Consider the following 113831-nt stretch of genomic DNA (forward strand, 5'->3'; position numbering starts at 1 on the left):
CAACTCCTTCCTGAGCAACAAGAACGGCTGACCGCACTAGGTATCCAGGCACCCTCCCCCGCTCCTTCTCCCACCCCGGCGAAGGCAGCCAGTGCGACGAAACCGAGCAAAGCACAGCAGGCGTTCCAACGCGGGCTTGCGGCCCTCGCGCAGTGGGTGGAACGGGAAGGCACCCACCGGCCGGTGCCAAGGGGCCACAGCGAACAGATCACAGTCGACGGCGAGGCGGAGCCGGTGACCGTGAAGCTGGGCGTATGGCTATCGAACACCGGGGCGAGGCGGGACAAGCTCACCTCCGAGCAGCTCGCTGCCCTCGCCGACCTCGGACTGGAATGGGCGAGGGCGTAGAAGACACTCGGGCTACTGTGCGTCGATGCAGGGCCCTTGGGCGCGGAAGCGCGCGCGGGTTTCCGGCCAGGGCGTCGCGCTGTCGTGTCCGGGGCAGCCGACGCCTCCGCAAAGAGGTCGTGAGTCGGGCACTGGCTTTCCGTTGTGCAGCGCCACCCGCCCGTACGCCTCGTAACGCTTGTCCACGGACATCGGCCCGTCTGGGTGAGCGGTCAGTTCGGGTCTTGCTGGGCGGACAGCTCATCTCCCGTCGCGGTATGACTTTTCGTCCCTCGGTTGGCGGTCAGTTGGCGGTGATGAGAGGTTGGACTCCCTGGCCGGTGGTGGCCTGGGTGAGGCGGAGTGAGGAGCCTTCGGTCAGCACGATGTGAGCGTGGTGCAGGAGGCGATCGACAGCGGCGGTGGCCAGTGTCTTGGGCATGATCGAATCGAATCCTGAGGGATGAAGGTTCGAGGTCACGATGACCGAACGGCGTTCGTAGGCGGCGTCGATGACGCGGTAGAAGGCTTCGGCGGCGGCCTGGCCGCAGGGCAGCATGCCAATGTCATCCACGACGATCAGATCACATCGGGTGATCTTCGCGACGGCCTTGGAGACGGTGTTGTCGACGACGGCCCGGCCGAGGTGGGCGGTGAGGGATTCGAGGGTGAACCAGGCGACTTTCATCCCTTCGTCGATGGCCTTGTTGGCGAGTGCTTCGGCCAGGTGGCTTTTGCCCGTGCCGCTGGGGCCGGCGGCCGCCAAGTTCTCCGCCCGGCCGATCCACTCCAGCGTCATCAACGCGTGCTGGGTTGGGACGGGGATGGAGGAGATGTCCTCCTTCCACGACTCGAAGGTCTTGCCCGAGGGGAGTTGAGCCTGCTTGCGGTGGTTGCGTCTGGTGGCCGCGTCGCGGCCCTTGATCTCTTCCTCCAGCAGGATGCGGACCACTTCAGCGGGGTCCCACCGTTGTGATCTCGCGGTCGCGAGGACTTCGGGGGCGGCCCTGCGGAGGTAGGGAAAACGCATGCGCCGAAGGACGGACTCCAGCTCGGGCGGGATCGGCGGGGCCGTCGGCGGCGGGGGAAGCGGTGTCGGGGGCGTCTGGGTGACGACCTCGACGGGATCCATCACGGGGGCTGTCATGTCAACTTCCTTTCCATGGTGCCGGGTTGGGAGGGTCCCCGTTCCCGGGCCGCAAAGCGGCCCGGGAACGGAAGATCAGGCGGGTTTGACGCGGCCGAAGTCGGCCCAGGCGGAGGTGCCGGGTTGGACGGAGTGGGCCTCATCGGCGACGACCAGGTCGGCGGGGCGGGAACCGTGGCGGCGGTGTTGGACGATGGACATGAGGTCCTCTTCGGCGAACCGTCCGGCGGTCGCCGCGAGCCCGAGGGCGATGTCGACCTCGCCGACACCGACCAGAGCGGCCAGTTCGACGGCGGCGGCCATCTTGACCCGCATCCTGCTGGTGCCGGCCGCGGCGGCTTCGATCAGCCACGACTTGGCCCCCGGGCCGAGGTCGAGGAATGCTTTCTCCGCGTCCGTGCTGGGCTTGGGTTTGGGCTGGCGGGGACCACCGTCCATGTCCTGGGGGTGGTTGGGGTAGTGGGTCAGGTCGATCACCGGCCGTCCGGGCAGGGAGAGTTGGTGCCGGGCGACTTCCACCAAGCCGGCGGGGCCGTGCATCCACTCGGGCCGGTGGGCAAGGCGGGACAGGTCGACGACGATGACCAACTCGTCGCCGTCGGCACGAACCCAGGCTTCGGAACCGACCAGGCCCGGCGGGGTCGAGTAGCGGACCGATCCGAAGCGGACCGTCTGGTCCTTGAGGACCTGCCTCGACTCGCCCAACGCGAGGGTGTGGGGGGCCTCGGGCAACGGATGAAGCCGCTTCTTTTCGATGTCGAGCATGGCCGCCGGCGTCTTGCCGGTCTCGCGGTGGATGCGCTGGTTGACCTGCTGGCAGAACACCGCGCAGGCCCCGCGGAGTTCGGTGAAACTGTCGTACTCGCCCAGCAGATTGGCATCAGTGGGCACCAGGTCGGCCTTCGCGATGCGGACCGTGGCCTCCGAACCGCCCTTGGATTCCGGATCGAAGGGGACGCATGTGTGCACTTGCACGCCGTAGTGGCGGCCCGTGCCCACCACCTGAGGGTGGCGGACGGCGACACCGGCGACGCGGTCGATGGTGACGGTCTTCTCGTTGTCGGTCAGCGCATAGGTCGGGACCCCACCGAACTGCCGCAGCATGGAGTCGATGCACGAGATCAGCGTGCCCAGCGACCGGTCCCAGGCCGGGACCACCACCCGGTAACGGGACCACGCCAACCACGCGCAGAACAACAGCGTTTGGCGGGGCTCGCCACCGCCTGGGCCAGGCACTTTCGGTCCCCAACCCCAGTCGAATTGGCACCAGAGCGCAGGTTCAGCGATCCATGGGCGATACGTTCTGCGGTGGCCGGCCTTCCACCGTTCCTTCGCCTTCGCCACCGCCCGGCGGGTCGTGCGCTCATCACCGGTGAAACCCAGTAGTTGCAGGCGTTCGTGGAGCTTGTCGGCACGGACCTTGCCCTGCGAACGTTCGACCCACTCCTCGATCTTCGGCATGAACGGGTCGATCAGCTTCGGGCGGACGATCGGTCCGTCGACGGGCATCCCCCTGTCCCTCATCCGTGCGTACCGGCGCACGGTCTTGGGATCAACCCCCGCCAGCTGAGCCGCCGAGTACACGCACTCGGTGGCATCCAACGCCTCGAAGATCTCCATCACTTCCCTGGCATTCTTCTTCACGATCCCTCCGGGAGGAGTCGCTCATATGTGATCGGGCAATCACGAGCAAACCCCCGGAGGGATTCATCTGTTCGGAATGGATGTTCGGACTGCCTCGAATAGCCCAATCACCAGGGAGATGAGCTGTCCGCCAGCCAAGACCCGGAATGACCGTCTACCTGGATCTTGCGCTGTCCGCTGTCATAGATCTGGGCCCAGTCGATCGAGCACCCGAGATAGGGCTGCGTGGCGTCGACCCGTCCGGCGTCGGGGTGCACGGCAATGAAAGGCATGAATCGCATCTCCAGGCGATCCAGCGCATAGCGCTATTAATAGTGACGATCACGGCATACAGGGCAGCACTGACAACGGTGGTCCACATGGCTGAACCGGTGCCGTGAATCGCCACCAGAGGGTGCTCCGTCGAAGCACCGCGCCGGATAACCTTTCGCAGCGCGAACTCGTCCGTCTCAAGGACCCGCGGCGTGGACTAGGCGGGAACCGGCACACCGCGTATCAGCCGCAGCAGTGTGGACCGGCTGGCCCGTACCGCGAGCAAGTTCGCCAGACGGGCGCCCGCCCGGCCCGCCAGCATCACGACCATGTGCCGCAGGACCGCCTGCAGCCCGGCACTTCACCGTCCATAACGAAAGGTCAACGTTGATCTGCTCAACGAACGTCGCCTGAGAACAACCGCGTTCAAGGCAGTGGAACCACCAAACCCGAACTCGATCACCGCCGGGCGGCGCCGGGGGCAGTGGCTGCCCACGACTTGTCTACTGTCCAGCGGCGGTACGGCGCGGCGGAATGCGCAGGCCCTGGTACCCGGGGCCGAGGCCGCGCCGCGTCGGCCGGCGAAGGGGGGTTGGAGGGGTGACGACCTGCTCCTGGTCGCGGTCCCCTTCGTCGACGGGGAGGCCGAGGTCGCGGCGGAGCCGGGCCAGGGCCTGGACAACGGTGCCCAGCGCCGCAGCGGCGGCTGGATGCGCGGTGTGCAGGGCGAGCGCGGTGGTCTCCATCGCCTCGACCGCGTCGTCGGCGGCGGCCACGCTCCAACTCCTTGAGGAACTGGCGGCATCGGCCAGTTCGCACGCGGCATCGGCCAGAGCCTCGGCCTGCTCCGCAACGCCCGGCGCCGCGACGGTGGGCAACAGGTCCATGACCCGGTCAACGACGTTCGGCGGCAAGGGGAACGGCTCCTATATAAGGGAGGGATGGCCCCGGCGGCGGGCAGCATCGGCCGGACAGGCTTGCGACGCCGGGGCGCTCGGCCAGTCTCCCCTACGCCACGGCGTTGCATGAAATGCCTGCGGACCCTAATACGCTCGCGGTCCAGGCGGCTGTGGACCCTGTGGGCAGTGCGTCGATGGCGATCTGCCACAGAGTAGGCGTCGAGGTTCCCGTGCCGGGGCCGATGCAGTGGGCCTACTGGGACAACTGCAGGTCCCAGCCCCCCGTGTCCCCGTTGTCCGTACGGGCCAAGGTTGCCTGGTAGGTCTCGGGGGCGGGACGTCCGGCGGCCTCCCATCCGGCCAGCCAGTCGCGCAGGATGGTGAGCGACTGCGAGTCGGGCTTGTCGGCGAGGATCATGCCGTCCTGCTGGATAACGGCAGCGGACTTCTGTGTGGAGTGGCCGATTGCGCACAGGTCCGGCGTCAGCCCGGCCATGGTCAGATTCTGGTCGGAGGTGGCCGCGACCCACGTGCGCCAGCTTGGCCAGTCGATCCTCTCCCCGGCGTACGGCGCGGCGTATCCAGGGTTACGCAGCTGGTCCAGAACGATGCGGGCGCCAGTGCCGCGCCAGTCGTCCGTGTCCCGCCAGGCGATCGAGATCCATGTTTGCTCTGGAACGCGGTACTCCCAGTCGACCCATCGTCCGGGCATGGTGAAGTCCGTGCGGACCGAGGCGGTTGCTTCGATATACCCGCCGTGGAAGATCGCCTCCACGCGAGGCTGCCCGTCTGCGACGCGGATCTTGGCGACGACGGTGAGATTGGGGACCGCGGCGATCGGCAGCGGGGTGACGATGACGCCGGCGTTGGCGAGTTGGTCGATCCATGCGTCCGGCAACAGCGTCGGGGTGCACCAGGCCACCAGGCGATCGTAGGAGGCGCGTTCGGGGTGCCCGGCGGTGCCGTCGCCGGTGAAACAGTCGACGTTCTCCACACCACGTTCCTGGTGAATGGCGTTGGCCCAGCGGGTCAGGTAGGGGTCGATGTCAACGCTGGTGACGGCTCCAGAGGCACCCACGAGGTTGGCAAGGAGGGCGCCGGAGTAGCCGGAGCCGGTGCCGATCTCCATGACGCGCATGCCCTCAGCGACCTCCAGTGAGGTCAACTCCCGGTGGATGACTGCCGGGTTGGAGCGGTGCGGGGTGGGCCCGCGGCCTTCGTGGTGGGTGTAGTGGCGTTCGGGGACGGTTGCGGCGACCTCGGCGACAGGGGGCATGCTTCACTCCTTCGGGCGATGTGTCGGGCATGTACTTCAACTGCTCCGGCCGGGTGGGGACACGCCCTGCCAGGGTTCAGATGCTTAGGGCGGTGCGGTGATGCCACCCGCCGAGGGTGTACTCGCCTACCGGACCTGTGCCTGGCAGTTCGGCCCAGGCGTGGTACTCGACCGGTGGCGGGCAGAAGCGGGCCCCGAGACACCAGTTGAGGCGGCGGCCGAGCAGGGCGGCTGCGAGCACGGCGCCCAGCGAGGTCTCCATGCAGGCGGCGCGGCCGGGCCACCACCGTGCGGTGTGCCGTACGGCGTCGACCAGCTCCTGTGCTCGCGTGGGGTCGAGCGGGCGTCGGCCGGCCCGGCGTGCGAGGCGGGCGGCGCGGAGGGTGTAGCGGAAGCGGAGGTGGCGGCGGACGGGCAGGTGTAGCAGGACGAGCGCCAGGGCGAGGCCCGCGGCGGCCGCGCATCGCTCGGGGTAGGTGCCGCTGCGGGTGGTGGAGTACGCCTCGATGCTGGTCATCGCCACCACCTCCAACCTTGCCGCCGCGAGGGCGCATCGCTGGGCGTGGCGAGGCCCTGGGCGGTGAGGGTTTCGGCGATGGTGCGGATGTCGGTGGTGGCCTGCTTGGTGGAGATGCCGTAGCGCTGGGCGAAGCGGTTGGCGGCCTGCTCTTCGGTGGGGCAGGAGAGTAGGAGCATGACGGCGGCGGCTGCGGTCGGGGTGAGCTGGGTCCAGCGTCCGGTGTGCTCGTTGAGGATGGCGCCGCCGTCGTCGGTGAGGATGGGGTGGGCGCGTTCACGCAAGAGCCACACGGGGGGTGACCTCCTCCCACCATTGCTTGGGTGCGAAGGCCAGTTGCCGTAGCCAGACCTCGGCGGCGACCACCAGGTGGAGGGTGCCTTGGGCGGTAGGCTGCCCGGCGGCGGCGCGTTCGAGCGCCGAGGTGATGGGGTACTCGGTGACCAATCCCAGAGCGGCCAGCCGGGAGGACGGCCCCAGCAGCTCTTTGAGGACTCGGGCGTGGTCGCGCAGGCCCGCGTAGGCAAGTGCGTTGAACCCGCCCTTCGTCGTGCGGGCCAGGACGAAGGGAGGCAGCACACCGGTACCGGTGAAGGCGGCGTCCAACAGCGGCTTGTACTGGGCGGGTTCTCCGCGCCGGTCGGCGGGGACGGCGAGGCAGGCGCGGATCACCTCGTTGTCCAGGTACGGGGCGGCCAGCTCGATGCCGTGCTCGGCGAGGGCGAGCGCCCGCCAGCCGGCGGTGTTCGTACCGAGGCGCGCCAGGTCCTGGCGGTCGCTCCAGTCCGCCAACCGCACGGGGGCGTCGGTGAGTTCTTCGGCGGCCTGGTCGAGGGCGGCGGCCAGGCGGCGGCGGACGTCGGGGGCCATCCAGTCCGCCGAGGCCAGCAGCGGGGTCCAGGAGATCGGCCGCTGGGCTTGGGGAATCCAGTCCCGTGCGGGGCGGCGGAGTTCGGCCGCCGTCCGCAGCCAGGACCCGGCAAGGCCAGTGCGAGCCGCGTCCTTCACACGGGCCAGAACGGTGAAGGCGGAGGTATGCCGCAGCCGGGCGTGGATGACCGCGTGGCTCAATGCCCGGCGGTGCTGCCGTTCGCGCAGCAGATCCGCGAGATAGGAGGACGGGGCGGACAAGACCGCGTCCCCGGCCGCCCCGGTGAAGTGCACCCCCGGCCCCGGCATCTTCTCAACGACGGTGCCGAGCACGGCCCGTTTGATGGAAGCGGTGACCACATAGGGGTTGGGCGCGTCCGTGGCCGGCAACTCCGTCAGGTCATTGAGCCCGGCGTAGTACACCGCGTCGGCGGCGCCGGGTACCGCGTGGTGCGTCAGGCTCGGCACCGCGGCCGCGGTGCGACGGGCGTAGGCGAGGTCGTCGTCGCGGAGGCGTTCGTCGGCGTAGGTCACCGCGGTCACGGGAGCGTGCTGGGCGGCTAGGCAGGCCAGGGTGGTGGAGTCCAGCCCCGCCAAGTCCGCGCTCACGGGGCGATCGTCGATACGGGTAGCGACGGCCTCGGTGAGCGCGGCCCGCACCGTCGGGGCCGCCTCCCGCAACGCGACCGAGGGATACGTGACCGGCTCGTACCGCTCGACGGCGGCGCCGTCGGGGCCGAGCAGCAGCAGATGGCCGCCCGGCACCCGCCGCACCGACCGGAACAGGCTGCGCTCGGCAAGCGCGTCCGGCTGGCTGAAGGCCAGGTGGGCGGCGAGGACGGTCACGTCGACCGGCGCCCCGTCCAGCGCCGCCAGCGCGGAGGCCGTCGTCGACCACCAGGTGCCGGCCGCGTCCTCGCGGTAGTAGACCGGGTGCTGCCCGGCCAGGTCACCGACTACCGCCAGGGTCTCGCCACTGCGGGCGACGACGAGATATGAGCCAGGCCAGCCGGTCAGCGCGGGCCACCCGCGCGCTCGTACTGCGGGCAGCGCTTCTCGAAGCTGCCGGTCACTGGCGCCGCACTCACCGACCGTCGTGAGGACCACTGGGCCTTCGCCGGCGGACCTGACTCGGGCAGTTGGCCACCCGACCGTCCATGTGTTCTCCAGGCCGGGCACCGCCCGGCCGCCGGCGGGCTGCCGATCGTGCCTGGTGCCGCCGTACCATCCCGCGCTCCACCTCATCGGTGTCCCTCCTGGTCCGTGCGAGTCATGTGCGACAGGGCGAAGGCGCCGGTCCGCCCGCTCGTGTGCCCAGACGAAGCGGAATCGGCCCGGCGCCTCCTGATGCCAGGGCCGGCCGAGGTGCGAATTCCCTGCCCGGCCCCGGCAGTTCACGGGCTACGCGTTCTTGTACTCGGTGTCGTCGGCGTGGTCGAAGTTGTTCGTGCCCAGCGTCACCTCGACGACGTCGCCGGCGTCCAGCACGGTCGGCGTCACGTAGACCTCGGTGGTGTTCTCCATGACGAACGTCCCTTCTCCTCAGTCGAACCCGGGTGGACGGTGTGTCACCGGGCTTCGCCAACTAGTGAACTGCGCAAGGGAGTTGGCGGGTACCGTGTGGAGCACGCGGAGCCGTATATCGGGTATACGAGGACGGACGCCATGGTCCAGCGCACGGCAAACCAGCAGCTCAAAGACCTCATCGAGGAGTCCGGTCTGCCGTACGACGGCATCGCCCGTGCCGTGAGAGCCGTGGCGTTGGAAAGCGGTGAGCGACTGGCGACCAACAAGTCGGCCGTCCACCACTGGACGCGCGGGGCGGTCCCAGACAAGCCGACCGCCAGCTACCTGGCCGAGGTACTCTCCCGTCGCCTCGGCCGCCGCATCACCCTCCATGACCTCGGGCTTAGTTCCCCCGACAGTGGCAAAGATGACAGCATCGGATTGATGCTTGACCTCGATCCCATCGAGACGCTGACCACCATCGGGGAGGCCGATGTGAACCGCCGCCGATTCCTCGCCGCCTCCGCCTACTCCATGGCCGCCGCCGCCCTTCCCCTACAGACCGTCCAAGAGGCCGCCGCCCGCACCCGCACCGTCAGCAGCGGAGGCGTGTCCGGGCACGCCGACGTCACAGCGGTGCGGGACATGGTCCGCCTCTTCATGGACATGGACGAGCGCCACGGCGGGCAACACGGCCGCTCCGCCTTCGTGCAGTACCTGATCACTGACGTCGCGGAGCTGTGCCGAGGCCGCTTCGCCAACGAGGAGGTGCGCGCCGAGGCGTTCTCCGTCGCTTCGGCCGGCGCTCACCTGGCCGGCTGGAAGGCATACGACAGCGGCGAACAGGGCCTCGCGCAGCGGTACTACATGCAATCCCTCGCCTTGGCACGGGAGTCAGGAGTCCCCGGCCAGGACGGGTTTGTCATGCGCACCATGTCCCAGCAAGGCATGAAACTGCACCGCCCCGAGCACTGCCTCGCACTGGCCGAGACCGGCTGGAACCGCGCCAAGGGCCAGGTGGACTCGCAAACCGAGGCGCTCTTCGCCATCACCCACGCCCACGCACTCGCCAAAGTCGGCCAGCGCCAGCGAGCCCTCGCGGACGTCGAGCACGCCCACACCGCCCTGGCCGCCGGCGACGAAGCAGACGTGCCGTTTTGGGCGTTGGTCTGGGGGCCACCCCCGGGCACCGTGCACTCCCGCACCGCGAAGGTCTTCGAAACCCTGGGCGACCGCCGCAACGCGGCCCACCAATACGCAACCGCCGCCGCAAGCCGGCCCGGCACCACCTACGCACGAATCATCGCGCTCGACCTCGTAGCCCAAGCCGAACAGCAAGCCAAACAGGGCAGCATCGAGCAGGCGTGCGCCACCTGGCACCGGGCCATCGACACCATGGACGGTGTCCGCTCCGCCCGCACCCGCAAGGCCGTCCGCTCCCTCCGCTCCGACATCAGCTCCTACCGAGCCCGCGGACTACAGTGCGCTGCCGAACTCGACGAACGAGCCCACGACTTCCTCACACACCAACGCTGAACTTGCTTCACCCCCTGGCCGGTCTCGCCCGATCGTCCGGCCAGGGCTCTCGCGTACGCGCGCGTCAGGCACAGGCCAGACGGTCGGTGACGGGCCACTCGATGCGCACTCCGCGGCGGATCAGAGCGGTGATGCTGTCGACTTGGCATGTGGACGGCCAGTCCTGGGTGAAGCGACGCAGCGCCCGGTACACGCCGTCGCGCAGTTGACCGTCGGTCATCGTGGGCGCCTGCCTTTGCAGTTCGTCGAGAAGCTGCCCGGCGCGGGCCGCACGAGACAATGCGGCGTCTGCGAGCGGTCCTTCGGCGAAGCCGTTCCGGACGCGCAGGCCGGGCTCGATGAAGGTCATGGTGACGATCCCTTCCGCCCGGACTCGCGTGGTCTCCCGGATGGAGACGCGGTCGCGGACCGAGCGGGCGGAACGTAGAGCGCGGACGTCGTTAGCGTCGCGTCGTGGCCGCCGGCCCCGGGCAGTCAGAGGACCTCTCCCCCACGGCTACCGCGTGGGAAGAGGTGTCGTTCTCCGAAGATGGCTTGCCCACAGGTCCTGACCTGGGCAAACGGGCGGCCACTGATTCGGAGGGTTCACACCTCCGGTCACACCTTCGGTCCCCCGCCGAAAGCAACCGTCCAAGCAACGGTTCAGCCGCTCTCCGGTGCAACCCCCTCCGCAGCCTGGGCAAGACGCGGTGTGGGCCAGGCCGGGTCCCACCGCCAGGCCGCCCAGCGTTCCGCCTGCGCGAAGACACCGGAGAGTTCGGTGAGCATCGCCAGGACCTCGCCGCGGGCGGCGTCGACGGCCCGGTGCTCGGCGTCGGAGACAATGCCGAGGCGTCGCACATGGGCGTACTCGTCCTCGTCCTTCCACTCCCAGCGGGTGAGGTCGGGTGTGACCACAAGGTCCACAGTGAGGTCGAAGGTGTCGAAGCCGGCGTCGGTGCGGCGGGCGGGGCGCTCGAAGTTGACGTACCAGTTCCGCAACCGACGCCCGGCCCCGTCGGGCACGTAGAAGGCGTTGACGCTGAACCAGGCCGTGGGCGGCTTCCATAGCAGCAGGTCGGTCTCCTGCCACACCGCGCCCGCGAGCTCCCACCGGCCACTCGCCATCGCCTCGAACGCCTCCACGCGCACCGACCGGTCCCCCTCCGCGCGGGCCCGCGCGTACAGGGCCGGCCACCGGACCTGCGCTCCGGGAGCGCAGGCCGTCACCAACGCCTCACCGGTATCGGCGACAACCCGCAGCGCCTGCTCGCTCCAGACTCGCCCGGAGCGGTGGACATCACGCCGTACAACCGTCTGACCCGCCTCGAAACCGCTCACCGCGTCCCTCCTCCGGTCCCGCGCCGTGGTCCCCGGCCCGGCTTACCCACCTCAGCCCATCCCGGCCAGGGTGGGCAAGCCTGCCATCCGAAGGTGGCTTGCCCAGGCTTCCCTTGGGCTTGCCCGCAGCTACCGGCGACGCCCGAACAGACCGCGGCTCGCTCATCCTCCTTGTCGTCGGCGGCCTCCTTGTACGTGAGTCGTTGGCGTGGTGTGTGGCCCCGGCTGCCCTGGCGGGCGGGCCGTTTCGCGACCGTCGGGCGGACCGGGCCGTCAGTCGAGGTCGATGGTCCCGGACGCGGCACGAGGTCGGTTGCGGGCCCACTTCTTGAGGTCGCTGACGTGTGCCGGCGCTCGTCGTGCCGCAGTTGGGGGCGCCGTGGGGATCAGTCGGCCCGGTCGACGGCGGCAGGGCACCGACCGGGCCGGCAAGGAGCGCGCGACGGCGGGGCGTACGAGGAGGTACCTCTCGAACGCCATTGCGGTGCATCAGGTCGCGCGGGGAGGGCGACCTCGCTGGTAGCGTCGGCGACGCGTCGAATCACGGCGAACCGCCACACCTCCAAGAGGGCCAGCGCACGGGCCACCTGGAGCACGAGACCGGGCCTCTGCTGCGTGCACGGGGCCTCGCCCGACCGATGGCACCACCGCCGCTGACTCAATGCGCCTGCCCAGCCGGCCCTATCCCCCTGTCCAGTGGCGTGCCAGGGTGCTCGCATGATCGAGACGCCGCGGCTGATACTGCGCCGCTTCACCCTCGCTGACGCGCCGGCCATGCGTACCTACCGCAACACCCCTGCCATCGCCCGCTATCAGGCATGGCGCTCCCCCTTGACACATGAGGATGCGGAGCACCAGGTGCTGCTCTATGCCAAGCAGGAGCCTGCGGAGGCGGGGTGGTTCCAGTACGCCGTCGAGCACAAAGGCACCGGACATCTGGCTGGCGACCTTGGTGTTCGCCTCGATGACGACCTGCTGCAGGCCGAGATCGGCTTCACCCTCGCCCCTGCATTCCAACGGCAGGGATACGGCACCGAAATGGTGCTCTCCATCCTCGACCACCTCTTCGCGCAAGGCATGCGCCGCGTCTACGCTGAGTGCGACATCCGTAATACCCGCTCAGCCGCACTTCTTGAGCGCACCGGGTTCCGACATGAGGGAACGCGTACCAGGCCCACGATCAACATCAACACCGGTGAGCGGACAGACATGACGCTGTACGAGTTGAGCCACCATCAACGCACGGCATAACGGCAGCTAAGTGGCTTTGCCACGCGGCCGTTGACGTTCTCCGGCACAGCCCTGCGCGGCGAGCAGCCGCCGGTTCTCCTCCAGGCGCAGTGTGTGGCCCCGGCCGGATTGCGTCCCGTCACGGGGGCCGGGGCCGTCCCGCGCACCCCATACCGGCACGGGCAGAAAGGGAGCCTAGTCTGTCTGTCCACGGCGGGATATTCGCCTCCCATGATGAGCCGCATGGTCCCTTTAACTGTGGTGTCTCAGGACGTTGGTGTGACAAAGCGACTCGTCACGCTGTCGGCACGGTGACGTCATCATCGATTCGCTGGGCGGCTATCTTCCGCCGCACGTTGCGGAGTTGGCGCGGAAAGTCGCCAGGTGCCGGCGCCGACGGCCGCGTGACGGCACAGGCGCAGCCTCGTTGACCCGGGCGGTATCCATTGTTGCGGGCCCTGGGCTGTCGTCGCTGTCCCCAGGGCCCGCAGCATGACCGAAAGCGTCAAGCTCGGTTGCTGCCAGACCCCAGGTGCGCGGCTGTTTCCCGGCGCCCAGGGTGTGTCCGCGGCGGGGTGGCGCAACTCCCCGGCCCTCGTGGCCGCGAGCCCGTCGGCGGCATCGGCCGAACCGAGCATGGCTGTTTCGTGGCCGCCGGGCGGATCGGGCTGTCAGTCGAGGTCGGTGGTGCCGGACGCGGCGCGAGGCCGGTTGCGGGCCCACTTCTTGAGGTCGCCTACGCGGTAGAGGAGTTCGGCGCCGCGCTTGTCGACCGAGCCTGGGAACGTGGGGTCGTTGGCGCGGGCATAGCGCAGCGCGGCGAGGGTGTACGGCAGGTGGTGTTCGGCGGCCTCGCGCAGCCCCACCACCTGGTCGCCGTCCACCGGGGTCGCCGGCAACGTCGCCGGGATGACGTCGGCCGGGGGCATGAGGCTCCCGGCGTCGTCGAGCACGTCGACGGACGATATGTCGGGGGCGGGTGGCTTGTGCAGTTGCACCGGGCCGGGCTGCGTCGGGAGGTCCGCGGGCTTGGGGTCGGTGGCCATCTTGCCGGTGCTGGCCCACTGGTGGGCTTCGGCCTCGGTGAAGAACAGCACCTGGGTCTCGCGGGCAGAGCCGCCGATGACGACCTGGGCGCGGCCGTGGTGCTTGGTGGACTTCGGCGCCGGGTGGACCTCGGGGGCGAGCATGCGCCAGGCGTTCACGCTGTAGCGGGCGAGGATGCGGGTGGCGAACTGCTCGCGGACCTCCGGGCCTCCCAGGGCTCGGGCGGTGGCGGACTGGGCGACCAGGAGCACGTGCATGCGCAACTGGCGGCCCATGTAGAGGATTTCGTTGAGCGCGTCGACGGCCGGGGAAACCTTCGGGTCGCCGGACTCGCGGATCTTCTCCCAGTAGCGGGCCAGCTGCTTCATGGTGGCGTTGATCTCTTCGAGGAGGATCAACACCCGTGGGCCGATGGCTTTCGGATCGGCGTCGATGCCGAGTTCGTCGGCGATCCGGGTGCGCAGTCGGCCCAGCTGCCCGAGCTCGATGAGCTGGTCGTGGATGTCGGCGATGTCGCGGCAGTACGTGACGCCGTCGGTGCCGTGGGCCCACGGGTGGGAGATCCGCTTGGTGTCGAGGACGACCACGCGCGAGCCGTGGTGGAGCATCTGGCAGGCGATGCAGCGCAAGGTGGCGGACTTGCCGCCGCCGGTGGAGGCGTTGACCAGGATGTGCGGGGAGTCGGCGTCCAGGTCGACGGAGACGATCCGGCCGCCGGTGCCGATCCCGATGATGGGTGCGGACTCCGGGGCCTTGGCCACCAGCTCGCGGACCTTGGGGTCCTTGAAGAGGGCCTTGGCCGGGGGCTTGCGGGTCTTCTTCACCCGCACGTACGGCTTGCGGCCCTCCGGATGCCAGTCGAACGTCACGCCCTCCAGGGCGAGTTTCTGCGTGATGCGGTCCGCGACGACGTCGCGGGAGAAGTCCAGGTGGCTGGGCAGGTCGATCCGTATCTCCGCGTCGTCGTCGGAGAAATTGCGCGGGATGTGGAGGTAGCGGCGCGGGTCGGTCTGCTCCGCCAACCCGAGCGGCCGGTAGAGCGCATCGTGCAGCGGAGCGACCCATTCGCGCATCAACTCCCGGCGCTCGCGGGTCAGCACCATGTACGCCGCGGTGCCCACGGTCAGCACAAAGGTCGCGCCGATCCCGCCCGGCTCCAACGCGGCGAGCGTGGCGTCCCGGTTGTTCCACAGCTCCTGGACGCCTCGCACGGTGGCGTCCAGGTCCTGTGTGGCCAGGTAGCCGGTCTCCCCGACGCCAGCCCCCAACGCGAGGCGGAAGGTCAGGCGCCTCCACCCCGGCTTGTAGGAGCGGCGCCGTACGCGGCCTTCCACCGTCGGCAGGACACGGGTGCCGGCGCGCCAAAAGGTGGCGTCGGTGCGCTTGATGCCGTCCAGGTCTCGGCCGGCCAGGATCCGGCCGATGCCGAGCATGAGGGATTCGGCGGTCTCCTCGACCTGCTTGTCGAACTTCGTCTGTGCCACTGGTCGTGCCCTTTCGGTGTGCTTCCGGGCACCTCACACCCGGAAGCGGACACCTCCCTTCTAAACCAGATCACTTGTGGATAGATGCGGGCGTATCCTCTCGGCCTCTGCGGCTTCTGACCTACGTGAAGAAGTCCGGTCGGGCACCATGGCAAGTAGTCGGCAGCATGGTCGAGGCGGCACGCCTGGTACGAGCGCGGCCACCATGCATGGTCGGCTTGGGGACGCCGGACGGAGGGGCGCAGGACATGACGAGTAAGAGCGCGCGGGTCGCCAAGGTCGTCGATCACCACGGCAATCCGGTGTACCGAAGGATGCTTCAGCAAAATCCCTGGCCGTTCGTCGAACCGCTCAGATGCGCCGGCTGCACCCGCCCGGTGTCCATCGTGGCGACGCACCTGCGGCGTGGCACTCCCGTCGCGGCGCACTTCCGGCTGCACGAGGGGCATGACGCCAACTGCCCGCTCAATCCCACCACCATCATTGAAGAGATCGCCCGTGGCTCGCACGGTCTGGCGACGGCCGGGGCTGATGGCACCCTCCGGCTCACCATCCCCGCGCAAGACACCTCCGTCTCGACGCCCGAGGCATCGGGAGTCGAGGCGGAGGACGAGGAGAGCCGGGCAGCGCTGCGCATCACGACGGTGCGGCCATGGCTACCGCCGGCGCTCAACAGCGCGGTGAAAGTGGCTCAGTTCCTGCAGCGATGCGATTTCGATTCTGAGATCGCCGAGTTGTTCACCGTCACATACCAACGTTCACCGATTCCGTGGACGAGGTTCTGCTACGGCCCCGACGACCTCTCCTACGCCCAACTGCACAAGCGGGTGGCTGCCACCCAGAGCAAGAGACTCAAGCACCCGGTGGCCGTGCACGGCACGGTGCTGCGCACCGGCACCTCCGGCAACAAGTCGTTCGCCGTCCTGGCCACCAACATCCCGCCAGCCTCAGGTGGCCGGATGATCGAGGTGGTCCTACGCAGCGCCTACCCCTCCCTCCTGGACGGCCTGGAGGTGGGCATGCAGGTCCTGGCCGTCGGAGCGGGCTGGAAGCTCTTCGCCCCACCTCACCGCACCATCGACGAAGTACAGTTGTGGGTCACCCAGCATTGGAACCTGGCCTACTGGACATGGGACCAAGACACCGGACACGCCGGCTCCCCGATGTGTCCCCCACCCCTGCCACCGCAAGAACACCGCCCGCAAGACACACAACGCCCAGCGGCACGCCGCGCGAACAGCAGCCACACCGGCGGCCGCGGGAAGCCACCCCGAGCCGTGAAGGGCTCCCAGACAATGCGGCGGACCCCGGCCCCACGACGCGCCCCCACGCCCCGTCAAGGAAACAAGCCCTTGGGCCAACCACCAAAGGAGCCTGCCGCTCCGTCATCCCAGGACGCTTCCTCGGACGACCTGGCCCGGCTGACGTGGCAGGCGTATACGAAGCCGGCCAGCAACCTCCCCAACGAGCTAAAGCAGCCAGCGCCGGCCCACCCCCTCACGCCAGCCGAGCCCACGCCGCCAGTACCCAAACCGATTTCACCGCCCGCAGAAGGCCGAAGCCAACTCCCAGTCAACCGCCCTCCATCGGCGACATCCGACGCCCCACTCCCCCCTCGGCCAGCCCACCCCCCTGCCGCCGGTGCTCCTGTCGAACCCACATCCCCGCCGGCTTCGGCACCCCAGCCAGAGCAACCCACCCCTGTGACGCGAACAGGGATCCGCGGACTGTTCACACGATGGCGGCGCAAGCGGTAGCCAGCACCACACCGCCTCGCGGGTCGAACCTCCAGCCGCCACTGACAACTCGGCATGCCCAAGCGACGCAGGGGGCCTCGGCGAGTTGCCCGCCGAGGCCCCCTGTTGTGTGCTGCTGCTACGTCGCGTCAAGGGCTTGCGTGACGCGGTCGGCGTCCCACGCGCCGCCATCGATCATGGGGCGGGTGAGGGTCTCGTAGGTTTGGAGAGTCGTGGTCGCGGAGTGTGCGCTCCAGACCTCCTCGAACCGCTCTCGCCAGCGGTCGACGCCCTGAAAATGCACGGTGGAGCGGCCGCGGGTGTAGTCGGCGTCGCCTTGTTCTTCTTCGACGAGGGCGGCGCCAGCCGCGACGACGATGTAGTCGACGGCCTGCTCGGGGCGGAGTCGGTCGCGGACGGCCAGGCCGCAGGTGACGCCGAGCTGGCGGTGCTGGTTGATGAGGGCCAGCAGGTTGCGGGCGTAGTCCTCGCGGGTGAGGTCGGCCTGGTAGGCGATGAAGAGCCGGTTGATCTGGCCGCCGGATTCGATCATCTGCCGGTTGGCGGCGAGGTACTCGCGGCGTTGGGTGAGCAGGGAGGGGTCGGTGGTCAGGTCGGCGGCGAGGATCCGCTGGGGCTGGGACTGTGCCTCGATGAGGGTTTTGACGAGCATGACGGACAGGCGCGGTACTTCAGTTGAGTACACACGCATGTGGCCGCTGGCGATCTGCTCGTAGTCCTGGACGATGTCACGTTCGACCTTTGCGCGGACCATTGCGTAGAACTGCGCGTCATCCATGCCTTTGAGGTTATGGGCCCGACGCAACGTCAGGAAGCGCCTGCGCAGCCATATGTGGCTGCCGACCAGCACGAGGACGATCGCGGTCTCGGCGGCCAGGAGGACGTTCTTGATGTCCGGCGCTTTGGTGGCCCAGGCAACGACCGGTGTGATGATGCCCGCGAGACCGATGAGGTTGGCCAGGGCTGGGGAGGCGAGGGCGTCGATGCTCCGTAACGCCGGCCTTTGGGGTGCTGTAGCCACGATGTTGTTCCCCCTCCTTAGGCCCGCTCGGGGCCGTCATGCGATGTGCCGTCGGGTGCGGGGAGCGGGATGTCGTAGGTGACCTCCCACCGCTCGTGGGGCACGACGATGTCCGCGGTCTCCACCGGCCGGCCGACGGTGTCGTAGTGCGTGCGTTCGATGTGCAGAGCCTGGGCCCCGGGGCGCATCCCCAGCAGATGTGCTTGGTCGTCGTCCAGGCGGACCGGCCGGGGCACCTCGGTGACGCGGGTCACGGTGATGCCGAGGTGGGCCATCCGCTCGACGACGCCTCGGCCGGCAAGGGGCCCGCCTTCGGGTAGGACGACGGTGGTGCCGTCGGTGATGGCCATGGGCTCCCAGCTGGTGGTCACCATCACCGGCTGCCGCTCGGCGAGGAATTCGTATGCCGTGCGCACGCACAGGTCACCGGGCTCGATATCGAGGCGGGCGGCGATGTCGGCTGGGGCCGGGGTCTTGGCCAGGGAGTCCGATTCCCAGATGCCGTCGAAGCCGGCCGGGGCGACCCCGGCGGGGGCGGTGCGCAGCATGGTCCGTCGTGTGTACGTCTGGCGGACGTACGTCCCGGCGCCGGGGCGGCCCTCCAGCAGTCCTTCGGTGATCAGGAGTTCCTGGGCGCGGCGGATGACGTTCTCGCCGGCATCGAGTTCGGCGCCCAGTTCCGGGCGGGAGGGCAGCCGGTGGCCGGCGGGCCAGGTGCCGTCGACGATGCGGTCCCTAAGGATGGCGGCGACCCGTTCATAGGGGTGTGGAGGGGTGCGTGACGCGCCGTCAGCCATGCCTCTCCTTGCCCTGGGTGTTGATCAGTACCGATTGACAAAGCTAGTCACTAGCTCGAAAACTAGTGACTAGCTCTACCTTGTGTGACATCTCTTTGGGCCGATCGGGGAGCAGTGGCCTACGACCCGCAGATCGCCGTCATCCACTCGGTACGCGCACGGCTCACGGCGCTGGCGGGGATCCCGCCCCGAGTCATTGACGAGGGCGCCTCCGTGCGCATCGAGACCGACGTCACCGACGCCCTCCTGCGTCGGTGGACGCACGCGGTCCCGGTGTTCTCCCTGGGCTCCGAGTTCGGCCTGATCACCACGACAGCCGGGCAAATCGCCTGGCTGCGCATCGAGTTACGAGAGGGCACTCCATGACCCCCGCCCCTGTCGCCGCCTGGCCCTTCCTCAAAGGCCATGGAGCCCAAAACGACTTTCTCCTGCTGCCGGACCCCCACGGACGCCTGCGTCTGCTCCCCGAGGACGTCCGGCAACTGTGTGACCGGCGCGTCGGTATCGGCGCCGACGGGCTGCTGCGCGCCGTCCACACCGCCACTGATCCCGAGGCCGCCACGATGGCGGAGCGGGCCACGTGGTTCATGGACTACCGCAATCCCGACGGCTCCCCCGCCCAGATGTGCGGCAACGGCATACGCGTCCTTGCCCGCTACCTGGTGGACGCCGGCCACCAGGACCCCGGCACCCTCGCCATCGCCACCCGCGCGGGCATCCGCCACGTCCACGTCCCTTCCCGCAGCCCCGAGTTCACCGGCCCCGTCACCGTCCTGATGGGCCGCCCTGCCCTCCCTGGCCCCGCCGGCATCCGCGTGACCGTCGCCGACCGCTCCTGGCCCGCCACCCACGTCGACATGGGCAACCCCCACGCCGTCGCCTTCGTCGACGACCTCGACGACGCCGGCGACCTGCGCACCCCGCCCACCGTCACCCCAGCCGACGCCTACCCGGCCGGTGTCACCGTGGAGTTCGTGGCCGTCCGCGGCCCGCAGCACCTGGCCGTCCGCGTCCACGAGCGCGGCGTCGGCGAGACCCGCGCTTGCGGAACCGGTGCCTGCGCCGCCGTCGCCGGTGCCCTCGCCCGCACCGGCCTTCGCCCCGCCGGCCCCCTCCGGTTCGCCGTCGACCTGCCCGGCGGCCGGCTCACCATCACGGCGAACCCGGACGGCACGATGGAACTCATTGGCCCGGCCGCCATCGTCGCCCAGGGCACGCTCAACCCGACCATCCGAATCCCCGGCCCGCGGATCGGGTGGTCACCCGCCAGAGCCCGCTGATCCCGAAGAAGCCACGGCGCAGGGGAGAGGGCCCGAACCTTGCTGGGTTCGGGCCCTCTCCCATGCGCTGCCGCTCTACACGGCCGGACGCGCCTCTGCTCCCGCTGGGGAAGCGGGCGTGCTCCCCAGGGCCCGCAGGTGCCGGCCGGCGACCGAATCCTCACCGAGGACCAGTCCGGCGGGCGTGAAATGCGGGTCGCCCAAGAACCGCTCCAGAGCGGGCAGATAGCCCCACCGCACGCTCGGGTGCGCGGAGTGGGCGTAGTGATGCAGATCCCCGTACGGGAGCCACAGGACCGAGGCGAGTGTGGCCAGAAGCCGGTTGCGCGGGTACAGACGAAGGCACCGCCCCGCCTCCACCTCGGCCGGGGAGCCGCTGCGGTGCTCAGGGTCGAACCAGGTGTGCTCCACCACCAAGGACAGCCAGGCGAGTTGCGGGTACAGCAGCAGCCGCGGAACCAGCACCCCGCACACCACCGCGCCCGCCTCGCCGACCAGATACGACGCGACCAGGACCGCTCCCACGCCGGCCGCCCGGCCCGGCGAGTGCCGCAGGCTCCCCGCGATCGAAGTCAGGGTGGAGCGCAGCCCCCGCGGTGTCAGGGGGAACAGGAGCGCGGCGGCGAATCGCGCGGGGGCGACGCCCGGACGGAGCCCTGCCGCGCGGAGTTCGGACAGGTTCGGGTCGACGGACAGAGTCGCGTGGGGGTGATGGTCACGCACGTGCCGCCGACGCCGGGTCTCGACGGGCACGAAGCCGAGCGGCACGTGCGCGAAGACCTCACCCAGCAACCGGTTCGCGCCGGCACTACGGGCGAGCACACCGTGAACGGCGAAGTGGCTGATCTCCTGCAGATGCCGAAATGCCACGGCCACGCCCACGGCGGCGGTCGCAGCCGGCAGCGGGCCCTGGCGCGCGAGCAGCCACCAGCCCGTGATCTGCACCCACTGACCGGCGAGCAGTAGCACCGGGGTGACGTTGTTGGCCCGGCGGCGCTGAAGGGATATCAGCTCCGGTGCCGCGGCGGAGCGAGGGCGGCCCCGGGCGAACCAGGCGCGGTCGACCTGGCGCAGGGCGATGCCAAGGGTGATGACGGCTAAGCACAGCAGCATGAGCGGTCCAAAAGAGCAGATAGGAGGCGGGCCAGCCCCGCCGATCATCACGTAACGTACATCTAGTCACTAGATTTGGCCCAGGGGAGCCCATGCCGCAACTGGAGTACCGCGACGCCGACGACCTGCCCCAGGCCCTGAAGGGCACGGTCTTCCGGGAGCGCGACGGCAGGTGCTGGTACGTGGCGGCGCTGGTCATCCACTACGACCGCGAATCGGGTCAGGAGACCAAGCAGGTCGCGTTCCTGCGGCGTGCTGACTCCTGCAGCGGCATCGAGTGGGAGATCCCCCTGGCGACGTTGTACGAGACTGCGGAGGTAGACCAATGGCCATGAACGCCGAGGAACGCGCCTGGCGGAGCGCCCGGGAAGCGGACGCGCTCCGGGCCGGGAAGACGGCGGCAACGAGCCTTCAAGAGGCACTCGCCCGAGTCGGCATCGTGATCCCGTCACTGCGCGCGGGCTACCCAGTCAACGGCAACGCCCACGTGGAGCTGGGCGGTTGCAATGCCGACACCGCCACCAAGCTGGCAAAGATCATCAACGGGGCCGCCGACGCCCTGCCGGAACTACGAGCCACCGCCCCCTGAGCGCCGTGCAGGAGGGGACTCCCGCTAGTCGGCGGGAGTCGATCGCACAGCCGGATCACCAAGAGGGCCCCGGTGACGGGCAGCATCGGCCGGACGGCGTCAGCGCCACTGGGGCGGTCTCCAGTGGCGCTTATGCCGCGTACTGGCCGCGGAGCCTGTACACCAGCATGTTCATCTGCTCACCCGTCAGGAGCGCGGCCGTGCTCCCGCCGTCGCTGATCTCGGCGACGGCCGAGGTTCACCCACCGCCGACATTGTGGACGTCAGTGTGAAGACGGTCAGCTCACCAGCATGGCCTGGAGGGCGCTGAGCGACAGCTCGTTTGTGCCACGGTCTGCCGCAGGACTCTGCGTCCAGGCGACGATCGCTGGGTGTGCATCCTCGTAGGGGGTGCCGGCGGGCGTGATGCCTCCGTCGTTGCGAGCGATCTGGGTGAGGTAGGCGGCCAGGGCGTGCGGGCCGCCGCCGCTGTAGCCGATGTTGTAACCCACGGCACGGCGCTGCGGCAGGATCGACAGATCACCCTTGTCGGTCCGGGCCCAGAACAGACCTCTGCCGGTGTGGAAGCTGCTGAAGATGTCGCCAGGGCGCAGTTCGAGAGGGGCGTACGTCTTGTAGCTCCACTGGTCCGTGCCACCGGCACCCACGTGCTTGAAGTGCTCGCCCACGACGGGCAGCCCGAACTCAGGGTCGTAGAAGGTCCGGCGGCACACACAGCCCGATTCGCGTACGGCCGCCGGGTTGTCCTTGTCCTCCGTGACACACGGATGGAACAGAGCCGGGATCTTCGTCGGCTCCACGAGCGTGCAGTGCATCGCGTTCGGCTCGCAACGCACCAGCCTGCTCAGCCACTCCTGGAAGTGAGGTGTCACCGTCTGGGACGCCTCGATATCCAGTTCGGCGTTCAGCGACGACGAGGCGATTCCGAGGCGGGCCTCGGTATAGAGGACGAAGTTCAGGTAACCGGTCGTCGGGTCGCTCAGGTTCAGGTCGTGGGCCTCATAGGTCACGTGGCGCTCCAAGATGGAATGGCTCTCCAGGCGTGGCGGCGGTGTCAGATGGCGCGGTGCTCAGGGCGCAGAGTGAGGCCGCGGTACAGGAGCTGATCGGCGTCGTCGGGACCGAGTCCAAGCGCGTGAGAGACGGCCGTGCCTTCGTCGTCGCGGACGAAGGCCAGCAGGATCTTGTGGCTGGCGGGGTCAGCCATGATCCGGCGAGCGGCTTCGACGATGTGGGCGACGCAGCCAGTGGTGCCGTCTTCGATGATGTCCCGGCGCGTCTTGTCATCCCAGACGTTGAGCTGGAGGTTGGCCCCCTCGGTGGAGCAGTCTTCCTTGGAGTCCGCACCGAGCACGCACCTCCCGAGCAGGGCCGCGTGGGCGTGACGCTGAAGGTAGACAGCCTTACCCAGGAGGCGATCGACTTCCTTCTCCGTGTTCTCGCGTGCCTTCTCGGCACTCACGAGCGAGGTCCTGGAGTTGTGGGGCTGCATCCGGATCTTCAGCGCCGACAGGCTGCGGGCGAGGTCGTCGGCGACGCTGAGCAGGCCCACCAAGTTCACATCCCCGCGCTGGCGGGGCGGGGGCAGTTCGTCGGGGTAGCTCTCCAGTGGTTCCAGCGGTTCGTGCAGGTCGGTCAAGGTTCCTCCCGTGCCGGGTGCCAACACCCCCGATTCTCAGTCCCGCTCGCCGGGCCTCGCGGGTGAAGTCGCCAATCGGCCATGCGCTGGCCGATTGACATCCCTTCAACGGTCACGACCTACTCGGAGGTCCCTTCAGGATGGAGCTTGAGCAAACCGACCTCGCCCACATCAACTCCACCAACTTGACCTAGGGCTTCGGCGTCAAGGCAGCTCCGGCCAGACGCGGCCTTTTGTAAGCCTCTCCCCCGCTACTTCGGCCGCCACACCAGCGCCCCCACCCCGACCCCAGCAACCACATGCTCCCCACGCCGGCAGCGCCGACGGTGATTGGACAGCCCCGAACCATGGCCGTGGCCGCCCACCGCCCCGTCAACCGACATCCTCCTCACCGGCCCTGAGTGCACGACAGCTGTCCGCGGCATCGGGCACCCGTCAGGCATAGTCGAAGGCCGGCACGCCCTGGGCGGAGTGCCGGCCTTCGATCGAACGGCGATGCCGTTTCCAGTGGAAACGCTTAGGCAGTCAGGTCGGCGAAGCCGAGGTGCGTCATGACCTTGCGGTAGTCCACCGATGGCACGGAGTTCGGCAGGAGGACGGGCAGCGGGCACTCGTCCTCGTACAGCTTCTTCGCGTCGGCCGAGTACCGGACGTAGGGGAGCAGCACCGAGCCGTATAGGGCTTCGGCCTGGGCGGTGGCGCGGCGGGCCGCGGCTTCGTTGTGGCTGGAGGTCGGTGATCCGGTAAGGAGCATGTGATTGAGGGTGGGGCGGCCGGGCACGGAGCGCCGCCCGCGGTTCTTGTCCCTGACTCGCTCAAGCTCGTCGATGAGTCGCTTGACCATCTTGACGTCCTTGGGGTCCGCCTTGATGGAAGGCATGACGGAGTCGTCCTCGTCCAGCATGCGAAGGACGGAGTACGGGAGTTTGCCGTAGCTGGCGGGGAAGTCCATGTAGAAGACCGTGTCGTCGCCTTGGTAGCTGCGGAGAATCTCGGCGAACCAGTCGTTGCGGTCAGGGTCTTCTGCGATGGCGGTGTCCGCGCCAGCCATGAGGGGACTACTGGGGACCACCCGGAGATTCGGGATGGTGGCGAACGCGTCGTCGTCGTAGCCCTCGTCGATGCGGTATCGGGCGGGGAGGGCGACCTCGTCGAGGGTGGCGTTGCCGTACAGCAGGTCCATGGCAGTCTTCTTGCCCTTAAGGGCGGTCTCGTCGTAGCCGAGCACGAGGGAACTGGACATGTTGCTGTCGAGGTCGAACACGACACCCGAGTGCCCACGCAAGGCAGCTGTGACGGCCATGGAGGTGGCACTGGTGGTCTTTGTGGAGCCACCGCATTCGATGACATAGGCCCAGATGAGAGGCCAGTTCCTGCCGTTGGGACGGAAACGGCGGTCTACAGCGGCGGTCATCGGTTTCCTCCTGCGGAGACCAGGCCGAGTTCCTTCTTTTCCCACTCGGTCTGCGGGACGTAGTCGGCGTGTTCCGTGAGCGTGCGGACGTGCTGGACCTCGCGCCAGGTCCAGGACTGACGGCGGGCTGCGGTGCGGAGCTCGGCTGCCGCCAGGCCACTCGCGAAGGCGGCGAGGCGCTGGAGATTGACGTCGCCGGACTCTTGCACAGCGGCGAAGTAGGTTGCGGCGTCGTCTGCTTCCAGGCCAACGCGGTTGGTCTCGCGCAGCCACGCGTAGGCGCGCTGCTGGGCAGCGGACTGTTGCTGCGGCGCGAGGACGGTAGTTGTGAGCACCTGGAGGACCAGCTCGTGGGTCGCGGGATCAGCCGTGTCCGTGGTTTCCAACAGAAGTCGACATGCGGCGTCGCGGGCGGCGGCAGCGGTTCGTCGGGCTGACTCGTCCTCCCCTCCGGTCGACTTGGCCTTCTTGGGCTTCCGGGGGGCGGGCGGGGTGGCCACTGCGTTTCCATTGGAAACGGGAGCAGGGGGGGATGCGGGGGGAGTGCCCTCTTGCTCACTGGAACCGTTTCCATTGGAAACGGGTTCGTCGTTGTCCGGGGCGTCTCCGGGTTGACGCTGACGCGCCATGATCTGTGCGTGAGCTTCCGCCGGGCGCATGCCGCCGCGCACGAGGCCGAGGTAGTCCCGCTGGTCCTGACTGTCGAGCTTGTGCGCCTTCTCGGCTGAGCTGACCTTCAGCGTCCCTTCCCGGACCGCCTGCAATACCTCGGGGTCGAGCTCAAGGAGTCGGACACGCTTCCAAACGGTGCCCTTGGAGATAGCGCCGTTGGCGGTCTCTCCCACCTTTTCGGCGATCTGCTCATAGGAGAGCCCGGCGTCGCGGAGTGCTTGGTAGTGCTCGGCTTCTTCGAGGGGGCTGAGCTGTGCACGACGCAGGTTTTCGATCAGGGTGATGAGGCGCGCGTCCTCAACCTTGTCGTCGCGCAGCGTGCTGGGGATGGTGGACCAGCCCAGCTCCTGGAAGGCGAGCCAGCGGTGTTCGCCGAAGAGGATCACGTTGGGGGCGGTGACCTGGTCGGCGGTCTCCGGGTAGACCTTGAGCCACTCTTCAGCGCGAATGTGAGCGATGTTCTGCAGCAACCCGACCTCGGCGATCGTGGCAGCGAGTTCAGGTACTCCCTTCTTCTCCCGTTTGTTGAACGGGTTGGGGCACAGGGAGTCCAGCTCCAGGTCCAAGGTGTCGCCGCTGCGATCCTTGTCGGTGTAGAGGAGCTCTTCGGGAGCAGCCGCGGTCGTCTTCGTGGTGCTCTTACGCTTGGGCCGCGGGAGTGCGCCTGCCATTGATTCTCCAGAACTGCCGTCAGAAGTACGGCCCGAGACTAGCGTTTCCATTGGAAACGGCGCGCCGCCGGTGCCGTTAAAACCCCCTTCGGGCGGTTTGATGATGGCACAGGGGCCACGGCGTTGAGCGTTTCCAATGGAAACGCCTTGGGCAGCCGCCCCCTCGACACGGACCTCGCTCGCAGTGAACCCGCCAAGGGCAGCAACAGTGGGCAGGCAACCATCCGCCATCAGCTTTGAGGCAGGTGCCCAACGCCCGCTGCTTGGGAGCACAGTTCGGCTGGTACCGAGAGATGGCGCTGAAAACACGAGAAGGTCCGCCCCACATCGTCTGTGGAAGCGGACCTTCTCGTTCGAAGTACAGAGTCCCCCTCAGGGTGGGGAGCCTCGCGCGGAACTGGTCGACGACGGCCTGGTCCCAGAGGTCAGGGCACGCCGGGGGTGTGGCCGCAGCGGCGGAAGAGTCGCTTCACCGGTTGGGCTCCCGTTCCCAGGCGGGGTGGGCCCAGGGCAGCGCGAGGCCGTCGCCGGCGGCTCGGGGAATGAGGTGGCCGTGCAGGTGGAACACGGTCTGGGTCGCGTCCGGGCCGCAGGAGGTGAGGTAGTTCCACTGGCCGCCGATCTGTGCGGCGAGTTCGGCGGCGCGCAGTTGGACGGTGGCGGAGACGACGGGGTCGGTCGTGAAGTCGGCGACGTGGCCGCGGGGCAGGACCAGGAGGTGGCCGTCGGCGCAGCCGCCTCTGCGGGGCACGATCGCGAGGGCGTCGGCCCACTCTTGGACGATCGTGGCCGGGGCGCCGTTGTGGATGATCTGGCAGAACGGACAGTCGGGGCGGGGGCGTTTGCGGGGGACCGGCGGTCGGTTGATGTGGTGGTGGGTGATCTGGACGCGGGCACCAGTCCCCCGCATCCGGTGGCCGATGGCGTCGGCGATAGCGGGTGCTCGATGGCGTCCATACCAGCAGTTCACCAGGAGTTGGACGGGGCGGCCGTGCGCGGCGGCGCGCAGCGCGGTGAGTTCGTGCACGGCGTCGTTGATGATGCGGGCCGCGCCGGGGGTGTTCAGGACGTAGTCGCGTATGCCCGGGTCCTGTCCGGTCTGGCGAGCGACGATGTCGTCGAGGGCGGGGTCATCGGGCGAGGTCAGCAGCGCGTTGGTCAGGTTGATGCTGAGGACGGCGGCGCGGTAGCGAGGTGGCGGCGGGTCCTGCCAGCGGCCGCCGAAGGAGTCGATGAAGATGAATACGTCGGGCACGAGGGCCTCCAGACGAGTAGTCACGGGCGTAAGTCGGGCAGCTGCCGGAGGACCTGCGCGATCAGGTCTTCGGTGGGCCTCCATGGCCCGAGCTGTCCACGTGCGGGGATCGGCAAGGCGAGCTCTTGGACGTCGGCGAGCTCCAGGTGCCACCGGCCGGGCTCAGCCCACGGTGTGCAGGGCGGGGAGCCGTCCGGGTCCTGGTGGCAGCCGGTCAGCCGGGCAACGCCGATCACCACGCCGGTTGGCAGGTCGCGACCGCGGATCGTACGGGCGACTAACGGCAGGCGGAGGGCAGGTCGGTCGATCTGCAGGCCCGCGTGCAGCAGGAGCCAGCCGCGCCAGGCCCAGGGCTGCGGACGGTTCTCGATCGGCTTGGCCCCGACGGCGATGCACGTAGTCCACGGCTGCTTGACGCTGATTCCGCGGATCCAGTCGCCCGCCGGTGGAAGGGTGGCGGTGCTCATGCCGCTCGCCCATACACGGCCGTGCCCTGCCTGCCCGCCCGGCGCCCGTTGATGGACGGGACCGTGGTGTGCGCGGCGGTGGCGAGGACCGCGCGGCCGGAGTGCTTGCCGTCGTACAGCGCCGCGTCGGCCGCCCTCTGAAGGGCGGTCAGGTCGCGGGTGCCGAGGACGTCGGGGGTCGCGGCGCCGACCGAGGCGGCGACGTCGACGGTGCGTCCGTCATCCAGGACGACCGGGGTGTGCAGCATCCGGACCAGTTGCGCCAGGCGCTGCTCGCGACGGTCGACAGGCAGCTCCAGGACGACCGCGAACTCGTCGCCCCCGAGGCGGCCCACAGCAGCACGCGGGCCCGCCCACGCGGTGAGCCGGGCACCGAACGCGGCGAGGACGGCATCCCCGACCGGGTGCCCGGCCGTGTCGTTGACCCGCTTGAAGTGGTCGACGTCGACAATGAACACGGCCGTGGTGTCGCCGCGGCGCGCGAGGATCCGGCGAGCGCGGGCTGTGTAGGCGTCGCGACGCAGCAGACCAGTCAACGGGTCCTTCCGCGTGGCAGCGAGCCGCTTATGTAGGGCGATGGCGTGTACGACCCAGCCGGTCAACGGCACGGCAGCGGTGGTCAGCAAGAGTGCGCGCTGTCCGATTCGGGCCTGCACGCGCAGGGCGGAGTCCATACTGGGATCTCCCTCTCGTCTCGTACGGGTTGGGTAGGCCCGGGGCAGGCGGCTGGTTGGACGCCGTGGCGCCTGTCCTGGGCGGATTCAGGTGGGCCGCAGAAGTGTTGTAGCCAAGGTCAATGCGGGCCCGTGGGCCGGGGCTGTCCGGTCCTCTACACTGCCCCGGCCGCAGTGGTCGCAGCCGGGGCGGCACAAGAGGTCGCCAGGCGGATCAGGGTCACTTCGACGCGGCGATGGCGGCGGCGATCGTTTCCACAGTGTGATGAAACGCCTGGTCAAGGGCATAGTTGCCGCCCAGCGGGCCGCCCAGGTTATAGAAGTCGCCCTTGCCGATGGCTTCGGCGACGGCCTTGAGGTGGATGCGTCGATCGGCCCACCAGTGGGTACCGGCCGACAGGGCGAGCGCGGCGGCGACCCGGCTGGGCTTCAGGCGCAGGCCGAGAACGCGGGATCCGGCGAGCAGGGCCAGGGCTTGCGTGGCGGTGTAGGTGGCGACGTGCGCGGTACAGGCGATGCGCCCAGCTCGGCTGGACTGCCCATCGTTCTCGTCGTGCTGCCCCTTGGTGACCGCCTGGTGGTGGGACTGGATCCAGTGGTCGCCCAGGTCCGCGCCCATGCGCATCAGGGCGTAGACGGAGGCGAAGCGTACGGCGTGCTCGGTCATCCTGGAGGTGCTCCTCATCTCGCTCGTGATCCGGCCGGGCGGTCCGGCCGTGCGGTGCGGTTACTGCAAAGCCACCTGGGCGATCGGGGTCCAGGTGATGTGGCGCCGGTTGTGCGCCTGGGCGACCAGGCACAGGCGAGTGGCGCGTAGGACGACCGGCTCGCCGGGCTGGTCGGACAGGGCGGCCTTCAGCTCGCGCCGGTCGGCTCGGTTGGGGCCGGCAGTGCCGTAAGCGAGTGAAATGTGCGGGGCGTAGACGGCGGGGATCAGCGGGAAGCGGCCGCCGGTGACGTCCGCGTCGACCCGGGCCGTCAACTCCCACAGCTGCCGGGCGGGAGCTCCGGGGCGGGCCGCGCATTCCACGGCGACCGTGCCGACGACGGGCCGGTCGAAGGTGAGGTCGAAGGAGCCGATGGTCTGGCACTCCTTGGCGACCCGCTCGGCGATCTGGGTGATCTCGCCGTCGCGGTACTGGTCGACGGGCCCGCCGTGGAGCACCGTGCAGTGCACCCAGCGAGCCGGGACCGGGGCGAGCCCGGGGCGGTGGGTTATCGCCCGGTACGGCTCCACCAGCGCCTCGCGCACGACCTGCTCGGAAAACAGCAGGTGCCAGTGCAGGTCAGCACGTCCGGCAATCCACGCGTGCTGTCGTGTCTCCACCGTGTTGAAGAAGTCGCCGACGACGGTCGTCACCGTGCACCCCCGGCGGTCGGGATGAGCGCGGAGGCGAGATGCACGGCGGTGAAGCCCTCAGCGTGCAGCTGGTCGACGGTGGGCAGGTGGGCTTGGAGGTCGTCCAGCACGTGGCTGGACACGACACGCTCACGCTCGGCGTTCTGCGCCTGGGCTGTGGCGAGCGGTACGTCGAACAGGACCGCCACGACGGGGCTCTGCCAGTAGCCGGCGCGTGCCAGCAGTCCGGCCCTGACGTGCGCGAAGACGTTCGTGCTGTCCACCAATGTGGTGCGGCCGCGGGCGAGGCGGGCGTCCAGGAGCAGGTTCTGGATCTGGGCAGCGACCGGGGTAGCCGATTGGTCCTTCATGTCGTCGGTCGCCGCCAGGCGGTACTCGTCCAGGCAGACCCGCCAGCTGGGCGGGTACTGAGCTGCGAAGGTCGACTTGCCGCAGCCGGGGACGCCGACCAGCACGGCGAGCGTGCCGTCGGCGAGGGGGAGTCGGCTGCCCGGAGGCAAGGGTGGCGTGGTGTCCAGCGTGGTCACGGGTGGGCTTCTCCTTCTGAAGGCTTGGGGGAGACGCGGGGTTGGCCGGTCGACGACCACCAGCCTTGAGCACCCGCGGGGCGAGATTCGGGGCGGCAGAAGCGGGCCGGTCAGCTCTTGCGGACGTCGCCGTTGCGGGTCTTGGTGGACACGTCCAGGTCGTGGCGGCCGGACACGCCACGCAGGCGGATGTCACCGTTGTAGGTGCGCGCCTCGATGCGGCCGCTCGCGTTGCGGGAGGCGGTGAGGCGGATGTCGCCGTTGTAGGTGATGAGCTTGGCGTCGCCGCCGCTGTAGCTGTCGATCTCGTTGTCGCCGTTATAGGTCTCCAGGTCGGCCCACTCCTGGACGGCGTCGATGACGTTGTCGCCGTGGTAGCCGCGCACCTTCACCCGGCCGAGGACACCGGCGGTCAGGTTGCCGTTGTGCGTCTTGAAGTCGAGGGCTGCCAGGGCGCCTTGGACGGTCAGCGGCGCGTTGTAGGACTGCATCTTCACGCCGGAGCCGGGCGGCAGGACGACGTTGACTTCGATCGGGCTGGGGCCGATCCGCATGCCGCCGCGGGCGGTGCCGCCGTTGAAGCGGGCGTCGCCGACGGTCATGTTGCCGTCGGCGTCGATGGTCACGCCGGTGACGGTGGTGCCCGGGCCGACGTACGAGACGTTCTGGTAGACCGTGCCGCCCTGGAAGCTCATGTTGCCGATGACGGTGGCCTCCACCTTCGGCACGACGACGGTCAGCACGTCACCGTTGGACTTCACAGTGGCGTTGCGGGCGGCGTCGGCCGACGGGCCCGTGGCATCGCCGGTGCGAACGGTGGCGCTGGCGACAGTGGCGGCCGGGTCGACGGTGACCGTGACGACGCCGTCGGGGCACTTGATGTCAGCGAGGCACGGCCGTCCGAGGGGCGTCTCCTGTCGGTTCTGCTCGTCGGCGGTCTTGGTGGTCGTGACGCCGGTCTCGCGGTAGAGCAGAGTGACAACCTCGGCTGCGGCCGCGGCGGGCAGTGCGTGCTCGCGCGCCAGCTGGGCGGCGGGGTCCTGGCCGGTGGTGATGGCACGCTGGTAGGTGGCGCGGAAGCCGGGAAGGCGCTTGTTGAACGTCGCCTGGACGAACTCGGTCGCCCACGACTCGCCCTGCGCGACGGACTGCATGACAGCCCTCTGGAACTCCGGCTCCGCCTGGTCCTCGGACATGGCGGAGGCGATGGTGACGAAGAGACTGGTCGCCATCGTGGCCGTGGGCTCGCTGACGCCGTACTCGGTCATGAAGTCGCAGATGAGCTCGTCATGGTCGTCAGTGGTGAGGTCCGCGAGCATTTCCTTGGTGAACACGGGTTTCCCTCCAGCTGGTTGGGTTTGTTGGTGTGGTTGTGCGCAGAGCGGTCAGGCCGCCTTCGAGGCATCGGCGGGATGTAAGAACGAGGGTCGGCGGAGGTGCCGTTGAAGCACTCCTCGCATACGCCCCCTCCAATGCGAATTAAGTTCGCGAACTCGCTTCACGTTAGATTGACGCGCCAACCCATGTCAACTTTGTTCGCGATGTTTGTTGTGAGAGTCTGGGTTCATGAGCGATCAGCAGAGCCAGGCCCGCGAGGTCGTCAGAGAGGCCAAAACGGCCTACGCGCAGGCCCGTTCACATTTCTTCGACGCCATCAAGCAGGCCCTCGCCGCGGGCGTCGGCCCGTCTGACCTTGCACGCGACAGCGGATTCACCCGCGAGTACATCGCCAAGATCCGCGACGGCAAGGGCCCCAAGGGGGTCTGATCTGATGCCCCAGCACGAACGTCCTAGTGGCCGGCCGTGCAGTCATACGCGATACCGGCTCAGCTGCGCCGACTTCGATGAGCTGATGCGCCAGGCCGGATACCGCTGCCAGCTCTGTCGCCGCACTGGGGCCGAAACGGGCCACGGTTACTTGATCGTCGACCACGACTTCCGAGTCGGATGCTCGCCGCGCGAGCCCTCAACGTGGATCTCGCCGAACCACCACTCGGCACAACGGTGCGCATTGGTCGCCGCACGTGGCGCCGCATGGCCGATGGCTGGTCCGCCCAGGACCGGTACAGGGGCAACAACACCATGACCCGGGCACAGATCTACTACCGCTTCGGCCCGCACAACATCACCACGAGCCAGACGCGAGACAGTGCAGCACCCCCCAACACCTGACGCTCTCGCGCCAACTCAGTCGCTCTCCCCGGCGGCCAGGACCTCGCGTAGAAGCGGGCGCACTGTTCGCCAGTGAGGGCGTCGCCGATAGCGTTGATGGTGTGTTGATCGCGGTTCGGCAGGTTCAACGATGCTCGCCGAGGGAGGTTGCAGGCAGCGATCGGGGAGGAAGTGGCAGCGGTGACAGGCTGTGGGGTATCTGGGCTGACCTGCGGAGGCGTAAGCGGCTACGCAGGGCGCGGGCAGCCGCAGGGCAGCGTGAATGGGATACCTGTTGCCGGGTCGACCACCATCACGCATCCCGCACACCGCCGGACACGACGCCGCCCCCATCGGCTGCGTGGTGGCCGAGGATGCCCTTCGGCCGCCCGCGCCTCGCGGTACGCCCTTACCGTCGCCGCGTACCGCGGGTTGGTCCACTCAGACATCGTGCCTCCTGGCAGCAGGATACGGGTGTGCCCTGCCCCGGTGAACCGGAGCAGGGCACCAAGTTGACGCGGTTCAGGCAGCGTTGGGGCCGGTGTTGGAGCAGTCGGCGCCGCAGCCGGCGGGCGGCGGTTCGGAATGCTCACAGGTCGCGGCCACCGGGATGGTGCCATCGGTCGGCGGCAGCCACAGCCGCACGTCGACCGCGTATCCGGCATCCGTGATCCGGGCCATGGTTCGCCTGAGCGCCCCGGGGTCGTGGCGCGAGGTGTCCGGGCGTTCGGGGACATGATGTACGAACCTGTGGAGGCTCCGGCACAGACCGGCGTACACGCCGGTGTGCAGAATCAGCGCGTGCCAGCCCTCGTCAACGACCCGTGACGGCCGCAGCCGTTCACCCGGGAACTGCGAGCACGCGGCGACGAACTTCAGCGCCTCGTTGACGATCCGTTCGGCGACGTCGCGATCCATGTCGGTGTTGTTGTCCAGCACGGTTGCGACAACGCCCGTGAACGCCTCCGACGCGATGAGGTCTCGCGCGCTGGACACTTCCTGGGCAGTCTGCTCCTGTAGGACGGTCACCGTTTCTCCCTTCGTTGGTGTGCGGTGGCTCCTGCCGGACCGAGTTCGTTGGACCGGTCCCGGTCCGGCAGGAACTTCCTGGGTGACGCCGGCGGGGGCGTACGCGCTTGCCAGCACGCACCCGCCGGGGGCTATGAAGTGGTGCGGGCGCCGCAGCGGCAGGCGTGCCGCGCGTCGGTGTGCGATGTCCCCAGAGCCTCGGGGGAGGCATCCGGGACGCTGGCTGGAGCGGGGGACGCGTGCCCATCCGAGGCGCCGGTGAGGATCGCGGCGGGGGCTGCAAGCGCGGCTATAGCCAGTGCCACGAACGGCGGCCAGCACCGATCCGGCTTGGCATGACGGCCGCTCACCGGTCGGCCACCCGCAGCAGCGCCCACACCGTTTTCCCGCCGGTCAACCGCTGCGTCACGCCCCAGTCGGCGGCGAGGACAGCGACGACGGCCAGGCCGTGGCCGGTCTCCTGGTCTTCCTGCACCGTGCGTTGGACGGGCCGGCGGCCGGATGGGTCGGAGACCGCTATGCGCACGGTGTCGGGCCGCGGGCGCTCGATCTCCAGGCGGCACCGTACGGGCTCATCCCCCGGCAGCAAGGTCGGATTCGCGTGCTGGACCGCGTTGGTGACGAGCTCGGAGGCGACCAGTGCCGCATCCTCGATCAGTTCGTCGGGCATCGCCCAGCAGGTGAGCGTGGTGCGCGCGGCCATCCGCGCCAAGGCGGCGGACGGCGGGATGCACACAAGGCTGGTGCTGTAGCCCGGGTGTCCGGTTGCCCGCGGGCGCATCGGCTGAGCCGGGTACGCCGGGAACGACGCAATCACCGTCACTGGATGCCTCCCCGGTCGGCGTAGGTTTGCAGTTCCTCGGAGGACCAATCGGCGAAATCGCCGTGCGCGACGGCGTATTCGCGGGCGGGGGTGCTTATCGGCCGCGGGCCGTCGTCGGCCGTCGCGGTACCGCTCTGGGGGTTGGCCGCCTCGAACTCTTCAGCGGCCTTTGCTGCGCTGGTGTTCATCCGCGCTCCGTTCACCACGTGCCCGGAGATCAACAGCGGGCCACTGTGTCACTACGACATGTAGTCGAGAACTCCATTAGAGTGCGCCATGCAATCCCATAGTGCAAGCCCGTGAAGAAATCTCGCCCGGATCGGGTGGTGGCAAGGAGGGGCAATACAGTGGCTGACCGGCGGCAACGCGATGGGGCAGACTTGCACCACGCAAACGCGTCAAGGAAGCGACGGAGGAGAGGGGGGCCGGTGGAAACGCAGGGATCGACCGTGCGGCGGCGTCGCCTTGGCGCTGAGATGAGAGCGCTACGCGAGCGGGCTGGCCTGGACCAAAGCGACGCGGCCAAGGAGTTGGAGTGCTCCACCTCCAAGATCAGCCGTCTGGAGAAGGGACAGGGCCGCGTCTCCTTCAAGGCCATGGAGATGGATCGTCTGCTGGCCCTGTACGGTGCAGACGACGTCGAGAAGGCCAAGATGCACGAAATCCGGCGTGCGGCCTCGGAGTTGGGCTGGTGGGAGCAAGCCCAGTACGAGGAGGTCCTACCGTCGGGCCTTGGCGTCTACGTCGGGCTGGAGTACGCCGCCCGGCAGGTCCAGGCATGGGAACCGCTGCTCGTCCCGGGCTTGCTGCAAACTCCGCAGTATGCGCGGGCCGTCTTCGGTGAAGCACCGGACACCGACCGTCAGGTCGACATCCGGCTGAAGCGCCAAGAACGACTGACGGACCCGGACAACCCATTGGAGCTCTGGGCCATCATCGACGAGTTCGCTCTACGGCGGCCGATGGGTGGCCCAGAGGTGATGCGAGAGCAGGTCGCCGTGCTCGCCGAAGCCGCGGCGCGGCCGAACGTCACGATTCAGATCTTCCCCGCGGACAAACCTCATCACCCGGGCTTGGTTGGCGCGTTCAGCATCCTCAACTTCGGCCCCTCGGACCCGCAAGTCGGCTATGTCGATTCGTTCGCCGGCAATTCGTTTCTGGAGCGAGACTCACAAATCGTCGCTCTCACCCACGTGTTCAGTCTGCTCAAGGCTGGCGCGCTTGATATCCCAGAATCCGCGGCGTTGCTGCACACGCTGGCCGCCGCATAGGAGTAGCTATGAACACCCCGACCCCTCCCCCTGTCGACTTCGCCGCCCTGAACTGGGTAAAAGCCACTGCCAGCAGCAATCAAGGGGCCTGCGTTGAACTCGCCGCTGCCCCTCAGGGGTGGGTCGCTCTGCGAGACAGCAAGAACAAGGACCGGGAACCGCTACTGTTCACTCCTGCTGAGCTGACGGCCTTTCTCGATGGGGCCAAGGGCGGCGAATTCGATCACCTCACCTGATGTAGGGCATCTCGAATCCGTACGGCGGCAGCGGGTAAACCCGCAGGTCGTTAGGGGCCAATTGGCCCCGGAACGCGGAACCTACACCTGACAAACAGCCGCCGGCGGGGCCGCTCCAGCTCGGAGCGGCCCCGCCGGCGTTTCAATGGTCCCGGCGCTTGGGCGAGCCGTTCGTGCAACACGGCGGGACCGGGGACCAGGGGCAGACGAAGCGGCCCGCCCTCAACTCCCCGATGAGGGCGGTCGTCGGCGGGTGAGTGCGTCAGAGATCGGAGGGCAGTTGCTTGCCCGTTTCCCCGTCGTATGCGATGCCGGTCGGTGACAGCCGGATCGTGCGCGAAGCAGCGCGGGCACCTTCTTTCCAGTTCTTTCCCCCGATCGCTACTTGGACGGTTACGTCAGCCAGAGGGTCGCTGACCGGCAGCTCAATCTCTGGGGTGGCGGGGTACAACCCCTTCTTGACGCTCTGGGCGCTCCGACCATCGGCATCAATGCGCAGAAATTTAGCGTTGGGGTCGAAATACGATCGCAGTTCGAGGATGACGTGATCCTTGCCGGTGGTCCAGTGGGCCACGACATCGGCGTTGACACTGTCGATGTTGAGTGCTGCTCCCGACCTGCCCTTGTAGGCGATGGCCTTTTGTTGGCGCTGTTCCTGCTGTTGGTCGTCATCAGCGTTCTGCCAGACGCCGGCGGCGGCGATGGCCAGGGCTGCGATAACGACGATGTAGGGCCAGGTACGCCGACGTGCGCGGGGCTGGGGCTGGCCGTCGGCCATGGGCGCGATCCCGGCCGGGGGCACAGGCGCGGGAGGCTGGGGGCCTCGATGCCATTGTGCGGAGTCATCGTCGGTGTGCTCGAACCAGGCTGAGCTGTCGTTGTGCCCCATGCGGGCGACGGTAGCGCGCAGTTGTGCGGCCTGGGCAGTGTTCCCGGACAGTTCGGCCATCTTCGCTCTCGTGATGAGCCAGGCTGTTGCCTGGGGGGAGTTGATGCCGTGGGCGGTGATGTCCTCGCGCTCGCCCAGGGCGGCGAGTTCGGAGGCTTCGATCAGCCGGCCTTCGCGGGCGGCCTGGACGACGGCGTGGTGTCGGCTGTCGAGCTGCGGCCCGGTGTAGACGGTGTCGATGGTGTTCGGCGGCAGTTCGAAGTCCCACCCGCCCTGGGCGGTGTCCGTGTCGTTCTCTTCGGGTGCCGTGTCCTTGGTCAAGGACACGGCCGGTTCCTCTTGCTCGCTGGCAAGGGCCTGTTGTGCCTTGCGGCGCCGGGTGGAGGTGTCGGTCAGTTGGGCCTCTTCCTCGCTGAGGGTGGTCTGAACGACGTCGTAGAAGTCGGGGCCGACCTTCCACAGGGCCTGTCCAGGCTGCAGGGCTGGAATCTTGGCGATGGCCCAGGCGGGCAGTCCGAGGAGGGCGCCGACGGTGGCGGCCTCCTCGGGACCGAGGCGTCCGACGTGCGCGATCTCGCACAACTTGGCCAGGTCCTGTGCGCGGCCGTCGCCGAGGTCGGACAGCGTGTGCATGATCACCTTCAGCGACAGGGCCGCCTTGCGGCTGTTCTTCAACAGCCGTTGGATCAACTCGGCCGTGGCGGGGCTCAGGAGGATCTGCCACGCCTCCTCAAGGACCAAGTGGCGGTGCACGGCGGTCGACTGCCGCAGCCACACGTGCTCGACCCAGCACGTGATCGCGGCCATGAGAGCGGGGATCGCGGGGCTGTTGCGGTCAAGGCTGCTGAAGTCGAAGCTGACGATGGGCAGGTCCGTGGGGGGCAGACTGGCGTTGGGGCCGTCGAACAGGCCGCGCAACGATCCATCGGTGTAGCGGGACAGGGCGATCGCCACGCCCTCACCCCACACGGCAAGTTTCTCCGCTGGCCAACGGCCGTCCTCCGGGCTCACCAACGCGTCGACCAGGCCGGCGAGCGTGCCGGCCTTGGGGCTGTTGAGGCCGTGTTGAAGAGCGTGGGTGGACTGGGGGTTGAGCGCGGCGGGTTCGACCGCGGCGATCAGCGAGCGAATCAACTGCTCCCGTACCTCGGTTGCGAACTCCGGGCTGCATGGGTTCAGGCTGAAGGAGCCCGCCTCCACGACCAAGCCGTCAAGAGACCGGGTAAGGGGGGCCCACTCGCCGGCTGCGGTCTCCTCTCCAAAAGAGTCGATCACGACGGCCTGGTGGCCGTGGTGCAGGATCTCCCGGCGCACCCAGGTCTTGTCCGTCGTGGACTTGCCCGACCCGAGTCCGCCCAGGGCCAAGGAGTTGGTAGCGGGCAGGATGCCATCGTCGACCAAGACGGGAGAGAGGTGGAAGGGGCGGCCGTCGGTTGCGCAGCGGCCGATCAGGACGCCGGGAAACTGCGCGTTGGAGGCGACCAGCGGCGCCGTGATGGCGGCGTGCGTCGCGGGCAGGCGGATCACAGGATGGCCCCTTTCCGAGTGGGTGCGCCGTGTGGGGTCGTCATGACGTGGGCGCGCTGTTGCTGGCCGGTGAGCCAGTCCAGGCAGATGCGGTGTCGGTCGGCGGTCAGGGAGACGTCCCAACGCGCGTCCGTGACCTCTTCGGGACTGTCGCCCCACACGGTCAGGTAGGCGTCGACGTCGACGAGAGAGGCGCCTTGTACGAGGGCGTCGCGGGTGGTGTCGCTGGCCGCCGCGTGCGTGTCCTGCTTGATCTTGTCTGTGGTGAAGGCGCCGGCTGCGGCGTCCTGCCACTTCGCGGAGCGGCGCGACTGCGCAGGCGGCAGTGGACGGTAGAGCACCGCGAAGGAACGGTCCCGAGAAGGTTCTTGGGTGCGGTCGGCGTCTTGGCCGAGCAGGAACTTGGGCATCAGGTCGCCGGCTGTCTCGGCGGGCCAGCCGGTGATCCGTGCGGTTGCCGCATACCGGCCGTCCTCAAGTTCGGCGCAGGTGGCGGACCGGCCGGTCGCGGCGGGGGCCGGCCCCGGGGTGACCTGGGCCAGGACGCCGAGCGCGGCGAACTCGCCCTCGATCGTGTTGAGAACGCGCTCGGGCTGGCCGATCAGCCCCTTGGGGATGTGCACGGAGATCGTCTGGGCATGGTCGGTGTACTCGCCCGCTTCGGCGTAGTGGGCGACGTGCACCTGAATCCCCGCGGTGCGGGACTGGTCGGCCGCGAACGTCAGCGCGCGGGCGAACGCCCCGTGGAACGAGGCCCGCAGGTAGGGGTCTTGCATGGTGCCGTGGTGCGGGTACAGCGTCCACGTCCTGGTCGTGCCGGCGCTCGTAGCCACGTCGGCAGTGGTGCGGCGCTCGCGCCAGTACCGGACGCCGACCGCTGCCCAGCGGGCGATCGAGCGGCGTCCGGGCGCGATGTTGATCAGTCCGGCGATTCCGGCGACGGCACCGAACGCCCAGACGGGCGGCGTCTGGAGCATCGACGATGCCAGGATCGCGGCCCCTGCCCCCGCGTTTACCTTCGTGATCACGACCTCTGCGGGGCTCAGCCCGCGCTGGATAGCAGGGACGCGGTAGCCGGGGGACAGGGAGTACATCGAGAACCCTCCTTAAGGGGTGGCCGGCCCGCCGCCCGACTGCGGCGGTGGCGGCGAGTTGGGCGGCGGCGTCGGCCGTGACGGCGTGCGCCTGGACGCGGGCGCGGGACTGGGGTTGGCGGCGGGTGTCCTGCGTGCTGCGGGCTGGTTGTTGGCAGCGCGGGCCTGACGGCGCGCTTCGGTGAGCCGCTGCGTGCGCGCGGCGTCGTTGTTGATCTGATCGATGACCGAGTCGGTTGTCAGCCGTCCCGGCCGTGGCCGGGGCCGGCCCCCGTACGCGGCGAACAGAACGTCGCCGTCCTGGGCCATGGCACGGCCCGGAGTGGCGACCACACGCGGCCCGCGAGGGCTGGATTCCTGCTCGTGGAAGTCGGGCACGCCGAGCGAAACGGCCCTGCGCACCAGCGGGTTGGATGTGCGGTTCTCCACCATGGTCCGGGCCGCGCGGGCCATCCGGGGCCCGATGTACGGCACTCCGTGGAAGATCAGCCGCAGTATCAGGACGTCGGCCGCGACCAGGAGCACCGCGTCCATCACCAGCGAGCCCTGAGCGAGCTTCACGAACGGCGCGACCAAGAGCAAGGCCATGGGGGCGAACATGAGCCCCAACAGGCGCTGCGCCCACCGCTGGACGGCCTCTGTGTCGCCTCCACGAGCCAGCGACGCGATCACCAGCGGTGAGATGCAGACGAACACCAGAAGGCCCGGCTGGCGGGTCATGAACACCAGCGCGGCGAAGCCGAGGGCGACACACAGTGCCGAGACGATGATCAGGATCGCCAGCGGATTGCCCGCATCGGCCCCGCTCTTGAGGTCTTGGGTGATGGCGCCGAATAGGGAGGACTCATCGGAGTTGAACGCTGCGGTGAACCCGTCGCTGACGGCCTTGTTCAGCAGCATGACGGCGCCGGGCACGCACGCCATGCCGGCTACGGCCACCAGCGTCCACCCTGTGGAGTGCCCCATCTGCCGCAGGCGGGGTGCGCCCTGCCACGCGGACAGGCCGCACACCACAACCACACAGACGAAGATCGCCACCGCCAGGTGCTGACCAAGCCACAAGAACGGGGCGAAGATGGCGTTATCAGCCTTTTCTGGAGCCCAGGCGTCCTTGGGGGCAAGAAGGCCCTTGATCTTGTCGATCAGCCAATTGGCGAGGTCTTTGACGTGCTGGGAGGCTCCGGCGGTCAGCCCGCTTCCGCCTCCGTCTCCGCCCCCACCGCCGGACAAGCCAGGAACGTCCTTAGTGCGGTTCTCGCACAGCTTTTGCGCGACACCCTTGAGCAGCGCGCACGGCCCCGAGGAGCCCTTTTGTGAGGACTCGCCCTGTGACTCACAGTCGAGCTTAGCCGGGCCTTCAAGACCCTTGCACCGCTCGGTTTCTGACGGTTCGTCGTGACAGAACTTTCTCGCTTCTCCTTTGACGGAGTCGCAGGTGGTTTTGGGGTCCGCCTGGGCGGGGCTGGACTGCGGGCCGATCAGAACACCCACCACGGCCAGCAGCAACGCCAGACACCACACGCGGCCCCAATTCAGCGGCGACGTCATCGCACACCCCCTTTCCTTTGCTGGCTATGCGCTAGTGGGAGCCCGTCACGGTCGAGAACAACTGGCCGCCGTACATGGCCAGTACGACAGCGACGAACAGTGTGCCGATCGCCATGGAGCCGTGGCGAAGTGCACGCTTCGGGTCGCCGCTGAGGCTGAAAAGCATTCGCACAGCGATGACGGCGATAACGGCGGCAATTCCCTTGGTAACCAGACCCGCTCCGGTCAATCCAATGGAATTAAAGAAGTCGCTGAACCCTCCGGACAGGTCTTGCGGCTTGGCGAGCTGAACGGTCTTGCCGAGGGTCTTAGCGACGATGACGGACGTGGACATGGGCATGGGTCAGATCTCCTTAGAGGCGCCGTGAACGGGTCGGGCAATGCCGAACAGGTCGTGCATCGAATCGAGCGGAGAGAAACGGACTTCGGTGCCGGGGCGCGGGGCGTCGATCATGTAGCCGCCGCCGACGTAAATGCCTACGTGGTGAATGCTCTCTGCACTAGACCCGTAGAACACCAAATCGCCCGGCATTGGGTTGGACTTGATGGGTTTGGATGCCGCGTATTGCGCCGCCGCTGTGCGGGGCAGGGTGACGCCGACTTTCGCGTAAACGTAGAGGGTGAGGCCGGAGCAGTCGAATCCGCGAATGTCCGCGCCGGATCGGCCCCGAGGCGAACAGCACGTCCCAGTGCTGGGCCCAGACTCGTCACCGCCACCCCACGAATACGGAGTGCCCAGCACGTCCTGAGCCGCATTCACGGCCGTGGCGCCCTGTTCGGCGGTTATCGTCGCTCCGGGCGTCCCTCCCTTTGCCGGCTGATCAGCCAGAGAGGTTATCGCCCGGACGTAGCTCTGCGTCTCCTTGAACGGAGGGACGCCCCCGTACTTGCGGACGGCGCCGGTACCCGCGTTATACGCGGCGAGCATGTTGTTCTGCTTGTTGCCGGGAACGTCCTTCACGTCCTTGGCGATACCGCACAGGTATTTGGCGGCCGAGGGAATCGCGTCCTCGGGGTCCCACACGTCCCGCTTACCGTCCCCGTTTCCGTCGACTCCGCTGCTCTCCCATGTGGACGGCATGAACTGCGCGATGCCCTGCGCCCCTACCGGCGATTGAGCCTTGGGATTGAAACCCGATTCCTGGGTGAGCAGCGATGCCAGCAGATTTGGCGTGACTTCCGGGCAGGTATGTCCTGCCTCTTCCACCAGCCCTTGGTACTTGGCCGGAACGCTGACGCTCAGCGCCATGTTCAGCACCGGGTCGTTGCTGGCGGCCTGGACGAGCGCGGCCCCGATGACGACGACGGTCGCCCCGACGCCGATCGCGACCCCTAAAGCGCCTGATCTCAAGTTTTCCCCCTCCCTGCTGTATTCGGTGTTTTCCCTGGTCAGGACCGCCACCCGGCACCGCCAGAGGACCGCCACCCCACCGCCACCTGACCGCCACCCGGAGCTCTGGGTGGCGGTGGGGTGGCGGTGCCCTGGCGGTGCCGGGTGGCGGTCACGAATCGGACATCGCGGCGGTGGTGAGGGCGGCTAGGTGGTAGCCCCGCGCGCCCTTCGCGCCCCTGCCGGCCGGAACGCCGAGCAGCTTCGAAAGCTTCTTTCCGCGGTCTGTCGGATCGGCTTCCACGACTCCGAGGAATGGAGCCAGGTCGGCGCTGGTGATGAAGTCCACCCCCTTGCTCTGCATCAGCTCGATTGCCTGCTTGAGCGGAGACTCCGGCGCCTTTTTCAGCATCACTTGCTGCTGAGCCTGGGCACCATCGACTACCCCCCAGATGAATTCATCAGGGAAGTCGAATCCCCGGATGAGGGTGGATGCTCCGTTGGCGAAAAGGACACCCTGACCCTTAATTTTCGGATCGAGGAGTGCAGGGTTAATCGGCGCGACTGTCTCGAAGTACGTGTCACCCAGCGCGACCTTGGCCGTGCCCGACGACGCTACGTAGAGACACAGCCGGTAAAGGAACTGATCCCGCACCACCACAGGAATTGCGTTCGTGGAAGGGCGCTGCGTCATGAGCACCGAGGAGATTCCCGATTCCAAAGACTTGGAGACCAGCGACCTCGTGTCCTCAGCAATCTGCCGGGCTTGGTCCTTCTCTTCATTCGTTGCGCCGGAAGCGAAGAAGTCAGCGGCTTCATCCACGATGAAAATTACCGGCTTGAACTTCGGTACAGGCTGCCGATTACGGATGGCTTCCTTGATCTTCTCGTACCGACCGTCCGCGCGCCCGTTCAGCTCCCGGACCATACTCCGGAAGACGGCCGGGTCGTCTGACGATTCATAGCGCTTGGCGACCGGCTCGAACTTGGTCAGCCCGCAGAATTTCCCGTCGAGCAAATACAGCTCGAAGTCGCCGTACGCGATCAGCAGGCACGCGATAAGCCCATTGATCAACGTGGTTTTGCCCATTTGCGTCATACCGGCAACAAGCAGGGATGCTCTGTCGAACGTGGGCACTCCGGCAAGACGTCCAGTGACATCGTGACCGAGCGGAATGCCGGCGAACGTCTCGATCTCCTGCCGCGTCGGTGCCGCGAACGGGCGCGTGAACGGCGGCTCGTGGAGTTTGAGGAGCTTAACCTCGCGCTCGGTGTTCCGGGACGTCTCCAGTTTCAGATGCAGCCGGGTGACGCCGAACATCGACGCAATGGGCCCGATCTGTTTGGCGACGTCCTCGTGGGTACGGCCCTTGGGCACCAAGAACGTGTACTGGGTGCCAATACCTGACAGTTCCTCCGTCCGTACGTCGGACAGCAGGACGGCCTCATCCTTGCCGATCGCGCCGGTACGAGTCAGAGCCGCAGTCAGTTCCGGGTGTATCGGAACGGCTGTCTCGGCGTCCGCCTCGGGCAGGGATTCCTGCGCCAAAGCCGTTGCCGTGGGCTGCGCTTCAGCAGGTCTTCTGGTCCACCACCGCATTAAGGCGATCTTGACCCTCCAGGCCGCGTAACCGAGCGCGACCAGTGTGCCCGCGGTGAACAGGATGGTCGCCGGCCAGTTGAGGCCCAGCTTGGTCTTGATCGCGATCAGGACTGCCAGGACCATGCCCAGGCCGCCGATTGCACCAGCAGCGTGGGCGTAGATGTCGTCATGCTCGCGACTGTCGCGCCTTTCGTACCGGTGGGTATTTTTTCCCATACTCCCCCCTGCATTTCCACGTTCAAGGAATCTTCGATGATAACTCCAACTCCCCTTTTACACTTAGGGGTTTGTCATGCTTCGCCGGGTCTGTCCTGCGGGTCTGCGACAGAACTGGATTAGCTCTTCGCTCGCCGAAATGGCTCGCCGGGTCTGCATGCTCTCGACTACGAATTCCGGCAGTCGCGACACAGCCCAGCCGGCACGGAGCGCGGGCTGGGCTGCATCGGTGGTGCCGGACTACAGGACGTCCGTTTCTTCTTCGTCAACGACCTCTTCGCCACCGCCGTCACCGCCGGTGGCCTCTGCGGTGGAGACCTCCGTTCCCCACACGCGGCGTACGCGTTCCTCGCTCCCGATGTAGCCCAGGCGCCGGAACAGCTTGACGGCTTGGCGGTAGGAGCGGGGCGGGTCCTCGTGGTAGCGCAGGTAGCGCAGCACCACGCCGAGTTGGTCATCCGTCAGCGGTTCGCCGGGGGCCGGGGTCGGCACGCCCCTGACCGCGGCCAAGTCGGCAAGCGTGACGCCCGTGTCGCCCATGTCGCGAGACGTGTCGGGTCGCGCCCCCTTCAGGGCGTTGACCTGCGTGCCGAGGGTGTGACGACCCGTGCCGGGCAGGGCGAGCGCGGTCGGCTCCCACTGGTCCAGCTCGGGAAGCTCGATGTCCCTGATGGCATCGGGCAGCGGCTTCTGCGCGAGCGTCTTCCCCGTCGTCACCGCTTGGCCGTGCAGCCGCTCGGTGATGCGTTGCTCGGCCTTCAGGGTCGCCATCCGGTAGTCCGCCTCTGCCTGGCCAACCTGCCGCTCCAACACGGTTGCAGCCCGCAGCAGTTCGATGCGGGAGGCGGCATCCGCCTCCATCTCCTCCAGCCGGTCGGCTACGGCCTGGCGCTTTTCGGCGATGGCCTGCCGGGTGGTGTCGGAGGTCCTGCGCCCAAGTGCGGGAAGCGCGACCCACCAAGCGAGCTTCGTCGCCACGATCGCCGTAGGAGTGAGGATCACCGCCAGGTCGTTCCCGCCCGTGCGGACCAGGACCATGACCAGATCGGCCGTCGGAATCGCCGCGATGATCGCCGTCAGCACCAGCCCGGCGAACTGGACACGCCGAGCGCGCCGGCGGTTGCTGCCCGCCAAGATTTCCGTCGCCTGCATCACCACCCACAGCGCATCCAGCGCGGCCACCGTCGGTTTGGCCCACTCGCCGAACCGGGGCACGAGGATCTGGTAGGTGACGCTCACCGACAGCACCGCCACCCCCACCGTGACCGCGCCGAGGATGCCGAGCACGATGGCCCGCGGGGAGATCGTCGGTACTGCCGGACGCCGCGGGGGCCGCGGGGGTCGCGGCTCCCTCTTCGTCTGCTTGTTGAACATAATGAGGTGCTCCTCTTCAACTGCGAGTGGGGCGAGGGGCCCGGACGGCGCTTGGCTGGCCATCCGTCCGGGCCCGCATCACAACGACGGTGCGGTCAGAGCCGGTTGGGCTCGGGGACGACGGCGAGGTTGGTGTGCACCGTCTCGGGGGACGGGGAGGTACCGAGCTCGGCGCCGGTGCCCAGGCGGCGCCGGAGGTAGTCGACTCCGGCCAGGTCGAACCGGATGAAGGACCGGCCGATGCGCCCGGTTTCGGGGTCCTTGGTGTAGGCAACGAGAACAGCACCCTTCGCGTCGGTCTGCATGCTCATCCTGTAGACGGCGCCGGAGATCTCGATGTCCGGGATGTCGGTCACGGCCGTGCTCCTCTGCCTCGTGGAGGGTGTGAAGTGGAGTGGGGCGAGCGCCCTTCGCAGGTCTCGCCGTGCGTGCGGCTAGCAGCTGCGTACAGGGACTCAGCCGCGGGACCGCCGGCCGAAGTCGTGGTCCTCGTTGGTCCGGCGGACGTCGTCCTCCAGGCGCTTGTGGTCGGCGTCGGTCATGCCGTCGCCTCCTTCCTGGCCTGGAGCCGGTTCCGGGCGGAGCGGCGCTTCATCGCCTGCCGCTCGTCCTCGGACAGGCCGCCCCACACACCCTCGTTCTGCTCGGACTCCAGCGCCCACTGGAGACACTGCTCGATGACGGGGCAGCGGCAGCAGACGGCCTTGGCTTCCTCGATCTGCAGGATCGCCGGGCCGGTGTTGCCGATGGGGAAGAACAGCTCGGGGTTCTCTTCGCGGCAGACCGCGCGGTGCCGCCAGTCCATGCCGCTCACCGCCCCGGCTGGACGTGGCGCAGCCTTATCCATGTTCGGGTCGGAGTCGCCATCGTGGTGTGCGATGCTGTGGTGCACGGGTCCTCCAGTCAGGTCCTGGACAGCCCCGGGGGGTTCCAAGTCGCCGGGGCTGTCGTGCTGTTCGGGCTGTTCGTGCGAGCAGCCGCGGCCGCCCCCACCTCCGCACGGAGCCGGGGGCGACTGTGATCGCTCGTCAGTTGGTGCCGGTGGTCGCGCCGGACAGGCGGCTGACCTTGGCGACGTGGGCCTCCTGCTTCTTGATCAGCTGCTGGGCCTGGCCCGCGATCGTGTGTGGGTCGTACTCCGCCTGGTAGTTCGTGCCGTAGTAGTCGTCGGACGCGATGTGCCAGTCCTTGGCCTCCGGGCATCCGGCGGCTGCCAGGGCGTCGGCGTCGCCCAGCATGTGAACTCTCCTTCGCAGGAAGTTGGTTGAAGGTGGCTGTCGCGTACGAGCAGCCACGGCCCCGGTCACCCGCAGCGTGGTCTGCGGGTGGCCGGGGCCGTGGTCGTTCGTCTGGAGCGGGTCAGCTCACGCGGCGCTCGGGGTGCAGCGTCTTGAGCGGCACCGGCGGCGCACCCAACGGCGCGGCACCGTCGGGTAGTTGCGCACGGCGGGTGTCGGCGTCGCGGACCGCAGACGCAGTCGACGCCCACTTCATCTCGCGCAGTAGCCACATGGGCCGGCCGTCGCCGGGCTCGTCGGCCACCGGCGCCTGCTTCTGCGCAGCGATCTGGCTGGCGGCCAGGGCGACCGCGACCCTCGGCTTGCGCCGCACGGTGGTCCGACGGCGGTGACCGGTCTGCGCGTGGCCGTCCTCCAGGCGCTCCTGCCACTTTCGGACCGTGACGTTGACCGTGACCAGACGGTTGCTTCCCAGGCGGCAGCGGTCGGCGGCGTCCTTGCCCGCACGGCCAGTGTCGTGCGGGACGAGCTTCGGCGTCTTGGTCTGGATGCCGGTGATCGGCACCCACGTCTCGCAGTCAGGGCAGATCAACGACGCGCAGGCGGGGCGCAGGTCGTACTGGTGGGGCTTCAGGGTGGAGATGACGAGCGCTGGGCGGTTGTTGACGGTGCGGGAGCGGGTCCGGCTCCGGCGGGGGCGGGCGGTGCGCTCAAGGGGCGAAGCAGTCATCTGGACTCCTCACGGGCGGAGTGGCGGGGGCGCGGGTTGCGATGCTCTCTCCGCCCTCCGGGCCGCGCGGCGCAAGGCCGGCGTCCCGCAGGACAGACAGCGCACAGCGCTGCGACGTACCCACAGTCGTCGCGGCCTTCAGGCTCCGGGGGAGTTCGATGGTGCTCTCAACCCCGGCCGCCCCGAGGGGCGGACGACTACTGCGGTCTTGCGCCTTACATACATCAGGTTGCATCAGGTATCTTCAGGTGTCAAGCGGTATAGTGAGGCACCCAGAGGGAATTTGAAGGAGGCGAGGCATGCCAGGGCCACCCCGAGCCGACAATCGGCCGCCATACGCGCGGATTGCGAGCCACTACCGCGACCTGATCAGCTCTGGGGAGCTCTCGCCGGGCGACCTCCTGCCCAGCATCAAGTCGCTGGCGGAGGAGTGGAAGGTCAGTACGGCTACCGCGGACCGGGCGATGCGGCGGTTGCGCGAAGAGAAGCTCGTGCAGGGCATCCCGGGAGTCGGCACCGAGGTGATGGCGCGCCCCATCTCGCTGTCCTCCGGAGCGGAGCGCCACGACCGCAGCAGCACGACACAGTCATCGTGGGGCGTTGGCGAGAAGTCGTCCGGCCACACCGCCGGCATAGCCGAAGCTCCCGAAGACGTCGCCCGCGTATTGGGTATTTCTCCTGGTGACGACGTGATTCGCCGCAGCCGTGTCTACCGGGACGGTCATGGCATCGTCTCCCACTCCACGTCATGGATCCCGGCGGAATTCGCCCAGGCCGTGCCCGAGTTGGCACGGAGCGAGCGGCTCAAAGGTGGGTTGTCGCTCGACCTGATCGCTCGGGCTACCGGGAGGCAGGTCGTGAAGCGCGTGGACGAGGAGACGGCCCGCATCGCCACGGCACAGGACCTTGAGCTCCTAGAGTTGGAGGCCGACACAGTCGCGGCGATCCTCGTGCTCACCGCCCGCTTCCTGGACGCCGACAGCGAACCGTTGGAGTACGGCGTGGACTTGGGAGCTCCGGGCCGCACCCGTCGTACGACGTCAGAGATATAGCGATGACCACGGACAACCGTCTGAGCCCCGCGCCCCGCGCGATCCTCATGTCTGGCCTTCAGGGCGCTGGCAAAACCACCCTCGCCCGCGCCCTGGAGGAAGACGCCGGCTTCCGGCGTCTCTGCCCTGACGAGGAGATGTTCCGTCGTTACGGCCACTACGGCAGGGACTTCCCTCGCGGGCAGTTCAGGATCAGGGAGGCGCCCGTACTCAAGGACATCGCCCGTGAATTCCAGCAACTCTTGACGGCCGGACACGACACCGTGATCGACCACGGCTTCTGGACCCCGGACGAACGGGCCCAGTGGGCAGCGACCGCGATAGAGGCCGGCGGCGAGCCCGTTCTCGTCTACTTGCCTGTGCCGCATGAGGTGCGTTGGCACCGAATCCGGAAACGCAACGAGCAATCACTGTTCGACGCGAACAGCATCGAGTTCAGCGAGGAGGATCTGCTCAGGCACGCTGGCCGCTTCTGCCCGCCGACGGACGGTGAGCCGCACATCGTGTACGACGGTTGCCCGGAGAACGTGCTGGCCGCACTCCGCCGTGCACGCCCCTCGACGGATGGCGGTCGCCGGTGACGGTCATTCCCCAACGGAGATCGCGTGATGTATCTTTTTAGGGGCTGTTTTCTACGATGGAGGCCGCAATGTCGGATCCGCTGCGCCGAGTTGATGCTCTGGTGGATGCTGACACCTTGCCTCCGCCTCACGTTCGGCAGCAGCTACGAGTCGCCGCCGGGCTCACCCAGGCAGAAGTCGCCCACGCCATCGGCGTCCAGCGCGTCGCTGTCGCCCGATGGGAGGCCGGGCTCACCAAGCCCCATCGCGGCAATCGCCTGAAGTACGCGCACTTCCTCCGCCGGCTGGCCGAGAAATACCCGGCCGCAACACAGGAGGCACCCGGTGAAGACTGACCTCGTATCTGATTTCAGGCACGCCGACTCCACCTTCGGAATCGAGGGGGTCGGGGTGACCTAGGTGCCACCGGCCGCGCGCGCCAAATAAGCGGACTGCAATCCACTTCGGCCCCGCGCGGCCCTTCATGCCGACCAGATTCAACATCCAGGTCGGCCGCCCAGTCTCCGGTTCGCATCCGGCTCTGGGCTCTAGCTCATCGAGCTGGGTCTTCACATCACAGCACCACCAGGTCCGAGAGGACCAAGCAGCAACACACCGCAGCGGCCCCCCTGCAAGGGGGCTTCTGCACCAGCAACACAGCAGTGGCCCCTCTGCAAGGGGGCTGCTGTACCGCTCCGTTCCACCGGCCCCGGCAAGGGCCTTTGGAACATCCGTTCGAATCACCTCAAGGAAGGAAGGCCCGCCTCTGGTTCTTCGCCCGGTCGCCCGCTCCTCACGGAGGGGGCTCACCGCCGTCCATACGTGACCCGATCCCCGTGAGGGGGTCGGCCCTTGTTGATCCATATGGAAGTTGGTTATCGCCATAGTGCACGAGCTCCGGTCGACTTGTCAGGTCGACCACGACCAGGTCGGTACCCCCTCTGGGGTGATTCCCGCTGGTTGTGGTGTCCCCCCTGCGGGGATTGTGACGTACATCACACCCCTTGAGTGTCACACGGGCACCCCCGGTCAGGCGGTCTGCCTGACCTCGGGGATGCGTGCGGAAGCGGTGTCGGCCGCCGCGCTGGACCACCTCTTCGACGACGTCCTCGACAACTCCGGCGGCGGTGCCCGCGAGGGTGCCGTCCCGTGTGGCGGGACGGAAAGCAAGATCGTTGCCCGTGGTGCGGGAGCGGCGGGGGCAATCGGGGCTCCCCGGCCCCTGCCCACAGGCCGCCCGGTGCAGGGTCGGCGGGTGGATGACGAGACGAGGGTCCTGACTGCTCCGAATGGGGGTGTCCGCTTTGGCGTGTACACCGGCCCGATGACGACTCAGACGGTCTCGGCCCTCACCGTGTCCGCCGCTCCTGCTGGGGCGGTGGCCCGATGAGCGCCCTGGCGGCACCGGCCGCGGAGCTGGACTCCCTCTTCGGCGACTTCGTCGACGGGGCCCCGGTACTTCCCGCGCAGCGGAACGCGCTGCGGTCGGTGCCGGCCGCAGGGAAGCCGGATGGCGACGGCCCGGAGGACCCGCTGCGTCTCGGTCGCACGATGCGGCTGCGGCTGCGCGACGCGGTCCAGGCGCTGCTGGCGGACCCGTCGATCGCCGGGCTGAAGGACGCGCCGAAGCTGGCGGCCGTGGTGCTGTACGCGAAGTCGCGGGCGCCGAAGGGCGAGGACGACGACCTCCAGACCTCGACCTGGGGCGCGGAGCTCGGCCGGTGGATGGGCGTGAAGGAGTCGACGGTCCACCACAAGGTGCTGCCGGTGCTTCGCGGCTCGGACGCGGTGCACACGCAGGTGGTGAGGGACGCCAAGGGGCACCCGACCGGGCTGGACTGCCTGGTCATGCCGCTGTGGCGCGCGCACCACGGCGGGGGAGCGGGGCACCCGCTGGCGCTGACGAAGGCGGAGCTGGCGACGCTGCTGCACCTGTGCGAGGCGCTGTTCGGGCACGGCTGGACGCCGAAGGACAAGGAGCCGACGCCGCCGGGGCTGCTGGCCGGCCGTACGGGCAAGGGCGCGGCGACCGACCGGCTCGGGCTGCTGCTGATGGTGCTGAACACGAGGGCGTCGGGCTGGCTGCAGTTGGTCGGCGGTTCGGTGAAGAAGCGCGAGGGGCGCGGGGCGGCGACGCTGGCCCGACTGCTGGGCTGCTCGCCGTCGGGGGCTCGGAAGGTGCTGGCGAGGCTGACGGAGGCCGGGGTCGTGGCGCGGCAGCGCAAGGCGACGTCGACGCGGATGAACGGCCGGGGCCGGGTCATGTTGCTGCCGGTCGCCCGCGCGTACGGCCGCACGCTGGCCTCGGTGGAGGCTGCCCAGGGCGCCGGTCCGGTGTGTTCGGCGCGTCCTGATGGTGCGTGCGGAGATCATGGTCCGGCCGGTGCTGCTGGTGCCCTTGGTGCGTCTGGGATCGGCGGTGCCGAGGGCTCCGAGGATGCGGTCGATCGGGAGCGTCCCGATGGTGCAGAGCTCCACGCAGACCACGCTTCTGGGGTTACTGCCGTAGTTTCTCCGCAGCTTGATTGTGGTTTTTCCGGCGAAGGCCGTGGGGGTGAAGGCCGTCGGCCGGAGCGCGTGTGCGTGGGCGAGGACCAGGCCGCCGACGGCCAGGCCGCCGTTGCCGAGGCCGGCAAGCCGGTGGCTCAGGGCGGCCCGCTGCACGGGGAAAAGCCGAAAGAGTCCCCGGTCGACGAGCGGGTGGGGCAGCGCGCTACCGGGGCTGGCGCCGGTGGCCGGCCGAAGGCCGGAGGGTGGGAAAAGGCGCAGCAGCAGAGGCGGGTGACCCTTCCGGCTGATCTTCGTCTGCGGGTGGCCCTGGGGCCGGTCTCCTGGCTGTGGGAGCGGCTGTCGGGCTGGCAGCAGGACCAGGTGGAGGCCGCCGCGAAGCAGGAGCTGGCGCAGCTGGCGGGCCTGGGTGTGGCGCCGGAGGGTGCGCCGCGGCTGCTGGCCGACCGGCTGACCGACCGCCTGGCGGAGACCGGCGGCGAGGCGATGGTCACCGGCCCGTACGGGTGGCTGATCCGCCGGGGCCTGCCCCAGCGGACGGCCTGCTCGCACCGCAAGTGCGACGACGGGATCCGGCTCGACACGGGCGAGGACTGCGAGAACTGCGGCAACGTCCTCCACCTGCGCCGGGCCTGGCGTGCCCGGATCGGCGCGGACATCGACCGGGAGCTGCCCGGCCTGGCCGACGGCGAGCGCCGGCGCGTCCTCGAGGAGCGGCTGCGCGAGCGGGTCGCCATCGACGCGGAGGACCTGGCCTGGCGCCAGGAGCAGGCCCGCGCGGAGCGGGCCCGGCGCGATGCGGCCCGTGCGGCAGCCGCTGAGCAGGCCGAACGCGACCAGCAGGCCGCGGCCGCCGCCGACGAGGTCCGCCAGGCGCTGGCGTGTGCGGACTGCGGGCGCGGCCGGGCGGCCGGGCTGTGCGAGGCGTGCGACCACCGCCGTCAGACCGAGGCCCTGATCGGTGAGGCCGGTCTCCTCGCGGCGGCCGGGTCCGCCGACCTGAGCGAGGCGGGCAGCATCGCGGCCGCCGTCGCCGGGGCCCGTACGGCCATCGAGGACGGCACCGCGGCCGCGTGGCAGGAGTTCCTCCAGATCACCGACGTGGCCACCCTGAAGGCCGATCCGCAAGGTGCTGCGGACGCGTACGCGTACACCGCGTTCCACACCGCGCAGCAGGCCGTCGGCGAGTACCAGGACGACGCCCTGGCGGTGCTGCGCGGCACCCCGGAGGCCGAAGCCGAGGCCCGGCGGGCGTACCGGTCCGAGCAGGGCCGCCCGTGGTTCCGGAACAATCCGGGCGGTGCGGATGCTGTCGCCGCCGCGACGAGGGCCGCCAACACGGCGAGGGAGCGCGTAGCCGAGTACCTGCTGGCCGCGCGGCTGAAGCAGCTGCACGAGCGGTCCGCCGCCCGGCCCGAGAAGCCCGGGTCGTGGACGGACCGGCTGCCCGGCCTCGCCGCGCGTCCGCTGGACGGCGACGCCACCGGGCCGGTGATCGCGTGACCACCGAGCTGAGCGGTGTCGACCTCGCCCGCCAGGCCCTCATCGCGGCTCGGGAGGCGGCGAAGAAGAACGCCGCCACCACCAGGAAGCCGAAGCGGCGCACCACCGCCGCCGTACGCCGCGACGGGCGCGAGCCGCTCGGGCTCGGGGCGGCGATCGGCATGATGATGACCGAGCGCGGCATGGTCGCCCCGGCCGCCGGCGGATCCGTCCTCGCCGACTTCGACGCCATCCTCACCGCGACGGTGCCCGAGCTCGCCGGGCGTGTGCAGGCGACGGCGTTCGACGCGGACACTGGCCGCCTGGACGTCGTCCCCGACGCCCCGGCCGTCGCAACGAAACTGCGCTGGAGCGCACCGCAGCTGCTCGCAGCAGCCAACGGGCGGGTGCCGACCGCGAACGTCCGCGCCCTGCACGTCCTGGCGCCCGCGTCCATCAGGACCGGCCCCACCACCGCGGCCGCCGTCCCGGCCCCGGCCACGTCCGTCGCGCCCGCCGTCCCGGTGGAGCGCCGGCCGCCGCCGGACGGATACCGCCGCGCGATCGAGGCGCACCGCCAGGCCGCGCCGCCGTCCCGGGTGGATCTGGGGATCGCGGAGGCGGTGGAGCGGCAGACGAAGGCGATGCGTGAGCTGAGCCGCCGGGCCTTCCCCGAGCCCGACGTCGCCGCCGACGATGCGCCGGCCCCGATCGACCAGGCCCGCCTCCAGCGGCGCCGCCAGGCCGCAGCGACCGAAGCCGCCGCGCTGCGCCGGGCGCGGCAGGAACGCGCGGGCATCGCCGTGCCGCAGGCCGTTGCACTGCGCACGACAGCATGAGCGCCAGTTCGTACGGTGGGTGGGCTCGTTGTTTCCCGCGTGAAACAACGAGCCTTCGAGCAGGTGGTCAGGAGGTCGGCGCACCCGACTCCCCGCGGGCCGTGATCCGCCAACTCGACGCGCCCCACGCTCTGAACCAGGTTCCCTCACTTGGCGCACCGCGCGTATCTCCCCGACCCGCTTCCCTCGTTAGGCACGGCACGGGCCCGGTGCGGGCCCTGGACAGGGAGTGATGACGTGGCGGTCAGCCGTACGAGGAAAAAGAAGAAGAACCAGAACCGGACCACCCCGGCATGGGAGGGCCGCACCGTCTACGGCATGGGCAAAGAACTGCAGGACGCCGGTGGGCCGTCGCGCAGGAACATCGAGGTCGGACAGCGGGCAGCGGAAGGTGACCGGGTGTGGTTCGACAAGAATCCCGGCGCCTCGGTGCGCGCACGCGAGGCTCTGCCCGGCGAGCACGACCACCGGGCATTCGGTCCCGAGCCCCTCGCCCCGAACCAGAAGATCGCCGTGGTGGTGGTGCAGGCCGCCCCCGGGCGCCGCACCCGCATCCCCTTCCAGGTCGTTACCACCGCGACGGCCGGCGCGGCGATCTCCCCTCAGCAACTTGAGGAGGTCCGGGCGGAGTGGGAGAGCGGTGACCAGACAGCGCCCCTGATGAACCAGGACAGCAGAGTCGTCGATGGACTTGCCCTGATGCGCGCCCTCCAGTCGATGGGCTGAACCCGCGCGGCAACAGTGGCTTCTCGGCCATTGCGAGTGCCGAATCGGGCAGCTCGGAGCATCGACGGTGTGCCGAACGGTGTCCCGCTCCATGATCTGCGGCAGCGGGACGCGACGGGCGGGCCTGGTGGCAGGGGGAGGTACCCAGTGGCAGTGACCGAGCTGTTGGTCGCGGACGAGATCATGACCCGACTGTCGGATGAGGCCCGCCAGCAGGTGGCGCTCAACCTGCACAAGCGGGACTGCCAGACCTGCGGGGCGTCGCTGGGCGAAAAGACGCCGGCGCTCGCCGTCGACGACTGCGGCCCGTTCTTGAGCGCGTCCCTCAACCACCAGGACTGCCGCCCCTCGGGCTGGTACGGGCTGCGCACAGTCATGGTCGGCGCGCACGTGTCGTGGACCAGCCGGTTCTTCACCCTGCCGATGGACGAGGGCAACGGCCGCCCCCCGCGCCCGATGTTCATCGTCTGTCCGCACCTGGAGACGGTGGCCCTGGACCAGGACGGCGGCGACGGTTGGAGCGTGAACACCGAACGGCACTGGCGGGCCCGCGGCTTCCGCCCGATGGGCCGCGAGCTGATCGTCGACAAGTGGGTGGCCGACCAGGCCCCGCCCAAGGCCCGGCTGACCGGCTCCACCATTCACATCGACGCGGGCCTGGACGGCCAGTGGTCCTCATCGGCGAACCTCGACACCATCAAGGCGACCCGCGCTCTGGGCGGGCTGCTGCTCGGCATCTCCACCGCCTGCGAGCCGACCTCCACGACCGGCCCCAACGACATCCTGCGCTACGGCGCCGCCGGCCACATCTACCTCGGCTGGGTGCCACTCACCTGACGTGCGGCGGCGTTTGGCCAGGATCAGCAGGAAGAAGGGGAGGACACCATGACGGAGCAGGACCGCATCTACCACGGTGTGCAGCAGGTCAGGGACGACGAATCGCTGTGCCGCATCCTGGTGGAGAAGAGGAAGCTGGGGCCCACCGAGCGGCAGGTCGACGACCTCGTCTTGTACGAGCTCGCCCCGAAGGACGCTGAGGTCCTGGGCGGGTTCAACTGGGGATACAGCGGGTCCGGCCCCGGCAGGGCCGCCGACGCGATCCTTGCCGACGCCTTGGGCTTGGGTGATCCCTGGACCTGCGGATTTGAAGGATGGCCCCTCGACCCGGTCCTCCAGGCGCTGAGCATCGGCTTCGCCTCCGATGTGCTGGTGCAATGCTGCTCGGAGTGGCGGCTCAGCCGCGCCGGCGTTCTGCGCTGGTGCCGCGGCTGGTACGCGCAGCAGGGTGCCAACGATCTCCCCGCTGCTCTGGCCGACCTTCCTGAACTGGCCAGCAGCAGCCTGTGACGACTGGCTGCACCTGTGAGCCTCACACGGCGTTTCCGCAGGCGGGAGTGCTGTGGGTGACCCTGTGAGCTGTGAGCGGAGGCTTGCGGCGGGACGGTGTGACCGGATCAGGGGCGGCGGGCGAGGACGTCGTTGATGCGGGAGGCGTCGGCGACCCAGGTGGCGGCGGCCGGCGCGATGAAGCCGAGGACGGCCCGCAGGTCGTCCCGGCGGGCCGCGAGCGGCATGGTCCAGATGCCTTCGTGGTGGGCGATGCGGTTGCGGAGCTTGTGGAGGCGCTGGACGGGGTCCTCGATGAGGGTCAGGGCGCGGCTGGGGGCGTGGGGGAAGGCGCCGGCGAGGTCGGGCCAGAGGGTCGCGCGGTACTGGCGGGCGAGCAGGAAGCGCCAGAAGCCGAACCCGAGTTCCGCGATGATCTTTCCGCGCGGTGTGGCCGCTCCGCCGCGCTGGGCACGCTGGCGAGCGGTGCGGATGTCGGCGCGGGCCTTGTCGCTTAGCGGGACGGCGGGGTCGTCGTACCACTCGGCGGTGCGGCCGCGGTGCTGTTGACGGTGTACGAGCCGGGCGTCCATGGCGTTGCGCAGCATGATCTCCAGGTGCCCCAGCGACTCGAAGAACGCGGCTGCGGCCGCGCTGTTCCACCGGTACAGCACCAGCGCGGCCGTCGCGTCGCCGCCGCAGGCGGCCAGGTACGGGGCGAAGCGGTCAGAGCTGATCAACGTGACCACGGTCGAGTGGCTGGACGGCGGTGAGGATGCGGGCGGTGTGCTGGGCATGGTGGGGCCATCGTAGGTACACTGGGCGACGAAGACCCTGGAATCGTCCCTGGTAGCCCCGAAGGGGCAGGCCACACGCCCAGGGTTCAGCTTCTCGAAGGCCGTCCGGCACCCGCCGGGCGGCCTTCTTGCGTGGCCGCCCCACTCTCGAAATCTATCCGATCGGGTTAAATAAATAGGTTAAAGATCAGGGTAAAGTCTGTTAGTGTTCGGGGTGGAGGTAGTCGCACATGGCATCCGAGGAAGAGCTGTTCGCGAACATTGACGCGTTGTTGGAGGAGGAACCGCAGCTCCCGCCGCCGGCGGAGCGTGCCCGGCTTCGCGAGGCCGCTGGCATCACCCAGGCCCGGCTCGCGGTCGCGTTGAAGACGTCGACGCAGACGGTGAAGAACTACGAGAACGGTCGCTCCGAGCCGAAGTCGCCGCGCTTGGAGGCGTATCAGCGGCTGCTGAAGGGGTGGGCGGCGAAGTACCCTGCGCACGGCGCTCCCGCTGCACCCGCCCCGGCCCCGGCCCCGGCCCCGGCCGCCACGATGGAGCCGGAGGTGCCCGAGACGTTCGCCGGCCCGGCCGCCTCTGAGCCGGAGGCGCCGGCTGCCGCACCGGTGCAGGCTCCGGCCGGGCCCGAACGGCGCGCCCGTGCGGCCGCGCGTCCGGCGACGTCGCGGCGTCTGGCGGCGAAGAAGGCGGTGAAGCCCGCGAAGCCGGCCGTCGACCCGCGCTTCCCGCACGGCCCGCTGGCCGTGCTGGATGGTGACGGCTCCGCATACGGCGTGGGCGGCATCGTGCTCGACTGCCCGGCCACTACGGTGCCGGAGCTGGTGGAGTGGACGCTGCGCGAGTCCGGTCTCGGTGCCGCGAAGCTCAATCGGTACGGCAAGGACAGCGACCCGCTGATCGTCCTCACCGCCGCGGCCGCCGTGAAGCTCGGACTGCCCGAGCGCCTGGAGGGCCACGAGCAGCGCCGCTCCCTGCGCCTGCCGGAGGACCACCCGGTCGTCAAGCAGGTCGCGAAGGCGAAGTGGCAGCTCACGCAGCGCGGGTTCGGCCCATGGGCGCGGATCTACCGCAAGGCGCAGGGCCGTGACCGGCAGTGCGTGCAATTGGCGATCCTGTCGTGGGATGCCCTCGATGAGCGGTCCTGGCCCGGCGTCTCCCAGATGGAGCCGGCCGACATCGCCCGCGTGCTCGGGGTGTACGCCCAGCGGGTCATCACCCCGCGCGGCTCCACCGCCGTCTCGGGCCTGGAGCTGATGACCGCCATGCGCCCGCCGACGAAGCCGGAGCGCGATGAGCAGACCGGCAACTGGATCTCCGGCCACAACCTGGGCTCGCTGGGGACGGAGCCGATGGACCCGGCTCCGCCGGAGGCCACCGCGGAGCACCCAGTCGTCGTTCAGTCCGGCTGGAAGGGCGGGTTCCTCAACGAGGAGGCGTACCAGTGGGTGCGCTCGGTGGACTTGCTCAGCGATGAGGAGTGCCTGTTGCCCTTCGCGGTCGGCCTCGACCTGAACACGGCGTTCTTGGCCGCCGCGGCCCGCCTGGTTGTCGGCCTGTCCGCGCCCGACCACTTCCACGCCCCGAAGTTCAACCCGAAGATCCCCGGGAGCTGGCTGGTCGACCTGTCCCGCATCGAGCTGGACCCTCGTCTGCCCTCGCCGTTCACGCCGGACGGCTCCCGGCCGACGGGCCCGGCCTGGTACCAGACGCACACCGTCGCCTACGCCCAGGAGCTCGGGTACGACGTGCACCCGATCGAGGCGTACCTGCGGCGCGAGACCGGCGCCTACCTGGACCCGTGGCACGACCGCCTCAAGAACGCCTACGTCGACACCCTCGCCGACCTGGGCGTCACTAAGGACCTGGACGACCGCGCTTTCCTCGCCGCGATGGAGCAGCACAAGCAAGTCGATCCGGCCCTGGCCGCAGTCCTCGCGGCCATCAAAGCCACGGTGAAGGGGGGCGTGGGCAAGCTGCGCGAGCGCCCGCAGGGCAAGCACTACAAGGACGGCGAGCGGTGGCCGGCCCTTCAGCGGCCGACCTGGCGCCCGGACATCCGCGCCGCCGTCATCTCCAAGGCGCGGGTCAACATGCACCGCAAGCTGCTGAACATGGCGAAGATGACGGGTCTGTACCCCCTCGCCGTGCTCTCCGACTGCGTCGTCTACCCCTCGCCCGGCGCCTCGCCGCTGGACTTCCTCCCGTACGCCGCCTCGGGCAAGCCGCAGCCGGGCGGCTTCCGCCTCGGGCCCACGCCGGGCCTGGCGAAGCTGGAGGGCGTCCAGGAGATGTCCTGGGCCGTGGACCTGATGGAGAAGGGCCTCAACCCCGCCCGCCACATCAAGGGCGGCGACGCCGTCCTCGACGAGGGCGAGTAGGACCGCGACCCGCGACCGCCGGCACCGGCATGACGCCGTCCCAACGAAAAGGCCGGCGCGCACCTCAACCGCACCGAAGGAGCCGTACCCGATGACCACCACCGACGCCGCGCCTCCGCAGTGGCCCGTTCCCACCGCCCCGCCCGCCCATGACCCGGCACTGTTGGCGCGGGCGATGCGGGACATGCGCCTGACCTGGCGCGCCCGCGGCGTCCTGGCCGAACTCGCCACCGGCTACACCCCCGGCCAGGCCCCCACGGTCAGCGAACTGATCTCCCTCACCCGCGATGAGCGCCTGGCCGCCGAGGGCCGCGACGCCTTCCGCAAGGCGGTCGGCGAACTGCGCGCCCTCGGCTACCTCACACCCGACGCCACCACGGCCTCCGGTGTGGGCGAGCGCCTGGTCGTGGACCTCGCCCCGGCCGCCGACGCCCGCCTGATCCCTCAGCGCTACGGCCACAGCCTGTTCACGGACGGGAGCTGACCGGTGGGGGAGATTGAGGGCGCTATCGAGCGAGCCGATCAGGAAGCGTTCACCCGTCAGCCACCCAAGAGCCTCAAAGCGCGCATCAACTTCCTGGTGGGGCAGATGAAGACCACCAAGGCCGTTGCCGCCGAGCTCGGCGTCAGCCAGCGCTCGGTGGAGCGTTACCGCACCGGCGAGCGCAAACACCCGCCCAAGCCCATCGCGGACCGGATCGACACGGCCGTACGCGCCCGCTGGCAGCCGAAGGTCCGAGGGCGCCGCCGGAAACAGGCCGCCACCAGCACCGGCATCACCGTGGAGACCCGGGCCCGGTTCGGCTATACCGCGCCGATCGGCACTACCGACGACGGCCGGATGCGCCGCCTGACCGTCCACCTTCCGCCGGCCTACGCCCGTCGTCTGTTCGACGCCCAGCAGCAGGGCGCCACCGACCAGCAGATGCGGGACATCGTCGCCGAAGGACTGCAGGAGGTGTACTTCAAGGATGGCGGACGCCGCGCCGCGGGCCTCGAGGTCGCCGTCACCGACATCGACTACTTCGACGTCTCCTACTGACCGGAACCGGACTCAAGCGGCCGCGCACCGCTGTGTGACTGCGCGCTTCACTTCAGCCGGGGTTTCTGTCGCGTCGGATGACTTTGGTGGTTCCGGCGGGGCTGGTGTACCCCTGCCCGCTGTGCCACTGGCCGATGCGGGTGGCACAGCACGCAGCGACGGTCGAGGTGCGGTGCGAGGCCCACGCACCCCGCGGCGTGCACTACCGCCGCACCGCCAGTCCTGCTGGTGCGGGCCCGCCTGAGCTGGTCGGCACGGGGAAGAAGGCAACACCCGTGCAAGGGCTGCCGGCCAGCACGGAACACCTGGCCCTGGCCCGCCCGGTGTGGCGCTACGGGGTCCTGCCGACACTGATGGAACTGCACCTGCGCAACGAGGTCGCCGACCTTCCGCACGTCACTGTGGAGATGTGGCCCGGCGAGCTGCGGCCGGACGAGTACGACCTGCACATCACGGTGGCGGTGCCGGGCCGGCGCACACAGCACTTCCGGGCGGACGCCAAAGCATGGGAGTCGGTGGTCGCCCTCGGCGACGCGCTGATGGAACGCGAGCCGCCGCGGTGCCCGCTGACGATTGTGCTCCCTGACCACCAGGACCGCGAGCGGCACTACCTCGCCGCCAGGCTCCGCGGCCGCCTTATCACGGTGACCACCCTCAGCCGGCTGGTCAAGCGCATCAAGACGGCATCCGGAGCGCCGCAGTGAGGCCTGAGGAGTGGGAGCTGCGGCGGCTGACGGCGCGGTGCCGCTGGCGATCGCCGAGATGTACTTCGGCTTCCGCAACCCTCAGGGTGAGCTGGTCGTCCCGCTGGACCAGGCCTACTACATCTGGGCCGCCGCGCGCGTGGATCTGTGGGACCAGTGGCCCCGCCTGCCGCGCCGGGTACGGGAACTGGCCGGCCGGTACTGGCATGTGCGAGAAGACGACCTGGCCAGCCGGGACACGTTCTATGCCATGGCCCGCGCCTACGCTGCCAGCCCGGACGGCCTGTACTGCCTGCCGGAGGATGTACCGCCCCGGGAGGCCCGGTACCTGGTCGTGGCGCACGCACAAAACCCCCTGCGGCTGGCAAAGCAGCTGGTGAGCGAGGCTGAGGAGCTCTTTTACCAGGCCCGCAGCCCGCTGCCCGTGGCCGGCCCCGGGCAGTGGTGCTTCGGCGGACGCGAACCCTCGGTGGTGACGATCCCCGACACCGAGAAAGACGCCCAGGTGCTTCCGCTGCGGCTGCGTACCGCCGCCTACCGGCCCACCACGACGGTGTCCCGCAAGAAGGTGCTGCACCTGGCGCGCTGACAGGCGGCCGCCACCCCCGACCGTCATGGGTGGACACCCGGCCTGCTGACCGCGTTCTTCGACAAGCTCCTCGACGCCGAGGACCGCCCTGTCACCCGCCTCCAACTGCCCGCCGGAGCCATCAGAGTCCTCAACGCACCGACCGGCGTCGGCAAGAGCGTCCTGATGAACGCGATCGCCCCCCTGCTCGCCCAGCAGAGGCAGGGCCCCATCGCAGTGGTCGTCGGCCAGATCCACGACAGTCTCAGCGGCGCGGAACGCATCGAGGCGGACAACGACCTCGTCCGCCAGGTAGCCACCTAGCTGTATTGACCCGTGAGGTTGGGGACGCGGCTGGCGGGTGGCTGACCTTTCAGCGCGGTGTGTCCGCGGTGGTGATTGTAGGTGTGCAGCCAGGCGGGGTAGGCGTCGCGTCGTTCCTGCTCGGTGCGGTAGGGCTTGGCGTAGGCCCATTCGTCGAGCAGGGTGCGGTTCAGGCGCTCGACTTTGCCGTTGGTCTGGGGCCGGTAGGGTCGGGTGCGCTTGTGGGCGATGCCTGCGGCGGCCAAGGCATCGCGCCACAGGTGGGACTTGTAGCAGGAGCCGTTGTCGGTCAGGACCCGCTCGACAGTGATCCCGCACGAGGTGAAGAACTCCTGGGCCCGGGTCCAGAAGGCGGTCGCGGTCTCCTTCTTCTCGTCGGTCAGGATCTCGCTGTAGGCGAGGCGGGAGTGGTCGTCGACGGCGGTGTGGATGTAGCTGTAGCCGGTGCCGGAACGGGTTTTGCGGCCGGCGTGGCGGCCCAGCACCTTGTGTCCGCCGCCGTCGGGGATGTTGCCGAGTTTCTTGATGTCCACGTGCACCAGCTCGCCGGGCCGTTCGCGTTCGTAGCGGCGTATGGCTCGGCTGGTCGCGCGGTCCAGGTGCGTGAGCCGGGCCAGCTGGTAGCGGGTCAGCACTCGATGCACCGTTGAGGGGACCAGGCCGAGCAGGCCGGCGATGCGGGCTGGCCCCCAGCGGCGCAGGATGCGGAGCTTGATGATCCGGCGTTCGGTGCGGGTCGGTGTCCGGCGTGGGCTGTGGTGGGGGCGGGAGGAGCGGTCGGTCATGCCGGCCTCGCCCAGGACTCGGTAGCGGCCGGCCCATCGTTGGGCCGTGGTCGGGGAGACCTGGAAGCGTTCGGCGGCCCGCCGTAGGGTCCAGCCGTCCTCGACGACGCAGCGGGCCAGACGCAGCCGGCCGGTCTCGGTCAGGGGTGCATTACGGTGGGGCACGAGGGCCTTTCGGTCGGTGTAGACGTCGCAATCCACACCGAACCCGGAAGGCCCTCACCCGTTCAAGATCCCGCAACCGAGACCTGCATCACCCGTCCACAACCTCCCGGGACAGAACACCGACCAGTGGCAGGGCACCTCCACCGCGGCCACCAGCCGCACCCTGCTTATCGCCTGCCTACGCCAGGGCCTGCGCCTGGCTCGCGACCACCGCCTGACGGACCTGACCTGGCTCACCGACGCCGCCTACGCGTACGACAACGACGCCATCTGGGAACCCCTGGCCCCGCCCGCCCACGACCACAGCAACACGAACCCGTCGCTGAAGTTCAACGAGGTCGAAGAGCCCTTCGAGTTCCTGATGCCGGACCAGATCCCGACGCTGGTCGAGACCACTCGCAACGTCCGGGACCGGTTCCTGGTCTCCCTCGGTGCGGTCACCGGCATGCGGATTGGTGAACCGCTCGGCCTGCACCGCCAGGACATGCACCTGCTGTCGGACTCGCGGGTCCTGGGCTGCCCAGCGGCCGGCCCGCACGTCCACGCCCGGCGTCGGCGAGACAACACCAACGGGGCTCTGGCAAAGGCCCGCGTTCCCCGCGCGATCCCGGTCACCACCGACGTGGTCGGCCTCTACGCCGACTACACGTACGAGCGGGCCCGGCTGCTGCCCCAGGACGACCAGGAACTCGTCTTCGTCAACCTCTTGAGGTGCCTCGAGGTTTCCGGACAGGCGTCCAATAGGATCGCCTGGAACAGGGAACGAGGAACAAGCAGTGGCACCGAGAAAGTACTCCCCGGAGTTCCGTGAGGAAGCCGTCCGGATTGCCTTGAGTTCGAGCAAGACGGTCACCGAGGTCGGCCGGGAACTCGAGATGAATCCGGAGACGCTCCGTGGCTGGATGAAGAAGCACCAGAAGCGGAATGAGTTGCCCGCCGATGCCGGCCTGCCCGTCAGTGAGCGTGCGCGACTGAAAGAGCTGGAACGGCGCAACCACGAGCTCGAGATGGAGAACGCCTTCCTGACAAAAAGCCGCAGCGTACTTCGCGAAGGATCCCCGGTAGCGAGCAAGTACGAGTTCATCGATGAGATGCGACTTGATACGGCGGAGTACGTCTACAGCGTCGAGTTCATGTGCAGCAGACTCGGCGTTTGCAGATCCGGCTACTACGAATGGCGCGACCGTCCAGAATCCGCAACAGCCAAGCGGCGCGAGGAACTGAAAATGCTCATCAAGAAGGCATTCGAGGAATCCGACAGCACCTATGGCTACCGGCGCGTCCACGCCCAGCTGGCCCGCTGGGGCCGCGCCGTCGGCCCGGAGCTGGTCCGCCGCCTCATGCGCGAGATGGGCCTGGAACCCTGCCAGCCGAGGCCGAATCGTTTCGGCCTCACCCAAGCCACGGCCAGCCTGGTGCCAGACCTTGTCGGCCGCGACTTCACCGCCGACACACCCGGCGAAAAACTTGTCGGCGACATCACCTACATACCGACGACAGAGGGCTGGCTTTATCTCGCGACCATTATCGACTGCTGCAGCAAGGAAGTTATCGGCTACGCAATGGATGACCACTACCGGACGCCGCTCATCGTCCGGGCTATCCGTAACGCGGCACGAAACCGCAAGCTCACCAAGGGCGCGATATTTCATAGCGATCGCGGCAGCAACTCCATGTCCACCGAGTTCGCAGATGTCCTCAAGAAGCTTCAACTCCGAAAGTCCGCCGGGCGCACGGGGATCTGTTTCGACAACGCGATGGCCGAATCATTCTTCGGAGTCCTCAAGAACGAACGCGTATCGCGCGTCACGTACTTGACCCGCGAGGCCGCACGACAGGACATCACTCGATACATAGAATTCTGGTACAATCGCAAGCGCCTTCACTCGGCAGTGGGGTACCACCCTCCCCGCGAAGTCCACGCCGAGCACCAGAAGCTGCGAATAGCCGCGTGAAATAGACCGCCAGACGACTGTCCGGAAAACGCGAGGCCCCTCACCTCCACCCAGCCGTGCGCGGCCGGACCCTGTTCGAGGCAGGCGGCGGTTTCTCCAGACAGCGCGGGGACAGACGACACCGCGATCCGCCTGGACCACGGGACGCCAGGGCCCCAGGCCCGCCGTCCCGCCACAACTGATGCCACTGGTAGGCCGATTTCCGACTCACCCGCAGGCGCTGTGCGACCTCCGACGGCTTGATCTCCTGCTCGAACAACTCGGCCGCCTGTACTCGTACGGCCCCGCAGCGGTCAGTCCGCCCCCATCCGCATACCTCACACACAACGGAATACGACCAATACCCCAGCAACGTCAGGGGTTTCATGAAAGATCACCCTGACGAGCCGAAGTCGGTATTGATCGGCAAGCCCTAAACGCAGCGGCATTGCCGGGGGGTGGATCGAGGATCACCGAAGGTTTCTTATACGGCTCGAGCTTCCTGATGGGCCTGGGAAATCCGGAAGACGATGAACTCCGCCGGGCGTACCAAGGCGACACCGACGTCGCAGATGACCTTGGCAGCGGCGATAGTCTCGGGGGTGTTGTTGCTTTCGTCGCATACGACGTAAAATGCCTCCCGTGCGATGGCTCCCTGCAGGGCACCTGAGCGCCATTGTGTCTTCAAAAACTGGGAGACATTTGCGCACAAGGTGTCGCGGAGTTGCTGATCGTTCGGTTCGAAGACGGCCCAGCGTGTGCCGAGCTTGAGGGATTCTTCGAGGTAGTTCATCAAGCGGCGTAGGTTCACGTACCGCCACTGGTCTTCCTTCGACAGGGTGCGCGCGCCCCATACGCGGTTGCCCCAGCCTGGGAAGGAGCGGAGACAGTTGATGCCTTCGGCGTTGAGCGGATCCTGATCGCGGTCGGTCAGTTCCCGCTCCAAGGCCTTTACATCCTGTAGCGCTATGTTGGCTGGGGCCTTGTGCACTCCCTTCTCTCGGTCCGCTTTGCACCACACTCCTGACACAGGTCCCGACGGTGGTACCAGGTGGCCGCGGGATGTCTCCACCCACGGGTAGTACAGTGCCGCGTACCGACTGTCCGTATCCGTCAGCCCGAGTTCCCGCACGTACGCCTGCACCCTGTCCGGGTTCGCTCCCTTCGGCGGGTCCATAATCACCATTCGGTTTTCATTCGCGCAATGTTGCGCCGCCTTCTGCCAAATTCCCGCCGCTCGAGCTTCGGTGATCCCGGGGATATTCCAGACATCGGGGATCGTGACCATGGTGACCTCAGGAACTCTCTCCAGTGCGGTCAAACCGACCCCGGGAAGACTTTGAGACTCCCCGATAATACGCTCGATCAGCTCATCCGCCGGTAGAACGATCCCTTCATCGCTTGTGGTGCGTATTCCGGCTACCCAACACACTCCGCCACCGTTGGAGAAAAATCCATAAACCGCATCCCACAACGAAAAAGTCAGCCCAGCCTCCTGATGAGCCACCCCCACCGTGTGATACTCGCCCGCGGCGATTGCGACGATGTCACGCCAGCTATCAAGCTCTTCCGGAATATAACCCGTATCTTCGCCGCTGCGGGTGTAGTGAACCTCGCCATTCTTGTCCACCCCCACCGTGTGATAATTGCCCGCGGCGATTGCGACGATGTCACGCCAGCTATCAAGCTCTTCCGGAAGATAACCCGTATCTGCGCCGCTGCGGGTGTAGTGAACCTCGCCATTCTTGTCCACCCCCACCGTGTGATAATTGCCCGCGGCGATTGCGACGATGTCACGCCAGCTATCAAGCTCTTCCGGAAGATAACCCGAATCTGCGCCGCTGCGGGTGTAGTGAACCTCGCCATTCTTGTCCACCCCCACCGTGTGCATCAAGCCCGCGGCGATTGCGACGATGTCACGCCAGCTATCAAGCTCTTCCGGAATATAACCCGAATCTCCGCCGCTGCGGGTGTAGTGAACCTCGCCATTCTTGTCCACCCCCACCGTGTGAATCCTGCTCGCGGCGATTGCGACGATGTCACGCCAGCTATCAAGCTCTTCCGGAATATAACCCCAATCTCCGCCGCTGCGGGTGTAGTGAACCTCGCCATTCTTGTCCACCCCCACCGTGTGCATCAAGCCCGCGGTGATTGCGACGATGTCACGCCAGCTATCAAGCTCTTCCGGAATATAACCCCAATCTCCGCCGCTGCGGGTGTAGTGAACCTCGCCATTCTTGTCCACCCCCACCGTGTGCATCAAGCCCGCGGTGATTGCGACGATGTCACGCCAGCTATCAAGCTCTTCCGGAATATAACCCGAAGATGCACGGGAGGCGGTATAAACCATCTCACTTGCCACAGCACCTGCTGGTGGAGGACCGTAAATGTCCGTGAACTCATTCCAGGAGCGTACGAGGGTGGGTTCAGCGGGTCCGGTGAGGGTGAATCCGATGAAGGCAGGAACGGAAGTACTGACGCCAGCGATGGAACGCATACCGCTGAGCTGTTCCTCGACGTAGATACCAGGAGTGCTATACGGAGCAGGGGGAGGCATAAGTGACTGCTTTCCGAGCCCCGGAGACAGTCACCAGGGACTCATCGGAAGTGACGGAACAGCCGGCGCGGGAAGGTCATGTCAGCTCGGCAAACTGCTGAAGCAGCTTGAATCCAGCCTTGCGTCAGCCAAATGAGGGAGAGTGATTTCACGTACGCTCGCCAGTCTGGCAGACCGGTACCGCCTAAAGCCTTCCCAACAAGAGCCCCTTAGGGGCAGGTACTACAGCCTCAGATCTTGTGAGGTTCCCCCGTCGTTCGGGAGGCGCTGATCAGCTGGTCAGGAGGGGTTGACGGGGTTTCAGGTTCGCTCGTTCGGCCGTTGCCTGCTCGGCGTAGTACTTCTCCTCGAATTCGATCGGGCTGAGGAAGCCGAGTCGTTCCTGGGTGCGGCGGGAGTTATAGAAGCCGTCTGTGTACTCGAAGAGCGCGAGGTTCGCCTCGGCACGTGTGGCGAAGACGCGGCCGCGCACGCACTCGGTCTTGATCAGCATCCACAGGTTCTCCGCGAGGGCGTTGTCGTGGCTGTCCCCGACGGAGCCCATGGACGCGTCAACTCCTGCCCGCAGCAGGCGAGTTGTGAGCTTGATGGATGTGTACTGACAGCCGTGGTCGGCATGGTGGATGAGCTTGCCGGGCTCGACCTCGCGGGACGCGAGGGCGTACTCCAGCGTGGTCAGGACCAGGTCGGCGTCCGCGCGGGCGGAGGTCTCCCAGGCCACCACCCGGCGGGAGAACGCGTCCCGGATCCAGGGCGATGAACCTTCTCGGGGGGCGAGACGTCATGGTCCATCATGGATGGTCGAGTTGCCTGGTCTGCGGCGTTGGTGAAACGAGACGCGGCTCCGGATGATCAAGGTGTCGAAGCCGTTGATCACGTACCGGAGCCGCGTTCGCATGTCATCTTCCCTGATCTCTGCCGTCACCCGCCACCATGACCAGTTGCCGGACAGCGGCACGTACGACGCCTGGCGCCTGGCCGATCTGGCCGGCTTCCTCGACCAGTTGCCCGACCCGCGCTGTCGGCGCGGACGGCGCTACTCCCTCGGCGCCCTGCTGACCCTGTGCACGCTCGCCGTTCTTGCCGGGGCCACCGGCTGGGCCACCATCACCCGCTTCGCCATCGGCCTGTCCCTCGCGGACCGGCAGCGCATCGGCCTGGCGCGCGGCGTCCCCCGCGCGATCACACTGGCCCGGCTGCTGCGTCGGCTGGACGCCGACCTGCTCGATGACGCCCTCGGCGCCTGGGTCCAGCTCCAGCACGCCGATCCGCTCGCCACCCCGCAGGGCACCGGCCCACGCAAGAGAGGGGCCGTCGCGGTGGACGGCAAGACGGTCCGCGGCTCACGCACCCGCGATCAGCGCGCCGTCCACCTACTGGCCGCCTGCCTGCACGGCACCCGTGCCGTGATCGCCCAGCGCCAGGTCGAGACCAAGAGCAACGAAATCACCGCCTTCCAGCCCCTGCTGGCAGAGCTCGATCTGACCGACACGGTGGTCACCTTCGACGCCCTGCTCACCCAGCACGACCACGCCCGCTTCCTGGTCGAGGAGAAGAACGCGCACTACATCGCCCTGATCAAGGCCAACCACCCCACGCTGCACGCCCGGTTGAAGCAGCTGCCCTGGAAGGAGGTCCCGCTGATGGGCTACACCCGCGCCACCGCGCACGGCCGTGACGAGATCCGCAGGATCAAGGCAGTCACCGTTCCCGACCTGCCCTTTCCCCACGCGGCTCAGGCCCTGCAGATCGTGCGCCGCCGCCGCGTACTGTCCACCGGCAAACTCACCCTCGAACGCGTCTACGCGCTCACCGACCTGACCATGCACCAGGCCACCGTCCCCCACCTCGGCGAACACGTCCGCGAGCACTGGGGCGTGGAAGCCCTGCACCACGTGAGAGACGTGACCCTGCGCGAGGACGCCTCAAAGATCCGCATTGGCAACGCGCCCCGCGTCATGGCCGCCCTGCGCAACACCGCCCTCGCCCTGGCCGAGCTCGCCGGCTGGCACAACCATGCCGCCGCCGTTGATCACTACCGGTCACACCCCGACCACGCGCTCGACCTCATCAAGCCCGTCCTCTGAGAAAGATCGCGCCCTGGTCCCGGATCGCCGACAGCCACAGCGGGCCCTCGCCGGTCGAGATCATCGTCAGGTCGGTGACCCACAGCCGGTTCGGCGCCGGTGCGGTGAAGTCCCGGTTGACCAGGTCCGGGGCGAGTGTGGCCTTCGGATCCCGGCGCGTGAAGCCTGTGCGGCGCGGGCTGATGCCCGCCAGGTCGGCCTCGCGCATCAGGCGCTCGACCCGCTTGCGGCCCACGCGTGTGCCCTCGCGTTTCAGCACGGCATGCACGCGCGGAGAGCCGTAGATCCCGCCGGACTCGGTGTGGATCTCCTTGATCCGCTCGGTCAGCTCGACGTCGCGACGCCGCCGCTCGCACGGCTGCTTCTCGGCGCGGCGCCAGCGGTAGTAGGTGGAGGAGGCGATGTGCAGTTCCCGCAGGACGCACTCGACTCCCAGGTCAGGGTGCTCGTCGAGGAGCCCCGTCACCTGGGCCGGGTCGGGTCGAGTTGCGCCGCGAAAAAAGCCGAGGCCGTCCGCAGAACTTCGTTCGCGCGCTTGAGCTGGGCGTTCTCCTTGCGAAGCGCGGCGAGTTCGACGCGTTCGTCGCTGGTCAGCCGGTCGTCCCGCTCGCCGGCATCGGCCTCGGCCTGCCGGATCCAGCCGCGCAGGGCCTCGGGATGCACGCCGAGCTCGATAGCCAGTCGCTTGATCTGGGGCTTCGGGTCGGAGGTCCGGTACATCCGCACCGCACGCTCGCGCAACTCCAGCGAGTACTTCCTGGGGGCAGCCATGGTCGATGTTCCTCTCATGAGAACCATCTGACCCTCTGTCACCATCCTCCGCATCTCGGGGGAACCTCACTCGGCTTTCTTGGCCAAGTCCTGCATGTCGGACTCGATGCCGGCACCTGCCTCGTAGACCGCGGTGTTGATGCCGGTGCCGACGGAGTTCTTGTAGGCGGCATCGGCGACCTTGCCTCGGTCGCTGAGGTGCCTGCCGCCGAAGCTGCCGTGCTCCTCCATGCCCTGGAAGACCTTGTGGCCCCCAGCGTTGCCGGTGGCTCCCGTGGCGGCGTTCGTGCCCACGTCCCACACCGTGCTCACGGTGTCCTTGCTGTCGTCCGTCAGGTCGGCGGTGAGGCCGCCGGCGATGTTGCCGAGCGCGCCGTTGGCGGCGTTGCCGGCCTTGCCTCCACCACTGAGCACCTTGCCGACCGCGCCGGTCAGCTTGGCGCCGTCCGCGAGCGAGGCTCCTCCCGCGGCGAACAGGGCTGTGCCCGTGGCCTCTTTGGCGGCTGTGTCGAAGTCATCGCCCACCGTCACCTTCTGCCCGGTCAACGCCTGGTTGATCATCTGGCTGCCGGAGTCGGCGACGAAGTTCGTGGCGAAGTTTTCCGCGCCCTTCTTGACGAGCTGGCCGCTGACTCGGGCGACTCCGGTGAGCACCTTCTCGATGGTCGCCACCGTTTCAGCGCTCAGTCCGCTGAAGGGCGTTGTCGAGTTGTTGGTGTGGGTGGTGAGTTGGGGTGTGATGAGGGTGCGGGTGTGTTCGCGGTGGCGCCTTGGTCAGCCGGTCACGGTCGCGGCGGTGACGGTCTTCCAGACGGTGAAGTGTTCGGTCATTTCGGTGCGGTAGTCACTGGCTGTGAGCAGGTGCCGCCGGGGTCGGAAGTGTGAGGAGATCTGGGAGAAGCAGGCAAGGGATGTCTGGGCCGCTCCGACGGGGGGAAGTTCTTCATGGCGCGTTCGCGTTGTCTGGTGGGCTGTTGGCTGTTCTCGGCCCGGTTGTTTAGGTACTTCGAGGTGCGGTGCTCGACCGAGGGCATGACCTGGCGGTGGGTGGCGTCGTAGGAGCGGAGTTTGTCGGTGACGATCACGCGGGGCAGGTACGCGTACTCCTTGAGGAGCTTGCGGAAGAACCGCTTCGCCGCCGTGGTGTCCCGCTTGTCCGTGACGAGAATGTCGAGGACGTTGCCGTCCTGGTCCACCGCGCGCCAGAGGTAGCGCATCCGGCCGTTGACCTTGATGAACACCTCGTCCAGGTGCCACTTGTCGCCCGGGCGAGGCCGGCGGCGACGCAGTTGTCTGGCGTAGGCCGGGCCGAACGTGGTGCACCAGGCGCGGATCGACTCGTACGAGACGACGACGCCACGCTCGAAGAGGAGCTCCTCGACCTCCCGGTACGAGAGCGGAAAACGGTGATACAGCCACACCGCGTGAGCGATCACCTCGGCCGGGAAGCAGTACCCCTTGTACGACGACGCCCCCTCGGACCCCACGACCGACCCCTCCCACAACGACCCAACATCAAGATCACCTCACGCCACCCACAACAACCCGATAGCGCCGTCCCAACATCAATCGCGGGTCAACCCGTTAGGATGCGCCCATGGCTCAGAAAGTCGTAACTGTCTACACGGATGACCTCACGGGCGAAGAATCATCGGAGGCCACCACCCACACCTTCGCCATTGATGGCGTACAGTACGAAATTGACCTGAATCCGGATAGTTTCGACCAACTATTGGAAGCAATGGCACTCTTCAGGACGTCTGGTCGGCGGGTCGGCAAAGCTCGCAAGCCCCGCCAGGAAAGGGCTGCTAGCCGTGACGACAGCGCGGCGATTAGGGCCTGGGCCAAGGGGGCCGGCTACGAGGTCAGCGACCGTGGTCGAGTTCCCACGGAAGTGCGTGAGGCATACGACAAGGCCCACTGATTATGCCCAAGTTCCGGTAGGCTCCGGTAGCCCCCTCATCGTCTTCCGTTCTTGTGGTCGTCGCAACACCACGGCTCAAGAGGTGACGGGCGGGTCTGTTCAATGAGTCTTTTTCATCCCGGCTCTGGATGGGTGAAAGGCCTGGTCAGGTAGGGTGTGGGTGACGAGGCAGGGCCCCTGTCGTTGGCGTGGTGATCTCACCCATCACACTGATGTCCGAGGGGCCTTGTTGGTTGCTTATTCGTAACTGGTTAGGTCTGTGGGGCTGGTGGGCGTGTGGGATCGCCGGGTGGCCCGGGGTTTCAGGGGGTCCTACGTTGTTGTGTGGGTTGGACGGGCCAGTCGTAAGGTCCAGGGATCCAGAGACACCGGGTGTGGCTTTCAGGGGGTTGCCCTCGATGGTTCCCGCCACCTGGCCGCCCGGTGTCTCACGACGACTCGGCCGCTGATTAGGAGCTGCGGGCCCCGCGGGTGCATCGCTGAGTAGGACCACGCTGGCGAGGTCGTCCGGAAGAACAGTGCACAACGAACGACCGGAGGAACAGGTGGCCCAGATCTGGGCGGGTACGGACATCGGCAAGACGCACCATCACTGCGTGGTCCTGGACGCCGAGGGCAGGCGGCTGCTGTCGCGGAGAGTACTGAACGACGAGCCGGAACTGCTGGCTCTGCTCGCTGACGTCCTGGCGATCAGCGAGGACGTGGTGTGGGCGGTCGATGTTGCCGACGGTATGGCCACCCTGCTGATCAATGTGCTCCTCAACCACGGCCAGCAGCTCGTCTACATACCCGGCCTTGCGGTCAGCCGGGCATCCGCCGGCTACCGGGGCGTGGGCAAGACCGACGCCAAGGATGCGACCGTCATCGCCGACCAGGCCCGGATGCGGCGGGACCTGACGGTCCTGCGGCCGGATGACGAACGGGCCGTCGAACTGCGGATCCTCACGGACCGCCGCGCTGACCTCAACGCGGACCGCACCCGTCGGATCAATCGCCTTCGCGGTCAACTCACCAGCATCTTCCCGGCGTTGGAACGAGCAATGGATCTCGGCAACGTCGGCCCGTTGATCCTGCTGACCGGCTACCGGACCCCGGCCGCCCTGCGTCGAACCGGCCGCAGCCGACTGGAAACGTGGCTCAGGAACCGCAAGGTCCGCAGTGCCGAAGTCCTCGCCGAGGCCGCCCTGGAGGCGGCCGGGCGCCAGCACACCGCCGTCCCTGGGGAGAAGATCACCGCGCAGGTGGTCCACACCCTGGCGAAGGAGGTGATGGGCCTCAACGAGCAGATCGCCGAGATCGACAAGCTCATTGCGGCCCGGTTTCGCGACCACGAACTCGCCGAAGTGATCGAGAGCATGCCCGGCATCGGCCCGCTGATGGGCGCCGAGTTCCTCGCCGCCACCGCCGGCGATATGAGCCGCTTCGGCAGCTCCGACCGCCTGGCCAGCTTCGCGGGTGTCGCTCCCGTGCCCCGGGACTCCGGCAACGTCAGCGGCAACCTGCACCGTCCCCGGCGCTACCACCGCCGCCTGCAACGCGTCTTCTACACCTCCGCGCTCATCAGCATCCGCAACTGCGACGCATCCCGCCGCTTCTACGAACGCAAGCGCGCCGAAGGTAAACGGCATACCCAGGCGGTCCTCGCCCTGGCCCGGCGACGGGTGAATGTCCTGTGGGCCCTGATCCGTGACGGACGGTGCTTCCAAAGGGAACTCCCTGTCACAGTGGCGGGTTGACAACGTCATTAGGAGGTGGTGGGTGTCCAGGGTCTGCCGCGCATGGCGTGGGTGAGGACGTCGAGCATCTGCTGGCCGTGGCGGTCGGCGGTGGCGAAGTAGGTGCGGATCGCGGCGAAGTCGCGGGCTCCTTGCAGGGTGCGCAGGTGCGCAGGCTTCCGGAGATTTTGATGCGGAGTTTCGCCATGCGGATGGTCTGCTCGGCCGCGTTGTTGTCGAAGGGCAGGGCCGGGTCGTGGACCCAGCGCAGGTAGTCGTCCCAGCGGCGGTCCAGCCGCTGGAACAGGGCGTGATGCTTGGCCTCGGTCTTCGAGGACCGGGCGGCAGTGGCCGCGATGCCGTCGGTGACCGCGGTTCGCAGTGCGGCGAGTTCCCCGGTCGTAACTGGATAGGTCTGTGGGGCCAGTGTCGCGGGCGGTGTCGGCGGCCTTCTTCAGCGCGAGGAGGGCGTCGGTGGCGCGGTAGGCCGCACAGCGGGCGGCTTCGCTGCCGGTTTCGGTGACGGCGATCAGTTCGCGCAGCACGTGCGCGCTGCACAGGGCGTGCTCCGTGTGGGTGTAGGTGTCATAGGGGCCCAGGCGTCGTGCATGGCCAGGCCGGTGAAGTGCGGCAGTATCCGGCGGCGTCGGTCGCCTCGGTGCCTCGGCGCCGGTGGACGCTGAGGTGGACGAAGGAGCCGGTGGAGGCCGAGTGCAGCCAGTGCCTCGCCCCGGCGGTGCGGAACCCGGTCTCGTCGAAGAACGCCAGCGGGGCTGCCGCGATCTTCTCGACCGCCCGGTAGGCGAAGTCCGTCAGACGCGATGCACAGCGCCGCACCCAGGAGGCAACCGTGCCCGGGGCGATGGGCGCGCCGAACAGTTCCGCGAGTGCGGTCGCGGGTGCGGTGCTTCGACGGGAACTGTCCGTGCATCAGATATACGCCCACGGCGGTGATCCTCGGCCCGTACTGGACCGACTGATGGCGCCCTTTGAATTTGGCTCTGACCGCAGTTTCGTGAATCCCCAGGTCAGGGGTAGGAACGAGGGATCGTTTCAGCACGGTGTTCCCTGGCGTGGCGAGCAAGACGATCGAGGATGTGCTGTTTGCTGGGATCGATGTGCGAGTGGAGCGCGTCAACGATGTCTCCGGCGGCCTGGTGCTGGAGGCGGAGTCCACGGGTCGTCCGGGCCGGTGCCCGGACTGCCGGAAGCGGGCGGAACGCGTGCACAGTACGTACCAACGCTCCCTGGACGAGAGGCCGTTGGGTCCGCGTCGAGTCACAGTCCGGCTCCGGGTGCGACGGTTCTTCTGCGACCGGCCAAGCTGTTCACGCCGGACGTTCGTCGAGCAAGTCGGCGGGCTGACCGGCGGTACCGCCGGTCAAGCATCGGGATGACGGGCTGGCTCTGGTCGATCGCGGCGGAGTTGGGTGGCCGTCCGGCCGTGAGGTTCCCCCGTCGTTCGGGAGGCGCTGATCAGCTGGTCAGGAGGGGTTGACGGGGTTTCAGGTTCGCTCGTTCGGCCGTTGCCTGCTCGGCGTAGTACTTCTCCTCGAATTCGATCGGGCTGAGGAAGCCGAGTCGTTCCTGGGTGCGGCGGGAGTTATAGAAGCCGTCTGTGTACTCGAAGAGCGCGAGGTTCGCCTCGGCACGTGTGGCGAAGACGCGGCCGCGCACGCACTCGGTCTTGATCAGCATCCACAGGTTCTCCGCGAGGGCGTTGTCGTGGCTGTCCCCGACGGAGCCCATGGACGCGTCAACTCCTGCCCGCAGCAGGCGAGTTGTGAGCTTGATGGATGTGTACTGACAGCCGTGGTCGGCATGGTGGATGAGCTTGCCGGGCTCGACCTCGCGGGACGCGAGGGCGTACTCCAGCGTGGTCAGGACCAGGTCGGCGTCCGCGCGGGCGGAGGTCTCCCAGGCCACCACCCGGCGGGAGAACGCGTCCCGGATCGCCGACAGCCACAGCGGGCCCTCGCCGGTCGAGATCATCGTCAGGTCGGTGACCCACAGCCGGTTCGGCGCCGGTGCGGTGAAGTCCCGGTTGACCAGGTCCGGGGCGAGTGTGGCCTTCGGATCCCGGCGCGTGAAGCCTGTGCGGCGCGGGCTGATGCCCGCCAGGTCGGCCTCGCGCATCAGGCGCTCGACCCGCTTGCGGCCCACGCGTGTGCCCTCGCGTTTCAGCACGGCATGCACGCGCGGAGAGCCGTAGATCCCGCCGGACTCGGTGTGGATCTCCTTGATCCGCTCGGTCAGCTCGACGTCGCGACGCCGCCGCTCGCACGGCTGCTTCTCGGCGCGGCGCCAGCGGTAGTAGGTGGAGGAGGCGATGTGCAGTTCCCGCAGGACGCACTCGACTCCCAGGTCAGGGTGCTCGTCGAGGAGCCCCGTCACCTGGGCCGGGTCGGGTCGAGTTGCGCCGCGAAAAAAGCCGAGGCCGTCCGCAGAACTTCGTTCGCGCGCTTGAGCTGGGCGTTCTCCTTGCGAAGCGCGGCGAGTTCGACGCGTTCGTCGCTGGTCAGCCGGTCGTCCCGCTCGCCGGCATCGGCCTCGGCCTGCCGGATCCAGCCGCGCAGGGCCTCGGGATGCACGCCGAGCTCGATAGCCAGTCGCTTGATCTGGGGCTTCGGGTCGGAGGTCCGGTACATCCGCACCGCACGCTCGCGCAACTCCAGCGAGTACTTCCTGGGGGCAGCCATGGTCGATGTTCCTCTCATGAGAACCATCTGACCCTCTGTCACCATCCTCCGCATCCCGGGGGAACCTCCGTCGGAACCGACGAAACGCGAGGTCAGACGCGCGGCTTTGGCCGAGAGGGTCACCCACTTCTTCAACGCGTCGGGGAATACGTACGGTTCGCCGAGGATCACGCTGGACCTGTGGGCCGAGGGCTGGCAGGTCTCGGTGAACACTGTCGCCCAGGTGCTGGCCGAGCTCGGGCTCCAGGGCCGCAAACCCCCGCGCCGACGGAAGAACCTGACCCGTCAGGGCAAGCGGAAAGCAGCCCGTGACCTGGTGCTTCGTCGCTTCGACGCGATCGCCCCGGACGTGTTGTGGAGGGGCGATATGACGGAGATCGAAACGGGCGAGGGCAAGCTCTACCTCTCCTCCGTCCATGACGCGTTCTCGCGCCGGGTGCTCGGCTACGCGATGGGTGAGCGGCACGATGCAGCCCTGGTCAGCGTGTCGCTGCAGATGGCCGCCGCGACACGGGGTGGCGCCGTGGACGGCGTGATCTTCCACTCGGACCGCGGGTCGGAATACACCAGCGAGACGTACAACAGCCTGTGTGACCGGCTGGGTGTGGTGCAGTCCATGGGGCGCGTGGGCTCGGCCCTGGACAACGCGGCCGCCGAATCCTTCCACTCCTCGATCAAGGTCGAATACATCCACCGGCACCGCTTCGCCACCCGTGCCGGGGCCCGACTGAAGATCGCCACATGGATCACGGACTTCTTCAACACCCGCCGCAGGCACAGCGCCGCCGGCGGACTGCCCCCGGTGGAGTTCGAACGGACGATCACCGAAGCCCGGATGCGGGCGCACCAGGAAGACCGAGCAGCATAAGGAAGTCCTCCACGTTTCCAGGGGATTGACATACGTGACGTGGAACCGCTCCTCGATCAGCCGGCCGATCCGCGCCAGCGTCCACCGCTGGTCCTCCCAGCCGTGCGCCATCGGACCAGCCCGCAGCAAGTCCTCCAGCTCCGCTTCCTGCCCGGCGCTCAAGTACGAGCTGCCGCCCGACCCTTCGACAGCAGAGCCTCCCGACCGCCCTCGGCCCAGACCCGACGCCACAGGCTGACCGCCTGCGGCGTCACCCCGAGCATGCCCGCGACCCCGCTCTGCCGTATCCCTTGTTCGAATAAATCAGCTGCCCGCATACGCCGCCGCTCGGCCTCAACTGCCCCCAACCGCCTGCGAGTTAGAATCCCCATACACACGGTATGCCGAACAAGGCCAGATCATCAAACGCGCCGTCAAAGATCAGTACTGTGACGAGCAGTACCGGCACATGATGACGCCATCTTGCAACTCCGCTAAGGAGCGTAGACCGCACTCGGGACAAGGCGTATCCAATGAGCGCGGAGCTTCAGGAATATCCACCATACGACGAGCCTTGATGTACGCTATCCATGTGCGCAAAGCGTGCAATCCGCCTTCTTGGGTTTGTACGGCAGCCGGGACATCCCCTGAAAGGAGACGGCATGCGTACTGGAACAAGGGGCCTGGTTGCATAGGTGCGGACGAAATGGCATTTGGCGCAGCGTGCGTAGCCCATGCATAGACGACGTCAACACACCGCCGAGTATGATCGAACAGATTCTCCCGAAATGGCGTGACTATCGTCCTATACTTCACAGGGGTCCGATTTACGGGAAGCTCGGTCGACCTGGGGCGAAGACCAGAGGAAAGTTCCAGGTGTAACTGGACGTACAGCAGGGGAAACTCTTCGAGTATTTTTGCCAGAAATTTCCGGCAAAAAGAACAGAGGAATAGTTGCTGCTCTGTGGCCGATGTCGTCTTGCCACAGACTTGGCACCAGGGCTGCATCAAACCTCCTTGGCTTATTGCAGAACCTGACTCGAAATCAGTGCAGATACCGTTAGACCATCGGATGGTCGGTTAGCTCTATGCCGCAGGCCACATTGAGCCTCTTCAGCGGTGCTTCTCCAAGGTGAGGACGGCTTGGGTCATTGACGTGAGGTGGTTGGGGCTGCAGTGGGCTCGGCGGAAAATGCGCCAGGCCTTGAGGTGGGCGAAGGCCTGCTCGACGGGGCTGCGTAGTCGGGAGTGTGCACGGTTGACGGCCTTCTGTGCGGTGGTGAGCTCGCGTCCGCGGTGGTGTTTGAAGGGTGTGCAGAAGGTTCCGCCGGCGCCTTGATAGGCCTTGTCTGCAAGGGCGGGGATCTTCAGGCGTTCACAGATGGTGATGATGTGGTGGGTTCGGGCGGCGGTGATGTCCACCACTCGGCCGGGCAACGCGGGTGAGAACCACAGGAGTTGACCGCTCGGTCCGGTGACAGCTTGGATATTCACGTCGTGTCGCTTGGCCTTGCTGTCGCCGACGCGGTCGCATTCGGCGAGGGTGCCGTCGACGAGAACGTATTCCGGACGGGCCCGACGCAGAGCCTGGGTGAGGGATGACGCCCGGGAGGCGAGGAGCTTGATCACGCCGTGTACGTAAGTGTAGGCGGTGCTTCGCTGATGCGGAAGCCGGCCGCGAGCTTGGCGTACGTGGTTTGCTCCCGCAGGTACACCAGCGCCACGATCGCGCGTTGTGACGGCCGCAGTTTGCACCTGCGGTCACCCTCGCGAGTGACGATCAGCATCGTCACCCATGTCCACCAGGGCGTGTGGCAGGTCCAGTGTGGCAGGATAAGTGATCAACAGGGCTCCCTGGCCAGGCGGTTGAGACGTCAGACATCTCGCCCAACAGTCGGGGAGCCTGCTCGTTACGGGCCGACCACCCTCACTCAATCAGTGGCCGAGTTGAAGAAGCTCATTCATTTTCATTCGACACCATCCCTTCGGGGAAATAGAAGCCAGCGCTATGTGGGGGGCGGGAAACATGCGTCGAGAAAATTCAACTCCTCGGGTGTAACCTCGGATGAGGCAACGGCATGGATGGCATCCAGTTGAGTTGCAGTTGCTGGAGTGGTGACTACTGATGTCACGCGAAGATCTCGCAGTACCCAACTCAGGGCGAGTTGATATATGCTTTGTCCGCGAGCCTTAGCTAGTCTAGAAAGAGCGACGCGGGCTCCGCCGTCCGGCCCTACTTCTGAAATTCGAGATAGCGGTGATGTTGCGATACACCCGAGACCGTGCTCTGAAAGGATATCGAGAAGGCCGTGTTCTACCCAACGATTTCCTAGAGAATATGTCGCCTGACACAGAACCGGGGCTGCTCCAATCTCTTTCAGGAGCGTTACCAGGTGATGGGCGGAACTCGGAGCATAGTCAGACAGACCTGCATACAGCGCCTTTCCCTGATTGACGGCAGTGGCGAGCGCTCCTGCCGTCTCCTCCGGTGGGGTAGCAGCATCATATCGGTGCGCACAAAGGACGTCTACATATTCCAGACCAGTCCTGCACAAGAAACCTTCAAGAGACGACAAGATATGCTTTCGAGAGCCAAATCCACTGAGAGGGTCAGCGTGGGTGCATCGCCCTACGTGACACAGGATGAGTATATCGCTTCGCCAACGGCGAAATTCTGCAAAAATGTGACCGAGTTCAGTTTCCCACTGCTTTCCCTGCGGACTAGAGTCAGTTCCTATGGTGAAGCTCGTGAATTCGAGTTCAAGGGCATGCTCTAGCCATGACATCCGCTTGTACGTTTGACCATCGCCGAAATCACTTTGCAGGCTCAGTGAGAAGACAGGCACATGTAGGCCACTAAGTCCGCTGCGCCGCTGGTGCAGTCGCGGCTGATGACCTCTAATAGAAGGGAAACGCGCTGGAGGGATGAAGCAATTCACGGGGACCGACTTCCATTCAATGATGGTTGACTCGGATGGTCGGTGCATACGTCGAAATCCGTGACTGCGTATTTTCTACCGCAGCCTTAACTCCTTTGAGTCGTTATCGCCAACTTAACGGTGACGCCGTAACAGGCCAGAGAGAAGAGTTCACAAAGTGAGCGAGGTGGGATTCGAACCCACATGCCCGTTAGGGCGGCAGATTTTAAGTCTGCTGCGTCTCCCTGTTTCCGCCACTCGCCCTGGCCGCGAGGCTAAGGGGAACCGTGGCGGGCAGAGATGCCTACGGATATCAGTGAAAGCGAAGGAGGGTTTTCGCTGCACTGATAGATGACGCAAGGTGCGAGCGAAAGATCGTGCGAGATCTGCTCCGAGTGCCCGCCCTCCATAATTTGCATTACTATGGAATGTCTCTCGAAAGTGGCGCAATCGGTATAGAATGTGGATAATCGTGCACAGACTTGCGAGTTTAGCCTGCGATAGGCCCGCATCTCCTGGCGGATGCCATCAAAGGTCGAGAGGGCGCAGCTCCTCTGATTGGCTAGCTGTTCCATAACTGCCTCCAGGTCAGTTCGGTAGGATAGCCGTCGGCACACTCTCCCCGCCACCCTTGCGCGAGTTGAAAGGTTGTACAGGCGGCGCGTACGTCTTCGTCCCACCTGCATGCGCGATGCGTCTCATCAAGATCACCCAATCCAGTACCGGGGTAAAAACCGTGGTGGGCCAGCCGTAGCCGCAGGAGCAACACCCACACGTTTTCGCTTCTTGGTCCGAAAACTTCGCGGCCGGGGAATCCGGGTGGTTGAGCGGATTTGGCGGCAATCGCGCCTGTACTGGGGTGAGATGAGATGTATGCCCCGGCTGCGGTGCCATTGATGTCTTGGCCTTCACCATTGACCAGCAACCGCCAGGTCGCCTTATCCATGCCTCTGTGGTGATGGCAGTCCCATCCCTGGGATTGCTGGAAGGCCCAGCAGGCTCTCACATCTGCCGCACACCAACCGCGAAGCAATAAGATATCAAGATAACAGTGGGAAGCTCCACCACGCTCCATGAGCATGGCACGAGCACAGGTGACAAAAGCGTTCTCTGCTCCAATCTGAAAGAAATGATCACCAGGGAACTCGCCCCAAAAATTAGTATCGCGAAGCGGCGATTGGTAGGCGCATGCCGAGGCACGTGAACATCCAGGCAGAAGGGCAAGAATTCTTGCCATCCATGACGAGGCCATCTAACCACTCCTTTGCGCGCACAGGGAGCTAGCTGTAGAAGAAGTTGCTTCACGTAAATGCTGGCGCAGCTCCCTCAAAGTCGAATGCGACATTTTGACCAAAGGTCAACTGTGTGGCCCTCCTGAAGTACTGGCCAGGTCGGAGCATAGATTGACATCTGAATCGAGAGAGAATTTCACCCGCCTGTCACGCGACCCTGAGGTTACGAGCCATATACCTCTTTAATTCCTCTACTGCGGATATCGCCCCTGATCGGAACTTCAGATTGCTGAAGTGTCGTGAGTCACGATCCATTGTCTGTGTCACATATCTTAGGCTCGGCCGCTCACCTGCGGCTGCTTCGCAACAGTCGGTTCCAAGAAGCCGCAGAACTCAGTATCTATCACCGTACCCATCGTGCGCCCCGGGTACTGGCATGGCAACTGGATCACTACTCGTTGCTCACGTCGGCGACTCGTCCAAAACGCGCGCCACACGCCGCGATCCCCTCTCTGTCATCGTTGTGTGAGACGCCCTGGAACGATCGGTTAAGGGCTCGTCAAGAATCAACGCGTTGCTTCGCGGTCTTTCTGCCGTTGCTGTGGTATGCGCATACCGAGCGAGGTTCGTGACCAACTTGCCCTGAGGTTCGGGGTGTTGTTTCCCCATCTCAATGAGCTTCTTCAGCGGTGCTGCTCCAGAGTGAGGATGGCCTTGGTCATTGACGTGAGTCGGTTGGGGCTGCAGCGGGCTCGACGGAAGATGCGCCAGGACTTGAGTCGGGCGAAGGCTCGCTCATCAGGGCTGCGGAGACGGGAATGTGCTCGGTTGACGTTCTTCTGTTGCACTGTCAACTCGCGGCCGCTGTGCCGTTTGAACGGTGTGTATACGGTTCCGCCGGCTCCTACGTATGCCTTGTCCGCCAAGGTCGGGATCTTCAATCGCTGACACACTGTGATGATGTGGTGGGTCCGCGCCGCGGTGATGTCCACTGTTCGGCCGGGCAGTGCGGGCGAGTACCAGAGCACCTCGCCGGTTGGATCGGTGACGGCTTGGATGTTCACTCCGTGGCGTCTGGCCTTGCCGGAGTAGTCTGCTCGGCTATCTCCGACGCGGTTGCATTCGGCGATCGTGCCGTCCACCAGGACGTACTCGGGCTTGGCTTTGCGAAGCGCTCGGGTCAGGGACGGAGCCTTGGTGGCGAGGAGCTCCGTCACAGTGAGCGTTTTCCATCCTCACTCTGGGCTGGTCAATTGGAGGGTGAGGACGGTCTGGACGAGTTTGGTGATCCGAGTGGTCGAGCACCGCAGTTTGCGAAGAAGGCGCCAGGTCTTGAGGGTTGCGATGGCCTGCTCGACGAGCGCTCGGATCTTCGCGTGGGACCGGTTCACCGCCTTCTGGCCTGCGGAAAGGGTCTCCCATCGGCCCCAGTACGGGATGCGGATGGTGCCGCCGGCACCCCGGTAGCCTTTGTCTGCCAAGCACTTGATCCCGACCTCGGCCAAGGCGTCGACGATGCCGTGTTCACGGGCTGCGCGGACATCGTGGACAGCGCCAGGCAGCGCGGGTGAGGCCCACAGCAGCCGACCGAAGGGGTCAGCGAGGACCTGCACGTTCATCCCGTGTTTCTTGTGCTTGCCGGAGTAGAACGGGCGGTCCGCGGCAATGCGGTCGATCGGCAGGAGCGTGCCGTCCAGGATCAGATATGCCTTCACCGACGCGGTGCGCACCGCGTCGGTGAAGGCTGGGGGCGAGGATGGTCAGGAGCTCGACAGTCTCGGTGACGTAGCGCGGTAGGCCGTCGTGGTTCCGACGCCGAACCCTGCCGCGAGCTGGGCATACGTGTGGCCCACTTTCAGGTGGGCGAGAGTGAGCAGGGCCTGGCGGCCAGCGCTCAGGCGCCGCCAACGCGAGCCGATTTCGTGGCGATGCCGTCGCAACTGCTGGGTGAGGAAGCGCAGGGCAGAGCTGGACACGTCGACGCCCGACGGGTAAACAAGCACGTGAAGCCTCTGGCGGAGCCGGTTCTCTTGGTCGAAAACCCATCTACCAGGGGCCTCACCATGTTGTCAGCCCAACTGCCGGACCGGAACGTCAGGTTGGAAAGGGCTGTCCCTCCCCTCGTAGCGTGGAGTCCGTGATTGCAGGGGAAGTTGGGGTTCATGGGGTCCAAGCAACGGACGTACACGCCTGAGTTTCGTGAGGGTGCTGTACGCATTGTGATCGAGACGGGCAGGTCGATCCCGGAGGTCGCCGAGGAGCTCGGCGTCCACTCCGGCACGCTGCACAGCTGGGTGTCGCGGTGGCGGCGCAACGGGTCGGCGTCGTCCGACCGGCCGGCCGAGCCCGCGCCGGGTGGACGGATGCGCGAGGCCGAGCGCGCCGAGCTGGAGCGGCTGCGGCGGGAGATGTCGGAGAAGAACAAGCGGATACGCGAGCTGGAGATGGAGCGTGATGTCCTCAAGCGATGCATGGTCCTCTGGGTGAAGTGACCGAGACGGACCCGGCCACTCTGGCCGCGTTCATCGGTAACCAGAGGACCGAGCACCGCGTCCCGCACCGTCTGGCCTGCCAGGTTCTGGGGGTGTCGGAGTCCTGGTTCTACAAGTGGCGCGTCAGACCCACCACCGCGCGTGAGGTCCGGCGCGGACAGTTGGCCGACGCGATCACGGGGATCTTCGAGGGCTCCGGCGGCACCTACGGTTCCCCGAAGGTCTGGCTCGTCCTGGTCCGCGCGGGCTGGCGGGTCTCGGTGAACACCATCGCCCGTCTGATGGCCCAACTCGGCCTGGCCGGACGGAAGGTCCGCAGCCGGCGCGGGCTGACCCGGCCCGGCAAACGGCCGGCGGCCCCGGACTTCGTGCGCCGGGACTTCACCGCGGACGCTCCGGACCAGGTGTGGTGCGGTGACATGACCGAGATCACCACCGGTGAGGGCAAGCTCTACCTGGCCACCGTCATCGACCTGTTCTCACGTCGACTGCTCGGCTACGCGATGAGTGCCCGCCATGACGCCGAACTGGTCGTGGCCTCCTTGAACATGGCCGCGGCCACCCGCGGCGGTGATGTGAAGGGCGTGATCTTTCACAGCGACCGCGGCAGCGAATACGTCTCCTGGCGCTTTCGCCGGGCCTGTCGCCGCCTGGGCGTGACCCAGTCCATGGGCCGCGTCGGGTCGTGTTTCGACAACGCCGTCAGCGAGGCGTTCAACAGCGTGCTCAAGGTCGAGTATGTCCACCGGCACACGTTCGCCACCCGCACCGAGGCTCGGCTGCGGATCGCGACCTGGACCACCGGCTTCTACAACACGCACCGACTACACAGCGTGTGTGGGTATCAGAGTCCGATCGACTACGAGCACGACCATCGCACCAACTCCACCTTGGAGCTGGTCGCTTAGAAGATCTCCACAGTTCGAGGGGATTGACAGGTGTGCTGGTCTGGGGATTCGGTTGGTGGGTTGTCAACGGACTTCTGGAGCGGCTCTGATCAACATCTCGGGATGGCCGAGCGTGATTGGCTCATGGGGGTCGGAAGTGTGAGGAGATCTGGGAGAAGCAGGCAAGGGATGTCTGGGCCGCTCCGACGGGGGGAAGTTCTTCATGGCGCGTTCGCGTTGTCTGGTGGGCTGTTGGCTGTTCTCGGCCCGGTTGTTTACTGACTTCGGCTCGTCAGGGTGATCTTTGGCGAAGTCGCTGGTGAGGCGGGCGCGTTGTCTGTATCTCGTGGTGTGTGAGATATGCAGATGGGGGCGGGCTTACCGCTGCGGGACGTCAGCGTCGCGAGGCTGTACGGATGCAGGCGGTCGAGCTGTTCGAGCAGAAGATCAAGCCGCCGGAGGTCGCACGGCGGCTGCGGGTGAGCGTGAAGTCGGCCTATCAGTGGCAGCAGCTGTGGCGTCAGGGCGGCGCCGATGCGCTTGGTTCACGAGGGCCCGGTGGCGGCCGGTGCCGGCTGTCGCCACGCTGCCTGGCGAAACTCGCCGTGTATCTCGACCAGGGTCCGGCCGCGCACGGGTGGGTGGAGGACCAGGTGTGGACCGCGGCGCGAGTGGTCACGCTGATCGGCAGGAAGTTCCACGTCTCCTACAGCGTCTCGGGTGCCACCCGGTTGATGCACCGGCTCGGCTTCTCCCCGCAGGTTCCCGCGCGGCGGGTGGCCGAGCGCGACGAGCAGGCCGTGAAGGTGTGGAAGGAGGCGACCTGGGCGGAGGTAAAAGAGCCCGGGCGGCCTGCGGGGGCTACCTCTGCTTCGAGGACGAAGCCGGGTTCACCCGCAAGCCGCCCAGGGGACGCACCTGGGGCCGGCGCGGTGTGACGCCGGTTGTGACGGTCAGCGGACGACGATCGGGACGCCTGTCGGTGGCCGGGCTGGTCGCCATGCGGCCCGGCTCGCGGACCCGCCTGTGCCACCGGCTGATCGCCCACCCGGCGGGCAAGGGTAAGCGCCGCAGCATGAGCGAGCGCGACTTCATCGCGCTGATCGACGGCGCCCATCAGCTCGTCAAGGCACCGATCGTCCTGGTGTGGGACCGGCTGAACACGCATGTCTCCCGCAGGATGCGGAAGTTGATCGACGAACGGGAATGGCTGACGGTATTCCTGCTGCCGGCCTACTCACCCGATCTGAACCCGGTCGAGTGGGTGTGGGCACACGTCAAACGCAGCCTGGCCAACCTCGCCGTCGTGGCCCTGGACCGCCTCGAGGCACTCGTCCGCAACCGGCTCAAGCGCCTCCAGTACCGGCCCGACACCCTCGACGGCTTCATCGCCGGAACCGGCCTCACCCTCGATGACCCAACATCACCCTGACGAGCCGAGGTCAGTAGGTACTTCGAGGTGCGGTGCTCGACCGAGGGCATGACCTGGCGGTGGGTGGCGTCGTAGGAGCGGAGTTTGTCGGTGACGATCACGCGGGGCAGGTACGCGTACTCCTTGAGGAGCTTGCGGAAGAACCGCTTCGCCGCCGTGGTGTCCCGCTTGTCCGTGACGAGAATGTCGAGGACGTTGCCGTCCTGGTCCACCGCGCGCCAGAGGTAGCGCATCCGGCCGTTGACCTTGATGAACACCTCGTCCAGGTGCCACTTGTCGCCCGGGCGAGGCCGGCGGCGACGCAGTTGTCTGGCGTAGGCCGGGCCGAACGTGGTGCACCAGGCGCGGATCGACTCGTACGAGACGACGACGCCACGCTCGAAGAGGAGCTCCTCGACCTCCCGGTACGAGAGCGGAAAACGGTGATACAGCCACACCGCGTGAGCGATCACCTCGGCCGGGAAGCAGTACCCCTTGTACGACGACGCCCCCTCGGACCCCACGACCGACCCCTCCCACAACGACCCAACATCAAGATCACCTCACGCCACCCACAACAACCCGATAGCGCCCGCGCGGCCTCGAACTGACCACCGAGACCCAACTCGACCGCCGCAACAGCGAACCGACCGTCCCCCACCTGTCCGGCGTGAGCGAAATCGCAGCCATCTTGGACGTCAGCCGGCAGCGCGCCGCCAAGATCACCGCCAACAAGGACTTCCCCAACCCCGTCCAGAACCTCGCCAGCGGACCGGTATTCATCACCGACCAGGTCCACGCCTCCAAGACCCGCTGGACACGCACCACCGGCCGGAGCCTGACCCCCCTCGACCTCACCCCCGTCGAAAACGCGCTCCTCGACGTCCTCGGCGCCACCAGCCGCCAAACCCCCCTCCCCCCTACTCGCCTCCAGCAGCACATCGCGCCCGCGATCACCAAGCTCGACCAGCCCCGCCTGCGCCTCCACTACTCCCCTGCCGCCGCCAACAACCTCGCCGACGAACTGACCCGCGCCCTACAGGAACTGTGAGGTTCCCCCGAGATGCGGAGGGAGTTGACGTGGGGTCAGATGGGTTTCATGAGAGGACCTTCGAGCATGGCTGCCCCGAGAAAATATCCGTTGGAGTTGCGTGAGCGTGCGGTGCGGATGTATTGCACCGCGGATCCGAAGCCGCAGATCAAGCGTCTGGCTGTCGATCTCGGTGTGCATCCCGAAGCCTTGCGGGGCTGGATCCGTCAGGCCGAGGCTGACCGTGGTGAGCGGGAGGACCCGCTGACCACCGAGGAGAAGGAAGAGCTTGCGCAGTTGCGGCGGGAGGTGAAGGAACTGCGCCGCGCGAATGAGATCCTGCGGACCGCCAGCGCTTTTTTCGCCGGCCAGCTCGACCCGACCCGGCCCAGGTGATGGAGCTCATCGATGAGCATCCGCATCTGGGGGTCGAGCCCGTACTCCGGGAGATCTCCGTCCTTTCCGCCACCTACTACCGCTGGCGTCGAGCCGAGAGGGAACCGTGCGAGCGCAAACGTCGCGACGTCGAGCTGACCGAGCAGATCCGCAAGATTCACACGGACTCCGGTGGGATCTACGGCTCTCCCCGTGTACACGCCGTCCTCAAACGCAAGGGCGTCCACGTCGGCCGCAAGCGGGTCGAGCGCCTGATGCGCGAGGACGGTCTGGCGGGCGTGAGCCCTCGGCGCAAGGGGTTCACGCGCCGGGATCCGAAGGCTACCTTGGCCCCGGACCTGGTGGGCAGGGACTTCACCGCGCCGGCACCGAACCGGTTGTGGGTCACCGACCTGACCATGATCCCCACCGGCGAGGGGCCCCTGTGGCTCTCCGCGATCCGCGACGCCTTCTCCCGCCGGGTGGTCGCCTGGGAGACCTCCGCCCACGCCGACGCGGACCTGGTGCTCACCGTGCTGGAGTACGCGCTCGCATCCCGCGAGGTCGAGCCCGGCACACTCATTCACCACGCCGATCACGGCTGTCAATACACGTCCATCAAACTCACAACACGCCCGCTCAGAGCGGGCATTGAGGCATCTATGGGATCGATCGGCGACAGCTTCGACAACGCCCTCGCCAAGAACCTGTGGTCCACGATCAAAACCGAGGGCATCCGCGGCCGCACCTTCACCACCAGGGCCGAAGCCAACCTCGCACTCTTCGAGTACATCGACGGCTTCTAACAACCCCCGCCGCATCCAAAAACGGCTCGGATACCTCAGCCCGATCGAGTACGAGGAAAAGTACTACGCCGAGCAGGCAACGACCGAACGAACTGTGGGCGATCACGAAATTCCGCACCTCAGACGCCCCGTGCGTCACATAATTCCCAGCCCCGCGATCACGGAATTCCCCATGGGGATCGTGATCGCGGTCACAGGGTCCTCGCCGTCTGAAGGCGGACGCTTCCTTCGATCAAGTACGCGGTCGAAGGTGGCGCCAGATGGCAAGGAGAACGTTCAGCGTGGTCGACATCACGGAGATCTACGTCCACTGGTACGCGGGCCGCTCGCGAAGCGAGGTGGCCGCCTCGCTCGGCGTGGACCGCAAGACGATCGGGAAGTACCTGGCGCCGGCGGTGGCCGCCGGGATAACCCCCGGCGGGCCGCCCATGACCGAGAAGGACTGGGCCGAGCTGATCAAGGGCTGGTTCCCCAAGCTCGCGGACAAGCGGCTGCGGCAGATCACCTGGCCCGAGATCGACAAGCACCGCGACTACATCGAGGGACTGCTCGGGACGGTGACCGTCTCGACGATCCACCAACGCCTGCGCGACGAGCACGAGTTGAACGTGTCGGTCGCCTCGTTGCGCCGCTGGGTCAAGGCGACGCTGCCCGAGGAATCGCGCCGCTCGCAGGTCACCGTGTTGCGGGACGAGGTCGAGCCGGGCTCGGAGGCCCAGATCGACTACGGTTTCCTCGGGCAGTGGATCAATCCGCGCTCGGGCAAGCGGCACCGGATCTGGGCGTTCGTCATGGTCCTGGCCGCCTCCCGGCACATGTTCGTGCGTCCCGTCCTTCACCTGGACCAGCACGCCTGGAGCGAGGCCCACGTCGAAGCGTTCAAGTTCTTCGGCGGCACGCCGCTGCGGCTGGTGCCGGACAACTTGAAGACCGGCGTCGAGAAGCCGGACCTCTACGACCCGAAGATCAACCGGTCTTATGCCGAACTCGCCGCGCATTACGGCACGTTGGTGGACCCAGCGAGGGCATTGAGACCCAAGGACAAGCCGAGGGTGGAGCGACCTATGCCCTATATACGTGATTCGTGGTGGAGGGGGCGGGAATTCACCTCTATCGACCAGATGCAGGCCGCCGCGATCGAGTGGTGCACGAACGTCGCGGGGCAGCGGCAGTGCCGCCCGCTGGGCGGGGCCGCACCACTGTCGGTGTTCGAGGCAGTCGAGAAGCCGGTGCTGCAGCCGTTGCCGCCGAGCGCGTTCGTGCTGGCCCGCTGGTCGACGGCGACCGTCGGCCCGGACATCCACATCAAGGTCGGCCGCACCCTCTACTCGGTGCCCTGGAAGCTGATCGGCAAGAAGGTCGACGTCCGCTCCACCGCCACGATGGTGCAGGTCTTCGACGACGGCCAGCTCGTCAAGACGCACGCCGCGCTGGAGCAGGGCAAGCGCACCGGCCAGAACGACTACCCGCCCGAGAAGATCGCTTTCCATATGCGCACCCCGGTCTGGTGCCGCAAGCAGGCAGCCCAAGTCGGCCCGTCCTGCGCCGAGTTGATCGCCGAGCTGCTGGAGATCAATGCGCTCTACCGGCTCCGCGCCGCCCAGGGAGTGCTCGGCCTGAAGGAGAAGTACGGGAGCGAGCGACTGGAGGCGGCCTGCGCGAAGGCCATCACGGTGGGCGATCCGTCCTACCGGACCGTCAAGGGCATCCTGATCGCCGGCACCGAGAGCGACCCGCAGCCCGAGTCCACCGGCGACGGCGGGGCCGCCGCGTTCCTGCACGGGCCGAAGCGGCTCTTCGCGGCCGACATGACCCCCGGCACCGCGAACGGCGACCGCGGCGACCAGGGTCACGGCGACGCGGGAGAGGTGGCCTGAGATGAGCATCATGGACACCGCCCTGCGGGACGCGCTGCGGGCGCTGAAGCTGTCGGGCATGCTCGAAACCCTCGACGCCCGCCTCGCCCAGGCCCACGGCGGCGAGCTCGGGCACCTGGAGTTTCTGCAGACCCTTTGCCAGGACGAGATCACCCGCCGCGAGACCGTCGCGCTCCAACGGCGCCTGCACCGAGCAAAGTTCGAGCAGGCCGTTACACTTGAGGAGTTCGACTTCGCGGCTTCATCGAAGCTGCCCGCGGCCCAGATCCGCGACCTCGCCGCCCTGCGCTGGCTCCACACCGGCGAGTCCGTAATTTTGTTCGGACCCGTTGGCGTCGGGAAGACGCACGTCGCTCAGGCACTTGGTCACCTCGCGATCCGGCAGGGCGCGAACGTCCGCTTCGCCAAGACCAGCCGGGTCCTCGCGGACCGCACCTGGGACAAGCGCATGCGCGAGTTCATCCGGCCCGACGTGCTCATCCTCGACGACTTCGCGATGCGTCAGCTCACCGCGACGCAGGCCGACGACCTCTACGAGCTGGTTTCCGAGCGGCAAGGGCGGTCGCTGATCCTGACGAGTAACAGGGCGCCGAGTGACTGGTATCCGCTCTTCCCGAACCCCGTCGTCGCGGAGTCCCTACTCGACCGGCTCATCAACACCAGCCACCAGGTGATCATGAACGGCCCGAGCTACCGGCCCAACAAACGCCCCCGAGGAGGAGCCACGAAGAAGACAGACTGACCCTCGATCAGATAGACAAGAACCCGGCGAGGACCTGCGGAATTATGTGATCGCGGGGCTGAGGAATATCAAGATCGTTCACACGAACAAACCTGAACACCCATCAACCCATCCCGACCTGCTGATCAGCACCTCCCGCACAGCGGGGGAAGCTCACTTCGGGTCGGAGGTCATTCCGGCACGCACACATGCTGTGGAAGTGGTCATCGAGGCACCGCAGCACAGCGAGGTCGCCATCGTGGCGCTGCGGATTGTGGTCGAGGCCCGGAATCCGATGACGATTGCCGACTCGATGCTCTGCCGGCCGGGCCCGCTTGATCTGCACTTCGAGGTCGATCTCGACGAGGATCCGCCGAACGTCCGGACCGCTGACGGCTCCGATCCTGACGTCCGGTCGCTCGGAACACTACCGCGCGGCGCGAAGGGGCTGTTCACGCTAGTGGCGCGGACCCAGTCATGGGACATCACCTGGCGCCTCCAGGTGGAATGGAAGTGCGGCCAACACTCCGGCGTGTTTACGTCGCCGCAGCTCAGGACTACAGGCGAGACGGGTTGGCGCCGATTCGACCCGACGGGCAAGGCAGAACCAGCCGACCCGAGCCTCCCTGAAATGACCTACTGATGGGGCGTCAGTTCCCCGAAAGGCCGTTCCCGACCGCAGGCATCGTCAGCGACTGAGCCGAATTACATGACCGCCGACATCAGTGGCTCACGGCCCTGCGGGCCGGAGACCCGGCATGCCGAGGGTGACCGGCGCGATGCGAGCCAGTCGCTGGCTCTCTTCGCGTTTCTGACGGAGGAAGGTGAGGGTGAGGTTGATGCCCTCGATCTCTCCGAGCCAGCCCTCCTGCTCGGCACGGGCCCGGCGAGCCAGGAGATCGGTCTCGATCCCGTCGAGGCGAGGCAGCATCTTGGGGTTGATGTTGAGCATGGGACATCGCAAACAAGCGTGTTCATGCTGGCAAGGGGTGCCGTAGGGCCGAGCGCACCCGCCCAGTTCAACCTTTCGGTGGTCGAAGTGCTCTTCAAACCCGCGCCACTCGGTGTCAGTGGTCGGGCGGTACTCGTCTGCGGGGCGGGCCTGGCGGCGCCGGTCGAGAAAGCCCTGATAGTGGCGGACGACGTCTTCGTTGAACACGGCGACGTAGCCACGAGTTGTTTGCAGATTCAAGTGGCCAAGTAGGGCAGCGCCGATGTGGATCGGAAGACCGTGGTTCACCAGATCGGTGGCGAGCAGTCGACGGAAGTCATGTGGGGTGAAGTCGGCGGCGTGGAAGGCAGGATGGTGTTCTGCGAGTTCGCCGCAACGGCGTTTGAGCATGTTAACGACGGTGGTGTCGGAGATGACCTCGTGGTTCGTGCCGATCCGACGTTGGAACAGGAACGGCATGGGAGCGCTGCTGCGGCGCTCGTGAGGGTCGTAGCGCGGTAGCAGTGGGATCGTACGGCCGTCCCGCGTGTGGCGCCGAACGATAGACGCGATGACGCCGAACAGTTCCGCGGACATAGGGATAACGCGTTCCCGGTCACTCTTGGATGGAGCGACTACGAGTAGAGCAATGACTTCCCCGCCCGGCCGTTGGTACTGCCGGATGCTGAGGTGGGTGAGTTCGAGCGCCTCTTCGATACGGACGCCCGAGTGACGGAGGACTTCGACGATCGCCCACTCCCAGAAAGCGGCGTCCTCGGCTGCCGTGACGTTGATGGACTTATCACCGATCTGGTCGCGGACACGGACGTTCGCGTTTCCTCCGAGCCTGACGCGTCGTTCATCGGCCCGGCTCCACAGCCTCTGGTAGATACGGCCGTCGAGGGTGATGGTCGCTCCGCCGGCGGCGGCAGCAGCTTGTCCCAAGAGCGCGTGGAGGTGGCTGTATCGGTTCTCCATGTGTTCCACGAGGGTCGCCAGCAGGGGCTGACGCCGACGGGTGCGATCATCCATACGCTCCTTGACTCGCCGCTTCCGGATTCCGTAGCCCCGGACCTCGGCGTCGGAGATGGGGCAGGGAGCGACCCAGACCGCCCACTGCTCGGGTTCTGCGGCAGCCCAGGCTGCAGATCGGCGTAGAACGCCCGGACGGCTCTGAGGATGGGATCGAAGTCGCGTGCGCCCTTGCCGTCGGAACGCACCGCCGCCCGATCGCGCCATCGTTGGTAGAGCTCGCTGTCCAACCGCAGGTCTGGCTGGTCAGGGGCGAGATCTTCGATCGTGGACCAGAAGTGGCTCGCGAGGTGCCGGGAGAGATTGTCCAGTGTCGAGTAGTCCAGCTCGGGCTTGCGCCGGTCCAAGTAAGCGGTGAGCAACTGCCGGATGCCGGTGTGCCGGATCTCGTAGCGGTCGACCATCTCCTCGACCGTCAACCGTCCCGTCAGCAGCGCAGCTTTCAGCGTCGCGGGCCCGTGAGAGGGGAAGTGGCCCATCTCGTGGAGCACCTGCCAGGCGAGGTGTCCAGGAAACCGGCTTCCGGCGCCGCGTTGGCCGAGCACCAGCCCCTGACGGCGGCACTCCCACGCGTAGTGCAGGAACGACGACGGCGTCAGGTCTCCCAGCCCGATGCCTTGGGTGGTGAGAGCGACCGTGACGTCGAATAGTGCGACCCCGTGGTGGACCGGGTTCACCGGCTTGTCCTGGACTGCGGCCCAGAAGTTGTCGAGCAGCGGGTCGTTCTGGGCGGTCAGGAAGCGCTGGCCGTAGTACAAGAACGTGTTCGAGCGAAAAGCTTCAAGGGACGGCTGGATGACCCGCAGACAGAACGGACAGGCCGTGCCCACCCCGATCTGGCTCTTCTCCTTGCGCGTCAATTGCAGATCGGCGACAGGGCGCCCGCGCTCGTTGAAGCCGCTGGCCTCCCACCGCTGCTGCCAGCTCTCGCCAGGGAAGTCTTCCAGATACCGGAGGAGGTCCCGGGCACCGCGGCTTCGGCGCCAGCGATTGTCCGCTGAGTTCGTCGGCCACGTCGCGCGTATCACCGCAGCTACTTCCTCTGCGGAGGCGCAAGAGAGATCACCTTGAGGTCGCGGAGGAAAGGCCGGCGGCGGTGCCGGGGCGGCGTTCAGACTGACGAAACGGCTGCCGCCCTTCTTGCCCTGACGGATCGTGGAGCCGGGCTCAGCCACCGAACACCGCCTTGATGTCGTCAGGGTTGTAACCGGTGGCGTAAGTGCGCTGCGGGCGGGGCCGCGTGTAGTGCTCCTGCAGCTTGTCGTGCATGTCCTCTACCCGCGCAGTCAGGTAGCGGCCGGTCGTGTCGAGATGCGCATGACGCAAGATCGTCTGTACCTCAGCGAGGGTGAGCCGTTCGTCCCCGGCCATCCGGGTCGCGGCCGTGTGCCTGGCGTCGTGCAGGGTCCAGTTCGTGCCGAGCTTGGCGTTGGCCCGCTGAAGGATGCGCCGCATCGCCCAGTAGGTCAAAGGTCGAGACTCACCACGGCGCGTGCGCCATATCGGCTGGTCCTGGCGTCGGCAGCCCGTCGGTGGCGAGGTAGCTGCCGAGATAGCGGAAGGCGTTCGGGGAGGCCGGCACGGGTTGGCGGATACGTGTGCCTTTGCTGATCACATAGATGAGTTGCCCCGGCCAGTCGACATCTCCGAGACCGACGGCCAGAAGCTCACTCGCCCTGGCCCCTGAAGAGACGTAGAACTCCAGCAGAGAGCGGTCGCGGTCGCAGCCCATCGCGGCGAATAGCTCATCCCACTGATGATCCGGGATCGCCCGCGGAGCCTGGGCAGGCACCTTCTGCCGCAGCCGGCCCCGGCGGAAAGTCTGCGCCGGCTCCAGCGGGGAGCGATGCGCGAGTGCTTGCCTGCGCCCTCTCGACGCCGGGACCGGATTCACGACCGGGCCGACCCCGAAGCGGGAGTGGAAGGCGTAGAAGCCACTGATCACGGTCAGGTTATGGTTGACCGTTCTGGGCGCGTAGCCCTCCCGCAGCGACGGTTTACCGGTCTTCACGTTCACCGATCCCGGCGGCGGTGTCAATCCCCTCGAACTGTGGAGATCTTCTAAGCGACCAGCTCCAAGGTGGAGTTGGTGCGATGGTCGTGCTCGTAGTCGATCGGACTCTGATACCCACACACGCTGTGTAGTCGGTGCGTGTTGTAGAAGCCGGTGGTCCAGGTCGCGATCCGCAGCCGAGCCTCGGTGCGGGTGGCGAACGTGTGCCGGTGGACATACTCGACCTTGAGCACGCTGTTGAACGCCTCGCTGACGGCGTTGTCGAAACACGACCCGACGCGGCCCATGGACTGGGTCACGCCCAGGCGGCGACAGGCCCGGCGAAAGCGCCAGGAGACGTATTCGCTGCCGCGGTCGCTGTGAAAGATCACGCCCTTCACATCACCGCCGCGGGTGGCCGCGGCCATGTTCAAGGAGGCCACGACCAGTTCGGCGTCATGGCGGGCACTCATCGCGTAGCCGAGCAGTCGACGTGAGAACAGGTCGATGACGGTGGCCAGGTAGAGCTTGCCCTCACCGGTGGTGATCTCGGTCATGTCACCGCACCACACCTGGTCCGGAGCGTCCGCGGTGAAGTCCCGGCGCACGAAGTCCGGGGCCGCCGGCCGTTTGCCGGGCCGGGTCAGCCCGCGCCGGCTGCGGACCTTCCGTCCGGCCAGGCCGAGTTGGGCCATCAGACGGGCGATGGTGTTCACCGAGACCCGCCAGCCCGCGCGGACCAGGACGAGCCAGACCTTCGGGGAACCGTAGGTGCCGCCGGAGCCCTCGAAGATCCCCGTGATCGCGTCGGCCAACTGTCCGCGCCGGACCTCACGCGCGGTGGTGGGTCTGACGCGCCACTTGTAGAACCAGGACTCCGACACCCCCAGAACCTGGCAGGCCAGACGGTGCGGGACGCGGTGCTCGGTCCTCTGGTTACCGATGAACGCGGCCAGAGTGGCCGGGTCCGTCTCGGTCACTTCACCCAGAGGACCATGCATCGCTTGAGGACATCACGCTCCATCTCCAGCTCGCGTATCCGCTTGTTCTTCTCCGACATCTCCCGCCGCAGCCGCTCCAGCTCGGCGCGCTCGGCCTCGCGCATCCGTCCACCCGGCGCGGGCTCGGCCGGCCGGTCGGACGACGCCGACCCGTTGCGCCGCCACCGCGACACCCAGCTGTGCAGCGTGCCGGAGTGGACGCCGAGCTCCTCGGCGACCTCCGGGATCGACCTGCCCGTCTCGATCACAATGCGTACAGCACCCTCACGAAACTCAGGCGTGTACGTCCGTTGCTTGGACCCCATGAACCCCAACTTCCCCTGCAATCACGGACTCCACGCTACGAGGGGAGGGACAGCGGTGAGTCGTTCCGCCTACGGAGCCGCTGTGGGTTGCGGGCCTCTCTCAGCCAGCCCACGAGCAGCGCGACCTCAGCCTCGGTGGCCTTCTCCCAAGGCGTCTGCAAGACCCACAGCAGCCGGTGCCACCGCAACAGGTCATACCCGTAGCTACGGCATGTCAGGGGACTGACGTCCCCCAGCATCAAATCCCGCAAGTAGACGCTGACCGGCTCAACCTCTCTGGCGTCACCGTTCACACGACGAACGGAAGGTGGGGTGAGGACCCCGTCACCACCGCGCCAACCTCTGGAACCGAGCGCTTTCCCTCCATCAGGGCACGTCTCACGTCTTCCACCACACCACGCTCCGGGAGAGACCAAGCGATCCGCTTGGCTCACGATCAAGACATGGTGCAGTTAACAGGTCGGAACCACCGGAGCAGATCCATGCCGTACGACCGGATCGTGGTCGCCGGCCGAGTGGCCGCCTGCAACTCGGCGAAGAACGACGCGACCGGAGCGACCGGGAGGCCGTTCGGATCGAGCAGGCTGTATGGCTCCTGCGGCTCGCCCGTCTCGACCAACCGTCCGATCTCAGGCAGTACAAAGCATGACAGATCCCGCCCGGGACCCAGAGGATCAACCATGGCGGGGAAGCTAGCAGAAACAGGCTCTGACCTGCTAAAACGCTGGAGTTAGTTCAGTCAACGGGCCACGGACGCGGGCGACGTTCTCGTGCACGATCACGCGTTCGTCGTCGCCGAGCTGGCGGTCACGCATCCCGGGGACGACCCGGCCAGCCGCCGCGACGAACGCGTGGCAGGCGGTGACCAGGTCCAAGAACTCCACCGACCGGTCGATGTTGTGGATCGCGGGGGCGACGGGGCTGGTCTCCTCGAAGTGCTCGCGGGCTTGCCGACCCTGGTCGACCTGGGCCCGGTTGACCAGGTGGCGGACGGTGTCGTCCAACATCGCCTTGAAGGCGACGTCCGGCCTGCGCAGCAGGCCGGTGGTCACCTCGGCCGCGACGTGTTCGTCGCGGGTCAGCTCCTCGACGACCTTGATCTGGAAGCCTGCGGCGATCTTGGCGAGAGTGGTGTGCTCGCGCAGGTAGACCAGCGCTACCAGGGCTCGTCCTGACGGACGAAGCTTGCAGTGGCGGTCACCCTCCTGGGTGACGATGAGCATGGTGACCCACTCCACGGGTGCGTGCGGTAGGTCCAGTGCGCAAGGATAGGTAACCAACGAGGCCCTCTGACTGACGAGTTGAGACGTGAGACATCTCGCTCAACAGTCCGAGGGCCTCGCCTGTTACGGGTTTCGCTTCGTCACCCGATCAGTGGCCGGGCTGAAGAAGCTCACTGGACGCCCAAGCAAGCAGCACGGAACGCGCCGACCCACAAGTATTGACAATTCCTCTGGACAAAGTCCCTCCCTGGCCAGGCGGCTTGACAAGACGCAGAGGCGTGAAAAGGCCGTACGGGCCAGGGAAGTCGTCACAACCTCCTCAGCCCGTACAGCTCTCCACGTCACAGTCCGGGCTCACGACCGCTGTCGCGCACCACGTCACAAGCCCTCAGTTCGGTTCGGTTAGGCCATTCCGAAGAAGATCCCTCCTGGAGTTTCGATGCTGGGGGCGTAGAAGAACTCGCGGGCTGAACGGATGCAGTCTTGACGGGTGATGCCACCGTCGCCGGCGGCGTCGAGCGCCATGAACTGGTCGACGATTTCAGGAGAGGTGACCTCCAGGAGCTTCAGGAGTCGCACGGTCTCCTCCTGACCAAGGACGTTGGCGTCGTTGGCATCCAAGACGTCAATCACGACGTTCGGAATGCCTTCGACCAGGTTGAACCGGCTGGTGTCCATGCTGGCCATACGATTGGCGGTGACGAACTCCTCCTTCAAAAGGAGCGAGGAGGTGCTGCCGGTGTGGCGCAGCAGCTCGCACCAGTACATCTGGTAAGCGGCGTGCAGTGTTTGGAATCGGCGGTCGCGGTCGTCGAGCTGGAAGCCGACGGCGATGCGGTCGAGAAGGCGCTGGTAGTTCGCCCAGTCGATGCTGCCTTTGTGGTTCGTGTCGACGGCTTCGAAGAGTTGACCGAGCTTGACTGCGATCGGGTCAGTCATCCCTTTGTCCTTTCGGGTAGCTGCGTGAATGGCACATATCCTCTGAGACATGTGCCATATTGCACGACTTACCCGTATCGCGCACATCAGGAATGTGTCGTGTCAACGGACATCCCTTCCGGTTCCGATCGGCGCTATCGGGTTGTTGTGGGTGGCGTGAGGTGATCTTGATGTTGGGTCGTTGTGGGAGGGGTCGGTCGTGGGGTCCGAGGGGGCGCCGTCGTACAAGGGGTACCGACCTTGTGCGGTCGGCTCGGGGCGCGGTGACGACGTTGCCGTCGTTCCGTTTCCCCGAGCCGCCGACCCGAGTGAAGTAGGCCGCCGACGAGGTGCCCGTGGTTCGGGTCCTTTTCCGACGGCCCCTTCCCGAACGGGACAGGCCAGTTTCCCGGCATCCCGCTCTCCAGTGATCACTTCCGTGGTGGCGCGGTGCCCCGCCCGGCATGGATGTCCTCGTGGCAGCGACGGCAGATCACCAGGGTCTTGCGCCGTCGTTTACTGACTTCGGCTCGTCAGGGTGATCTTTGGCGAAGTCGCTGGTGAGGCGGGCGCGTTGTCTGTATCTCGTGGTGTGTGAGATATGCAGATGGGGGCGGGCTTACCGCTGCGGGACGTCAGCGTCGCGAGGCTGTACGGATGCAGGCGGTCGAGCTGTTCGAGCAGAAGATCAAGCCGCCGGAGGTCGCACGGCGGCTGCGGGTGAGCGTGAAGTCGGCCTATCAGTGGCAGCAGCTGTGGCGTCAGGGCGGCGCCGATGCGCTTGGTTCACGAGGGCCCGGTGGCGGCCGGTGCCGGCTGTCGCCACGCTGCCTGGCGAAACTCGCCGTGTATCTCGACCAGGGTCCGGCCGCGCACGGGTGGGTGGAGGACCAGGTGTGGACCGCGGCGCGAGTGGTCACGCTGATCGGCAGGAAGTTCCACGTCTCCTACAGCGTCTCGGGTGCCACCCGGTTGATGCACCGGCTCGGCTTCTCCCCGCAGGTTCCCGCGCGGCGGGTGGCCGAGCGCGACGAGCAGGCCGTGAAGGTGTGGAAGGAGGCGACCTGGGCGGAGGTAAAAGAGCCCGGGCGGCCTGCGGGGGCTACCTCTGCTTCGAGGACGAAGCCGGGTTCACCCGCAAGCCGCCCAGGGGACGCACCTGGGGCCGGCGCGGTGTGACGCCGGTTGTGACGGTCAGCGGACGACGATCGGGACGCCTGTCGGTGGCCGGGCTGGTCGCCATGCGGCCCGGCTCGCGGACCCGCCTGTGCCACCGGCTGATCGCCCACCCGGCGGGCAAGGGTAAGCGCCGCAGCATGAGCGAGCGCGACTTCATCGCGCTGATCGACGGCGCCCATCAGCTCGTCAAGGCACCGATCGTCCTGGTGTGGGACCGGCTGAACACGCATGTCTCCCGCAGGATGCGGAAGTTGATCGACGAACGGGAATGGCTGACGGTATTCCTGCTGCCGGCCTACTCACCCGATCTGAACCCGGTCGAGTGGGTGTGGGCACACGTCAAACGCAGCCTGGCCAACCTCGCCGTCGTGGCCCTGGACCGCCTCGAGGCACTCGTCCGCAACCGGCTCAAGCGCCTCCAGTACCGGCCCGACACCCTCGACGGCTTCATCGCCGGAACCGGCCTCACCCTCGATGACCCAACATCACCCTGACGAGCCGAGGTCAGTAGCCATGAGGTGCACCCAGTCGGGCTTGTCCCGACGTCCGGGCCGGTTGAGGTCGGCGAGCTTGCGGACGTGGTGGACCTCAAGATTCGTCCGGGCTTCGCAGATCTCGCAGCACTCGGCGATGAGCCGGTGGATCAGCTCGTTTCGCTTCGCACTGGCCATGACCGGCCGCCTGTCGGTGAGGACGGCCTTGCGCTGTCGTTTGAGCGGTATCCCGCCGAAGCGGGCGACCAGCGGTTTCCTCCCCCGGTCGCGTAGAACGGTGACGGTCAGACAGGTTCGCGGTCCCTCAGGTGTCTCGACGATGCTCTTGTACTTCCGAGCCATCTTCGTGACCGTCGACCGGTGCTTCCCGGCCAGCGTCTTCAGCAGCGAGGTCTCCATGACCCACTGGAGCCTGCCCAGGCGGAACACGTCCTGGGCAAGAAGGTAGTACTGGACCAAACCCCGGTACTCGGCTTGGTACTTCGCGACGATCGTGAAGTCCTCGTCGTGAAGCAGCATGCCGCGTTGCGCCGGTTGCCCCTTGCTCATGTAGAGCGCGCGCTTCTGCCTGATCACCTGCCGTGGCACGAACAGGCCGATCGCTCCGTTGACCGCCCGACGGTTCCGGGTGATCTTCGTGTCGGAGTGCTGGGCCCGGATCTCATAGCCGAGGAAGTGCGCCGCCTGGCTGGTGGCGTGGGTGATCACGGTCTTGGACTCGGAAAGTGTCGGCGCTCACGAAATCGACCCGTTGAGGCGGGATTCGCTCACGTAATTGACCCACTCGCTGCTCGTCATGACCCGGTGGCGCGCTCGTGATGTTCGTCGTGGATACGGCGAGCGTTCGGCTGCAGTTGTGAAGATCCTTCCTCTTCCCTGTCCAAGATCCTTTCCCAGCGGCCCTGGTAGCTGGGGAGCGGATGGCGAGGAGGACGTTCCACGTGGTCGATATAACCGAGATCCTGGTGCACTGGTATGCCGGGCGGTCTCAGCATGATGTCGCGGGCTCGTTGGGCGTGGCCCGCGGGACGATCCGCCGGTACGTGGAGCCGGCGATTGCGGCCGGGTTCGTGCCCGGTGTGAGGTTCCCCCGAGATGCGGAGGATGGTGACAGAGGGTCAGATGGTTCTCATGAGAGGAACATCGACCATGGCTGCCCCCAGGAAGTACTCGCTGGAGTTGCGCGAGCGTGCGGTGTGGATGTACCGGACCTCCGACCCGAAGCCCCAGATCAAGCGACTGGCTATCGAGCTCGGCGTGCATCCCGAGGCCCTGCGCGGCTGGATCCGGCAGGCCGAGGCCGATGCCGGCGAGCGGGACGACCGGCTGACCAGCGACGAACGCGTCGAACTCGCCGCGCTTCGCAAGGAGAACGCCCAGCTCAAGCGCGCGAACGAAGTTCTGCGGACGGCCTCGGCTTTTTTCGCGGCGCAACTCGACCCGACCCGGCCCAGGTGACGGGGCTCCTCGACGAGCACCCTGACCTGGGAGTCGAGTGCGTCCTGCGGGAACTGCACATCGCCTCCTCCACCTACTACCGCTGGCGCCGCGCCGAGAAGCAGCCGTGCGAGCGGCGGCGTCGCGACGTCGAGCTGACCGAGCGGATCAAGGAGATCCACACCGAGTCCGGCGGGATCTACGGCTCTCCGCGCGTGCATGCCGTGCTGAAACGCGAGGGCACACGCGTGGGCCGCAAGCGGGTCGAGCGCCTGATGCGCGAGGCCGACCTGGCGGGCATCAGCCCGCGCCGCACAGGCTTCACGCGCCGGGATCCGAAGGCCACACTCGCCCCGGACCTGGTCAACCGGGACTTCACCGCACCGGCGCCGAACCGGCTGTGGGTCACCGACCTGACGATGATCTCGACCGGCGAGGGCCCGCTGTGGCTGTCGGCGATCCGGGACGCGTTCTCCCGCCGGGTGGTGGCCTGGGAGACCTCCGCCCGCGCGGACGCCGACCTGGTCCTGACCACGCTGGAGTACGCCCTCGCGTCCCGCGAGGTCGAGCCCGGCAAGCTCATCCACCATGCCGACCACGGCTGTCAGTACACATCCATCAAGCTCACAACTCGCCTGCTGCGGGCAGGAGTTGACGCGTCCATGGGCTCCGTCGGGGACAGCCACGACAACGCCCTCGCGGAGAACCTGTGGATGCTGATCAAGACCGAGTGCGTGCGCGGCCGCGTCTTCGCCACACGTGCCGAGGCGAACCTCGCGCTCTTCGAGTACACAGACGGCTTCTATAACTCCCGCCGCACCCAGGAACGACTCGGCTTCCCAGCCCGATCGAATTCGAGGAGAAGTACTACGCCGAGCAGGCAACGGCCGAACGAGCGAACCTGAAACCCCGTCAACCCCTCCTGACCAGCTGATCAGCGCCTCCCGAACGACGGGGGAACCTCACACCGCCCCATCAGCCTTCTCCTGGCTGCATGATCAACGACTTTGCCAGAGCCCTGGGCCACCAACTCACCCAGGAACTGCTCCGGAACACCACAGAATGCAGGATGGGGCATAGCTACACGGGCCTGGCGGATCATCACACTCAGGACAACTCCCGTGACCCTCTCCATGTCCCCACACGTGACCAAGATCATCAATCGCGGGTCAACCCGTAAGAGGATGACCTCTGACATCAAACTTCTTCATACGGGACATCTCCCTATTACGAAGGGAAGCGCACTGCCCCCTTCTACTGGTCTGGAGCTGTTCCATGACGATGTCCCCCTCCAAAAAATCTCAACAGGAGCCCCGGACGAGTGGGGGCAGCCAGAGGAGCAGTGGTGAGAAGAAGAAAGAGCGGCGGCGTCCTTCTCTGAGCGATGCCCAGAAGGCCCAAGTCGTTCGCGCTGTCGTCGCGGCGCAGTATCCGATGGGGGTATCCGGGGGCCCGGAGGGGCCGGGTGTGTGGCGGGGGTTTGCGGGGGTGGTGTCTGGGGGGTTTGGGGGGCTGGACCAGGAGTGCCGCGATCGGATGTGGGGGGACATGGGGCGGGCGTTGCTGGGGGGGAAGTCGGTGGTGCCGAAGAGGGTGCTGCCGCGGGAGGGCGTGTCCCGGCTGGTCAAGGGGGTGAGGAAGGCACCCGAGATGGGTGAGACGCTGGCCCGCGAGGCGGGGCCGGAGGGTGGTGGTTTGCGTATCGGTCTCGGTGGGGCCGCCGGGCGCCCCGAACTCACTGTGGAGGATCCGGGGGATTCGCCTGAGGGCCGTCGTAAGGAGGCTGCGGGGTATCTGTGGCGGGCTCTGGGGGAGGTCGATGCAGGTGTCCCGGCCAGCGTGCTGTCCTACGATCCCAGTTTTGGCGGTGTTGGGCGGATGGCGGTGGCAGTCGGGCCGATCGAATCCGCGCGGTATGTGGTGGTCCTGGTGCCTGGTATGGGCAGTGCCCCGGAGAACTTCCATGAGCTGGTGCGCAGTGCCTGCAACGTCCGCCGGGCCTGCCTGAAAGAAATCCAGGTCGAGGACACGGGCGCAGGCAAGGTGCCGGTCGCGGTCGTGGCATGGCAGGGATATAAGGCTCCCCGAAACCTGTGGGCGGTAAAGGGCGAGGTCAGCAACGAAGCCTTGGCCCAGGCGGGGTCACAGCTTTTGAACCTCGATCTCGCCCAGTGGCGTGCCCTGTGGCGGGGGGATGCCGCTGTCAGGGCGGGGAAGGGGCTGCCGGAGCAGCCGGTGATCACTGTGGTCGGTTACAGCTACGGCAGTGTTGTTGCCGGTCACGCCATGATGAAACCCGTCCCTGGCGGCACCAGTGTCACTGCCGCCGCGCGGGCCGCTGTCACTGGCGCGGTGAAAGGCGCTGGAGCCGAGGCCGTCGGCTACAGCGTTGTGGGCCCTGCCGCCAAGTCGTGGCAGGCGGGCGGCGGGGCGGCCGAGATCGCAGTCGAGGCTGCGAAATCCGCTGCGAGAGTCGGGACGACAGCCGCCGACATCGCGGCGGGCGGTGGCGTCGGCACTGCAATGGATGCTGCGAAGACCATCGGGGCCCGCACTCTCGCCGCCGCACACGAGGCCTACTATCGGCAGCCGGTGGGCGGGGGGAATGCGGACTACCTGGTCCTCTTGGGCAGTCCCGGCACCGGCCGCCGCGCCCGGCATCTCAATATCCCCGCCTCCCATATCTACACCGGTGCCAACAAGGAGGACATCGTCAGCAAACTCAACTGGTTCAGCATCGACCCCACCCACATGAAGTACGGCGATGTCACCCGCATCAGGACCGAGGACGAAGACTTCCCGGTCACCGGCCCCGTCGCACCCCACACCGCTTACTACACCCCTGGCAGCGAGTCCCTACGCAACATCGCCCGCATCGCCCTCGGCACACCCGAAAAGGTGACCACCAAGCCCCAGCGCTCAGGCTTCGTCCTCGAAGGGCACCGGAGCCTGCTCGGGCGCTTGTTCACCAGCCCGTCCGACACGCCCCGCCCCGGACAGCCCCCCACCACCACACGCCGGGTCGGTACTGGCTACCTCAAAGCTGACACCGTCAACGGCGCCCCCGCCCTTGTCCGCAGTAACAAATCCCATCCCCGTTACAGCGGCATGCGCTCCAGCGGCGCCGACGGCATCCACCACACTCTGGGCGGGGCCTCCTTCTTCACCCCCGACTGGATGGACATCACCTTCCACAACGGTGTCCCCCGCATCACCACCGCTTCCCCCCTCCCCGAAGGCTACCTCTCCGACCTGGTGTGCGTTACCACCATCAGCCCCGGCCACACCACCACAGTCTCCACGGAACACTTCACCGACGACCCCGAACGCGACCACACCGTGTACCTCCCCCTGGACCTCACTCCCCATACCCTCACCGTTATCTCACCCATCAGCAACCAGCACCAGAACCTCTGGAAAACCCCCGGCCTCCTCAATATCCCTGACATCATCAAAACCCTCGTCAAGAACGCCGTTCCCGCCCTGCCCGACCTCACCCCGCTCAGCATCCCCGGCAGCGCCGACATCTTTCCCCTCACCGGATTCGCCGCCCCCCTCCTCCTGACCCAGCAGCAGCTAGAGGCAGCAGAAAAGGTCCTGAGAGTACTGGAGCCGGCCCTGGTCCAGGCCCCGTCCGGAACGGAACTCGCAGAACCACAGGAAACCTTCATCAACATCCGCGAACTGGTCAGAATAATAGAAAAGGCGACCGGGAAAGAAAAGGAGGGACTCGTCCAGGGACTGATGATGGGGGAAGGCATCGGCCTGGCCAGAATCATAGAAAAAGCAGCTGGGACAGAGAAGAAGGAATTCACCCAGAGGCCGGCCGCAGGAATGGAAACTGCCCCCGCCCGGCCGTACCAGGGCGAGAGGATCTCACTCAACGGAACATCCTACCTGGACCTCCCCGACACCGTCAGCCTCGCAACAGAATTCAGCGGAAAGATACTCCAAATCACCGGCCAGCCCGACACACACGACACAACAATAGAATACAACATCACACTCAACTGGCACCACCACGGCACATACCACCTCGGCACCATACCCGCCGACGGACAACCCCACACCATCAACCTCCACGCCCAGACACACGCCACATTCTACGAAATCATGCAACCCACCACAGGAGACATCGAAGTCACCCCTACCCTCAGCGTAGAAGATATACGACCCAGTCTTGCCAGTCTTACGCGCACCGCATTTTTCACCGCCACCCCTGAAAGCCTTGGCGAAGTCTCAAATAAAACCAGCGGAACTATTGAATACGTCGCCCTCGCCGAACGTGGAAGCGCGGCGGCTCTCCGTCTTCATCGCACACATTCGCTTCTCTCGGAGTTCCTCATCGAAAGCATATTGGGTGCCCACACCTCTGCATACTGGAATGTCGACAAGGACGGATATATAACACTAGGAGAGAAATCCAAGGCAACGCAGTTCCTTGTGAGGGCCTTCGAAAATTCTAAATTCAGCGGCGATCAAGCCCTCGCTTCAGGTAAGCAATTTGAACTGGTAGACTTAAGTGAAAGGAAAGTCGTCACCCATTCGGGCTCTTGGCTTAAAATGGGACCAGTCATCAATACGCCGTCCTTGTTTTTTAAAGCGCGACTTATCATGCCTATGATGGGCATCAGCTTCACGGGAATCACCGTCCCCGTTGCCATGACAGACGCCCCTGCGGGCACCACGGTACACATCCCCCGCAAGGGAAATACGGTCACTGTCACCATTCCCCCTTCGCCTGACCAGAAGCAATATCAGATAATGGTGAGATATAGGCCATACGATGATCGCAGCAAAAGAGTCGAACCGGACCGCTACGAGCTAAACCAAGAATTAAAGTACGTCAAGAGCGGGAGCAGTGAAACGCTCACTTTGAGCGACGTGCGGAATAATGATGAGTCATTCGATGAGGGGTCATCTTTTTCCCTCTATAGCCCTGATATGGTCGCCACCGATAAGTACTGGAAGCTCAAGCGCCAAGTCCGGGAACAGAGGACACGTATTTCGAGTGTTCCTGAAGTTACCCGCAGTGGCCCCATCAATTGGGTATACCTCGCTCACGCCAGAGCCGTTGACTGGAATGCACGGCCAAGCGCGGAAGCGACTGCATCTAGGGAAAAATATCGTCAGTGGAAACGGGACCTCTTCTATAAGCTGCAGACCACATTCGTCGGATGGTCCGATGAGAATGTAGCACACGGTGGCGGACTAGAAATCGAGGCTAGGCGGGGCGCGGGTGTGGCCTTTGCATTGAATGATCCGCCTACGTCCTTCATTTACCTCCCTCCGTACGGAGAATTCAAAAAGGAGGCGGGAGGATCGGCACAGGTAAAGTGCCCTCCACCTCTCTCAGAGGCGGGTGACCGCCTGCCTATCCTGGCAATTTTCCAACGAGACCCTGATGCCACCACCTCCCTGATAGACGTCATCTCAATGGATGACAAATGGCACCAGCTGTCGATTGACCTAGATCGCGTCGCACAAAAATCGGCAACCATCATCAGCGCCATCGTGACCACCCAGTCCGAAAAAAGCAGCTTGCCTGGCGGCGTGAAAGGCAAACGACTCGAGCCGTACCCGTCCCTTGCCGACCTTCCGGAAAGGCCGAGGAGCAAGCGGGCGGCTGTACGAGAAGCCGCATCAGACAAGTATTTTGAGGACCTGAAGAAGGATTTTCCTGAGCTGGATGAGGCGACTCTGGACTATAGAGGCATCGCACGGTCCGCAGATCCGATCCTGGGCCTAATCAAGAGTCAGTTGACCATTCCTCCTGTAACAGTGGAGGGCCCGGCACTGCCGCAGGATCATAGAGAGTTGCTGACTGCCGCGAAAGACGCGCAGGCTGCAGCGAACAAATTGCGGGTCGCATTGGAAGACCTTGATGAAGCGGTCCGGCGGTTCGCCCCGTTTTACGCCCAGACAGTGGAAGGCCCACCCAGCCGCGAACGCCTGAGCTCCAAGGAGCGGATTCAACTTAAAGATGAAATCATGAGGTTCGCGGAGAGGTACCGCAATAGTCCGGTGCCTGATGAAGTACGCAAAGGATTCGGCCGTTGGGGTACGAGCCAGGATAGGCACTGGGAGGCGGCGAAAAGGCGCTACGCGGAAACCAAGCCCATTGCCGACAGAGAGTTTCGATCCTCAGAGCACTTGCGGAAGAGAGTCCGCGACGCGCAGGCTGCGCTTGGCGGCGTGCCCGAGGTGATGCCACAACCCGCCCCTACGGGGCCGGGGATGAACACCTTCTTCAGTCTCACATTTACTTTGCTGAGCGGGGCGAACCTTCTGCTCTCCGTATACGGCAACATCCTTCTCCCCGCGGGTACGGGAGATTTCAGAGTACAAGGAGAATGGGGAGACGAAGTGGTAGCGGCGCTTTCGAGCGTTGCAGTCGCTGTTCCGTTCGTCCAGAACGTCCAAGAATTATTTGGAGATGAATTTAAGGCAGAGTTCACTGGAAAACTCGCTCCATTCATATCGGCGGTGGCAAATGCGGCTTCGCTCTTGAATAACGTAATCAAGGGCGACTGGAAGGCTGCGGGCTTCGACATCATGGGCCTCATAGCTGACGTCGCCGGGATCGTAGGTTTGTTCTCTTCCACCTTGGCAGCCGTTGCTGGCCCCGTAGGCGTAGCGATGGCCTTGCCGGGGGTCGCCGACATGCTTTACCAATGGGGAAAGCGAGCTCAGGTGCCGTCTCAGTTCGTATCGAATCTCGGCGAAAAGCTTACGGAGATCCACCGCAAGGCGCTCGGGGATGAGCGGGTCACCTATCATCAAAAACAGTATAAAGCGGGAACTTCTTCCACTGAAATCGCAAGGCTATGGCACACAACGGCCGAAGCTGTGAGTTCGGGTGTCATTGTCCAAGGCTTGCTCAAAATGGACCTTCCGGCTATAATCCCCAAGGAGTTGAGTCAGTACAGCAAAGATGAAATCAGTGCCGACCTCTTGAAGGCGGTTCCGTTTGAACATTCGGATCCGTTCGTAACGACTCGGAACCCTTCGGACGAGCTAGTCAATGACCTCTACAAAGAGCTTACGGCGTACTGTATAAAGAAGATGAAAGCTGCCACAGCCAGCGAACGGGCCCGCCTGAAAGCATCCGACTTCTCATTGAGCGAATGGCTTCTGACGGACAAAGGGGTGCAGTGGAAAGTGCGCTACGAGAACTACCGGAAGCGCGAAGTCCCAACGGACTGACCCTCGATCCACCGCGTGGTGATGGACCTGTGGATGACGGAGCGCGGAGAAGGGCGCTATCGGGTTGTTGTGGGTGGCGTGAGGTGATCTTGATGTTGGGTCGTTGTGGGAGGGGTCGGTCGTGGGGTCCGAGGGGGCGTCGTCGTACAAGGGGTACTGCTTCCCGGCCGAGGTGATCGCTCACGCGGTGTGGCGGCCTCCGATTCGAAGGGGATGTAGCCGACTTCGTCCACCACGATGAGCGGGTAGCGTGCGAGGCGGGTGAGTTCGGCGGCGAGGTTGCCGGCCTGGTGGGCGGCGGCGAGGTGGTCGACCCATTCCGCGGCGGTGGCGAAGGCGACGCGGTGGCCGGCCTGGCAGGCCCGGACGCCCAGGCCGATGGCCAGGTGGGTCTTGCCCGTGCCCGGCGGGCCCAGGAAGACGACGTTCTCCTTGCCTGCGATGAAGTCCAAGGTTCCCAGGTGGGAGAGTTGTTCGCGCGTCAGGCCGCGCAGATAGGCGACGTCGAGTTCTTCGATCGTCTTGTCCGCGGGGAAGCGGGCGGCGCGGACTCGTGCTTCACCGCCGTGGGATTCGCGGGCGGCGACCTCGCGTTGGAGGCAGGCGACGAGGTATTCCGGGTGGGTCCAGGACTCCTTGCGGGCCCGTTCGGCCAGGCGGTCGGCGGCGGCCAGCAGGGCCGGGGCTTTGAGGGCCCGGGCGAGGAAAGCTAGGTCGGAGGTGGTCTGCTGGCTGGTGCGACGGCCGGCGGCCGCGGGCCCGGCTGCGGGCTGGGTCAACATTGACTCGCCGCCTGCGGTGGGAGTGCGGGACATCAGCCGGCCTCCTTGTTGACGCCGCCGTCGATGACGGTGAACAGCCGGTCATAGGCGCCCAGTTCTCTCTGTTCGACCTCGACCAGCGGGCCGGATCCGGTGCCGACGGCCTGGATCTGGCCCGTCGGACGACACCGTGCTTGATGCCGCATCATCGCTGAGGTCTCGGCGTGTTCGGGATCGGTGAGGGTCTGGTGGCGGGCCCAGCAGCGAACGTGCCGGGCGACGATCTCTCCGCCGGTGGTTAGGACGATGACCTCGTCGTTGTCGGTGAGCACGGTGACGTGGTGGCCGATGGCGGCGGGGTCGACGGAGTAGTCGCAGGTGTCGACGCGGACGTAGTGGTCCCGGCCGAGCCGGGTGGCAAACCGCCACCAGGTCGGCGGATCCACCGCCGGCAGGGTGAGCATCTGGGCCCGGTCCGCCTCCCACCGATCGACCGGACGGGCTCCGAGGGTTCGGTGGACGCGCCGGTTGGCGACCTTGAGCCAGGCGTCGAGTTGGGTGTTGAAGTCGTCCGGGCCGCTGAAGTGACGGCCGGGCAGGAACGAGGTCTCCAGATAGCCGTTGGCCCGCTCCACCAGCCCTTTCGCCTCGGGATCCCGTGGTCGGCAGAGGTAGATCTTGGTGGCGAGCAGGCCCGCGAACGCGGCGAATTCGCTGGTGGGGCGTCCGCGGCCGACGCCGGCCTCGTTGTCCCAGACCAGCGTCTTGGGGACGGCCTGCCATTGCGACAGCAGGTGCCAGTGACCGTGGATCAGGTCGCCGGTCCTTCGCGAGGGCAGCATCCGCGCGGCGATCACGCGTGAATACCCCGACACCATCACCAGCACCGGAGGCCGGCCGGTCTGGCCATAGCCCAGCGGGATCTGCGCTTCGGGGAACCACAGGTCGCACTGGGCCAGTTCACCGGGCCGATAGGTCGTGCGGGAGACCGGATCGACGGGAACGTAGGCCGGTCGCAGTTCGCGGATCCGGTCCTTAAGGATCGTCATTCCCCGCTCCCAACCGATCCGCTCGGCGATCACGGTCGCGGGCATCGTCGGTGTCTCCCGCAACAGCTCACGGATCTGCACCTCGACCGCGTCCACCACCGAACCCTTCGGCGGTCGCTCATACTTCGGCGGCCGGTCGCTGGCCAGGGCCCGCTTGACCGTGTTCTTCGAGATGCCCAGGTGTCGCGCGATCGCCCGGATCGGCATCTGCTCGGCCCGGTGCAGGCGACGGATCTCTGCCCAGTCCTCCACGAGGATCACCCTTCCTCCTGCCCTTGATCACCAAGGCCAGGATCAGACGAAGATCACCAAGTGGGTCAGTTTTGATGTGCCGTCAGAGGGTCCGAGTTCGACCGTCGCCGAGACTCGAGACCGAGCCACTCCGTCTTCTCTTCCGGCAGTCGATCGAAGCCGCCTTCTGCGATTACTGACGGGATCGAAAATATCCGCCTCGCGGTCTGTAGAAGATCGCGAAGTTTGCTTTCGGCTGACTATCGGCGCTCTGCAGTCACAGGTGAATGGTGCCGCGCAGGCATGTGATGCTGTTGCCGCCGATCCAGACTTCTTCGCCGTGTGCCTCCACGGTGAGTACGCCCTGCCGCCCCAGGCGGGTGCCTTGACCTACTTTGTAGGAGCGTGGGGCGGTGCCGTTGCCGATGAGCCACTGGGCGATGCTCGCGTTGAGGCTTCCGGTGACCGGGTCCTCGCGCACGCCGGCTGGTGCGCCGAAGGCGCGGACTTCGAAGCACAGTTGTGAGCCTTCGGGGTAGGCGCCGACGACGCCGAGCATGAGGTCGTTCATGTGCCGGGCGTCCGGTCTCAGGGCCAAGACCTCCTCGGCGGAGGAGAGCTGGACCGCTGCCCAGCCGGGGCCGTTGTCTACCCACTGGTGCGCGGTGATCTGCTCGCGGCTGATGCGCAGGCCCCGGGCGATACGGTCGAGGTGCGAGGGGTCCAACGGGCCGACCTGCCGGGGATCCGGGGCGCGGAAACTCAGGCTGGTGCCGGACCGCCGCACGTCCACCAGCCCGAGACGGCACTCCTGGGTGAGTTTCCCGGGTGATTTCGGGACGCCACCGGCTTCGAGCCATGCGTGGGCGGAGCCGAGGGTGGGGTGGCCTGCGAACGGGATCTCCCCACCCGGGGTGAAGATGCGCAGTGCGTAGTCCGCTTCGCCGGATTCCGGCGGGACGACGAAGGTTGTTTCGGAGAGGTTGGTCCATGTCGCGAGCCGGGCCATGTCCTCGTCGGACAGTCCGTCGCCGTTGAGGACGACCGCCACGGGATTGCCGAGGTAGGGCGTTTCGGCGAACACATCGACCTGGGCGAAGGATCGCATGCGCCGCTCGGGGGCGGGCTGCGGTGTCATTCGCCCTCCACCAGGATCAGGTCCATGTGGGTGTCCCCGCGGAGCGGGAGGATGGCGCGGTACTCGGGCGAGGAGTACCAGCGACGGGCGTGGTCGGCTGTCGGGAACACCATCACTGAGAGGTGTGTGGGCTTCCAGTTGCCTTCCAGAGTCTCGAACCGGCCGCCACGGATCATGAATCCGCCGCCGTACAGTGCGAGTGTCTGGAGCACTTTCGCGCGGTACTCCGCCATGCGCTGCTGGTCACCTATGACTCCGACGTTGCCGATCAATAGTGCTGTCATGCGAGGGGCTCCGCTCCCGCTGCTTCCGGTGTGTCTTGCTGGTTCTCGTGGGTTGTGGAGAGGTCAGCCGGTGAAGTCGGTCATGGTGCCGATGCCGAGGCGTTGGGCGGATTGAACAATGGCGAATCCGGATGCGACGTCCTGTGCCGCCATTCCCAGCGATTTGTAGAGTGTGCGTTCGGAGGTGCCGGAACGGCCGGGGTGCCGTCCGAGCAGTACCTCGCCGATTTCGGGGAGGGGCCGGTCGGCAGGGAGCAAGCCCTGCTCGATCGGCGCGGCGAGTTCGGAGGACTCCCGTTGGGCCCCTTCCCTGCTGTCCACGAAGGCGGAGCAGGACGCCACGGCGTCCGCGGAGAGTTCCCGTTTGCCGGGGACGGAGGAACCGACCGCGTTGACGTGTGCCCCTTCGGCCAGGTCCTTCGCCGACACCAGCGGTTCGGTGGTGTCCACCGTCGTGCACACCAGGTCGGCGCCGCAGAGTGCCTCGGCGGGGCTGTTCATCCGTTCGATGTCGATGTCGGTATGGGTACGTGCCCACTGCAGGAACTCCTTGGCCCGCGCGTTGCCGCGATTCCACAAGCGCACCCGTCGCAGGCGCCTGATCTCGCGCAGCGCGAGCAGATGGCTGCGTGCTTGGGTTCCGGCACCGATCAGGGCCAGGTCGCCGGCGTCGGGCAGGGCCAGGGCGTCGGTCGCCACGGCCGATGCCGCGGCCGTGCGCAGCGCGGTCACCGCCGCCCCCTCCATCATGGCCAGCGGCTGCCCGGTCTCGGGGTCGAAGACCACCACCACGCCGACGTGAGTGGGCAGGTCGCGGTTGGTGTTGCCGGGGGCGTGCAGTACCGCTTTGAGGCCGTAGCCCGAGTCGGACTCACCGGTGACATGGCACGGCATGGCGGCGAACAGCGACCCGTCGCAGCCCGGTCCCAGTACGGTGCGCACCGGCTGGACGACGTCGCCCGCGCTGTAACGGCGCATGACCTCGGCCACCACGCGGTACGCTTCCGTGACCGGGAAGGCCTTTCGTACTTCGTCTCCGTTCAACAGCAGCATGGGCTATGCGCCTTTCTTTTCTTCGTCGGTTTCATGGGATGCACGGTCCGTGGGCTGGTGGGTGTGGTCGGCGGTGAACACCGACCACACCATGCGGATCGGTCTGGTGGCCGAGATGAACTCCAGCCCGTACAGCTCCGCGGAGGGAACCGTGGTGAGCGCAAGGTCGGCGCTGCCGTCCTGAGCGGCACGGGCGGCCGCGCTGGTCGAGGCGGACGGGAGCACCGTGTGCGTGGTGTGCCCGGGCGGCAGGAGTTGCGCGATGATGGGTTCCGGTGAGGGATGGCTGGCGATGGTGGGGCACTCCGGTGCTGGTCCGCTGTCGCGGCGCCTGGCGATGCCGTAGAGCGGTGTGTCCATCACGAACACGTTGCTCAGCTCGAGTGCGGGGTCCATGTAGAAGTGGTGTATCGCCTTGTAGGCGTTGGCCACCACGACGTGCGTCACTTCGCGGGCACGCAGTGCCTCACCTGCCTGTTCGTAGCTGTTGAAGAGGCGGAGGGCGGCTGGCGGGCCGTCGCTGTCGCGGACTCGGCCTGCGAACCGTGCCGCGGCCACCTCGCTGCTGGTGCCGTGCGGCCCGAGTGTGCCCACGGCTGACAGCTCGTTCGAGTCGGTCCGAAGTGTGGTGAAACTGAGCAGCATCATCCAGGCTTTCCTAAGGTTTGCGTTGGGCGGTGGCGGGCGCCCATCCGGTGGTTCGGTGT

111 protein-coding genes, 1 tRNA gene and 9 pseudogenes are annotated in these 113831 nt (G+C 67.0%); 46 read left to right on the forward strand and 75 right to left on the reverse strand.

The genetic code is table 11. The annotated features are described in order from the left end of the window. Window positions 1-348: Helicase associated domain protein (locus tag PV796_RS40055; protein WP_274919414.1), on the forward strand; the 348-nt coding region annotated here is incomplete at its 5' end. A 283-nt stretch (window positions 349-631) separates the two neighbouring features. On the opposite strand, the gene istB (PV796_RS40060) is transcribed toward PV796_RS40055, so the two are convergent. Both istB (PV796_RS40060) and istA (PV796_RS40065) read right to left on the reverse strand, forming a co-directional pair. Continuing rightward, a complete protein-coding gene (istB, locus tag PV796_RS40060) occupies window positions 632-1459 on the reverse strand; it encodes an IS21-like element helper ATPase IstB (RefSeq protein WP_274919656.1) in 828 nt (275 codons plus the stop codon). Window positions 1460-1549: 90 nt separating this feature from the next. Continuing rightward, complete coding sequence (gene istA / locus PV796_RS40065) at window positions 1550-3118, reverse strand: IS21 family transposase (RefSeq protein ID WP_274911131.1); 1569 nt, start codon at window positions 3116-3118, stop codon at window positions 1550-1552. Between the two features lie 146 nt (window positions 3119-3264). On the opposite strand from istA (PV796_RS40065), the gene PV796_RS40070 reads away from it, so the two are divergent. Beyond that, window positions 3265-3498 carry a hypothetical protein gene (locus PV796_RS40070; RefSeq protein ID WP_274919415.1) on the forward strand — a complete coding sequence of 78 codons (234 nt, stop codon included), beginning with the start codon at window positions 3265-3267 and terminating at the stop codon, window positions 3496-3498. Between the two features lie 375 nt (window positions 3499-3873). Here the strand turns inward: PV796_RS40070 and PV796_RS40075 are convergent, their stop codons facing one another. The 6 genes from PV796_RS40075 to PV796_RS40100 all read right to left on the reverse strand — a co-directional run bounded on the left by PV796_RS40075 (window position 3874) and on the right by PV796_RS40100 (window position 8456). Then, window positions 3874-4284 carry a hypothetical protein gene (locus tag PV796_RS40075; RefSeq protein ID WP_274919416.1) on the reverse strand — a complete coding sequence of 137 codons (411 nt, stop codon included), beginning with the start codon at window positions 4282-4284 and terminating at the stop codon, window positions 3874-3876. 238 nt (window positions 4285-4522) lie between these two features. Then, window positions 4523-5545, reverse strand: a complete 1023-nt coding sequence (locus tag PV796_RS40080; RefSeq protein ID WP_274919417.1) for a protein-L-isoaspartate O-methyltransferase family protein — start codon at window positions 5543-5545, stop codon at window positions 4523-4525. A 76-nt stretch (window positions 5546-5621) separates the two neighbouring features. Further along, window positions 5622-6062, reverse strand: a complete 441-nt coding sequence (locus tag PV796_RS40085) for a lasso peptide biosynthesis B2 protein (protein WP_274919418.1) — start codon at window positions 6060-6062, stop codon at window positions 5622-5624. Next, entirely contained in the window at window positions 6059-6355 is a 297-nt protein-coding gene (locus PV796_RS40090; RefSeq protein ID WP_274919419.1) for a PqqD family protein, read from the reverse strand. The genes PV796_RS40085 and PV796_RS40090 overlap by 4 nt, the downstream gene beginning before the upstream one ends. Continuing rightward, window positions 6339-8177, reverse strand: a complete 1839-nt coding sequence (locus PV796_RS40095) for an albusnodin/ikarugamycin family macrolactam cyclase (RefSeq protein ID WP_274919420.1) — start codon at window positions 8175-8177, stop codon at window positions 6339-6341. The genes PV796_RS40090 and PV796_RS40095 overlap by 17 nt, the downstream gene beginning before the upstream one ends. 156 nt (window positions 8178-8333) lie before the next feature. Then, window positions 8334-8456, reverse strand: a complete 123-nt coding sequence (locus tag PV796_RS40100) for a lasso RiPP family leader peptide-containing protein (protein ID WP_274919421.1) — start codon at window positions 8454-8456, stop codon at window positions 8334-8336. A 141-nt stretch (window positions 8457-8597) separates the two neighbouring features. Here PV796_RS40100 and PV796_RS40105 point away from each other — a divergent pair, with 141 nt between their 5' ends. Next, complete coding sequence (locus PV796_RS40105) at window positions 8598-9974, forward strand: hypothetical protein (protein ID WP_274919422.1); 1377 nt, start codon at window positions 8598-8600, stop codon at window positions 9972-9974. 64 nt (window positions 9975-10038) lie between these two features. Here the strand turns inward: PV796_RS40105 and PV796_RS40110 are convergent, their stop codons facing one another. Both PV796_RS40110 and PV796_RS40115 read right to left on the reverse strand, forming a co-directional pair. Continuing rightward, window positions 10039-10323 (reverse strand): hypothetical protein, encoded by a 285-nt coding sequence (locus tag PV796_RS40110; RefSeq protein WP_274919423.1) that lies wholly within the window; start codon window positions 10321-10323, stop codon window positions 10039-10041. 293 nt (window positions 10324-10616) lie between these two features. Further along, window positions 10617-11294, reverse strand: coding sequence for a DUF402 domain-containing protein (locus tag PV796_RS40115; RefSeq protein ID WP_274919424.1), 678 nt, complete (start codon window positions 11292-11294; stop codon window positions 10617-10619). Window positions 11295-12011: 717 nt separating this feature from the next. Between PV796_RS40115 and PV796_RS40120 the strand changes: the two genes are divergently transcribed. Then, window positions 12012-12545, forward strand: coding sequence for a GNAT family N-acetyltransferase (locus PV796_RS40120; protein WP_274919425.1), 534 nt, complete (start codon window positions 12012-12014; stop codon window positions 12543-12545). Window positions 12546-13195: 650 nt separating this feature from the next. On the opposite strand, the gene PV796_RS40125 is transcribed toward PV796_RS40120, so the two are convergent. Next, on the reverse strand, window positions 13196-15055 hold the full coding sequence (locus tag PV796_RS40125; protein WP_274919426.1) for a helicase HerA domain-containing protein: 1860 nt from the start codon (window positions 15053-15055) through the stop codon (window positions 13196-13198). A 248-nt stretch (window positions 15056-15303) separates the two neighbouring features. Between PV796_RS40125 and PV796_RS40130 the strand changes: the two genes are divergently transcribed. After that, a complete protein-coding gene (locus PV796_RS40130; RefSeq protein WP_274919427.1) occupies window positions 15304-16812 on the forward strand; it encodes a hypothetical protein in 1509 nt (502 codons plus the stop codon). A gap of 118 nt (window positions 16813-16930) precedes the next feature. Here the strand turns inward: PV796_RS40130 and PV796_RS40135 are convergent, their stop codons facing one another. Beyond that, window positions 16931-17833, reverse strand: a complete 903-nt coding sequence (locus PV796_RS40135; protein WP_274919428.1) for a hypothetical protein — start codon at window positions 17831-17833, stop codon at window positions 16931-16933. Between the two features lie 17 nt (window positions 17834-17850). After that, window positions 17851-18630, reverse strand: coding sequence for a GntR family transcriptional regulator (locus tag PV796_RS40140; protein WP_274919429.1), 780 nt, complete (start codon window positions 18628-18630; stop codon window positions 17851-17853). A gap of 114 nt (window positions 18631-18744) precedes the next feature. Here PV796_RS40140 and PV796_RS40145 point away from each other — a divergent pair, with 114 nt between their 5' ends. Then, the gene (locus tag PV796_RS40145; RefSeq protein WP_274919430.1) at window positions 18745-18996 is read left to right on the forward strand and encodes a hypothetical protein; all 252 of its coding nucleotides are present in this window, start codon (window positions 18745-18747) and stop codon (window positions 18994-18996) included. After that, window positions 18993-19910, forward strand: a complete 918-nt coding sequence (gene dapF / locus PV796_RS40150) for a diaminopimelate epimerase (RefSeq protein ID WP_274919431.1) — start codon at window positions 18993-18995, stop codon at window positions 19908-19910. Before PV796_RS40145 ends, dapF begins: the two co-directional genes overlap by 4 nt. 75 nt (window positions 19911-19985) lie before the next feature. Here dapF and PV796_RS40155 read toward each other — a convergent pair whose 3' ends face one another. Continuing rightward, complete coding sequence (locus PV796_RS40155; protein WP_274919432.1) at window positions 19986-21023, reverse strand: fatty acid desaturase; 1038 nt, start codon at window positions 21021-21023, stop codon at window positions 19986-19988. A 92-nt stretch (window positions 21024-21115) separates the two neighbouring features. Between PV796_RS40155 and PV796_RS40160 the strand changes: the two genes are divergently transcribed. Beyond that, window positions 21116-21358, forward strand: a complete 243-nt coding sequence (locus PV796_RS40160) for a hypothetical protein (protein ID WP_274919433.1) — start codon at window positions 21116-21118, stop codon at window positions 21356-21358. Next, window positions 21355-21612, forward strand: a complete 258-nt coding sequence (locus tag PV796_RS40165; RefSeq protein WP_274919434.1) for a hypothetical protein — start codon at window positions 21355-21357, stop codon at window positions 21610-21612. Before PV796_RS40160 ends, PV796_RS40165 begins: the two co-directional genes overlap by 4 nt. 278 nt (window positions 21613-21890) lie before the next feature. Here the strand turns inward: PV796_RS40165 and PV796_RS40170 are convergent, their stop codons facing one another. From PV796_RS40170 to PV796_RS40220, 11 genes are all read right to left on the reverse strand, one after another. Then, entirely contained in the window at window positions 21891-22622 is a 732-nt protein-coding gene (locus tag PV796_RS40170; RefSeq protein WP_274919435.1) for a hypothetical protein, read from the reverse strand. Window positions 22623-22666: 44 nt separating this feature from the next. Continuing rightward, on the reverse strand, window positions 22667-23251 hold the full coding sequence (locus PV796_RS40175) for a hypothetical protein (RefSeq protein WP_274919436.1): 585 nt from the start codon (window positions 23249-23251) through the stop codon (window positions 22667-22669). A 517-nt stretch (window positions 23252-23768) separates the two neighbouring features. Next, window positions 23769-24665 carry a ParA family protein gene (locus PV796_RS40180; protein WP_274919437.1) on the reverse strand — a complete coding sequence of 299 codons (897 nt, stop codon included), beginning with the start codon at window positions 24663-24665 and terminating at the stop codon, window positions 23769-23771. Further along, entirely contained in the window at window positions 24662-26008 is a 1347-nt protein-coding gene (locus PV796_RS40185) for a ParB/RepB/Spo0J family partition protein (protein ID WP_274919438.1), read from the reverse strand. Before PV796_RS40185 ends, PV796_RS40180 begins: the two co-directional genes overlap by 4 nt. A gap of 469 nt (window positions 26009-26477) precedes the next feature. Beyond that, window positions 26478-27263: an HIT family protein gene (locus PV796_RS40190; RefSeq protein WP_274919439.1), complete on the reverse strand. Its 786-nt coding sequence runs from the start codon at window positions 27261-27263 to the stop codon at window positions 26478-26480. Window positions 27264-27283: 20 nt separating this feature from the next. Beyond that, window positions 27284-27730, reverse strand: coding sequence for a hypothetical protein (locus tag PV796_RS40195; protein ID WP_274919440.1), 447 nt, complete (start codon window positions 27728-27730; stop codon window positions 27284-27286). Beyond that, on the reverse strand, window positions 27727-28404 hold the full coding sequence (locus PV796_RS40200) for a GGDEF domain-containing protein (RefSeq protein ID WP_274919441.1): 678 nt from the start codon (window positions 28402-28404) through the stop codon (window positions 27727-27729). Before PV796_RS40200 ends, PV796_RS40195 begins: the two co-directional genes overlap by 4 nt. Before the next feature lie 220 nt (window positions 28405-28624). Further along, the gene (locus PV796_RS40205; protein WP_274919442.1) at window positions 28625-29071 is read right to left on the reverse strand and encodes a transcriptional regulator; all 447 of its coding nucleotides are present in this window, start codon (window positions 29069-29071) and stop codon (window positions 28625-28627) included. A 60-nt stretch (window positions 29072-29131) separates the two neighbouring features. After that, window positions 29132-29764 (reverse strand): 2'-5' RNA ligase family protein, encoded by a 633-nt coding sequence (locus PV796_RS40210; RefSeq protein ID WP_274919443.1) that lies wholly within the window; start codon window positions 29762-29764, stop codon window positions 29132-29134. Beyond that, window positions 29761-30291 carry an ATP-binding protein gene (locus PV796_RS40215; RefSeq protein ID WP_274919444.1) on the reverse strand — a complete coding sequence of 177 codons (531 nt, stop codon included), beginning with the start codon at window positions 30289-30291 and terminating at the stop codon, window positions 29761-29763. Before PV796_RS40215 ends, PV796_RS40210 begins: the two co-directional genes overlap by 4 nt. A 110-nt stretch (window positions 30292-30401) precedes the next feature. Continuing rightward, window positions 30402-31625, reverse strand: coding sequence for a DUF4097 family beta strand repeat-containing protein (locus PV796_RS40220; protein ID WP_274919445.1), 1224 nt, complete (start codon window positions 31623-31625; stop codon window positions 30402-30404). Window positions 31626-31857: 232 nt separating this feature from the next. Between PV796_RS40220 and PV796_RS40225 the strand changes: the two genes are divergently transcribed. Further along, on the forward strand, window positions 31858-32058 hold the full coding sequence (locus tag PV796_RS40225) for a hypothetical protein (RefSeq protein WP_274919446.1): 201 nt from the start codon (window positions 31858-31860) through the stop codon (window positions 32056-32058). Window positions 32059-32964: 906 nt separating this feature from the next. Here PV796_RS40225 and PV796_RS40230 read toward each other — a convergent pair. The 3 genes from PV796_RS40230 to PV796_RS40240 form a co-directional block, all read right to left on the reverse strand. Then, window positions 32965-33471 carry a glycine-rich domain-containing protein gene (locus PV796_RS40230; RefSeq protein WP_274919447.1) on the reverse strand — a complete coding sequence of 169 codons (507 nt, stop codon included), beginning with the start codon at window positions 33469-33471 and terminating at the stop codon, window positions 32965-32967. 346 nt (window positions 33472-33817) lie between these two features. Next, the gene (locus PV796_RS40235; RefSeq protein ID WP_274919448.1) at window positions 33818-34294 is read right to left on the reverse strand and encodes an ATP-binding protein; all 477 of its coding nucleotides are present in this window, start codon (window positions 34292-34294) and stop codon (window positions 33818-33820) included. After that, window positions 34291-34482: a hypothetical protein gene (locus tag PV796_RS40240; protein WP_274919449.1), complete on the reverse strand. Its 192-nt coding sequence runs from the start codon at window positions 34480-34482 to the stop codon at window positions 34291-34293. The genes PV796_RS40235 and PV796_RS40240 overlap by 4 nt, the downstream gene beginning before the upstream one ends. 240 nt (window positions 34483-34722) lie before the next feature. Here PV796_RS40240 and PV796_RS40245 point away from each other — a divergent pair, with 240 nt between their 5' ends. Continuing rightward, window positions 34723-35565 (forward strand): helix-turn-helix domain-containing protein, encoded by an 843-nt coding sequence (locus PV796_RS40245; RefSeq protein ID WP_274919450.1) that lies wholly within the window; start codon window positions 34723-34725, stop codon window positions 35563-35565. Between the two features lie 8 nt (window positions 35566-35573). After that, window positions 35574-35801 (forward strand): DUF397 domain-containing protein, encoded by a 228-nt coding sequence (locus PV796_RS40250; protein ID WP_274919451.1) that lies wholly within the window; start codon window positions 35574-35576, stop codon window positions 35799-35801. A 262-nt stretch (window positions 35802-36063) separates the two neighbouring features. Here PV796_RS40250 and PV796_RS40255 read toward each other — a convergent pair whose 3' ends face one another. From PV796_RS40255 to PV796_RS40305, 11 genes are all read right to left on the reverse strand, one after another. Continuing rightward, entirely contained in the window at window positions 36064-38217 is a 2154-nt protein-coding gene (locus PV796_RS40255) for a hypothetical protein (RefSeq protein WP_274919452.1), read from the reverse strand. Then, entirely contained in the window at window positions 38214-39311 is a 1098-nt protein-coding gene (locus tag PV796_RS40260) for a hypothetical protein (protein ID WP_274919453.1), read from the reverse strand. The genes PV796_RS40255 and PV796_RS40260 overlap by 4 nt, the downstream gene beginning before the upstream one ends. A gap of 12 nt (window positions 39312-39323) precedes the next feature. Beyond that, window positions 39324-40859, reverse strand: coding sequence for a hypothetical protein (locus tag PV796_RS40265; protein ID WP_274919454.1), 1536 nt, complete (start codon window positions 40857-40859; stop codon window positions 39324-39326). Between the two features lie 31 nt (window positions 40860-40890). Then, window positions 40891-41199 (reverse strand): hypothetical protein, encoded by a 309-nt coding sequence (locus tag PV796_RS40270; RefSeq protein ID WP_274919455.1) that lies wholly within the window; start codon window positions 41197-41199, stop codon window positions 40891-40893. Window positions 41200-41202: 3 nt separating this feature from the next. After that, window positions 41203-42252, reverse strand: a complete 1050-nt coding sequence (locus PV796_RS40275) for a C40 family peptidase (RefSeq protein WP_274919658.1) — start codon at window positions 42250-42252, stop codon at window positions 41203-41205. A 109-nt stretch (window positions 42253-42361) separates the two neighbouring features. After that, a complete protein-coding gene (locus PV796_RS40280; protein ID WP_274919456.1) occupies window positions 42362-44008 on the reverse strand; it encodes an FtsK/SpoIIIE domain-containing protein in 1647 nt (548 codons plus the stop codon). Window positions 44009-44248: 240 nt separating this feature from the next. Then, window positions 44249-45295, reverse strand: coding sequence for a hypothetical protein (locus PV796_RS40285; protein ID WP_274919457.1), 1047 nt, complete (start codon window positions 45293-45295; stop codon window positions 44249-44251). A gap of 182 nt (window positions 45296-45477) precedes the next feature. Then, entirely contained in the window at window positions 45478-45738 is a 261-nt protein-coding gene (locus PV796_RS40290) for a hypothetical protein (RefSeq protein ID WP_274919458.1), read from the reverse strand. Between the two features lie 182 nt (window positions 45739-45920). Beyond that, window positions 45921-46187, reverse strand: coding sequence for a WhiB family transcriptional regulator (locus tag PV796_RS40295; RefSeq protein ID WP_274919459.1), 267 nt, complete (start codon window positions 46185-46187; stop codon window positions 45921-45923). Window positions 46188-46410: 223 nt separating this feature from the next. Further along, window positions 46411-46620: a hypothetical protein gene (locus PV796_RS40300; RefSeq protein ID WP_274919460.1), complete on the reverse strand. Its 210-nt coding sequence runs from the start codon at window positions 46618-46620 to the stop codon at window positions 46411-46413. Window positions 46621-46741: 121 nt separating this feature from the next. After that, window positions 46742-47350 (reverse strand): hypothetical protein, encoded by a 609-nt coding sequence (locus tag PV796_RS40305; protein WP_274919461.1) that lies wholly within the window; start codon window positions 47348-47350, stop codon window positions 46742-46744. 299 nt (window positions 47351-47649) lie between these two features. On the opposite strand from PV796_RS40305, the gene PV796_RS40310 reads away from it, so the two are divergent. The 8 genes from PV796_RS40310 to PV796_RS40345 all read left to right on the forward strand — a co-directional run bounded on the left by PV796_RS40310 (window position 47650) and on the right by PV796_RS40345 (window position 55864). Continuing rightward, on the forward strand, window positions 47650-48402 hold the full coding sequence (locus PV796_RS40310; RefSeq protein WP_274919462.1) for a GntR family transcriptional regulator: 753 nt from the start codon (window positions 47650-47652) through the stop codon (window positions 48400-48402). A 2-nt stretch (window positions 48403-48404) separates the two neighbouring features. Further along, a complete protein-coding gene (locus PV796_RS40315; RefSeq protein ID WP_274919463.1) occupies window positions 48405-48983 on the forward strand; it encodes an AAA family ATPase in 579 nt (192 codons plus the stop codon). A gap of 68 nt (window positions 48984-49051) precedes the next feature. After that, the gene (locus PV796_RS40320) at window positions 49052-49318 is read left to right on the forward strand and encodes a helix-turn-helix transcriptional regulator (RefSeq protein ID WP_274919464.1); all 267 of its coding nucleotides are present in this window, start codon (window positions 49052-49054) and stop codon (window positions 49316-49318) included. 1030 nt (window positions 49319-50348) lie between these two features. Next, entirely contained in the window at window positions 50349-52973 is a 2625-nt protein-coding gene (locus tag PV796_RS40325; protein ID WP_274919465.1) for a hypothetical protein, read from the forward strand. Continuing rightward, window positions 52970-53791, forward strand: a complete 822-nt coding sequence (locus PV796_RS40330; protein WP_274919466.1) for a DciA family protein — start codon at window positions 52970-52972, stop codon at window positions 53789-53791. The genes PV796_RS40325 and PV796_RS40330 overlap by 4 nt, the downstream gene beginning before the upstream one ends. Window positions 53792-54028: 237 nt before the next feature. Continuing rightward, a complete protein-coding gene (locus PV796_RS40335) occupies window positions 54029-54517 on the forward strand; it encodes a hypothetical protein (protein WP_274919467.1) in 489 nt (162 codons plus the stop codon). A gap of 153 nt (window positions 54518-54670) precedes the next feature. Then, window positions 54671-55354: a hypothetical protein gene (locus tag PV796_RS40340; RefSeq protein ID WP_274919468.1), complete on the forward strand. Its 684-nt coding sequence runs from the start codon at window positions 54671-54673 to the stop codon at window positions 55352-55354. A 48-nt stretch (window positions 55355-55402) separates the two neighbouring features. Next, window positions 55403-55864 (forward strand): DUF6166 domain-containing protein, encoded by a 462-nt coding sequence (locus PV796_RS40345; RefSeq protein ID WP_274919469.1) that lies wholly within the window; start codon window positions 55403-55405, stop codon window positions 55862-55864. Between the two features lie 107 nt (window positions 55865-55971). Here the strand turns inward: PV796_RS40345 and PV796_RS40350 are convergent, their stop codons facing one another. After that, a complete protein-coding gene (locus PV796_RS40350) occupies window positions 55972-56640 on the reverse strand; it encodes a hypothetical protein (RefSeq protein ID WP_274919470.1) in 669 nt (222 codons plus the stop codon). A 230-nt stretch (window positions 56641-56870) separates the two neighbouring features. On the opposite strand from PV796_RS40350, the gene tap reads away from it, so the two are divergent. The 6 genes from tap (at window position 56871) to PV796_RS40380 (ending at window position 61656) form a co-directional block, all read left to right on the forward strand. Beyond that, the gene (tap, locus tag PV796_RS40355) at window positions 56871-59018 is read left to right on the forward strand and encodes a telomere-associated protein Tap (protein WP_274919471.1); all 2148 of its coding nucleotides are present in this window, start codon (window positions 56871-56873) and stop codon (window positions 59016-59018) included. Window positions 59019-59109: 91 nt separating this feature from the next. Further along, window positions 59110-59502 (forward strand): hypothetical protein, encoded by a 393-nt coding sequence (locus PV796_RS40360; protein WP_274919472.1) that lies wholly within the window; start codon window positions 59110-59112, stop codon window positions 59500-59502. A 3-nt stretch (window positions 59503-59505) separates the two neighbouring features. After that, a complete protein-coding gene (gene tpg / locus PV796_RS40365) occupies window positions 59506-60060 on the forward strand; it encodes a telomere-protecting terminal protein Tpg (RefSeq protein WP_274919473.1) in 555 nt (184 codons plus the stop codon). Between the two features lie 77 nt (window positions 60061-60137). Next, the gene (locus tag PV796_RS40370) at window positions 60138-60764 is read left to right on the forward strand and encodes a restriction endonuclease-related protein (RefSeq protein ID WP_274919474.1); all 627 of its coding nucleotides are present in this window, start codon (window positions 60138-60140) and stop codon (window positions 60762-60764) included. Between the two features lie 37 nt (window positions 60765-60801). Beyond that, window positions 60802-61353, forward strand: coding sequence for a hypothetical protein (locus PV796_RS40375; RefSeq protein ID WP_274919475.1), 552 nt, complete (start codon window positions 60802-60804; stop codon window positions 61351-61353). 165 nt (window positions 61354-61518) lie between these two features. Continuing rightward, entirely contained in the window at window positions 61519-61656 is a 138-nt protein-coding gene (locus tag PV796_RS40380; protein WP_274919476.1) for a hypothetical protein, read from the forward strand. Here PV796_RS40380 and PV796_RS40385 read toward each other — a convergent pair. Further along, window positions 61653-62606: an IS481 family transposase gene (locus PV796_RS40385; RefSeq protein ID WP_274911660.1), complete on the reverse strand. Its 954-nt coding sequence runs from the start codon at window positions 62604-62606 to the stop codon at window positions 61653-61655. The two genes, PV796_RS40380 and PV796_RS40385, sit on opposite strands and share 4 nt — an antisense overlap. A 361-nt stretch (window positions 62607-62967) precedes the next feature. Here PV796_RS40385 and PV796_RS40390 point away from each other — a divergent pair, with 361 nt between their 5' ends. Next, entirely contained in the window at window positions 62968-63417 is a 450-nt protein-coding gene (locus PV796_RS40390; RefSeq protein ID WP_274919477.1) for a tyrosine-type recombinase/integrase, read from the forward strand. Beyond that, window positions 63347-64561: an IS3 family transposase gene (locus PV796_RS40395; protein ID WP_446750729.1), complete on the forward strand. Its 1215-nt coding sequence runs from the start codon at window positions 63347-63349 to the stop codon at window positions 64559-64561. The genes PV796_RS40390 and PV796_RS40395 overlap by 71 nt, the downstream gene beginning before the upstream one ends. Window positions 64562-64605: 44 nt before the next feature. Here the strand turns inward: PV796_RS40395 and PV796_RS40400 are convergent. From PV796_RS40400 to PV796_RS40410, 3 genes and pseudogenes are all read right to left on the reverse strand, one after another. Then, a pseudogene (locus PV796_RS40400) lies at window positions 64606-64882 on the reverse strand (helix-turn-helix domain-containing protein); the annotation flags it as partial. A gap of 142 nt (window positions 64883-65024) precedes the next feature. Then, window positions 65025-67037, reverse strand: a complete 2013-nt coding sequence (locus PV796_RS40405) for a phage tail sheath C-terminal domain-containing protein (protein ID WP_274919480.1) — start codon at window positions 67035-67037, stop codon at window positions 65025-65027. A gap of 331 nt (window positions 67038-67368) precedes the next feature. Continuing rightward, window positions 67369-67845, reverse strand: coding sequence for an IS3 family transposase (locus tag PV796_RS40410; protein ID WP_274919659.1), 477 nt, complete (start codon window positions 67843-67845; stop codon window positions 67369-67371). A gap of 148 nt (window positions 67846-67993) precedes the next feature. On the opposite strand from PV796_RS40410, the gene PV796_RS40415 reads away from it, so the two are divergent. Continuing rightward, complete coding sequence (locus PV796_RS40415; protein WP_274919481.1) at window positions 67994-69184, forward strand: ISAs1 family transposase; 1191 nt, start codon at window positions 67994-67996, stop codon at window positions 69182-69184. Here the strand turns inward: PV796_RS40415 and PV796_RS40420 are convergent. The 4 genes and pseudogenes from PV796_RS40420 to PV796_RS40435 form a co-directional block, all read right to left on the reverse strand. Continuing rightward, window positions 69168-69650, reverse strand: a complete 483-nt coding sequence (locus tag PV796_RS40420; RefSeq protein WP_274919482.1) for an IS3 family transposase — start codon at window positions 69648-69650, stop codon at window positions 69168-69170. The genes PV796_RS40415 and PV796_RS40420 overlap by 17 nt on opposite strands. Further along, window positions 69647-69955 carry a transposase gene (locus tag PV796_RS40425; protein ID WP_274919483.1) on the reverse strand — a complete coding sequence of 103 codons (309 nt, stop codon included), beginning with the start codon at window positions 69953-69955 and terminating at the stop codon, window positions 69647-69649. Before PV796_RS40425 ends, PV796_RS40420 begins: the two co-directional genes overlap by 4 nt. A gap of 66 nt (window positions 69956-70021) precedes the next feature. After that, window positions 70022-70627 (reverse strand): hypothetical protein, encoded by a 606-nt coding sequence (locus tag PV796_RS40430; protein ID WP_274919484.1) that lies wholly within the window; start codon window positions 70625-70627, stop codon window positions 70022-70024. Window positions 70628-70729: 102 nt separating this feature from the next. Then, window positions 70730-71442, reverse strand: a pseudogene (locus PV796_RS40435) (IS6 family transposase). Window positions 71443-71552: 110 nt separating this feature from the next. On the opposite strand from PV796_RS40435, the gene PV796_RS40440 reads away from it, so the two are divergent. Beyond that, window positions 71553-71879: a histone-like nucleoid-structuring protein Lsr2 gene (locus PV796_RS40440; RefSeq protein ID WP_274919485.1), complete on the forward strand. Its 327-nt coding sequence runs from the start codon at window positions 71553-71555 to the stop codon at window positions 71877-71879. 545 nt (window positions 71880-72424) lie between these two features. After that, window positions 72425-73615 carry an IS110 family transposase gene (locus PV796_RS40445; protein ID WP_274919660.1) on the forward strand — a complete coding sequence of 397 codons (1191 nt, stop codon included), beginning with the start codon at window positions 72425-72427 and terminating at the stop codon, window positions 73613-73615. Here the strand turns inward: PV796_RS40445 and PV796_RS42515 are convergent. Further along, the gene (locus PV796_RS42515; protein ID WP_446750730.1) at window positions 73599-74021 is read right to left on the reverse strand and encodes an IS66 family transposase; all 423 of its coding nucleotides are present in this window, start codon (window positions 74019-74021) and stop codon (window positions 73599-73601) included. The genes PV796_RS40445 and PV796_RS42515 overlap by 17 nt on opposite strands. A 158-nt stretch (window positions 74022-74179) precedes the next feature. Then, the gene (locus PV796_RS40450) at window positions 74180-74473 is read right to left on the reverse strand and encodes an IS66 family transposase (RefSeq protein ID WP_342456991.1); all 294 of its coding nucleotides are present in this window, start codon (window positions 74471-74473) and stop codon (window positions 74180-74182) included. A 278-nt stretch (window positions 74474-74751) separates the two neighbouring features. Between PV796_RS40450 and PV796_RS42520 the strand changes: the two genes are divergently transcribed. Further along, window positions 74752-74991 (forward strand): transposase family protein, encoded by a 240-nt coding sequence (locus tag PV796_RS42520; RefSeq protein ID WP_446750731.1) that lies wholly within the window; start codon window positions 74752-74754, stop codon window positions 74989-74991. A gap of 79 nt (window positions 74992-75070) precedes the next feature. On the opposite strand, the gene PV796_RS40455 is transcribed toward PV796_RS42520, so the two are convergent. Then, window positions 75071-75988 carry an IS3 family transposase gene (locus PV796_RS40455; protein WP_274919486.1) on the reverse strand — a complete coding sequence of 306 codons (918 nt, stop codon included), beginning with the start codon at window positions 75986-75988 and terminating at the stop codon, window positions 75071-75073. Continuing rightward, on the reverse strand, window positions 75985-76293 hold the full coding sequence (locus PV796_RS40460; protein WP_274919483.1) for a transposase: 309 nt from the start codon (window positions 76291-76293) through the stop codon (window positions 75985-75987). Before PV796_RS40460 ends, PV796_RS40455 begins: the two co-directional genes overlap by 4 nt. Before the next feature lie 52 nt (window positions 76294-76345). On the opposite strand from PV796_RS40460, the gene PV796_RS40465 reads away from it, so the two are divergent. After that, window positions 76346-77161 (forward strand): IS3 family transposase, encoded by an 816-nt coding sequence (locus tag PV796_RS40465; RefSeq protein ID WP_274919661.1) that lies wholly within the window; start codon window positions 76346-76348, stop codon window positions 77159-77161. 158 nt (window positions 77162-77319) lie between these two features. Here PV796_RS40465 and PV796_RS42525 read toward each other — a convergent pair whose 3' ends face one another. From PV796_RS42525 to PV796_RS40485, 6 genes and pseudogenes are all read right to left on the reverse strand, one after another. Then, the gene (locus PV796_RS42525) at window positions 77320-77532 is read right to left on the reverse strand and encodes a helix-turn-helix domain-containing protein (protein ID WP_446750717.1); all 213 of its coding nucleotides are present in this window, start codon (window positions 77530-77532) and stop codon (window positions 77320-77322) included. A gap of 721 nt (window positions 77533-78253) precedes the next feature. Continuing rightward, window positions 78254-78985, reverse strand: a pseudogene (locus PV796_RS40470) (transposase family protein). Between the two features lie 161 nt (window positions 78986-79146). After that, window positions 79147-80127 carry an aldo/keto reductase gene (locus PV796_RS42530; RefSeq protein WP_446750718.1) on the reverse strand — a complete coding sequence of 327 codons (981 nt, stop codon included), beginning with the start codon at window positions 80125-80127 and terminating at the stop codon, window positions 79147-79149. 110 nt (window positions 80128-80237) lie between these two features. Further along, window positions 80238-80322 (reverse strand) — tRNA-Leu (locus PV796_RS40475). 1651 nt (window positions 80323-81973) lie between these two features. After that, window positions 81974-82507 (reverse strand): annotated as a pseudogene (locus PV796_RS40480) (transposase family protein); the annotation flags it as partial. 18 nt (window positions 82508-82525) lie between these two features. Then, window positions 82526-83293: pseudogene (locus PV796_RS40485) on the reverse strand (IS5 family transposase). Window positions 83294-83452: 159 nt separating this feature from the next. Between PV796_RS40485 and PV796_RS40490 the strand changes: the two are divergent. Together PV796_RS40490 and PV796_RS40495 are read left to right on the forward strand one after the other, a co-directional pair. Further along, window positions 83453-83782 (forward strand): transposase, encoded by a 330-nt coding sequence (locus tag PV796_RS40490; RefSeq protein ID WP_274919487.1) that lies wholly within the window; start codon window positions 83453-83455, stop codon window positions 83780-83782. Beyond that, on the forward strand, window positions 83779-84690 hold the full coding sequence (locus tag PV796_RS40495; protein WP_274919488.1) for an IS3 family transposase: 912 nt from the start codon (window positions 83779-83781) through the stop codon (window positions 84688-84690). Before PV796_RS40490 ends, PV796_RS40495 begins: the two co-directional genes overlap by 4 nt. A 127-nt stretch (window positions 84691-84817) precedes the next feature. Here the strand turns inward: PV796_RS40495 and PV796_RS40500 are convergent. Then, window positions 84818-84954: pseudogene (locus tag PV796_RS40500) on the reverse strand (IS6 family transposase); the annotation flags it as partial. A gap of 68 nt (window positions 84955-85022) precedes the next feature. Here PV796_RS40500 and PV796_RS42535 point away from each other — a divergent pair. After that, window positions 85023-86101 (forward strand): IS630 family transposase gene (locus PV796_RS42535; RefSeq protein ID WP_446750553.1). Its coding sequence is split into 2 segments (ribosomal slippage): window positions 85023-85524 and window positions 85524-86101, totalling 1080 coding nucleotides; the frame shifts between segments, so codons are not numbered across the junction. A 14-nt stretch (window positions 86102-86115) separates the two neighbouring features. Here the strand turns inward: PV796_RS42535 and PV796_RS40515 are convergent. Then, window positions 86116-86604 (reverse strand): annotated as a pseudogene (locus tag PV796_RS40515) (IS6 family transposase); the annotation flags it as partial. 146 nt (window positions 86605-86750) lie between these two features. Between PV796_RS40515 and PV796_RS40520 the strand changes: the two are divergent. From PV796_RS40520 to PV796_RS40545, 6 genes are all read left to right on the forward strand, one after another. After that, the gene (locus PV796_RS40520; RefSeq protein WP_274919489.1) at window positions 86751-87131 is read left to right on the forward strand and encodes a hypothetical protein; all 381 of its coding nucleotides are present in this window, start codon (window positions 86751-86753) and stop codon (window positions 87129-87131) included. A 66-nt stretch (window positions 87132-87197) separates the two neighbouring features. Then, window positions 87198-87506 (forward strand): transposase, encoded by a 309-nt coding sequence (locus tag PV796_RS40525; RefSeq protein ID WP_274919490.1) that lies wholly within the window; start codon window positions 87198-87200, stop codon window positions 87504-87506. Further along, entirely contained in the window at window positions 87506-88291 is a 786-nt protein-coding gene (locus PV796_RS40530) for an IS3 family transposase (protein WP_274919491.1), read from the forward strand. The genes PV796_RS40525 and PV796_RS40530 overlap by 1 nt, the downstream gene beginning before the upstream one ends. A 281-nt stretch (window positions 88292-88572) precedes the next feature. Next, window positions 88573-90168: an IS21 family transposase gene (gene istA / locus PV796_RS40535; protein WP_274919662.1), complete on the forward strand. Its 1596-nt coding sequence runs from the start codon at window positions 88573-88575 to the stop codon at window positions 90166-90168. Window position 90169: 1 nt separating this feature from the next. Further along, a complete protein-coding gene (istB, locus tag PV796_RS40540) occupies window positions 90170-90910 on the forward strand; it encodes an IS21-like element helper ATPase IstB (protein ID WP_274919492.1) in 741 nt (246 codons plus the stop codon). 46 nt (window positions 90911-90956) lie between these two features. Continuing rightward, the gene (locus tag PV796_RS40545) at window positions 90957-91532 is read left to right on the forward strand and encodes a hypothetical protein (RefSeq protein ID WP_274919493.1); all 576 of its coding nucleotides are present in this window, start codon (window positions 90957-90959) and stop codon (window positions 91530-91532) included. Between the two features lie 87 nt (window positions 91533-91619). Here PV796_RS40545 and PV796_RS40550 read toward each other — a convergent pair whose 3' ends face one another. From PV796_RS40550 to PV796_RS40580, 8 genes are all read right to left on the reverse strand, one after another. Next, window positions 91620-92852 carry a site-specific integrase gene (locus tag PV796_RS40550; protein ID WP_274919494.1) on the reverse strand — a complete coding sequence of 411 codons (1233 nt, stop codon included), beginning with the start codon at window positions 92850-92852 and terminating at the stop codon, window positions 91620-91622. A 1167-nt stretch (window positions 92853-94019) separates the two neighbouring features. Continuing rightward, window positions 94020-94322: a site-specific integrase gene (locus PV796_RS42095; RefSeq protein ID WP_342456976.1), complete on the reverse strand. Its 303-nt coding sequence runs from the start codon at window positions 94320-94322 to the stop codon at window positions 94020-94022. A 10-nt stretch (window positions 94323-94332) separates the two neighbouring features. Continuing rightward, a complete protein-coding gene (locus tag PV796_RS42100) occupies window positions 94333-94869 on the reverse strand; it encodes a hypothetical protein (RefSeq protein ID WP_342456977.1) in 537 nt (178 codons plus the stop codon). A 44-nt stretch (window positions 94870-94913) separates the two neighbouring features. Beyond that, the gene (locus PV796_RS40560; protein ID WP_274919488.1) at window positions 94914-95825 is read right to left on the reverse strand and encodes an IS3 family transposase; all 912 of its coding nucleotides are present in this window, start codon (window positions 95823-95825) and stop codon (window positions 94914-94916) included. Further along, complete coding sequence (locus PV796_RS40565; RefSeq protein WP_274919487.1) at window positions 95822-96151, reverse strand: transposase; 330 nt, start codon at window positions 96149-96151, stop codon at window positions 95822-95824. Before PV796_RS40565 ends, PV796_RS40560 begins: the two co-directional genes overlap by 4 nt. Before the next feature lie 436 nt (window positions 96152-96587). Continuing rightward, window positions 96588-96833, reverse strand: coding sequence for a hypothetical protein (locus tag PV796_RS40570; RefSeq protein ID WP_274919495.1), 246 nt, complete (start codon window positions 96831-96833; stop codon window positions 96588-96590). Between the two features lie 34 nt (window positions 96834-96867). Then, the gene (locus tag PV796_RS40575; RefSeq protein WP_446750719.1) at window positions 96868-97374 is read right to left on the reverse strand and encodes a DUF6192 family protein; all 507 of its coding nucleotides are present in this window, start codon (window positions 97372-97374) and stop codon (window positions 96868-96870) included. 402 nt (window positions 97375-97776) lie between these two features. Further along, complete coding sequence (locus PV796_RS40580) at window positions 97777-98313, reverse strand: EF-hand domain-containing protein (protein ID WP_274919497.1); 537 nt, start codon at window positions 98311-98313, stop codon at window positions 97777-97779. A 573-nt stretch (window positions 98314-98886) separates the two neighbouring features. Between PV796_RS40580 and PV796_RS42540 the strand changes: the two genes are divergently transcribed. Beyond that, a protein-coding gene (locus tag PV796_RS42540; protein ID WP_446750553.1) for an IS630 family transposase occupies window positions 98887-99965 on the forward strand; the annotation gives its coding sequence in 2 pieces (ribosomal slippage) (window positions 98887-99388 and window positions 99388-99965; 1080 coding nt in all). Window positions 99966-99980: 15 nt separating this feature from the next. Here the strand turns inward: PV796_RS42540 and PV796_RS40595 are convergent. Continuing rightward, window positions 99981-100691, reverse strand: a pseudogene (locus tag PV796_RS40595) (group II intron reverse transcriptase/maturase); the annotation flags it as partial. Between the two features lie 423 nt (window positions 100692-101114). Between PV796_RS40595 and PV796_RS40600 the strand changes: the two are divergent. From PV796_RS40600 to PV796_RS40610, 3 genes are all read left to right on the forward strand, one after another. Further along, the gene (locus PV796_RS40600) at window positions 101115-101423 is read left to right on the forward strand and encodes a transposase (RefSeq protein WP_274919499.1); all 309 of its coding nucleotides are present in this window, start codon (window positions 101115-101117) and stop codon (window positions 101421-101423) included. Continuing rightward, a complete protein-coding gene (locus PV796_RS40605) occupies window positions 101420-102307 on the forward strand; it encodes an IS3 family transposase (protein WP_274919500.1) in 888 nt (295 codons plus the stop codon). Before PV796_RS40600 ends, PV796_RS40605 begins: the two co-directional genes overlap by 4 nt. A gap of 370 nt (window positions 102308-102677) precedes the next feature. Further along, the gene (locus tag PV796_RS40610; protein ID WP_274919501.1) at window positions 102678-108608 is read left to right on the forward strand and encodes an alpha/beta hydrolase; all 5931 of its coding nucleotides are present in this window, start codon (window positions 102678-102680) and stop codon (window positions 108606-108608) included. 191 nt (window positions 108609-108799) lie between these two features. Here the strand turns inward: PV796_RS40610 and PV796_RS40615 are convergent. The 6 genes and pseudogenes from PV796_RS40615 to PV796_RS40640 all read right to left on the reverse strand — a co-directional run. After that, window positions 108800-109390, reverse strand: a pseudogene (locus tag PV796_RS40615) (ATP-binding protein); the annotation flags it as partial. A 32-nt stretch (window positions 109391-109422) separates the two neighbouring features. Continuing rightward, window positions 109423-110679 (reverse strand): IS21 family transposase, encoded by a 1257-nt coding sequence (gene istA, locus PV796_RS40620; RefSeq protein ID WP_274919502.1) that lies wholly within the window; start codon window positions 110677-110679, stop codon window positions 109423-109425. 247 nt (window positions 110680-110926) lie between these two features. Further along, window positions 110927-111787 (reverse strand): PhzF family phenazine biosynthesis protein, encoded by an 861-nt coding sequence (locus PV796_RS40625; protein ID WP_274919503.1) that lies wholly within the window; start codon window positions 111785-111787, stop codon window positions 110927-110929. Continuing rightward, window positions 111784-112071: a DUF1330 domain-containing protein gene (locus PV796_RS40630; RefSeq protein WP_274919504.1), complete on the reverse strand. Its 288-nt coding sequence runs from the start codon at window positions 112069-112071 to the stop codon at window positions 111784-111786. The genes PV796_RS40625 and PV796_RS40630 overlap by 4 nt, the downstream gene beginning before the upstream one ends. Before the next feature lie 63 nt (window positions 112072-112134). Continuing rightward, a complete protein-coding gene (locus tag PV796_RS40635; RefSeq protein WP_274919505.1) occupies window positions 112135-113124 on the reverse strand; it encodes an ornithine cyclodeaminase family protein in 990 nt (329 codons plus the stop codon). A gap of 3 nt (window positions 113125-113127) precedes the next feature. Continuing rightward, the gene (locus tag PV796_RS40640; RefSeq protein ID WP_274919506.1) at window positions 113128-113772 is read right to left on the reverse strand and encodes a hypothetical protein; all 645 of its coding nucleotides are present in this window, start codon (window positions 113770-113772) and stop codon (window positions 113128-113130) included. Between the last annotated feature and the right edge of the window lie 59 nt (window positions 113773-113831).

The organism is Streptomyces sp. WZ-12, from assembly GCF_028898845.1.
Taxonomy (GTDB): domain Bacteria; phylum Actinomycetota; class Actinomycetes; order Streptomycetales; family Streptomycetaceae; genus Streptomyces.

Coding starts and splice junctions, on each gene's coding strand:
- PV796_RS40320 (WP_274919464.1), top strand. CDS start 49,052: ATGTCGGATCCGCTGCGCCGAGTTGATGCTCTGGTGGATGCTGACACC.
- PV796_RS40610 (WP_274919501.1), top strand. CDS start 102,678: ATGACGATGTCCCCCTCCAAAAAATCTCAACAGGAGCCCCGGACGAGT.
- PV796_RS40200 (WP_274919441.1), bottom strand. CDS start 28,404: ATGGACTCCGCCCTGCGCGTGCAGGCCCGAATCGGACAGCGCGCACTC.
- PV796_RS40105 (WP_274919422.1), top strand. CDS start 8,598: ATGGTCCAGCGCACGGCAAACCAGCAGCTCAAAGACCTCATCGAGGAG.
- PV796_RS40205 (WP_274919442.1), bottom strand. CDS start 29,071: ATGACCGAGCACGCCGTACGCTTCGCCTCCGTCTACGCCCTGATGCGC.
- PV796_RS40380 (WP_274919476.1), top strand. CDS start 61,519: ATGAACGCGATCGCCCCCCTGCTCGCCCAGCAGAGGCAGGGCCCCATC.
- PV796_RS40325 (WP_274919465.1), top strand. CDS start 50,349: ATGAGCGCCCTGGCGGCACCGGCCGCGGAGCTGGACTCCCTCTTCGGC.
- tap (WP_274919471.1), top strand. CDS start 56,871: ATGGCATCCGAGGAAGAGCTGTTCGCGAACATTGACGCGTTGTTGGAG.
- PV796_RS40425 (WP_274919483.1), bottom strand. CDS start 69,955: ATGGCTGCCCCCAGGAAGTACTCGCTGGAGTTGCGCGAGCGTGCGGTG.
- PV796_RS40570 (WP_274919495.1), bottom strand. CDS start 96,833: ATGGTTGATCCTCTGGGTCCCGGGCGGGATCTGTCATGCTTTGTACTG.
- PV796_RS40565 (WP_274919487.1), bottom strand. CDS start 96,151: ATGGGGTCCAAGCAACGGACGTACACGCCTGAGTTTCGTGAGGGTGCT.
- PV796_RS42525 (WP_446750717.1), bottom strand. CDS start 77,532: ATGGGGATTCTAACTCGCAGGCGGTTGGGGGCAGTTGAGGCCGAGCGG.
- PV796_RS40350 (WP_274919470.1), bottom strand. CDS start 56,640: ATGCCCAGCACACCGCCCGCATCCTCACCGCCGTCCAGCCACTCGACC.
- PV796_RS40180 (WP_274919437.1), bottom strand. CDS start 24,665: ATGACCGCCGCTGTAGACCGCCGTTTCCGTCCCAACGGCAGGAACTGG.
- PV796_RS40300 (WP_274919460.1), bottom strand. CDS start 46,620: ATGCTGGGCGACGCCGACGCCCTGGCAGCCGCCGGATGCCCGGAGGCC.
- PV796_RS40165 (WP_274919434.1), top strand. CDS start 21,355: ATGAACGCCGAGGAACGCGCCTGGCGGAGCGCCCGGGAAGCGGACGCG.
- PV796_RS40530 (WP_274919491.1), top strand. CDS start 87,506: ATGGAGCTCATCGATGAGCATCCGCATCTGGGGGTCGAGCCCGTACTC.
- PV796_RS40295 (WP_274919459.1), bottom strand. CDS start 46,187: ATGGACTGGCGGCACCGCGCGGTCTGCCGCGAAGAGAACCCCGAGCTG.
- PV796_RS40305 (WP_274919461.1), bottom strand. CDS start 47,350: ATGACTGCTTCGCCCCTTGAGCGCACCGCCCGCCCCCGCCGGAGCCGG.
- PV796_RS40640 (WP_274919506.1), bottom strand. CDS start 113,772: ATGATGCTGCTCAGTTTCACCACACTTCGGACCGACTCGAACGAGCTG.
- PV796_RS40600 (WP_274919499.1), top strand. CDS start 101,115: ATGGCTGCCCCCAGGAAGTACTCGCTGGAGTTGCGCGAGCGTGCGGTG.
- PV796_RS40525 (WP_274919490.1), top strand. CDS start 87,198: ATGGCTGCCCCGAGAAAATATCCGTTGGAGTTGCGTGAGCGTGCGGTG.
- PV796_RS40140 (WP_274919429.1), bottom strand. CDS start 18,630: ATGGCTGACGGCGCGTCACGCACCCCTCCACACCCCTATGAACGGGTC.
- PV796_RS40250 (WP_274919451.1), top strand. CDS start 35,574: ATGAACACCCCGACCCCTCCCCCTGTCGACTTCGCCGCCCTGAACTGG.
- dapF (WP_274919431.1), top strand. CDS start 18,993: ATGACCCCCGCCCCTGTCGCCGCCTGGCCCTTCCTCAAAGGCCATGGA.
- PV796_RS40280 (WP_274919456.1), bottom strand. CDS start 44,008: ATGGGAAAAAATACCCACCGGTACGAAAGGCGCGACAGTCGCGAGCAT.
- PV796_RS40265 (WP_274919454.1), bottom strand. CDS start 40,859: ATGACGTCGCCGCTGAATTGGGGCCGCGTGTGGTGTCTGGCGTTGCTG.
- PV796_RS40095 (WP_274919420.1), bottom strand. CDS start 8,177: ATGAGGTGGAGCGCGGGATGGTACGGCGGCACCAGGCACGATCGGCAG.
- PV796_RS40070 (WP_274919415.1), top strand. CDS start 3,265: ATGACCGTCTACCTGGATCTTGCGCTGTCCGCTGTCATAGATCTGGGC.
- PV796_RS40185 (WP_274919438.1), bottom strand. CDS start 26,008: ATGGCAGGCGCACTCCCGCGGCCCAAGCGTAAGAGCACCACGAAGACG.
- PV796_RS40360 (WP_274919472.1), top strand. CDS start 59,110: ATGACCACCACCGACGCCGCGCCTCCGCAGTGGCCCGTTCCCACCGCC.
- PV796_RS40635 (WP_274919505.1), bottom strand. CDS start 113,124: ATGCTGCTGTTGAACGGAGACGAAGTACGAAAGGCCTTCCCGGTCACG.
- PV796_RS40405 (WP_274919480.1), bottom strand. CDS start 67,037: ATGCGTTCCATCGCTGGCGTCAGTACTTCCGTTCCTGCCTTCATCGGA.
- PV796_RS40240 (WP_274919449.1), bottom strand. CDS start 34,482: ATGAACACCAGCGCAGCAAAGGCCGCTGAAGAGTTCGAGGCGGCCAAC.
- PV796_RS40080 (WP_274919417.1), bottom strand. CDS start 5,545: ATGCCCCCTGTCGCCGAGGTCGCCGCAACCGTCCCCGAACGCCACTAC.
- PV796_RS40580 (WP_274919497.1), bottom strand. CDS start 98,313: ATGACTGACCCGATCGCAGTCAAGCTCGGTCAACTCTTCGAAGCCGTC.
- PV796_RS40390 (WP_274919477.1), top strand. CDS start 62,968: ATGCCGGACCAGATCCCGACGCTGGTCGAGACCACTCGCAACGTCCGG.
- PV796_RS40130 (WP_274919427.1), top strand. CDS start 15,304: ATGACGAGTAAGAGCGCGCGGGTCGCCAAGGTCGTCGATCACCACGGC.
- PV796_RS42530 (WP_446750718.1), bottom strand. CDS start 80,127: ATGCACCGACCATCCGAGTCAACCATCATTGAATGGAAGTCGGTCCCC.
- PV796_RS40460 (WP_274919483.1), bottom strand. CDS start 76,293: ATGGCTGCCCCCAGGAAGTACTCGCTGGAGTTGCGCGAGCGTGCGGTG.
- PV796_RS40195 (WP_274919440.1), bottom strand. CDS start 27,730: ATGAGCACCGCCACCCTTCCACCGGCGGGCGACTGGATCCGCGGAATC.
- PV796_RS40155 (WP_274919432.1), bottom strand. CDS start 21,023: ATGCTGCTGTGCTTAGCCGTCATCACCCTTGGCATCGCCCTGCGCCAG.
- PV796_RS40270 (WP_274919455.1), bottom strand. CDS start 41,199: ATGCCCATGTCCACGTCCGTCATCGTCGCTAAGACCCTCGGCAAGACC.
- istB (WP_274919492.1), top strand. CDS start 90,170: ATGAGCATCATGGACACCGCCCTGCGGGACGCGCTGCGGGCGCTGAAG.
- PV796_RS40440 (WP_274919485.1), top strand. CDS start 71,553: ATGGCTCAGAAAGTCGTAACTGTCTACACGGATGACCTCACGGGCGAA.
- PV796_RS40345 (WP_274919469.1), top strand. CDS start 55,403: ATGACGGAGCAGGACCGCATCTACCACGGTGTGCAGCAGGTCAGGGAC.
- PV796_RS40225 (WP_274919446.1), top strand. CDS start 31,858: ATGAGCGATCAGCAGAGCCAGGCCCGCGAGGTCGTCAGAGAGGCCAAA.
- PV796_RS40120 (WP_274919425.1), top strand. CDS start 12,012: ATGATCGAGACGCCGCGGCTGATACTGCGCCGCTTCACCCTCGCTGAC.
- PV796_RS40100 (WP_274919421.1), bottom strand. CDS start 8,456: ATGGAGAACACCACCGAGGTCTACGTGACGCCGACCGTGCTGGACGCC.
- PV796_RS40370 (WP_274919474.1), top strand. CDS start 60,138: ATGACTTTGGTGGTTCCGGCGGGGCTGGTGTACCCCTGCCCGCTGTGC.
- PV796_RS40160 (WP_274919433.1), top strand. CDS start 21,116: ATGCCGCAACTGGAGTACCGCGACGCCGACGACCTGCCCCAGGCCCTG.
- PV796_RS40550 (WP_274919494.1), bottom strand. CDS start 92,852: ATGGATGATCGCACCCGTCGGCGTCAGCCCCTGCTGGCGACCCTCGTG.
- PV796_RS40260 (WP_274919453.1), bottom strand. CDS start 39,311: ATGTACTCCCTGTCCCCCGGCTACCGCGTCCCTGCTATCCAGCGCGGG.
- PV796_RS40310 (WP_274919462.1), top strand. CDS start 47,650: ATGCCAGGGCCACCCCGAGCCGACAATCGGCCGCCATACGCGCGGATT.
- PV796_RS40315 (WP_274919463.1), top strand. CDS start 48,405: ATGACCACGGACAACCGTCTGAGCCCCGCGCCCCGCGCGATCCTCATG.
- PV796_RS40110 (WP_274919423.1), bottom strand. CDS start 10,323: ATGACCTTCATCGAGCCCGGCCTGCGCGTCCGGAACGGCTTCGCCGAA.
- istB (WP_274919656.1), bottom strand. CDS start 1,459: ATGGATCCCGTCGAGGTCGTCACCCAGACGCCCCCGACACCGCTTCCC.
- PV796_RS40490 (WP_274919487.1), top strand. CDS start 83,453: ATGGGGTCCAAGCAACGGACGTACACGCCTGAGTTTCGTGAGGGTGCT.
- PV796_RS40625 (WP_274919503.1), bottom strand. CDS start 111,787: ATGACACCGCAGCCCGCCCCCGAGCGGCGCATGCGATCCTTCGCCCAG.
- PV796_RS40085 (WP_274919418.1), bottom strand. CDS start 6,062: ATGACCAGCATCGAGGCGTACTCCACCACCCGCAGCGGCACCTACCCC.
- PV796_RS40630 (WP_274919504.1), bottom strand. CDS start 112,071: ATGACAGCACTATTGATCGGCAACGTCGGAGTCATAGGTGACCAGCAG.
- PV796_RS40415 (WP_274919481.1), top strand. CDS start 67,994: ATGTCATCTTCCCTGATCTCTGCCGTCACCCGCCACCATGACCAGTTG.
- PV796_RS40575 (WP_446750719.1), bottom strand. CDS start 97,374: ATGCTCATCGTCACCCAGGAGGGTGACCGCCACTGCAAGCTTCGTCCG.